The 114104-nt window shown below is 68.8% G+C and carries 105 protein-coding genes and 2 pseudogenes; 39 read left to right on the forward strand and 68 right to left on the reverse strand.

Annotated elements, in window-relative coordinates; translation table 11 throughout:
• Nucleotides 1-387 precede the first annotated feature (387 nt).
• Complete coding sequence (locus QAD21_RS17445) at nucleotides 388-2535, reverse strand: ATP-dependent DNA helicase UvrD2 (RefSeq protein ID WP_280359896.1); 2148 nt, start codon at nucleotides 2533-2535, stop codon at nucleotides 388-390.
• An 81-nt stretch (nucleotides 2536-2616) separates the two neighbouring features.
• Between QAD21_RS17445 and QAD21_RS17450 the strand changes: the two genes are divergently transcribed.
• Nucleotides 2617-2901, forward strand: a complete 285-nt coding sequence (locus QAD21_RS17450; protein ID WP_058251890.1) for a mycoredoxin — start codon at nucleotides 2617-2619, stop codon at nucleotides 2899-2901.
• A 42-nt stretch (nucleotides 2902-2943) separates the two neighbouring features.
• Here the strand turns inward: QAD21_RS17450 and nudC are convergent, their stop codons facing one another.
• The 4 genes from nudC to QAD21_RS17470 form a co-directional block, all read right to left on the reverse strand.
• Nucleotides 2944-3879 carry an NAD(+) diphosphatase gene (gene nudC, locus QAD21_RS17455; RefSeq protein WP_280361772.1) on the reverse strand — a complete coding sequence of 312 codons (936 nt, stop codon included), beginning with the start codon at nucleotides 3877-3879 and terminating at the stop codon, nucleotides 2944-2946.
• Between the two features lie 31 nt (nucleotides 3880-3910).
• Complete coding sequence (locus QAD21_RS17460) at nucleotides 3911-4981, reverse strand: potassium channel family protein (RefSeq protein ID WP_058252009.1); 1071 nt, start codon at nucleotides 4979-4981, stop codon at nucleotides 3911-3913.
• A gap of 102 nt (nucleotides 4982-5083) precedes the next feature.
• Nucleotides 5084-8488 (reverse strand): UvrD-helicase domain-containing protein, encoded by a 3405-nt coding sequence (locus tag QAD21_RS17465; protein ID WP_280359897.1) that lies wholly within the window; start codon nucleotides 8486-8488, stop codon nucleotides 5084-5086.
• Nucleotides 8481-11918, reverse strand: a complete 3438-nt coding sequence (locus QAD21_RS17470; RefSeq protein WP_068970014.1) for an ATP-dependent DNA helicase — start codon at nucleotides 11916-11918, stop codon at nucleotides 8481-8483. The genes QAD21_RS17465 and QAD21_RS17470 overlap by 8 nt, the downstream gene beginning before the upstream one ends.
• Nucleotides 11919-12026: 108 nt before the next feature.
• Between QAD21_RS17470 and QAD21_RS17475 the strand changes: the two genes are divergently transcribed.
• Together QAD21_RS17475 and QAD21_RS17480 are read left to right on the forward strand one after the other, a co-directional pair.
• Nucleotides 12027-12803 (forward strand): alpha/beta fold hydrolase, encoded by a 777-nt coding sequence (locus QAD21_RS17475; RefSeq protein WP_280359898.1) that lies wholly within the window; start codon nucleotides 12027-12029, stop codon nucleotides 12801-12803.
• Between the two features lie 23 nt (nucleotides 12804-12826).
• Nucleotides 12827-13129, forward strand: a complete 303-nt coding sequence (locus QAD21_RS17480; RefSeq protein ID WP_055475541.1) for an MGMT family protein — start codon at nucleotides 12827-12829, stop codon at nucleotides 13127-13129.
• An 87-nt stretch (nucleotides 13130-13216) separates the two neighbouring features.
• Here the strand turns inward: QAD21_RS17480 and QAD21_RS17485 are convergent, their stop codons facing one another.
• From QAD21_RS17485 to QAD21_RS17520, 8 genes are all read right to left on the reverse strand, one after another.
• Nucleotides 13217-13960 carry a sirohydrochlorin chelatase gene (locus QAD21_RS17485; RefSeq protein WP_280359899.1) on the reverse strand — a complete coding sequence of 248 codons (744 nt, stop codon included), beginning with the start codon at nucleotides 13958-13960 and terminating at the stop codon, nucleotides 13217-13219.
• Nucleotides 13961-13977: 17 nt separating this feature from the next.
• A complete protein-coding gene (locus tag QAD21_RS17490; RefSeq protein ID WP_207624962.1) occupies nucleotides 13978-15162 on the reverse strand; it encodes a uroporphyrinogen-III synthase in 1185 nt (394 codons plus the stop codon).
• A gap of 5 nt (nucleotides 15163-15167) precedes the next feature.
• Nucleotides 15168-15575, reverse strand: coding sequence for a nitrite reductase (NAD(P)H) small subunit family protein (locus QAD21_RS17495; protein WP_175401174.1), 408 nt, complete (start codon nucleotides 15573-15575; stop codon nucleotides 15168-15170).
• Between the two features lie 26 nt (nucleotides 15576-15601).
• Nucleotides 15602-18190: a nitrite reductase large subunit NirB gene (gene nirB / locus QAD21_RS17500; protein ID WP_165629755.1), complete on the reverse strand. Its 2589-nt coding sequence runs from the start codon at nucleotides 18188-18190 to the stop codon at nucleotides 15602-15604.
• A gap of 37 nt (nucleotides 18191-18227) precedes the next feature.
• Nucleotides 18228-19733 (reverse strand): nitrate/nitrite transporter, encoded by a 1506-nt coding sequence (locus QAD21_RS17505; RefSeq protein ID WP_165629754.1) that lies wholly within the window; start codon nucleotides 19731-19733, stop codon nucleotides 18228-18230.
• Between the two features lie 237 nt (nucleotides 19734-19970).
• A complete protein-coding gene (locus QAD21_RS17510; protein ID WP_055475607.1) occupies nucleotides 19971-20825 on the reverse strand; it encodes a TIGR02569 family protein in 855 nt (284 codons plus the stop codon).
• A gap of 85 nt (nucleotides 20826-20910) precedes the next feature.
• On the reverse strand, nucleotides 20911-22119 hold the full coding sequence (gene moeZ / locus QAD21_RS17515) for an adenylyltransferase/sulfurtransferase MoeZ (protein WP_055475546.1): 1209 nt from the start codon (nucleotides 22117-22119) through the stop codon (nucleotides 20911-20913).
• 58 nt (nucleotides 22120-22177) lie between these two features.
• Nucleotides 22178-23221, reverse strand: a complete 1044-nt coding sequence (locus tag QAD21_RS17520) for a DUF3152 domain-containing protein (RefSeq protein WP_055475547.1) — start codon at nucleotides 23219-23221, stop codon at nucleotides 22178-22180.
• Between the two features lie 66 nt (nucleotides 23222-23287).
• Between QAD21_RS17520 and QAD21_RS17525 the strand changes: the two genes are divergently transcribed.
• Nucleotides 23288-24022, forward strand: a complete 735-nt coding sequence (locus QAD21_RS17525) for a TetR/AcrR family transcriptional regulator (RefSeq protein WP_055475548.1) — start codon at nucleotides 23288-23290, stop codon at nucleotides 24020-24022.
• 78 nt (nucleotides 24023-24100) lie between these two features.
• On the opposite strand, the gene QAD21_RS17530 is transcribed toward QAD21_RS17525, so the two are convergent.
• Together QAD21_RS17530 and QAD21_RS17535 are read right to left on the reverse strand one after the other, a co-directional pair.
• Nucleotides 24101-24331: a DUF3107 domain-containing protein gene (locus tag QAD21_RS17530; protein ID WP_004023442.1), complete on the reverse strand. Its 231-nt coding sequence runs from the start codon at nucleotides 24329-24331 to the stop codon at nucleotides 24101-24103.
• 125 nt (nucleotides 24332-24456) lie between these two features.
• Nucleotides 24457-25170: a ferritin-like fold-containing protein gene (locus QAD21_RS17535; protein ID WP_083207443.1), complete on the reverse strand. Its 714-nt coding sequence runs from the start codon at nucleotides 25168-25170 to the stop codon at nucleotides 24457-24459.
• A 287-nt stretch (nucleotides 25171-25457) separates the two neighbouring features.
• On the opposite strand from QAD21_RS17535, the gene QAD21_RS17540 reads away from it, so the two are divergent.
• Together QAD21_RS17540 and QAD21_RS17545 are read left to right on the forward strand one after the other, a co-directional pair.
• Nucleotides 25458-27068, forward strand: a complete 1611-nt coding sequence (locus QAD21_RS17540) for a DEAD/DEAH box helicase (RefSeq protein ID WP_055475609.1) — start codon at nucleotides 25458-25460, stop codon at nucleotides 27066-27068.
• Nucleotides 27069-27084: 16 nt separating this feature from the next.
• Nucleotides 27085-28359, forward strand: a complete 1275-nt coding sequence (locus QAD21_RS17545; protein WP_055475549.1) for a hypothetical protein — start codon at nucleotides 27085-27087, stop codon at nucleotides 28357-28359.
• 31 nt (nucleotides 28360-28390) lie between these two features.
• Here the strand turns inward: QAD21_RS17545 and QAD21_RS17550 are convergent, their stop codons facing one another.
• Together QAD21_RS17550 and QAD21_RS17555 are read right to left on the reverse strand one after the other, a co-directional pair.
• Nucleotides 28391-29179, reverse strand: a complete 789-nt coding sequence (locus QAD21_RS17550; RefSeq protein ID WP_055475550.1) for an AAA family ATPase — start codon at nucleotides 29177-29179, stop codon at nucleotides 28391-28393.
• Between the two features lie 85 nt (nucleotides 29180-29264).
• Nucleotides 29265-29696, reverse strand: a complete 432-nt coding sequence (locus QAD21_RS17555; protein ID WP_055475551.1) for a hypothetical protein — start codon at nucleotides 29694-29696, stop codon at nucleotides 29265-29267.
• A gap of 129 nt (nucleotides 29697-29825) precedes the next feature.
• On the opposite strand from QAD21_RS17555, the gene QAD21_RS17560 reads away from it, so the two are divergent.
• Nucleotides 29826-30776, forward strand: a complete 951-nt coding sequence (locus tag QAD21_RS17560) for a diacylglycerol kinase family protein (protein WP_280361777.1) — start codon at nucleotides 29826-29828, stop codon at nucleotides 30774-30776.
• Here the strand turns inward: QAD21_RS17560 and QAD21_RS17565 are convergent.
• Nucleotides 30713-31903: an MFS transporter gene (locus tag QAD21_RS17565; RefSeq protein ID WP_280359901.1), complete on the reverse strand. Its 1191-nt coding sequence runs from the start codon at nucleotides 31901-31903 to the stop codon at nucleotides 30713-30715. The two genes, QAD21_RS17560 and QAD21_RS17565, sit on opposite strands and share 64 nt — an antisense overlap.
• Nucleotides 31904-32317: 414 nt before the next feature.
• Here QAD21_RS17565 and QAD21_RS17570 point away from each other — a divergent pair, with 414 nt between their 5' ends.
• Nucleotides 32318-32572 carry a WhiB family transcriptional regulator gene (locus QAD21_RS17570; RefSeq protein ID WP_004023450.1) on the forward strand — a complete coding sequence of 85 codons (255 nt, stop codon included), beginning with the start codon at nucleotides 32318-32320 and terminating at the stop codon, nucleotides 32570-32572.
• 121 nt (nucleotides 32573-32693) lie between these two features.
• On the opposite strand, the gene QAD21_RS17575 is transcribed toward QAD21_RS17570, so the two are convergent.
• The 4 genes from QAD21_RS17575 to QAD21_RS17590 all read right to left on the reverse strand — a co-directional run bounded on the left by QAD21_RS17575 (nucleotide 32694) and on the right by QAD21_RS17590 (nucleotide 35980).
• Complete coding sequence (locus QAD21_RS17575) at nucleotides 32694-34199, reverse strand: sensor histidine kinase (protein WP_065631872.1); 1506 nt, start codon at nucleotides 34197-34199, stop codon at nucleotides 32694-32696.
• A gap of 39 nt (nucleotides 34200-34238) precedes the next feature.
• Complete coding sequence (locus tag QAD21_RS17580; protein ID WP_055475555.1) at nucleotides 34239-34454, reverse strand: biotin/lipoyl-binding carrier protein; 216 nt, start codon at nucleotides 34452-34454, stop codon at nucleotides 34239-34241.
• Between the two features lie 432 nt (nucleotides 34455-34886).
• A complete protein-coding gene (gene rsrA, locus QAD21_RS17585) occupies nucleotides 34887-35174 on the reverse strand; it encodes a mycothiol system anti-sigma-R factor (RefSeq protein WP_055475556.1) in 288 nt (95 codons plus the stop codon).
• Nucleotides 35171-35980 (reverse strand): sigma-70 family RNA polymerase sigma factor, encoded by an 810-nt coding sequence (locus QAD21_RS17590; protein WP_078113362.1) that lies wholly within the window; start codon nucleotides 35978-35980, stop codon nucleotides 35171-35173. The genes rsrA and QAD21_RS17590 overlap by 4 nt, the downstream gene beginning before the upstream one ends.
• A 177-nt stretch (nucleotides 35981-36157) precedes the next feature.
• On the opposite strand from QAD21_RS17590, the gene ybaK reads away from it, so the two are divergent.
• Together ybaK and QAD21_RS17600 are read left to right on the forward strand one after the other, a co-directional pair.
• Nucleotides 36158-36655 carry a Cys-tRNA(Pro) deacylase gene (gene ybaK / locus QAD21_RS17595; RefSeq protein ID WP_068971504.1) on the forward strand — a complete coding sequence of 166 codons (498 nt, stop codon included), beginning with the start codon at nucleotides 36158-36160 and terminating at the stop codon, nucleotides 36653-36655.
• Nucleotides 36656-36720: 65 nt separating this feature from the next.
• Nucleotides 36721-37482 (forward strand): SOS response-associated peptidase, encoded by a 762-nt coding sequence (locus QAD21_RS17600; RefSeq protein ID WP_280359902.1) that lies wholly within the window; start codon nucleotides 36721-36723, stop codon nucleotides 37480-37482.
• A gap of 151 nt (nucleotides 37483-37633) precedes the next feature.
• Here QAD21_RS17600 and QAD21_RS17605 read toward each other — a convergent pair whose 3' ends face one another.
• The gene (locus QAD21_RS17605) at nucleotides 37634-39115 is read right to left on the reverse strand and encodes an NAD(P)/FAD-dependent oxidoreductase (protein ID WP_280359903.1); all 1482 of its coding nucleotides are present in this window, start codon (nucleotides 39113-39115) and stop codon (nucleotides 37634-37636) included.
• 118 nt (nucleotides 39116-39233) lie between these two features.
• Between QAD21_RS17605 and QAD21_RS17610 the strand changes: the two genes are divergently transcribed.
• Entirely contained in the window at nucleotides 39234-40451 is a 1218-nt protein-coding gene (locus QAD21_RS17610) for an MFS transporter (RefSeq protein WP_280359904.1), read from the forward strand.
• Here QAD21_RS17610 and malQ read toward each other — a convergent pair.
• The 6 genes from malQ to QAD21_RS17640 form a co-directional block, all read right to left on the reverse strand.
• Nucleotides 40423-42555 carry a 4-alpha-glucanotransferase gene (gene malQ / locus QAD21_RS17615; protein WP_280361779.1) on the reverse strand — a complete coding sequence of 711 codons (2133 nt, stop codon included), beginning with the start codon at nucleotides 42553-42555 and terminating at the stop codon, nucleotides 40423-40425. The two genes, QAD21_RS17610 and malQ, sit on opposite strands and share 29 nt — an antisense overlap.
• 79 nt (nucleotides 42556-42634) lie before the next feature.
• On the reverse strand, nucleotides 42635-44038 hold the full coding sequence (locus QAD21_RS17620) for an FAD-binding oxidoreductase (protein WP_137810412.1): 1404 nt from the start codon (nucleotides 44036-44038) through the stop codon (nucleotides 42635-42637).
• Nucleotides 44019-44672 (reverse strand): SDR family oxidoreductase, encoded by a 654-nt coding sequence (locus QAD21_RS17625; RefSeq protein ID WP_165629752.1) that lies wholly within the window; start codon nucleotides 44670-44672, stop codon nucleotides 44019-44021. The genes QAD21_RS17620 and QAD21_RS17625 overlap by 20 nt, the downstream gene beginning before the upstream one ends.
• Before the next feature lie 150 nt (nucleotides 44673-44822).
• Nucleotides 44823-45092: a GlsB/YeaQ/YmgE family stress response membrane protein gene (locus QAD21_RS17630; protein WP_058251910.1), complete on the reverse strand. Its 270-nt coding sequence runs from the start codon at nucleotides 45090-45092 to the stop codon at nucleotides 44823-44825.
• A 183-nt stretch (nucleotides 45093-45275) separates the two neighbouring features.
• Complete coding sequence (locus tag QAD21_RS17635) at nucleotides 45276-45719, reverse strand: lipoprotein LpqH (RefSeq protein WP_058251911.1); 444 nt, start codon at nucleotides 45717-45719, stop codon at nucleotides 45276-45278.
• Nucleotides 45720-45775: 56 nt separating this feature from the next.
• Nucleotides 45776-46726, reverse strand: coding sequence for a ParA family protein (locus QAD21_RS17640; RefSeq protein ID WP_058251912.1), 951 nt, complete (start codon nucleotides 46724-46726; stop codon nucleotides 45776-45778).
• Nucleotides 46727-47100: 374 nt separating this feature from the next.
• On the opposite strand from QAD21_RS17640, the gene QAD21_RS17645 reads away from it, so the two are divergent.
• The 4 genes from QAD21_RS17645 to QAD21_RS17660 all read left to right on the forward strand — a co-directional run bounded on the left by QAD21_RS17645 (nucleotide 47101) and on the right by QAD21_RS17660 (nucleotide 51270).
• Nucleotides 47101-47742 carry a hypothetical protein gene (locus tag QAD21_RS17645; RefSeq protein WP_058252017.1) on the forward strand — a complete coding sequence of 214 codons (642 nt, stop codon included), beginning with the start codon at nucleotides 47101-47103 and terminating at the stop codon, nucleotides 47740-47742.
• A gap of 84 nt (nucleotides 47743-47826) precedes the next feature.
• A complete protein-coding gene (locus tag QAD21_RS17650; protein ID WP_280359907.1) occupies nucleotides 47827-49662 on the forward strand; it encodes a hypothetical protein in 1836 nt (611 codons plus the stop codon).
• Nucleotides 49659-49949, forward strand: a complete 291-nt coding sequence (locus QAD21_RS17655) for a hypothetical protein (protein WP_068971501.1) — start codon at nucleotides 49659-49661, stop codon at nucleotides 49947-49949. Before QAD21_RS17650 ends, QAD21_RS17655 begins: the two co-directional genes overlap by 4 nt.
• Complete coding sequence (locus tag QAD21_RS17660; RefSeq protein ID WP_280359908.1) at nucleotides 49924-51270, forward strand: hypothetical protein; 1347 nt, start codon at nucleotides 49924-49926, stop codon at nucleotides 51268-51270. The genes QAD21_RS17655 and QAD21_RS17660 overlap by 26 nt, the downstream gene beginning before the upstream one ends.
• Nucleotides 51271-51277: 7 nt before the next feature.
• On the opposite strand, the gene QAD21_RS17665 is transcribed toward QAD21_RS17660, so the two are convergent.
• Together QAD21_RS17665 and QAD21_RS17670 are read right to left on the reverse strand one after the other, a co-directional pair.
• Complete coding sequence (locus QAD21_RS17665; RefSeq protein WP_058251916.1) at nucleotides 51278-51478, reverse strand: hypothetical protein; 201 nt, start codon at nucleotides 51476-51478, stop codon at nucleotides 51278-51280.
• A 101-nt stretch (nucleotides 51479-51579) separates the two neighbouring features.
• A complete protein-coding gene (locus QAD21_RS17670) occupies nucleotides 51580-52053 on the reverse strand; it encodes an NUDIX domain-containing protein (RefSeq protein WP_058251917.1) in 474 nt (157 codons plus the stop codon).
• Nucleotides 52054-52136: 83 nt separating this feature from the next.
• Here QAD21_RS17670 and QAD21_RS17675 point away from each other — a divergent pair, with 83 nt between their 5' ends.
• Nucleotides 52137-53333: a pyridoxal phosphate-dependent aminotransferase gene (locus QAD21_RS17675; protein ID WP_280359910.1), complete on the forward strand. Its 1197-nt coding sequence runs from the start codon at nucleotides 52137-52139 to the stop codon at nucleotides 53331-53333.
• 14 nt (nucleotides 53334-53347) lie between these two features.
• The gene (locus QAD21_RS17680) at nucleotides 53348-54553 is read left to right on the forward strand and encodes a serine hydrolase domain-containing protein (protein WP_137810409.1); all 1206 of its coding nucleotides are present in this window, start codon (nucleotides 53348-53350) and stop codon (nucleotides 54551-54553) included.
• 587 nt (nucleotides 54554-55140) lie between these two features.
• Here QAD21_RS17680 and QAD21_RS17685 read toward each other — a convergent pair.
• Nucleotides 55141-56400, reverse strand: coding sequence for an HNH endonuclease signature motif containing protein (locus QAD21_RS17685; protein ID WP_137810408.1), 1260 nt, complete (start codon nucleotides 56398-56400; stop codon nucleotides 55141-55143).
• A 571-nt stretch (nucleotides 56401-56971) separates the two neighbouring features.
• Here QAD21_RS17685 and QAD21_RS17690 point away from each other — a divergent pair.
• From QAD21_RS17690 to QAD21_RS17715, 6 genes are all read left to right on the forward strand, one after another.
• Nucleotides 56972-58354: an FAD-binding oxidoreductase gene (locus QAD21_RS17690; RefSeq protein ID WP_280359911.1), complete on the forward strand. Its 1383-nt coding sequence runs from the start codon at nucleotides 56972-56974 to the stop codon at nucleotides 58352-58354.
• A 32-nt stretch (nucleotides 58355-58386) separates the two neighbouring features.
• Entirely contained in the window at nucleotides 58387-59577 is a 1191-nt protein-coding gene (locus tag QAD21_RS17695; protein ID WP_068970089.1) for a helix-turn-helix transcriptional regulator, read from the forward strand.
• A 203-nt stretch (nucleotides 59578-59780) separates the two neighbouring features.
• Entirely contained in the window at nucleotides 59781-61640 is a 1860-nt protein-coding gene (locus QAD21_RS17700; protein WP_068970088.1) for an acyl-CoA dehydrogenase, read from the forward strand.
• Between the two features lie 65 nt (nucleotides 61641-61705).
• Nucleotides 61706-62467, forward strand: a complete 762-nt coding sequence (locus tag QAD21_RS17705; RefSeq protein WP_065631863.1) for a glucose 1-dehydrogenase — start codon at nucleotides 61706-61708, stop codon at nucleotides 62465-62467.
• A 30-nt stretch (nucleotides 62468-62497) separates the two neighbouring features.
• Nucleotides 62498-63016, forward strand: coding sequence for a PH domain-containing protein (locus tag QAD21_RS17710; protein WP_068970087.1), 519 nt, complete (start codon nucleotides 62498-62500; stop codon nucleotides 63014-63016).
• On the forward strand, nucleotides 63003-64511 hold the full coding sequence (locus QAD21_RS17715; protein ID WP_068970086.1) for a PH domain-containing protein: 1509 nt from the start codon (nucleotides 63003-63005) through the stop codon (nucleotides 64509-64511). Before QAD21_RS17710 ends, QAD21_RS17715 begins: the two co-directional genes overlap by 14 nt.
• Before the next feature lie 25 nt (nucleotides 64512-64536).
• Here QAD21_RS17715 and chrA read toward each other — a convergent pair whose 3' ends face one another.
• Complete coding sequence (gene chrA, locus QAD21_RS17720) at nucleotides 64537-65991, reverse strand: chromate efflux transporter (RefSeq protein ID WP_068970085.1); 1455 nt, start codon at nucleotides 65989-65991, stop codon at nucleotides 64537-64539.
• Nucleotides 65992-66163: 172 nt separating this feature from the next.
• Between chrA and QAD21_RS17725 the strand changes: the two genes are divergently transcribed.
• From QAD21_RS17725 to QAD21_RS17740, 4 genes are all read left to right on the forward strand, one after another.
• Entirely contained in the window at nucleotides 66164-66640 is a 477-nt protein-coding gene (locus tag QAD21_RS17725) for a Chromate resistance protein ChrB (RefSeq protein WP_068970084.1), read from the forward strand.
• 53 nt (nucleotides 66641-66693) lie between these two features.
• Complete coding sequence (locus tag QAD21_RS17730) at nucleotides 66694-67068, forward strand: chromate resistance protein ChrB domain-containing protein (protein ID WP_280361781.1); 375 nt, start codon at nucleotides 66694-66696, stop codon at nucleotides 67066-67068.
• Between the two features lie 149 nt (nucleotides 67069-67217).
• Nucleotides 67218-69050: an FAD-dependent oxidoreductase gene (locus QAD21_RS17735; RefSeq protein ID WP_139115424.1), complete on the forward strand. Its 1833-nt coding sequence runs from the start codon at nucleotides 67218-67220 to the stop codon at nucleotides 69048-69050.
• 41 nt (nucleotides 69051-69091) lie between these two features.
• Nucleotides 69092-69757, forward strand: coding sequence for a TetR/AcrR family transcriptional regulator (locus tag QAD21_RS17740; protein ID WP_068970092.1), 666 nt, complete (start codon nucleotides 69092-69094; stop codon nucleotides 69755-69757).
• On the opposite strand, the gene QAD21_RS17745 is transcribed toward QAD21_RS17740, so the two are convergent.
• The gene (locus QAD21_RS17745) at nucleotides 69688-70059 is read right to left on the reverse strand and encodes an NUDIX domain-containing protein (protein WP_280359913.1); all 372 of its coding nucleotides are present in this window, start codon (nucleotides 70057-70059) and stop codon (nucleotides 69688-69690) included. The two genes, QAD21_RS17740 and QAD21_RS17745, sit on opposite strands and share 70 nt — an antisense overlap.
• A 222-nt stretch (nucleotides 70060-70281) precedes the next feature.
• Here QAD21_RS17745 and QAD21_RS17750 point away from each other — a divergent pair, with 222 nt between their 5' ends.
• Entirely contained in the window at nucleotides 70282-71991 is a 1710-nt protein-coding gene (locus QAD21_RS17750; protein WP_068970091.1) for a nucleobase:cation symporter-2 family protein, read from the forward strand.
• Between the two features lie 28 nt (nucleotides 71992-72019).
• On the opposite strand, the gene QAD21_RS17755 is transcribed toward QAD21_RS17750, so the two are convergent.
• Nucleotides 72020-72397 carry a cupin domain-containing protein gene (locus tag QAD21_RS17755; RefSeq protein WP_068970082.1) on the reverse strand — a complete coding sequence of 126 codons (378 nt, stop codon included), beginning with the start codon at nucleotides 72395-72397 and terminating at the stop codon, nucleotides 72020-72022.
• Between the two features lie 156 nt (nucleotides 72398-72553).
• Here QAD21_RS17755 and QAD21_RS17760 point away from each other — a divergent pair, with 156 nt between their 5' ends.
• From QAD21_RS17760 to rsgA, 4 genes and pseudogenes are all read left to right on the forward strand, one after another.
• A complete protein-coding gene (locus QAD21_RS17760) occupies nucleotides 72554-72787 on the forward strand; it encodes a hypothetical protein (RefSeq protein ID WP_068970081.1) in 234 nt (77 codons plus the stop codon).
• The gene (locus QAD21_RS17765) at nucleotides 72788-73171 is read left to right on the forward strand and encodes a VOC family protein (protein WP_068970080.1); all 384 of its coding nucleotides are present in this window, start codon (nucleotides 72788-72790) and stop codon (nucleotides 73169-73171) included. It begins immediately after the preceding gene.
• Between the two features lie 72 nt (nucleotides 73172-73243).
• A pseudogene (gene aroA / locus QAD21_RS17770) lies at nucleotides 73244-74520 on the forward strand (3-phosphoshikimate 1-carboxyvinyltransferase).
• A 22-nt stretch (nucleotides 74521-74542) separates the two neighbouring features.
• Complete coding sequence (rsgA, locus tag QAD21_RS17775; protein ID WP_068970078.1) at nucleotides 74543-75577, forward strand: ribosome small subunit-dependent GTPase A; 1035 nt, start codon at nucleotides 74543-74545, stop codon at nucleotides 75575-75577.
• A 12-nt stretch (nucleotides 75578-75589) separates the two neighbouring features.
• On the opposite strand, the gene QAD21_RS17780 is transcribed toward rsgA, so the two are convergent.
• The 9 genes from QAD21_RS17780 to raiA form a co-directional block, all read right to left on the reverse strand.
• Entirely contained in the window at nucleotides 75590-76789 is a 1200-nt protein-coding gene (locus tag QAD21_RS17780; protein WP_065631851.1) for a fatty acid desaturase, read from the reverse strand.
• Nucleotides 76790-76861: 72 nt separating this feature from the next.
• Nucleotides 76862-78205: a fatty acid desaturase gene (locus QAD21_RS17785; RefSeq protein WP_065631850.1), complete on the reverse strand. Its 1344-nt coding sequence runs from the start codon at nucleotides 78203-78205 to the stop codon at nucleotides 76862-76864.
• 232 nt (nucleotides 78206-78437) lie between these two features.
• Nucleotides 78438-79556 (reverse strand): GNAT family N-acetyltransferase, encoded by a 1119-nt coding sequence (locus QAD21_RS17790; RefSeq protein ID WP_068970077.1) that lies wholly within the window; start codon nucleotides 79554-79556, stop codon nucleotides 78438-78440.
• Between the two features lie 106 nt (nucleotides 79557-79662).
• Complete coding sequence (locus QAD21_RS17795) at nucleotides 79663-80778, reverse strand: ferredoxin reductase (protein WP_068970076.1); 1116 nt, start codon at nucleotides 80776-80778, stop codon at nucleotides 79663-79665.
• Nucleotides 80779-80854: 76 nt separating this feature from the next.
• On the reverse strand, nucleotides 80855-81421 hold the full coding sequence (locus tag QAD21_RS17800; protein ID WP_068970075.1) for a hypothetical protein: 567 nt from the start codon (nucleotides 81419-81421) through the stop codon (nucleotides 80855-80857).
• A 52-nt stretch (nucleotides 81422-81473) separates the two neighbouring features.
• Nucleotides 81474-82964, reverse strand: a complete 1491-nt coding sequence (locus QAD21_RS17805; RefSeq protein WP_068970074.1) for a wax ester/triacylglycerol synthase domain-containing protein — start codon at nucleotides 82962-82964, stop codon at nucleotides 81474-81476.
• A 55-nt stretch (nucleotides 82965-83019) separates the two neighbouring features.
• Nucleotides 83020-83541 carry an Rv3235 family protein gene (locus tag QAD21_RS17810; RefSeq protein WP_321179882.1) on the reverse strand — a complete coding sequence of 174 codons (522 nt, stop codon included), beginning with the start codon at nucleotides 83539-83541 and terminating at the stop codon, nucleotides 83020-83022.
• A 263-nt stretch (nucleotides 83542-83804) separates the two neighbouring features.
• Complete coding sequence (gene secA, locus QAD21_RS17815; protein WP_068970072.1) at nucleotides 83805-86633, reverse strand: preprotein translocase subunit SecA; 2829 nt, start codon at nucleotides 86631-86633, stop codon at nucleotides 83805-83807.
• 152 nt (nucleotides 86634-86785) lie between these two features.
• On the reverse strand, nucleotides 86786-87607 hold the full coding sequence (raiA, locus tag QAD21_RS17820; RefSeq protein ID WP_078113326.1) for a ribosome-associated translation inhibitor RaiA: 822 nt from the start codon (nucleotides 87605-87607) through the stop codon (nucleotides 86786-86788).
• A gap of 395 nt (nucleotides 87608-88002) precedes the next feature.
• Here raiA and QAD21_RS17825 point away from each other — a divergent pair, with 395 nt between their 5' ends.
• The gene (locus QAD21_RS17825; RefSeq protein ID WP_139363039.1) at nucleotides 88003-88632 is read left to right on the forward strand and encodes a ComF family protein; all 630 of its coding nucleotides are present in this window, start codon (nucleotides 88003-88005) and stop codon (nucleotides 88630-88632) included.
• A 17-nt stretch (nucleotides 88633-88649) separates the two neighbouring features.
• Here the strand turns inward: QAD21_RS17825 and lpqB are convergent, their stop codons facing one another.
• The 3 genes from lpqB to mtrA are packed head-to-tail and all read right to left on the reverse strand — an operon-like array spanning nucleotide 88650 to nucleotide 92751.
• Nucleotides 88650-90398 (reverse strand): MtrAB system accessory lipoprotein LpqB, encoded by a 1749-nt coding sequence (lpqB, locus tag QAD21_RS17830; protein WP_078113325.1) that lies wholly within the window; start codon nucleotides 90396-90398, stop codon nucleotides 88650-88652.
• A complete protein-coding gene (gene mtrB / locus QAD21_RS17835) occupies nucleotides 90395-92068 on the reverse strand; it encodes an MtrAB system histidine kinase MtrB (protein WP_058251944.1) in 1674 nt (557 codons plus the stop codon). The genes lpqB and mtrB overlap by 4 nt, the downstream gene beginning before the upstream one ends.
• On the reverse strand, nucleotides 92065-92751 hold the full coding sequence (gene mtrA, locus QAD21_RS17840) for an MtrAB system response regulator MtrA (protein ID WP_091344371.1): 687 nt from the start codon (nucleotides 92749-92751) through the stop codon (nucleotides 92065-92067). The genes mtrB and mtrA overlap by 4 nt, the downstream gene beginning before the upstream one ends.
• Nucleotides 92752-92839: 88 nt before the next feature.
• Here mtrA and QAD21_RS17845 point away from each other — a divergent pair, with 88 nt between their 5' ends.
• Nucleotides 92840-93493, forward strand: a complete 654-nt coding sequence (locus QAD21_RS17845; protein WP_165629750.1) for a dTMP kinase — start codon at nucleotides 92840-92842, stop codon at nucleotides 93491-93493.
• 283 nt (nucleotides 93494-93776) lie between these two features.
• Nucleotides 93777-94412 carry a hypothetical protein gene (locus QAD21_RS17850; protein ID WP_242697066.1) on the forward strand — a complete coding sequence of 212 codons (636 nt, stop codon included), beginning with the start codon at nucleotides 93777-93779 and terminating at the stop codon, nucleotides 94410-94412.
• An 82-nt stretch (nucleotides 94413-94494) separates the two neighbouring features.
• On the opposite strand, the gene ahcY is transcribed toward QAD21_RS17850, so the two are convergent.
• The 12 genes and pseudogenes from ahcY to QAD21_RS17910 form a co-directional block, all read right to left on the reverse strand.
• The gene (gene ahcY / locus QAD21_RS17855; RefSeq protein WP_058251947.1) at nucleotides 94495-95964 is read right to left on the reverse strand and encodes an adenosylhomocysteinase; all 1470 of its coding nucleotides are present in this window, start codon (nucleotides 95962-95964) and stop codon (nucleotides 94495-94497) included.
• A gap of 108 nt (nucleotides 95965-96072) precedes the next feature.
• Nucleotides 96073-96252 (reverse strand): methionine/alanine import family NSS transporter small subunit, encoded by a 180-nt coding sequence (locus QAD21_RS17860; RefSeq protein ID WP_165629749.1) that lies wholly within the window; start codon nucleotides 96250-96252, stop codon nucleotides 96073-96075.
• The gene (locus QAD21_RS17865; protein ID WP_165629748.1) at nucleotides 96249-97826 is read right to left on the reverse strand and encodes a sodium-dependent transporter; all 1578 of its coding nucleotides are present in this window, start codon (nucleotides 97824-97826) and stop codon (nucleotides 96249-96251) included. Before QAD21_RS17865 ends, QAD21_RS17860 begins: the two co-directional genes overlap by 4 nt.
• A 188-nt stretch (nucleotides 97827-98014) precedes the next feature.
• Entirely contained in the window at nucleotides 98015-98317 is a 303-nt protein-coding gene (locus tag QAD21_RS17870) for a WXG100 family type VII secretion target (protein ID WP_058251950.1), read from the reverse strand.
• Between the two features lie 46 nt (nucleotides 98318-98363).
• Entirely contained in the window at nucleotides 98364-98687 is a 324-nt protein-coding gene (locus QAD21_RS17875) for a WXG100 family type VII secretion target (protein WP_014927790.1), read from the reverse strand.
• 118 nt (nucleotides 98688-98805) lie between these two features.
• Nucleotides 98806-99636, reverse strand: coding sequence for an ESX secretion-associated protein EspG (locus QAD21_RS17880; protein WP_280359918.1), 831 nt, complete (start codon nucleotides 99634-99636; stop codon nucleotides 98806-98808).
• Nucleotides 99633-100692, reverse strand: a pseudogene (locus QAD21_RS17885) (PPE domain-containing protein). Before QAD21_RS17885 ends, QAD21_RS17880 begins: the two are co-directional and overlap by 4 nt.
• A gap of 77 nt (nucleotides 100693-100769) precedes the next feature.
• A complete protein-coding gene (locus tag QAD21_RS17890; RefSeq protein WP_165629746.1) occupies nucleotides 100770-101081 on the reverse strand; it encodes a PE family protein in 312 nt (103 codons plus the stop codon).
• Nucleotides 101078-102370 (reverse strand): hypothetical protein, encoded by a 1293-nt coding sequence (locus QAD21_RS17895; protein WP_240201559.1) that lies wholly within the window; start codon nucleotides 102368-102370, stop codon nucleotides 101078-101080. The genes QAD21_RS17890 and QAD21_RS17895 overlap by 4 nt, the downstream gene beginning before the upstream one ends.
• A gap of 47 nt (nucleotides 102371-102417) precedes the next feature.
• Nucleotides 102418-102726 (reverse strand): type VII secretion target, encoded by a 309-nt coding sequence (locus tag QAD21_RS17900; protein WP_058251955.1) that lies wholly within the window; start codon nucleotides 102724-102726, stop codon nucleotides 102418-102420.
• Between the two features lie 58 nt (nucleotides 102727-102784).
• Nucleotides 102785-103096 carry a YbaB/EbfC family nucleoid-associated protein gene (locus QAD21_RS17905; protein ID WP_078113319.1) on the reverse strand — a complete coding sequence of 104 codons (312 nt, stop codon included), beginning with the start codon at nucleotides 103094-103096 and terminating at the stop codon, nucleotides 102785-102787.
• 8 nt (nucleotides 103097-103104) lie between these two features.
• Entirely contained in the window at nucleotides 103105-103485 is a 381-nt protein-coding gene (locus QAD21_RS17910) for a hypothetical protein (protein ID WP_058251956.1), read from the reverse strand.
• Between the two features lie 373 nt (nucleotides 103486-103858).
• On the opposite strand from QAD21_RS17910, the gene QAD21_RS17915 reads away from it, so the two are divergent.
• Nucleotides 103859-105475, forward strand: coding sequence for a MinD/ParA family protein (locus QAD21_RS17915; protein ID WP_068971012.1), 1617 nt, complete (start codon nucleotides 103859-103861; stop codon nucleotides 105473-105475).
• A gap of 321 nt (nucleotides 105476-105796) precedes the next feature.
• On the opposite strand, the gene QAD21_RS17920 is transcribed toward QAD21_RS17915, so the two are convergent.
• On the reverse strand, nucleotides 105797-106423 hold the full coding sequence (locus QAD21_RS17920; RefSeq protein WP_068969975.1) for a DedA family protein: 627 nt from the start codon (nucleotides 106421-106423) through the stop codon (nucleotides 105797-105799).
• A 242-nt stretch (nucleotides 106424-106665) separates the two neighbouring features.
• Here QAD21_RS17920 and QAD21_RS17925 point away from each other — a divergent pair, with 242 nt between their 5' ends.
• The 3 genes from QAD21_RS17925 to QAD21_RS17935 are packed head-to-tail and all read left to right on the forward strand — an operon-like array spanning nucleotide 106666 to nucleotide 109086.
• Nucleotides 106666-107742 carry an alpha/beta hydrolase gene (locus QAD21_RS17925; RefSeq protein ID WP_165629744.1) on the forward strand — a complete coding sequence of 359 codons (1077 nt, stop codon included), beginning with the start codon at nucleotides 106666-106668 and terminating at the stop codon, nucleotides 107740-107742.
• A 34-nt stretch (nucleotides 107743-107776) separates the two neighbouring features.
• The gene (locus QAD21_RS17930) at nucleotides 107777-108301 is read left to right on the forward strand and encodes a hypothetical protein (RefSeq protein ID WP_068969962.1); all 525 of its coding nucleotides are present in this window, start codon (nucleotides 107777-107779) and stop codon (nucleotides 108299-108301) included.
• A gap of 59 nt (nucleotides 108302-108360) precedes the next feature.
• Complete coding sequence (locus QAD21_RS17935; protein WP_280359920.1) at nucleotides 108361-109086, forward strand: NINE protein; 726 nt, start codon at nucleotides 108361-108363, stop codon at nucleotides 109084-109086.
• An 89-nt stretch (nucleotides 109087-109175) separates the two neighbouring features.
• On the opposite strand, the gene truA is transcribed toward QAD21_RS17935, so the two are convergent.
• The 8 genes from truA to infA form a co-directional block, all read right to left on the reverse strand.
• Nucleotides 109176-110114, reverse strand: a complete 939-nt coding sequence (truA, locus tag QAD21_RS17940; RefSeq protein WP_083207441.1) for a tRNA pseudouridine(38-40) synthase TruA — start codon at nucleotides 110112-110114, stop codon at nucleotides 109176-109178.
• A complete protein-coding gene (rplQ, locus tag QAD21_RS17945) occupies nucleotides 110071-110691 on the reverse strand; it encodes a 50S ribosomal protein L17 (protein ID WP_165629742.1) in 621 nt (206 codons plus the stop codon). Before rplQ ends, truA begins: the two co-directional genes overlap by 44 nt.
• A gap of 81 nt (nucleotides 110692-110772) precedes the next feature.
• Nucleotides 110773-111825 (reverse strand): DNA-directed RNA polymerase subunit alpha, encoded by a 1053-nt coding sequence (locus QAD21_RS17950; protein ID WP_058251963.1) that lies wholly within the window; start codon nucleotides 111823-111825, stop codon nucleotides 110773-110775.
• Between the two features lie 79 nt (nucleotides 111826-111904).
• Nucleotides 111905-112510 carry a 30S ribosomal protein S4 gene (gene rpsD / locus QAD21_RS17955; protein ID WP_058251964.1) on the reverse strand — a complete coding sequence of 202 codons (606 nt, stop codon included), beginning with the start codon at nucleotides 112508-112510 and terminating at the stop codon, nucleotides 111905-111907.
• Between the two features lie 24 nt (nucleotides 112511-112534).
• On the reverse strand, nucleotides 112535-112942 hold the full coding sequence (rpsK, locus tag QAD21_RS17960) for a 30S ribosomal protein S11 (RefSeq protein WP_004023536.1): 408 nt from the start codon (nucleotides 112940-112942) through the stop codon (nucleotides 112535-112537).
• Nucleotides 112942-113310 carry a 30S ribosomal protein S13 gene (rpsM, locus tag QAD21_RS17965; RefSeq protein ID WP_004023537.1) on the reverse strand — a complete coding sequence of 123 codons (369 nt, stop codon included), beginning with the start codon at nucleotides 113308-113310 and terminating at the stop codon, nucleotides 112942-112944. The genes rpsK and rpsM overlap by 1 nt, the downstream gene beginning before the upstream one ends.
• Before the next feature lie 210 nt (nucleotides 113311-113520).
• A complete protein-coding gene (rpmJ, locus tag QAD21_RS17970) occupies nucleotides 113521-113634 on the reverse strand; it encodes a 50S ribosomal protein L36 (RefSeq protein ID WP_005207978.1) in 114 nt (37 codons plus the stop codon).
• A gap of 117 nt (nucleotides 113635-113751) precedes the next feature.
• On the reverse strand, nucleotides 113752-113973 hold the full coding sequence (gene infA, locus QAD21_RS17975) for a translation initiation factor IF-1 (RefSeq protein ID WP_004023539.1): 222 nt from the start codon (nucleotides 113971-113973) through the stop codon (nucleotides 113752-113754).
• Nucleotides 113974-114104: the final 131 nt, after the last annotated feature.

Here is a 114104-nt window from a genome sequence, read left to right on the forward strand (position 1 = left end):
GGCGGTGCGATTCGCGCGACGCGCGCTTCGGCTGCCAGGTGCAGAGCCGCCGGCGGGACGGCGACCGGGCGTGCAAAGCTCGTGCACGCTCGGGCGACCGGCATCCAGGAGCGGGTGCGACCGGTACGCGCGATGGCGGGCTGATTCGGCTTCAGCGCATGCAATTTCGGCGCATGCGTGTCGGCTGCTCTCAGGTTCGCCGCAGACTGGCAGATGCCGGCCTGGCTCACGGTGATTCCGCTCACTGATCCACTCCCTTCTGGTCTCGTGGCTTTCCGCGTTCGTGTCGGTCGTCGGTGACTGTGGCGGGCTGGTGTGACGGACGCACACGACCCATCCCCGTACTGACGGGACTCAGAGTAGACGCTGGGCCGAAACCCGCACAACCTATTTTTGACCTGCGGTTTTGACGAGTTCGATGATGTCGGCGCCGTACTCGTCGACCTTCTTCGCCCCGATTCCCGAGATCGCCACCAGCGCAGCGGTATCGGTCGGTCGTTGCTCGGCGATCGCGGTGAGGGTCTTGTCGGAGAAGACGACGAAGGCCGGCACCTTTTTCTCCTGGGCCCGCTCGCGACGCCACTCCTTGAGCGAGACCAGCAGTCCTTCGTCCAGATCCGACGGGCACCCGGCGCAGCGACCGAGCAGCGTCGCGGTCGAATCCATCAACCGGGAACCGCACACCCGGCATGTCGGTCCGCGGCGGGGCGCGCGCTCCTTCGCGATCGGCGACGCGGGCGAGTCGTCGGGCACGAGGTCGGCGAGGAACCGCGAGCGACGCCGGGCACGGCCGCCCTCGTTGCGGGCCAGGGCCCACGACAGGTGCAGGTGCTCGCGGGCACGCGTGACTCCGACATAGAACAGTCGCCGCTCTTCCTCGACCTCTTCCCAGGAGCCCTTGATCGCCTGGCTGATGGGCAGCGACCCGTCGGTGAGTCCGACGAGGAACACCGCATCCCACTCGAGTCCCTTGGCCGCGTGCAGCGACGACAGCGTCACGCCCTGCACCGTCGGGGGATGGCGCGCCTCGGCGCGGGCGGCGAGTTCGGCCGACAGTTGCGGCAGCGTCAGTTCCGGGTTCTCGGCGACCATGTCCTCGGTCAACTGGACCAGCGCTTTCAGTGATTCCCACCGGCTGCGCGCCTGCGCACCGGACGGCTGCTCCTCGCTGAGACCCAGCTCGCCCAGCACCGCGCGCACGACGTCGAGGATCTCCACGTCGGGTCTGACCTCGCGGCCAGCGACCGTCGCGAGCTGCCGCATGGCCTGCCGGACCTCGGTGCGCGCGAAGAACGCCTCGCCGCCGCGCACCTGGTACGGGATGCCCACCTCGGTCAGGGCCTGCTCGTAGTTCTCGGACTGTGCGTTGACGCGGTACAGGATCGCGATCTCGGCGGGCGCGACCCCCGATCTGATGAGGTGTTTGATCTCGATGGCGATCGCCGTCGCGGCGGCGGGCTCGTCGTCGTACTCGGCGAACTGCGGCGCCGGCCCGGGCGGGCGCTGTCCGATGAGCTGCAGGCGGGTTCCCGCGATGCGCCCCCGGGCCGCACCGATGACGCGGTTCGCCAGATCGACGACCTGCGGGGTGGACCGATAGTCGCGCTCGAGACGGACGACCGTGGCCTCCGGGAACCGGCGACTGAAATCCAAGAGATGGTTCGGCGAGGCACCGGTGAACGTGTAGATCGTCTGGTTGGCGTCACCGACGACCGTCAGGTCGTCGCGTTCCCCGAGCCAGGCGTCCAGCAGACCCTGCTGCACCGGCGTCACGTCCTGATACTCGTCGACGACGAAACACCGGTACCGCGAACGGAATTCGTCCGCGGCGCCCGGTTCGACGGTGAGGATCTGGGTCATGTAGATGAGCATGTCGTCGAAATCGAGCAACCGGTCCCCGTCGGGCGAGACCTTGGCGTCCTCGTAGTGCCCGTACACGGCCGCGACCTTCGGCGGCGGTGCCGGAGACTCGCGGCCGAGTCGGCCGACCGCCTCGACGTAGTTCTCCGGTGAGATCAGCGAGGCCTTGGCCCACTCGATCTCCGACGACAGGTCTCGCAGCGTGTCGGTCGAGGTGTCGAGGCCGGAGCGGCGAGCCGCCCGCGAGATGAGCGGGAACTTGTTGTCCAGGAGTTCCCACCGGGCGTCACCGAAGGCACGCGGCCAGAAGTACCGCAGCTGACGCATGGCGGCCGCGTGGAAGGTCTGGGCCGCGACGCTGCCCCCCGAACCGCCGACACCGAGACTGCGCAGGCGGGTGCGCATCTCGCCGGCGGCGCGGGCGGTGAAGGTGACCGCCAGGACCTGGCCGGGATTGACCTGGCCGGTGTCGACGAGGTGGGCGATGCGCCTGGTGATGGTCCGGGTCTTGCCCGTGCCCGCCCCGGCCAGCACGCACACCGGTCCGCGCGGCGCCAGGACTGCGGCGCTCTGCTCGGGATCGAGTCCCTCGACCGCGCCGCCACTCGCCGACACCGCGGCACGACGCGGGGACTCGGGTTTCGCGGCAGAAGTCGGGTGAGGCACGGCGTCCACTATGTCACCAACCACCGACGCCGCCGGCAGGCGAACAACGCGGACGGGAACAGCAGGCCCGGACATGGTGTTATGGGACCCATGAGCAACGTGATCGACGACGAGGCCGGCGCCCGCACCTCCGACTCCGGTGAGCTGACCATGTACACCACGTCGTGGTGCGGCTTCTGCGCGCGCCTGAAGCGCGGCCTCAAGAGCAGCGGTATCAGCTGGCAGGAGATCGACATCGAGCTGAACCCGGACGCCGCCGAGTTCGTGGGCAGCGTGAACGGCGGCAACCATGTCGTCCCGACCGTCCTCTATGCCGACGGCACCACCGCCACCAACCCGTCGATCGCCGACGTGAAGGCGAAGCTGGGCGTCTGAGTCCGGTCGGCCGGCGATGAGTCCAGCGCGACGGCGGCCGGTCTATCCGGCCGCCCAGGCCTCGATCATCGAACGAGCGATGGAGATCGATCCGGGGAGGCGCAGACGGTCGGCGTCGTCGGAACCCGGCGCCTCGGCGCGGGACCAGCCGTCGCCCCGGGCCAGCGCCGCCCGGACCTCGTCGCGATGGAACCACTGCGCATCGCCGATCTCGCCGTCGAGGAACGCCAACTCGTCGGCCGGGTCGCCGAGTGCGGCGAATCCCAGCATCAGCGACCGCGGGAACGGCCACGGCTGACTGCCGAGGTAGCGCGGTTCCCGCACCACGATCCCGACCTCTTCGTACACCTCGCGCAGGACGCACTGTTCGAGCGACTCCCCCGGCTCGACGAAGCCGGCCAGCGTCGAATACCAACCCTGCGGCCACACCGACTGGCGGCCGAGCAGGATGCGATCGGCGCCGTCGTGGACGACGGTGATGATCGCCGGGTCGGTCCGCGGGAACTCGTCGCGGCCGGAATCCACACTGCGCCGGACCCAACCACCGCGGGCCGGCCGGGTGACGGAACCGTCGACCGGTGAATGACTCGCGGTCGCATGCCAGTTCAGGATTCCCAGGGCGGTCGCGAGGAGCCCCGCCTCGTCGGCGGACAGTCGCGTCGCACCGCGTCGGGCGTCATCGGTCGGTCCGTCGATGTGGTCCACCCGGCGCGTCCACAGGTCGGCTCCACCGGCGCCGCCCGACCCGTCGAAGCCGAGGATCACCGCATCCCCGGGCGGCGCCTCGGCCACGGCCGGAGCCGCAACCCAGTGCAGCGCACCGGAATCGGTGACCGGGTAGCGGCCGGCCGCGTCGATCAACAGCACCTTGGCCGTCGGCCAGCCGGCGGCCATCCGCTCGGCGTCGTCGCGGATCGCGTCCGCCCGGTCGAACACCGCCCGCGACAGCAGCGGCGGCTGGGGCATGTCGAAATGCACGGTGACACGGCCTTTCTCGATCACGGAACGATCAATCGTCGTTGGGGTTCGTGCGGACGTACAGCAGCCGGTCACCGACCTCGATCTGTTCGACCTCGCTGTCGTCGACGCGGTGCAGCACACCGTTCCGCACGACACCCAGGACGATGTCGCGGGTGTGCGCGGGCGATCCGCCGGTCTCGGTCGGGTCGACCTCGCGTTCGGCGATGGCATAGCCGGCGTCCGGGGTGAGGAGGTCCTCGATCACCTCGACCACCGACGGGGTCATCGTCGCGATCCCGAGGAGGCGGCCGGCGGTCTCCGACGACACCACCACCGAGTTGGCGCCGGACTGGCGCATCAGGTGGGTGTTCTCCGACTCCCGGATCGACGCGACGATCTTCGCCCGTGGATTGAGTTCGCGGGCGGTGAGCGTGGCGAGGACCGCGGTGTCGTCGCGGCTGGTGGCGACGACGATGCTGGCGGCGTGCGCGACACCGGCGAGGCGGAGCACATCCGACTTGGTGGCATCGCCGCGCACGGTGACCAGCCCGTCGGAGGCGGCTGCCTCGAGCACGGTGGCGTCCGCGTCGACGACGACGATCTCGGAGGGCTTGATGCCGTCGCCCCGCATGGCGTCCACCGCGGTGCGGCCCTTGGTGCCGTAGCCGATGACCACGGTGTGATTGCGCACGGTATTCCTCCAACGCTGGATCTTGAGCGCCTGGCGCGACCGTTCGGTGAGCACCTCGAGGGTGGTACCGATCAGCACGATCAGGAACAGCACGCGCAACGGCGTGATGATGACGAGGTTGATGAAACGGGCGAACGGGGTGATCGGTGTGATGTCGCCGTAGCCGGTCGTGGAGAGGGTCACCGCGGAGTAGTAGAGCGCGTCCAGGTAGGACAGCTCGTTGTCCTGGGCATCGCGATAGCCGGCGCGATCCAGCCAGACCACGACCGAGGTGAACAACAGCGCCAGGGTCGCCCAGAAGACGCGCCGACCGATCGCCCGGCTCGGGCTCTGCTGGAGTTCGGGGATGCGGACGACGCCGACCAGTGCGTGGTCGGGCCGGTTGGCCAGCTCGGTACCGCCGAAGCGTCGGCGCAGACGGTTAGCCACCGGCACGCACGCGCACGTCGAGTTCGCTCACACGCTGCAATGTAGCCCACCTCGGGGCATCACAAGGCATGTGGCGGGAGCTGTCCCGGGGCACCGGCGCGCTCAGCGGGCCAGCTTCGCGGCGAGGGTCGCCTCGTCGGGCAGGTCGTCGGCCTCCAGGGTGTGCCCGTCGCGCACATAGTGGAACGCGGCGCGGACCTTGGTCGGCTCCACCCCGGCCAGCTGCGCCCACGCCAGGCGGTACGCGGCGAGCTGGATGAAGAGTGATTCCCGGCGGGCGGGTTCGGGGATCACACCGGTCTTCCAGTCCACGACCGTCCACGAACCGTCCTTCTCGGCGAAGACCGCGTCGATCCGTCCGCGCACGACGATCCCGCCGATGACGGTCTCGAAGGGCACCTCCACCTCGGTCGGGCTGCGATTCGCCCAGGGCGAGGAGAGGAACGCGGCCCGTAGTTCCTCGAGATCGGCGTCGGGACTCGCGGTCGCGTCGGCGGCGCCGGGCAGTTCGTCGATGTCGAGGAGCCGTGTCGCCCCGAACCAGCGTTCCACCCAGGCGTGGAACGCGGTGCCGCGCCGGGCCATCGGATTGGGCCGGAACGGGGTGGGCCGGCGGAGCCGACGAGCGAACTCGGCCTCGTCGGCGTCCAGTTCGACCAGCTGGCTGACGGACAGATGGGTCGGCAACGACACCTCGACGAGCGCCTGGTTGGCCTGATGATGCTCGGCGAGCAGGGCCGACACCTCGGCCTCCCACGCCCCGATCTCGTCCGCGGGATCGACCGGTGACGCGGCGCCGGATTCGGCGCCGACGGAATCGGAATGCACGGCCGGTGCGTCGAACAGCGCGGGCGCCGCGCGGCCGGCGATGGCGTCGGCGACCAGATCGGCCGCCCGCTGTACCGAGTCGCGGCGGCCGGCGAGCGGATCGCGCGGCCACGGCGCCGCGATCGCGCGTTCGGCCAACGGATTCGGGCTGTCCGGCTCGGGCGGTGGCGTCCGCACCGCGATCGACAGACCGGTCGAGTCGACGCTCGGGTCGGCGATCGCCTCATCGATGCCGGTCATCAACTCGTCGAAGAAATCCGAACCGCCGCGCGGCTTGTCGCCGGTCTCCGACCAGTGGTGGGCCGAGATCAGCAGGTCGTGCCGGGCGCGGGTGAGCGCCACATAGAGCAGCCGCCGATCTTCCTCGAGTCGCCGTTCGCCGATCGCGGCCTTGTGGTCGGTCAGGGCGTCCTCGAGCTGCTTGCGGTCGGCGACGGTGTCGATCTTCAGGATCGGGAACCCCTCCGGCGCACCGTCGGCCGCCTCGGCCGGGATCGCCAGATCGCCGCGCAGGTCCGCCGGGAGTTCGCGCGCACTGCCCAGCCATGTGGTGTCGGCCTTGGCGCTGGGGAAGATCCCCTTCGCCAGGTGCGGGATCGCGACGACATCCCACTCGAGGCCCTTGGCCGCGTGCACGGTGAGGATCTGCACCCGCTGTTCGGCCACCTCGATGCGGCCCGGTTCGAGACCCTTCTCGATGGTCTCGGCAGCATCCAGGAAGGCGAGCAGCCCAGGCAGATTCGCTCCCGGACGATCGGCGTAATGACTGACGTAGTCGGCGAAGGCGTCGAGATGTTCGCGGCCGGTGATCGCACCCCGCATGCGGCGCGCCCGGATCTGCGCCTCGACGCCGACCCCGATCGTGTTCTCCACGTCGGCGACGAGTTCGGGCAGTGGTTGTCCGATGCGACGGCGCAGTGACTCCAACTGCGCCCCGAACGCCCGGATGCGGGCGTAACCCTCGGGGCTGTAGTCGGTGGGTTCGCCCGGGTCGACGACGGCGTCGGCGATGCCCGCCCGGTCGACGATCTCGGTGGGCAGCACCGCATCGAGTGCGGCGTCGAGCGCTTCCCTGCTGGTGACCACCCCGCCCGCCTCGGCGAAGCTCTCCGCCGCCAGGTTGGTGGCCCGACGCCAGAGCGCGGCGAGGTCCTTGGCGCCGAGCCGCCAGCGGGCCCCGGTGAGCAGACGCATGACCGCGGTCCCGGCCATCGGGTCGGCCATCACGCGCAGGGTCGCGACGATGTCCTCGATCTCCGGGACGTGCAGCAGCCCGCCGATGCCGACCACCTCGGTGGGGATGCCCCGACTCTCGAGCTCGGCGGCCAGCGGCGCCGAATCCTCGTTGCGGCGCACCAGGATCGCGGTGGTCGGCGGCGCGACGTCTGCGGCCTCGGCCGCCTGGTAGCGTTCCTCGATGGCGTCGGCGATCCAGTTCCGTTCGTCCAGAACCGTTTCGGTCAGGGCGATCGACGCCGTTCCGTCCGGGGCATCGGGACGCGGCCGGAGCACACTGACCGGGATACCGCGGCGTCGGAGCTCCGCGGAGATCTGATTCGCCAACCGCAAGCCCTGGGCCGAGTTGCGCCAGCTGGTGAGCAGTTCGAGGCGCCGGGCCGGGGTCCCGTCGGGTCGTGGGAAGTCGCGCGCGAACCGCGGCAGGTTGGCCGCCGAGGCGCCACGCCACCCGTAGATGGACTGGATGGGGTCGCCGACCGAGGTGACCGCGACCGGCGCGCGGCCGTGCCCGCCGAACAGGGTCGACAGCAACACCCGTTGCGAGTGGCCGGTGTCCTGGTACTCGTCGAGGAGAACCGCGCGGAAGGCGGTGCGCTCGGCGGTCACGACCTCGGAATTGGACACCACCAGCCGTGCCGCCAGCGACATCTGGCTGCCGAAGTCGAGCGCGGACTGGGCGCGCATCGTCTCGCCCAGCGCTATGACCATCGGGATCAGCTCGCGACGTTCGTCGATGACCTCCTGGACCTTCAGCAGCGCCTGGGTCGGTTTGTCACGCTGCTTGGGGCCCTTCGGGAGGGTGTCGACGAGTTCGTACAGCGTCGAACCCGCCTGCGCGAGGTCGGCGATGTCGACGAGGTGCTCGGACATCTCGCCGTACAGCTTGAGCACCGCCTCGGTGACACTCGCCGGCACCTTCTTGGTGTTCAGCTCGCCCGGCCACGCGGAGACGAGGGAGAACGCGAGCTGCCAGAGCTCGGTCTCGGTGAGCAGCGTCGACGACGGTTCCACCGGCAGCAGCAGCCCGTAGTCGGCGATCAACCGGCCGGCGTAGGCGTGATAGGTGCTCACCTCGGGGTCGGCGCCGCGCAGGCGGGCGGCCAACGCGCCGTCGGGATCCCAGTTCCGCAGCGCCGGCGACCCGGCAAGCATCGAGAGCCGACGCCGGATGCGGGCGCCGAGTTCGCTCGCGGCCTTGCGCGTGAAGGTGAGTCCGAGGATCTCGTCGGGGGCCACGAGCTGGTTGGCCACCAGCCACACCACGCGTGAGGCCATCGTCTCGGTCTTGCCGGCCCCGGCTCCGGCGACGACGAGCATCGGCTCCATGGGTGCCTCGATCACGGCCACCTGCTCGGGCGTGGGATCGGGCAGACCCAGCGCCGCGGCCAGCGACTTCGCCCCGACCATCGGCCGTTCGGTCCGATCCTGCAGGTCAGTCATCGGTGACCGCCTTCCCCGGGATCTGGGCCGGACAGCTGGTGGTGAGGTTGCAGTGCACACAGCCCGGGTTGGGCGTCGCGCTGTACGTCGGACCGATACTCGCCCGGGCCGCGCGACGCACCACCCCGATCCACTCGTCCAGCAACTCCGGCGTGAGCGGCGACTGAACACGCTCGGCCGCACCGGAATTGCGGTTCGCGGTCGACACGTAGACGAGTCGGGCGCCGCCCGGCGCGGCGTCGCCGAACTGGGGCACGCCGCCGTGCGCCAACGCCACCTGATAGGCCGCCATCTGCGCGTGCTCGTCGGCGTCGGCCTTGGTGATGGGGTTCTTCGAGGTCTTCACGTCGACGACGACCGGGCGGCCGGCGCCATCGGTCTCGAGGCGGTCGACACGCCCGCGCAGACGGACCGCGGGCTCGTCGGAATCCGGCCCCGACGCCGCGGGAATGGTTGCGTCGATCGGCAATTCGACGCCCACCTCCTCGAGATCGGCACGCGAGATGCGCAGCCACTCCCGGAAGTGCCCCAGCATGCCCTCGGCCCGTTCGAGTTCGCGAGCCGAGTACCAGCCCGCCCCGGTGTCGACCCGTTCCCAGATGCCGCGCAGCGCCGCCGTCACCTCAGCCGGGTCGAGCTGGCCTGCCACCGCCTGGACGAGCGTGTGCACGAGACTGCCGGTCAGCGCGGGGGTGCCGTCGCCGTCGCGGCCGCCGTTGCGTTCGAGCACCCACCGCAGCGAACAGCGGGTCAGTGCATCGACATTCGACGGTGAGAGCGTCAGCGCCCCCGACTCCGGCGTCCACAGCGGATCGTCGGTGCTGGGTGCGGCGAGCCCGAACCAGTCGCGCGGGTGCGCACCCGGGATGTCGGAGTCGGCGAGCTCGGCCAGCAGACGCGCCGCGGCCTTCGTCCGGGGTGCATCGGGTTCGTCGACGCCGGCGATCACCGCCGACCGCAGTGTCGCGACGAGGGACGGCAACGAGAGCACCCGGTCGACGCCTGGATCGAGCCGTACCTCGGCGCGGGCCGACTCGGCCGGATCGTCGTTGTCCCCCACCAGATCTGCGAGCTCGGTGATGAACCGCGACGGCGAGGCGTCCCCGCTGCCGTCCTCGACCGCGGTCACGAGCAGCCGGCTTCGCGCCCTGGTGCAGGCGACGAGGAAGAGCCGGCGCTCGTCGGCGAGTGCCGTCGCCCCACGGGCGACGGTGTCCACGGCGTCGGCGGCCATACCGTCGAGGAGGTCGACGAGTTGCCCGGTGGCGAGAACGCCACCCCGGCTGCGCAGCGACGGCCACAGTCCGTCCTGGACCCCGGCGACGGCGACGACCTCCCATTCCCGCCCCACCGCGGCGTGCGCGGACAGCACGGTCACCGACTCGGTTGCGGCGGTGGCTGTTCGGCTGTCGCGCGGGATCTGCAACTGGGACAGGTAGTGCACGAATCCGGCGGGCCCGGCCGCGGGCAGCGTGTCGGTGAAATCCGCGGCGGATTCGAACATCGCCATGACCGCGTCGAGGTCGCGGTCGGCCTGTTCACCGGCCGGGCCGCCGCGGACCGCCGATGCCGCCCACCGCCGCTCGAGTCCCGTGGCCTGCCACGCCGCCCACAGGGTCTCCTCGATCCCGCGGCGCGCGTCATGGACCCGCTGGGCCGCACCGACGACGTCCAGCACGCGGGCCAGCGGCGCCGCCTCGGTCTCGGTGAGCCGTCGGCGATAGCGCGCGCCGACCTCGGGGTCGAGGATGGCGCGGGTCAGCGACGTGAGCGAATCCGGTTGTCCTGCTGGGTCATCGGCATCGTCGAGACGCCGCACACCGCGTCGGAGACGGCGCATCGAGCCCGGGTCGGCCGCCCCGATCGGACCGGACAGCAACGTGAGCGTGTCCTCGGTGCTGAAGAGCTCGCTGGTGAACAGGTCGGTGGTCTCCGGGTCGGTGGTGTCGGGCAGGTCGGCATCTGCTCCCGCGGCCGCCCGCGCGGCGACGGCGCGCAGCACCAGCATCAGTCCGATGACGGCTCGTTGCCGATGCAGGGGCAGGTCGCTCGCGGGCGTCGTCAGGGGTACGCCCGCGGACCGGAAGGCGCGTCGGAGCGGCGGCAGGGCCAGTGACACCGACCGGACGACGACCGCCATCTGCGACCACGGGACCCCGTCGAACAGATGCGCACGCCGCAGGAGGTCGGCGATGGCGGTGGCCTCTTTCGCGGCAGACCCGTACACGCGCACCGCGGCCGCGCCTCCCCCATCGGCCGCGCCCGGGTCGGCGTCGGCCGAATCCGTCACCGGGTCGGGATACGGGTGCGGGCGAGCGCCGGGCAGCCGGGCGGCGATCGCGCGCCCGAGGCGGGACAGCTCGGGCCGGGCGCGGTGATCGTGTTCCAGCAGGATGTCGAGCGGGCTGCCCGGTTCGGCCAGCCCGTCCGCGAATCGCGGACTCGCACCCCGGAATCCGAACACGGACTGGTCGGTGTCGGCGGCGATGATCGTCGAGAGGGTTCCGGTGCCGACCAGCGTGATGAGCTGCGCCGCCTGCGGGTCGAGATGCTGCGCGTCATCGACCAGCAGATGCCGGATACGACGACGCTCGCCGCTCAGCAGGTCGGGATCGGTGGCGAAGGCCGACAGGGCCGACCCGATCAATTCGGCCGCGTCGACCGCGGGCGCCGAGGCCCCCGGGGTCTCGAGCCCGACCGCCCCGCGCAGCAGCATGTTCTGCTCGTACTGCGCGTAGGCCCGGGCGGCCGCGGCCCACTCCGGTCGTTTGTGCGTACGCCCCAGCGCGGCAAGCTCTTCCGGACCCACCCCGCGTTCGGCGGCGCGCATCATCAGGTCGCGCAACGCCTGGGCGAACCCGTCGGTGCCCAGCGCGGGCCGTAGGTGGGCAGGCCAGTACCCGGCGCCGTCCTCGATGTCACCGGCGAGCAGTTCACGCAGGACGACATCCTGTTCGGACCCCGTGATGAGGCGCGGCGGCGGATTGTTGTGGGCCTGCGCCTGTAAGCGGAGGATCGCGAAGGCGTAGGAGTGCACGGTCCGCACCAGTGGCTCGCGCAGCGCACCGCCGAGCACCCGGCGACCGCTCGAGCCCGCGGACAGGACGCGCCGGGTGATCTCCTCCCGGAGCGCGACGGCGGCGCGTCGGCTCGACGCCAGGACGAGGACCGACTCCGGATCGGTGGCGGGGTCGAGCAGGCGGGCGACCGCGGCGTCGACGATCAGCGCGGTCTTTCCGCTCCCGGGGCCGCCGTGCACCCGCACCGGGCGCCACGCCTGCTCCTCGTCCGCCGGCCGACTCGTGGGCGGGTCGATCACCTGCGCCACCGACGGTGGCCAGTACCGGGTCCGGTCCGTCGGGTCGGGGGCCGCGACGAGTCGCGCACGCAGCGCGCTCCGCGGGGTCTGGGCACCCGGTTTCCGACTCATGCACCCATCGAATCACGGCCCACCGACGGCCTCGTCGGCCGTGCCCGCGACCTGTGTCCCCGCGACCTGTGTCAGAGTCCGCCGCGCGGCGTACGGCAGGATGGACGGGTGACAGCTCTCAACACGCATGTCTTCGGCAGCGGTCCTGCGGTTCTCGCGATCCACGGACTCACCGGGCACGGCCGCCGCTGGGCAGCGCTGACCGATCACCTCCCCGGCGTGCGCCTCGTCGCGCCGGATCTGATCGGTCACGGCCGGTCCCCGTGGCGACCGCCATGGAGCATCGAGCACCAGGTGCGGGCGTTGTCCGCGGTGATCGACGAACACATCCCCGCCGATGAGCATCCGGTGGTCGTCGTGGGTCACTCGTTCGGTGGCGCGCTGGCGTTGCACCTGGCCAACCGCCGCCCGGATGCGGTGAAGGGGCTGGTGCTGCTCGACCCCGCGCAGGGCCTCGACCCCGAATTCGCGCTCGACGTGGCCACCGACAGTCTCGACAACTGGGACTACGCGGATGCCGACACCGCCCGCGCCGCGAAACGTGCGGAGGGCTGGGCCTCCGTTCCCGACCAGCTCATGGAGGCCGAACTCGCCGAACACCTCCGTCCCCCGGCCGCGCGCCGGGTCGGCTGGCGGGTGAGCGCACCCGCCGCAGCGGCGTCGTGGAGCGAGATGGCAAGGCCCGCAGTGCTTCCGCCGCCAGGTGTGCCCACCCACGTGGTGGTCGCCGACCAGGTCCAGCCCCCGTTCGTGCGGCCGGCCTTCCTCGATGCGTGCGCGAGCGAGCGCAGCGACGAGGTCACCGTCCACCATGCCGACTGCGGCCACATGGTGCCGTTCCTCGAGCCCGGGCTCGCGGCCGCGCTGGTCCGATCGCTGCTGTAGCGACGACATCTGTCGAGGCGACGATGGCAGCCATCACCGAGGAGCAGGTCGAACAGGTCCGCGCACTCGTGTCGGCCATTCCGGCCGGCCAGGTGAGCACTTACGGCGACCTGGCCGCCGCGGCCGGGTTGTCGAGCCCGCGGATCGTCGGCTGGATCATGCGGACCGATTCGGCCGACCTGCCCTGGCACCGTGTGGTGCCCGCCGGCGGCCGGCCGGCGCCGCATCTCGCGACTCGTCAGCTGGAACGGCTGCGGGCGGAGGGTGTTCCGGTCACCGACGGGCGAATCCGACTGCGCGAGTGCCGGTGGGACCCCGCCACGTGACCGACCCGCAAACCCACCTGTTCTCGGCATACCCACCCCCTTGGAGGGTGCTGGATATGCCGAAAAAGGGTGGGTTTGCGGGGCAGCTCAGACGTGGCGCGGGACCGGCATACGTCGGTACGGACTGATGGCCGCACGCATCCGCGTCACGATCAGGTCGACGATCCTGGGGTCCGGCCCCAGGGGTGCGGCGACCGCGTCCGCGCCGTAGGTGCTCAGGCGCTGATGGAACAGGCCCGGGGCGAGGAGGTGGCTGGCGATCACGACCCGCCGTCCCGTGCGCCGGGCCCGCTCGACGGCCTCGGGCACAGTGGGGGTCGCGGTCGTGATGAACCCGACCTCGACCCGTCCGCCGATCAGCGATTCCAGCTGCCGGGCGGCCAGATGAACCTGCCCGCAGGCACTCTCGTCCGATGACCCGGCGGCGGCGAGCACGACCGCATCGCCCGGTTCCCAGCCCGCTTCGGCCAGACGGAGTCGGGCGACCGAGGCGATGGCCGGATCGGGACCCAGCGCCCGGGTGACGACGGTGTCCGCCCGGCCGGCGGCCGCGACGTGTTCGGGCAGGTCCTTGCGGACGTGGTAGCCCGAGGCGAGGAACGCGGGCACCAGCACCGCCGGACGCTCCAGGTCGGCGATGACCTCGCTCGGCGTCGGTCCGAGGACGTCGACGAATGCGGTGCGGGTGAGCCCGATGCGGTTGCTGACGGCTTCGGCGATCTGGGCGATGACGTTGACCCCGTGCGGGTTACGAGTCCCGTGCGCGACCAGGACGGGGCTGTACCCCTGCAACCGGTCACCGTGCGGAAGCCGTACATGGTTGTCGTGCATGTGTTCTCGCTTCCTTCTCATTCGTCTTCGACGTCGTACTCGAGGTCGACCGCAAGCCGGTAACCACGCTTGACGACGGTCTGCACCATCTTCGAATCCCCGAGTGCGGCACGGAGTCGAGCAACGGCGACCTCGACCGCATGGGTGTCGGAGCTGTCACCGGGCAGACCGGCGAGCAACTCCTGCCGCGAGACCACGCGACCGGGGTTGCGGGCCAACAGTTTGAGCAGGAGCAGACTCGTCGCCGACATCTCACGGAGCTCACCGTCGACCACGACGGCCTGGCCGCGGATGGCGGTGTCGTGCCCGGCGACCCGCAGCAGGTGGCTCCGCCGCGGCAGTTCGTCGGTGATCAGGCGCGCGAGCGCACCGAGACGGAACCGGCGCGGGTAGATCGTCGGGATCTGCAGCGCCTCCAGCGGACTGGCGGTCACCGAACCCACGCACATGACCGGTACCGCGGTCCGCAGTGCGTGGATGAACTGCTGCAGCTTGCCGAGTTCTTTGGCACGGGTCAGGATCGACGCCGCCGCCGGAGCGCTGGTGAAGGTGATCGCGTCGAGATCGCCGCGGAGCACCGCGCCGATCATCTTGTCGATGCGCGCCACGTCGGGGTGCATATGCCAGCGGTACACCGGGATCGGCACCACCTCGGCACCGGCGGCGCGCAGCACCGTGCAGAAGTCCGGCAGCGGTTCCCACTCGCTGGTGGCACCGTGCAACTGCACCGCGATCCGGACGCCGTCGACGCCCTCTTCCAGCAGCCGGTCGAGGACCTCCGAGGAGGACTCGCTCTCCGGCGACCACTCCTCGCGCAGCCCCGCCGCCCGGATCGCGCCCTTGGCCTTCGGGCCGCGTGCGATCAGCCGGCTATCGGACAGCGCCCGTAGGACGGCCTCGGCGTTACCCCACCCGTCGGCGGCCTCGACCCACCCGCGGAAGCCGATACCGGTCGTGGCGACCATCACCTCGGGCGGGTGGGCGATGAGTTCCTCGGTCACCCGCTCGAGTTCGGTGTCGTCGACCAGCGGCAGGATGCGGATGGTCGGGGCCTGCATCACCTCGGCACCGCGTCGTTCCAGCAGTACCGCGAACTCCTCGGCGCGACGCGCGGCGGTGATCCCGATCGTGAAACCGGCGAGCGGCAACGGGTCGGGGTCCGGTGAGGTTGCGCCGGCAGGGTCTGCACCGGCGGGGGTCATGGTGTTCACGCCGGGAAGAACACCTCGACGATGCGGTTGACCACCCGCACACCGTAGCTGGGGACCGACACCGTCTCGTCGTCCAGGCAGATCCCGGTGCGCAGCGCGAAGACCTGTTTACCCAGCGGCGAGGCGACGGTGGGTTCGCCCCCGCGGTCGCCGGTGAGTCCCCGGGAGAGGACCGCGGCGCGACCGAACGGATCGATGTTGCCGATCGCGTACAGGCGGGAGCGCCCGGGCGCCGCCTCGCGATCGGACTCGGCGGCGGGCAGACGGAACAGCGCGGCCTGCACACCCTCGGGACCCAGCACGGCGACGCCGCGACCGACGATCAGGTCGTCGATCAAACAAGCGCGCACCCAGCTCCCCTCACACTCCGTGGCGGCGCCGGTGGGTGTCGTCTCTGCGGACATGGTGTCGGCCTCCCCTGGCGCGATGGTCATGTGGGCACTCCTTCTCTCACCGGTCGCTCGCTCACTCCATCGGGGCCCGACGGAGCGGTCGCACCCGGACGGACCGCCGGCATGTCGAGCAGCACCGGCGCCTTGCGCTCGTACTCGGAGAACCGGATCGTCGGGTCGACGACATCGGGCGCATTCACGAACGAGACGAACCGCTTCAGCTTGTCCTCGTCCGCGAGCACCGCGGCCCACTCGTCCTGGTAACCGCCGACGTGGCGGGCCATCGCCTCCTCGAGTTCGGCGGCGAGCCCCAGGCTGTCCTCACACACCACGTCCTTCAGATGGTCGAGACCACCTTCGAGCGACTCCAGCCACGGCGCCGTGCGCTGCAGTCGATCGGCGGTTCGGATGTAGAACATGAGGTACCGATCAATGTAGGCGACGAGGGTCTCGTCATCCACTCCGCTGGCGAGCAGCACCGCATGCTTCGGGCTCTGGCCGCCGTTGCCGCCGACGTAGAGGTTCCAGCCGTGCTCGGTGGCGATGACGCCGACGTCCTTGCCCCTCGCCTCGGCGCACTCGCGGGCACATCCCGAGACCCCGAACTTGATCTTGTGGGGTGAGCGCAGTCCGCGGTACCGCTTCTCCAGGAGCACGGCCATGCCGACCGAGTCCTGCACGCCGTACCGGCACCACGTCGAACCGACGCAACTCTTCACCGTCCGCAGGCTCTTGCCGTACGCCTGCCCCGACTCCATCCCGGCGTCGACGAGGCGCCGCCAGATCTCGGGCAACTGATCGACGCGCGCACCGAACAGGTCGATCCGCTGCCCACCGGTCACCTTGGTGTACAGCCCGAAGTCGCGCGCGATCTCACCGATCACGATCAGCTGCTCGGGCGTGACCTCGCCACCGGGCATCCGCGGCACGACCGAGTACGAGCCGTTCTTCTGCATGTTCGCCAGGAAGTGGTCGTTGGTGTCCTGCAGCGCGGCCTGCTCGCCCTCGAGGATGTGGTCGCTGGAGGTCGACGCGAGGATCGACGCGACCGTCGGCTTGCAGATCTCGCAACCCTGCCCGCTGCCGTACCGGTCGACGAGTTCGGAGAACGTGCGGATACCGGTCACCGCGACGATCTCGAACAGCTCGGCGCGCGACTGGGTGAAGTGGTCGCACAGCGACTTGCTCAGTTCGACCCCGGACGCGGCGAGCAGTTGCTTGATGCTGGGCAGGCAGCCACCGCAGGTGGTGCCGGCCGAGGTGCAGCCCTTGACCGCGGCGATGTCGCACGCGCCGTCGGCGATCGCCGAGCAGATGGCACCCTTCGAGACGCCGTTGCACGAGCAGATCTCCGCGTCGTCGGGCAGTGCGTCCATACCCACCGCAGCGCCGCCCTCGGGTGCGATGAGGGCCGCCGGGTCGCCCGGGATCTCCCGGCCGACCATCGGCTTGAGCATCGCGTAGGCCGATGCGTCGCCGACCAGGATTCCGCCGAGCAGCGTCTTCGCGTCGTCGCTGACGACGATCTTCGCGTACCGGCCGGCGACCGCGTCGTGGTAGGTGATCTCCAGCGCGTTCTCAGTGGTGCCGAACGCATCCCCGAAGCTGGCCACGTCGACGCCGAGGAGCTTCAGCTTCGTGGACAGGTCGGCACCGGGAAATTCCGACGTCCCGCCGAGCAGACGGTCGGCGACCACCTCGGCGGTCGAGTAACCGGGGGCGACGAGGCCGTAGCAGCGGCCTTCGACGGCGGCGACCTCGCCGATGGCGTAGACGTTCTCGTCGTCGGTTCCACAACCGGCGTCGACGAGCACGCCGCCGCGCTCGCCGACGGCCAGTCCCGCGTCCCGAGCGAGCTGATCGCGCGGTCGGACGCCGGCGGAGAACACCACGAGCGAGGCGTCGATCGTCGACTCGTCGGACAGCGTGACCCGCAGGCCGCCGTCCTCGGCGTCGGCGATCTCCGACGTCCCGACCCCGGTGTGGACCTCGAGTCCGAGCTCGGTCACCAGGTTCTTCAGGATCGCGCCGCCACCCTCGTCGACCTGCATCGGCATCAGACGCGGGGCAAACTCCACCACGTGCGGGGTCATCCCCATGAGCTTGAGTGCGTTGGCGGCCTCGAGTCCGAGCAGGCCGCCGCCGACGACCACACCCGTCGCACCCGGACCGGCGGCCTCGGCCGCGGCCCGGATGTCGTCGAGGTCGTCGAGGGTGCGGTAGACGAAGCACCGGTCGTTGTCGTGGCCGGGAACCGGCGGGACGAAAGCGTAGGAACCGGTGGCCAGAACGACTGCGTCGTAGTCGATCTCGCGACCGCTCGAGGTGACGACCCGGCGGGCGTCTCGATCGATGCCGGTGACGGTCTCGCCCAGATGCGTGACGACCCGATCGTCCCCGGCGTACGTGTTCCCCTCGAGTGCGAGAGAATCCCGAAGCCAGGCACCGACATACGAGGACAGCCCCACCCGGTCGTAGGCCGGGTCGATCTCCTCGCTGACGATCTCGATACGCCACAGGTCGGTCGCGTCACGCTCGCGGAGCGCCTGGACGAAGCGGTGACCGACCATGCCATGGCCCACCACCACCACTGTCTTGGTTGTGCGCGTTGCGGTTTCGCTGTTCACTGCTCTTTGCTCCCTTGCCTCGCCGGTCCCGTGAGGATCAGGCCAGCGCTTCCTTGGTTGCCTGCTTGTCGGTGCCCTCGGCGGCAGCACCGGTCGATGCGGTCCCGTCGACAGTCGGTGCCGTTTCGTCATGGGCACCGGTGACCGCGAGATCGGTGGTCTCCGCGATGACGATCGGGCGCCGGGCGTAGAACCACCAGGTCACGACCGCTGCCAGGACGTAGAAGACCATGAACACCCAGAAGGCCATCGTCGCCGACTTGTTGGACTGGTAGCTGGCGCGCAGCACCAGGTTGATACCCACACCGCCGAGACCGCCTGCGGCACCGGCGATCCCGATGAGCGCGCCGGACATGCTCCGCGACCACTTCGTCTTCCCGAGCGAATTCAGTCCGCTCTGCGCCTGCGCCTTGTGCTCCCAGATGGTCGGGATGATCTTGTAGACCGACCCGTTGGCCAGGCCCGAGAGCAGGAACAGCAGGATGAAGCCGATGATGAAGGCCGTCAACGTGGCGCCGGTGATCGTCTTGCCGTTGTTGTCGGCGATCGTGCCGGCGACCACGAGGATCGCCGCGGAGAAGACCATCGCGATGAAGGTGTACAGCGTCACCTTGCCACCGCCGACGCGATCGGCCAGTTTTCCGCCGTAGGGACGGATGACCGACCCCAGCAGCGGGCCGATCCAGACGATCTGCGCTGCTGCCAGCGCCGGCTTCGCGACTCCGGCCTCGGTGAAACTGATGTTGAGGACCTGGCCGAACGCGAACCCGAAGCCGATGAACGAACCGAACGTACCGATGTAGAGCAGGCAGATCAGCCACGTGTCGCGGTATTTGAGGCAGTCGAGCATCGCCCGACCGCTGGCCGTCTGGTGGTCCAGGTTGTCCATGTAGAGGGCGGCACCGATACCGGCGACGGCCAGGGCGACGAGGTAGATGGCGCACACGATCTCGGGCTGGTCGGCGGCGAGCCAGATGACCAGCAGACCGATGACCTGCACGACCGGCACGCCGATGTTGCCGCCGCCGGCGTTGAGTCCGAGCGCCCAGCCCTTCAGCCGTTGCGGGTAGAACGCGTTGATGTTGGTCATCGACGACGCGAAGTTGCCGCCACCGAAACCGGTGATGGCCGCGACGGCGAGGAACCAGCCGAACCCGAACTCGCCCGGGTTCATCATCAGCATCATCGTCAGCCCGGTCGGGATGAGCAGCACGACGGCGGAGAAGATCGCCCAGTTGCGGCCGCCGAACTTGGCGGTGGCCTGCGTGTACGGGATGCGCAGGCAGGAGCCGACCAGGGTCGCGGTGGCGGCGATGACGAACTTCTGGTCCATGCTGATGCCGTACTCGGGGCCCATGAACAGGGCCATCACCGAGAACAGGGACCAGATCGAGAATCCGACGTGCTCACAGATGACCGACCAGATCAGGTTGCGCTTGGCGATCGCGGCATTGCCGTTGTCCCAGGCGACCCGGTCCTCCGGGTCCCAGTCGGTGATCGTGTGGTCCCGTGTCAGTTGTGCTCTGAGATCTGCGAATGCCAAGGCTCCGCCTCCGATGGTTGCTGGTCTACGTGGTGTCACTGCCGTGCACAGGGCGGCGTGCAGTGGTGGCTGTCGTGGAAGACGCCGACACCGGTGTCGTGCGACTCGAGACCAAGTGTGAAGGGGGCGTGTTGCGCGGATTTTCCGCGAGGTGACCGCATCGTCACGTTGTCCTCACTCCGTCACGCGGGCGTTGTGAGAACCCTGTCAGCGGTCAGTCAGGGCTGTGAGCTGCGGTTATACGAGTAAACGTACATGTTCGACGACTCGCTGCAACCCGGGCAGTGCGCCCGAGGTCGACCGCGGGTGCAGCGCGTGGACTGCCAACCGGAACATCGTCGCCCGCAGCATCATCTGCGGCCACTCGGGCTGATCCGACCATCGCTGGATGAGTTCGGTGTCGGCACCACCCCACGCCAGGGCGTCGACCACCGCGACCGCCGCCGCCCACGGGGCGGGCCGCCAGTACGGGACGATGTCGGTGATCCCCGGGGCCGCGGCACCGGCGAACAGCACCGTGCCGAAGAGGTCACCGTGCACGACCTGAGACGGCAGGTCCACCGGCTTACGAAGCTTCGCAAGGGTTTTCAGCATGTCGACGCTCTGCACACCGTCGGGTGCGGTCGGCTCGGCCATACCGGCGGCCCGGGCCGAGCGCAGCGGGACGTCCTCCCAGGCGGCACGATCGGCCGCGGTGAACACGTCGACGTCGGTGTGCGGCGGAGCAGGCGGCTGCAGCAGGAACCGGGGCCGTTCGAGCGAGGCGGTCGCCTCGTGCAGCCGGTCGGCGACCAGGACGACCTCGTCGTGCCGCGGTTCGGGCGTCCCGGCGATGTAGGTGTCGGCCCGCCAGCCCGACACCACATACCGGCCGTCGGTGGCGCGGAACGGACGCGCGATGCGCATCCCCTCCACGAACAGGGATTCGCGCACCGACGCCGACCACGCGGCGCGCGCGTGGTCGGGAACCAGTGAGAGCACGACTTCGCCGACACGCCACCCGCCGACCCACGATTCCCCCATCGCGATGGGCGGGTGGGCGGTGAGCCCGAACGTGTTCAACACGTGTCCGGGCGGCTCGACGGTGTTCACGTCGGCCAGATTACCGAGCGCGGTAGTCCGTTTCCGGAAGGCACGCGGCAAGTACCCGCACCGACGTGCGGATCGATGACCGGGCTCAGTAGACCGGCAACGTCTTGTCGACCTGGTTCGCCCACGCGGTCACGCCGCCCTGCAGGTGCGTGGCGTCGGCGAAACCGGCTCGCTTCAGCGCAGCGAGCGCCTCGGCGGACCGGATGCCGGTCTTGCAGTAGAGCACGGTGGGCCGGTCCTGCGGCACCTTGGCGAGACCCTCGCCGGAGAGGATGTCGCCCTTCGGGATGAGGGTCGCGCCGTCGATGCGGACGATGTCCCATTCGACGGGCTCCCGGACGTCGATGATCGCCAGCTTCTCGCCCGCGTCGATCTTCTGCTTGAGTTCGACGGCGGTCAGCGTCGACCCCGCGGCGGCGTCGGACGCCTCCGAGGAGACGACACCGCAGAAGTCGTCGTAGTCGATGAGACCGGCGATCCGCTCACCCTCCGGATCCTTGCGGATCTTGATGGTCCGGTAGGTCATGTCGAGGGCGTCGTAAACCATGAGACGACCGAGGAGGGGCTCGCCGATCCCACAGATCAGCTTGATGGCCTCGGTGCCCATGATCGATCCGATCGAGGCGCAGAGGATGCCGAGTACACCGCCTTCGGCGCAGGACGGCACCATCCCGGGCGGCGGTGCCTGCGGGTAAAGGTCGCGGTAGTTGAGACCGCGGCCGTCGGGGGCGTCCTCCCAGAAGACCGAGGCCTGACCCTCGAAGCGGTAGATCGACCCCCACACGTAGGGCTTGTGCGCGAGGACCGCGGCGTCGTTGACCAGGTACCGGGTCGCGAAGTTGTCGGTGCCGTCGAGGATGAGGTCGTACTGCGAGAACAGTTCGATCGCACCCTCGGGCTCGAGCCGCTGGTCATGCAGGTTGACGGTGACGAAGGGGTTGATCTCCAGGATGGAGTCCCGCGCGCTCTCGGCCTTGGGCCGGCCGATGTCGGACTGGCCGTGGATGACCTGGCGCTGCAGGTTGGATTCGTCGACGATGTCGAACTCGACGATGCCGATCGTCCCGACGCCCGCCGCAGCGAGGTACAGCAGTGTCGGCGAACCCAGTCCGCCGGCGCCGATCACCAGCACCTTGGCGTTCTTCAGACGCTTCTGACCGTCCATCCCCACGTCCGGGATGATCAGGTGACGGCTGTAGCGGGCCACCTCTTCGTTGCTCAGTTCCGCGGCCGGTTCCACCAGCGGCGGCAGCGACCCTGTGGGCGACCCTTGCGATGACACGAACGCCTCCATTGTTCGGGCTGACTACGTACCCCCGGCACAACGGATGAGTCCGCGGCGGCATTCCCGGTCAGCGGGTGGGGAACGGCCAGGGATTGGGACGGCACACGAAGGTCCGGTTGGCCTTCATCTGTGGGTCGAGAGCCATGATCTCGGAGTTCGCGACGCCGAAGGACTGCTGCATCATGATCGGCGCGAGCGCGCCGTCCTCGCGGCACGCCTCGTGCGCCTCGTAGCCGATGCCGTGACCGACCTCGTGGTTGATGAGGTACTGCCGGTAGGCGACGTCGTCACCCTGATAGGACAGCGCACCGCGCACCCATCGGGCTTCGTTCAGCGTGACCCGCGCCTGCGGCGGGTAATAGCACGAGGTCTCCAGGCGGATCTGGTAGCCGCACAACTCGCGGGTGGTGCCGGTCGAGGTGAGCGAGATGCGGAGGTCGGGTTCGCCGCGGTCGACACGGCGGAAGGACACGCGGCCGTCGCCGATCCAGCTGCGCGGGTTGGCGAGCGTCGTGTCCACCATCTTCGCGAAGGTCGGGTCACCGCCGTAGTCCTGCGGGTTGAGGCCGTTCTCCACCTCCACCGTGTAGGTGTACACCTGCCCGCCGGTGCCGACGGGCGGACCGCCGCCGCGCAGGACCCGGAACGTCTTGCGGGCCCGGTCGGTGAACGGGCCGCCCTGGGGCAGCGTCCCGGCGGGCAGCGCGGCCGCCTGGATGTCGCCGGTGGGGGCACCGATCGGGCGGGTCTCCTTGCTGATGTCGGTGTTGCGCGCCGCGGAGTCGGGGCTGGCGGCCGCCGCCGGCTCGAGCGCATCGGTCCGGCCGTCCCGGATGGTGACGACGATCAGCGCGATCGTCAGGATCGTGAGCACCGGGATCGCATAGGCACGCCACCCATAGGTCGAGACGAACCGCCCGAGCGCCGACTGCTTCTTGTATTCCGGCTGGGCATCGCGGTCGACGCGGGGACGTCCGCTGTCGTCGGTCGGGTCCCAGCGCGCTCGTAGCGGCTGGTCCGGTCTGGGGCGTCCCGACGATCTCGGGCCGACATCCTTGGCACGCACCCGGCCACGCTCGGACCCGGGGCCACCGTCCTCTGTGCGGCTCACCGGTCAACTTTCTCACAGCAGACCACCGATACTGCGCAGGAAGCTCCGCCGAGTACTCTCTTGGGCATGTCGACCGCAACCAACGCGTCCGCCGTGCCCGGCCGCAGCACTCGCCTGCCGCGCAGCGCACGACGTATGCAGTTGCTCGACGCGGCCAGTGAGATCTTCGTCGAACGCGGCTACCACGCGGCCGGCATGGATGAGATCGCGGTGCACGCGGGAGTGAGCAAACCCGTTCTGTATCAACACTTCCCGTCGAAGCTCGACCTCTACATCGCGGTCGTGGACAGCCACGCCGAGAAGCTGGTCAGCGACGTCAACACCGCCCTGCGGACGACCACCGACAACCTCAAGCGCGTCCGTGCCGCGGTCCAGGCCTTCTTCGACTTCATCGATCAGGACAACTCGGGCTACCGGTTGATCTTCTCCTCCGACGCCTCCGATCCCGCCGTCATCCGCCGGGTGGAGGGCGCGACCGAGGCGTGCGTCGACGCCGTGTACGGCCTGGTCATGCACGATTCCGGTCTAGATCCGTACCGTTCGCGGATGCTCGCGTCGGGGCTCGTCGGTGCCAGCCAGGTCAACGCCCGCTACTGGCTCGAGGCCAAGCGCCCGGTCGACAAGCAGACCGCCGTGGACACCACGGTCGCTCTCCTCTGGGGCGGGTTGTCGCACTTCCCGCGACAGACGGCGTCGGCTGACGCGCAGCCGGTTGTCGAGCCGAGTGTGGCCGACGCGCAGCCGGATGCGACCGGCGCCGGGAGCGAGCCGAGCGGGCCGACTGTCAACGGCACCGCCTGAACCACTTGCGGCACGAGAAGGGGCCTGCACGCCATCCGGCGTACAGGCCCCTTCTCGTCGATCTGGTTGTGCGGCCGGTCAGGAACCGAATCCGACGCGGCGGTTCTCCGACGCGCCCACCTCGACATAGGCGATCTTGGTGACCGGGATGAGGTAGCGGGCGCCCTTGTCGTCCACGAGGGACAACAGCTGCTGCTTGCCACCCAGTGCCGCCTCGACCTCGGCGAAGGCCTTGTCGCTGGTCAGGGTCGACGCGATGGTGAGCTCCCGCGGGCTGTCGGTGATGCCGATCTTCACTTCCACGGCCATGTGCCGCCCTCCTCGGTGTCTGTCAACGCTTGCCGCACAAGGCTAGTGCAGCCGGGGTACGGCGGGACAGCCACTCCGCTCAGAGCGAAACACCGTCGGCCGAGACCGCCGTGGTCAGGTCCGGGTCAGGCGAGGCCGAGGTCGGCCATCCGCTCGGCGTGTTTGCCGGCGACGACGTCGAAGAACCCGGCGACGCCGGTCAGCGAACTGGCCCCGGCGAAGAGCAGATCGGTGACCTCTTCCTCGGCGGCGAGAACCCACTGCGCATGGGTGATGGCCTCGCCGAGTAGCCGGCGGCCCCACAGCACCAGGGCCGATTTGATCGACGGGTCGGCCTCGACGGCCGCCCGGACCTGGTCACGGGCGAACTGGGAGTTGGCGGTTTCCGACATCACCTCGGCCATCACGGCCTGCGAGTCCGGCGGCAGCATGTCGGAGAGCTCGGCGTAGAAGTCGGCCGCGAGTCCGTCGCCGACATACGCCTTGACCAGCGCCTCGTACCAGGTCTTCGGCGTCGTCGCGCGGTGATACTGATCGAACACCGAACGGTAGCGCTCGACGGCTTCCGCGGCGCCGAGGCCGGTCATCGCCTCCACCCGCTCGGCGAGCCGGTCGAAGTGGCCGACCTCGGAGGCCGCCATCCGGGCGATCGCGATGCGGCTGGGCACATCCGGCGCCATCGCCGACTCCTCGATGAGCCGGTGGAACGCGGCGAACTCGCCGGCGAGCAGCACGGCGAACAGCTTCCCGATCGCCGAATCCCGCATCTCGGCCGACGCCACCGAGGTGGACGTCGCAGGTGACGGGGTCGACTCGGACGGGTCGGATGCAGGCGCCATGAGGTGATGGTAGCGGGCCGCCGCGGGGCACCAAGTACACTCGACGGCGGTGCACTCCGACGGGACCCCCCGTCGCTTGCCCGCTGAGCTGCGCGTCGAGCGCGTGCTCGCCGGCGCGAGCGTGTGGATGTGACGACGGCGTTGCTCGCCGAACTGCGAGTTCCTCGCGATACCCGGTCACATCCCCGGTGCCACTACGACATATGCGCGTGCACTTTCGAGCCTTCTCCGTGCGCGCACCGAAACACATCGCGCGCAGACCGGCCCAGAAAGGCACACAACCGCACATGAGCGATTCCGCCGTGCAGACGACCATCGTCGACGACACCCACACCGCCCCCACCTTCGCCGAGCTCGGCGTCGACGACCGTATCGTCTCGGCCCTCGCCGCAGACGGCAAGACCCACACCTTCGCGATCCAGGAACTGACCCTGCCGCTGGCGCTCGAAGGCCACGACCTCATCGGCCAGGCCCGCACCGGCATGGGCAAGACCTTCGGTTTCGGCATCCCGCTGCTGCACCGGCTCGCCCATGCCGAGGAGTCCGGGGTCCGTCCGCTGGACACCACGCCCCGCGCGCTGATCATCGTGCCCACGCGCGAGCTGTGCGTGCAGGTGACCGGCGATCTCCAGGTGGCGGCGCCGTCGCTCGAGGTCACCCTGGCCGATGGCACGAAGCGCCCCCTGAAGGTCACCTCGATCTATGGTGGCCGTCCCTACGAGTCGCAGATCGCCGAACTGCAGTCCGGCGTCGACGTCGTGGTCGGCACCCCGGGCCGGCTCCTCGACCTCGCCCAGCAGGGCCACCTCGTCCTCGGCAAGGTGTCGATCCTGGTCCTCGACGAGGCCGACGAGATGCTCGACCTCGGCTTCCTGCCCGACATCGAGCGCATCATGTCCGCATTGCCGGCGCCTCGTCAGACGATGCTGTTCTCGGCGACCATGCCCGGTCCGATCGTCACCCTGGCCCGCACGTTCCTGAACCGGCCGACCCACATCCGGGCCGAGAACGCCAACGACTCCGCGGTCCACGACCGCACCAAGCAGTACGCCTACCGGGCGCACGCGCTGGACAAGGCCGAGCTCGTCGCCCGCATCCTGCAGGCCGAGGGTCGCGGCGCCACGATGATCTTCACCCGCACCAAGCGCACCGCGCAGAAGGTCGCCGACGACCTCGCCGAGCGCGGCTTCAAGGTCGGCGCGGTCCACGGCGATCTCGGCCAGGTCGCCCGCGAGAAGGCGCTCAAGCGGTTCCGCGACGGCACCATCGACGTGCTGGTCGCCACCGACGTGGCCGCCCGCGGCATCGACATCGACGACGTCACCCATGTCATCAACTACCAGTGCCCCGAAGACGACAAGACCTACGTGCACCGCATCGGCCGTACCGGTCGCGCCGGGCGCACGGGTATCGCGGTGACCCTCGTCGACTGGGACGAGCTGCACCGCTGGGAGCTCATCGACAAGGCGCTGAACCTCGGTATCCCCGATCCGCCGGAGACCTACTCGACGTCGGAACACCTCCGGTCGGACCTGTCGATCGACGAGTCGAAGACGGGCCGGATCGCCGCCGCCAAGCCGCCGCGCGACCCCGACGAGACCCGGGAGACGCGCGCGGACCGCGAGCCGCGCAAGCGCTCGACCCGCACCCGCCGTCGCACCCGGGGCGGACAGACGGACGCCAATGGGACGTCCACCGAATCGGCTGCCGAGTCCGCGACAACCGAGACCACGACGACCGAGTCCGGCGCCGACGCCGGAACGCCTGCCGCCGACGGCACCGCGAAGCCGCGCCGCCGTCGTCGTCGCCGCGGTGGCGCCAACCGCAAGCCCGCCGGCGAGCAGACCGCCGCGTCCGACGCCGGCGCGCCGGAGTCCACAGCAGCTGTCGCCGACTGACCACCGGCTGACCCGCGTGGCACGAGTCAGGCCCGAACGGCGCCGCCCGATCGATCTCGCGGTCACCGCGGCCATCGTGGTCGTCGTCGCGGCCCTGTGCGTCACCGCCTGGGCCCTCAGCCCGGTTCGCCACACCGTGAGCGTGCCGGCCGCGGCCGAACCCGCCGCGGTGCAGCCGGCACAGTCTGTGCCCGCGAGTTTCGTCGCACGCTGGCGGGCCGACTCCGACGCCACCCGCGCCCCGGCGATCGGCACCTCCGCCGTCGTCACCGGGAACGGCGGACGGGTCGTCGGGCACGACCCGGCCACCGGTCGCGAACTCTGGTCGTACAGCCGCGATCTCGACCTGTGTGCGGTCGGTACCGCCTGGACCGGGAGCGCCGATATGGCGCTGGCCGTGTACCGCAACAGCCGCGGTTGCTCGGAGGTGACCGCTCTCGATGCGGGCACCGGCAGCCGGAAGGGCGCCCGCACCAGCGACGCCGACCCGGAGGTCCGGCTCGCGACCGACTCGGGGTACGTCGTCGCGCAGGGCCCCCGCCGGATGGAGACCTGGGGTTCCAATCTCGTTCGCGGAATCGAATACGGCCGGGTCGAGGCGCCGGTCCGACCGGAGGACGCGCCCGATCGCGTCGACTGCGAGCTGTTCTCGTCGGTGGTGTCGGGAGACCGCGTGGCCGTCGTCGAACGCTGCGCCGACGACCCCGGGTATCGGCTCACGGTCCTCGGCGCGGTACTCGGCGACGACGAGAAGGTCGAACAGTACGGGTCGACCCTCATCACCGGCGACGTGAGCGGACCGCCGCCCGTGGTCATCGCGATGTCGTCGTCGGGGATCGCCGTGTACGACGGTGGCGCCGCACCGGCCGAACCGCCCACGTTCGACGCCGAGAGCGGGCCGGCGATCCGCCGGTTCGACACCGACGCGAACGCGGCGGGGACCAACACCGTTGCCGGCGACTCGACGCCACCCGCCGGCAGCGCCCCGATCTCCTCCGACGGGATCGTCACCTACTGGACCGGGAAGGCGACCGTCGTCCTGAATGCCCAGACACTGAATCCGATCTACCAGGTCCCCGGCACATTGGGACCCGGCCAGATGATGGCGGGACAACTCCTGCTGCCGAGTACCACCGGGATCAGCGTCCGCGACGTCGCGACCGGCCGGGAGATCCGGTCCATCCCGCTCGCCCGGAGCGAACCGGCCGCGCCCGTGGTGAGTCTGCGTGTCCTCGGCGACATCGTCGTCGAACAGCACGGACCCCGGATCGAGGCCTTCGGTCCGGGCTGACCCCCACGGCCCCCCGGACCTCAGACCCGACTCAGACCTCGAAGGTGCCGACCTCGGCGCCCGCCTCCCAGTGCTTCCACAGATTCTCGGCGAGCGCGCGATATGCCGTCGCGCCCTTGTTCTTTCGCCCCCGCATGACCGACGTCCCGGATGCGGAGGCCTCGGCGAAACGCACTGTGCGCGGGATGGGCGGGTCGAGCACCGGCAGGTCGTACCGATCGGCGACGTCGGCGAGAACGTCGCGGCTGTGCGTGGTCCGGGCGTCGAAGAGGGTGGCCACCGCACCCAACATCGTGAGGTTCGGGTTGGTGATCTGCTGGACCTCCCGGACCGTGCGCAACAACTGTCCGACGCCGCGATGGGCGAGCGTCTCACATTGCAGCGGCACGATCACCTCGTCGGCCGCGGTGAGACCGTTCAGCGTGAGGACACCGAGCGACGGCGGGCAGTCCACGATCACGACGTCGAAGTCCTCGCTCACCTCCGCGAGTGCACGCTTGAGGGCATACTCCCGCCCGGGGCGCATCAACAGCAGCGCCTCGGCGCCGGCCAGGTCGATGGTCGCCGGCAGCAAGGTGACCTTGTCCTCGGTGTCGAGCAGGACATCGGCGATCTCCTCGTCACCGAGCAACACGTCGTGGACCGAGGAGGTGAGCTGATCGGGATCGTGCCCGAGCGAGAAGGTGAGACACCCTTGCGGGTCGAGATCGACGACGAGGACGGAGACGTCGAGATCGGCGAGGGCGGCACCGAGGGACTCCACCGTGGTGGTCTTGGCGACCCCACCCTTCTGATTGGCAATCGCGAGGATGCGCGTCATGCGCCCTACTGTACGACCGCCCGGGCGTGGATCGTCGGATGAGAGTCCACCTCGGCTGCGCGGCGTACCCGGACGGAGGAGGATGTCAGCGCTCGGGTTCGAGTTCGTCGGCGAGCCACCTCATGGACGCCGGACTGAACAGCATCACCAGGACCGCGAGCGCCGCGAGCGCCAGCGGCACGCCGAAAACCGGCCATCCGCTCGTGAACAGGTAATACGCCACCGGCAGCAGCAGGATCTGCGCCACCATGGCGATCGAGCGTCCCCACCGCCGCCCCGAGAGCAGCGCCAGACCGCCGACCAGTACTCCCCCGCCGATGATGCCGAACCAGGCCGCGGTGCCGTAGCCGCTGATGGTGGTCTCCTCGTGCCCGGCCAGGCCGCGCACGACCAGGATCACCGCGACCGCAACACCGGCCAGACCCTGCAGCGTGGTCACCGCACCCGCGATCTTGATCTGGCGCGGGGTCACCGACGGATCGGTGTCGGACTCCGGACGGCCGTTCTCGGTGCTCACCGTCCCAGGATATTTGGTCCTCTCGCGCGGACCTCCGCGGGTGTGCGCACCGGAGCGATGGCGCCGTACACATCCGCGCGATTACGCGCGGGCGGCGACGACCCCATATCCTCGGGTGTCGTGCGTGTCATGCTCATCGTCAACCCGTTCGCCACCGCGACCAGTCCGGCCGGCCGCGACGCGCTGGCGCACACCCTGAGCGCGCATTTCGACCTCGACGTCGAACTCACCACGCACCGCGGGCATGCGTTCGAGCTCGCCGCGCGCGCCGCGGCCGAGGACTTCGACACCGTCATCGTGCACGGCGGCGACGGATCGGTGAACGAGGCCGCCAACGGACTGCTCGACCCGCCGTCGAGCAGCGATCCCGACCGGCGGCGGCCCGCCCTGGCCGTGATCCCCGGCGGTAGCGCCAACGTCTTCGCCCGCACGCTGGGGATCGATCCCGACCCGCTGCTCGCGACACAGCAGATCATCACCCTCCTCGACGCGGGACGCAGTCGCCGGATCGGACTCGGCCACACCGACGACCGCTGGTTCCTGTTCAACACGGGCATGGGCATGGACGCGGTTGTCATCCACGCGATGGAGGACAAGCGGCACGCGGGCAAGACCGCGACGCCGGCCCGATACCTGTGGACCACGATCACCAGCTTCCTGAAGCAGTCCGGTTCGTCGGCCACGTTCGACGTCGAGATCCCGGGCCGGGACCGGATCGTCGGCGCGCGTTACGGTTTCGTGTCCAACACCAGCCCGTGGACCTATCTCGGACCGCGCGAGATCCGCACCAACCCCGGCACCGGTTTCCACACCGGCCTCGGGGTGTTCGTGGCGACCTCCACCGGTGTGTTCCGTAACCTCCCGCTGGCGACGCGACTCCTGTCACAGGCAGATCCCAAGGCACGCCACCTCTTTCGGGATGACGACGTCGACGAGGTGTGCTTCCGCGCGGAGGCCCCGATCGACGTACAGATGGACGGCGATTACATCGGGGCGTTCCGCGACATACGTTTTCGTCATCGCCGCGACGCCCTCACGGTCATCGCACCGCCGATCAGCACCGCCGACATCACGACGTAGGGCAGCGCCGCCGCCGCGAAGAGCCCGGCCGGACCCAGCCATGTCGACCCCAGCGCCCAGCCGGCGAAGGCCAGGATCGCGACCACCTCCTCGCCCATCCCGGCCAGCGAGGTGACGGTGGCCCGCGATGCCGCACTCAGATGGTCCTGCAGTTCGGCGTCGGCCACGACCCGCGCCCACCCCAGGATCCCGAACGCCGTCGCGACGCCCGCGGCGCCCACCGGGTGCCCCCACAGCGCCGACCCGATGAGCACGACCGCGCCCACCCCCACCGCCGGCCCGATCGCGTCGACCGACCGGAACCGCCCCGCCGCGAGCGCGCCGCCGATGTCACCGGCCGACACCACGATCATGAGCAGCGCGACCGCCGCCGGATCGGGCTCGGCGGCGGCGTCGACCACGAACGACGCGATCAGCAACGGGAGATACTCGTCGAGCGCCGCGACCCAGGTCAGCGCCACACCCAGCAGCAACATGCGCCGTGCGACCGGCTGCGTCCGCACCGAGCCCCAGCCGTGGCGGACGATCTCCCGCCAACCGAGGTCGAGGTCCGCGTCCTCGGGTTCCGGTGGATCGGCGGCGGCCTCTCGACCCTCGGGCAGCATCGCCGACATCACCGAACACAACACGCAGGCGACGACGCTGGCGGCCCCCGCGGCGTCGTAGCCGCCCCACGCGAACAACGGTGCGGCCGCCGCGGTGCCGCCGATCACTCCGATGGCCCCGGCCGCCCGCATGAGCCCGGTCAGTCGGGCGTAGTCCTGCGAGCGCCTCAGCCGGTTCAGCTCGTCGTAGACCAGCGCCTGTGTCGTGCCGGACCGCAACGCTCCACCGAGGGCCCACAGGACGAATCCGGCGGCGAAGGCAACGAACGACGGCGCCACCGTCCACAGCGCGAAACCCGACGCGGTGATCAGCGGACCGGCGACCAGCAGCTTCCGTCGGGACACGCGGTCGGCCAGCACACCGGTGGGGACCTCGACGATCACCGACGACACCGACCAGATCACGAACAGCGCCGAGACCTCGGCGGGCCCGAGCCCGGCGCCCGGAATCCCGGGGTCGGCGAAGAGGACGGCGTACAGCGGGTAGAGCGGGATGAGGTCTTCGAGGAGGGCGGAGCCCACCGCCGCGGCTGTCAGCCTGCGGTGGGGCCGTCGGGGCGGTGTAGATCAACATCGTCGACGCATGTGGTGAACAATACCCTCGGCGTCCGGCCACGTCACGAGCGTTTTTCACCGGCGACGGGGTCGCGACCTGCAGAAAGTCGTCGACAGTACCGCCGCGAGACGCGTAGGCTACAACAAGGCCGTGAGACAAAGTGCCCGGACCCCCCTTCGGGAGTCCGCGACCGGAGTGCTAGGCGGGTGACGTGATGTTGCCCACGTGTGAAGCAAACCCATTGACTTCGGCCCGATTCGTGAAAGTATTCACAAGCAACAACGCGGAAACATTTGGTGCGCCGCGTGAACTGAGAGTTACAGCCGACAATCACCAGCAAGACGATCGAGTGGTGCGAACGCGCCCGAAGGAGTAGTGGAATGGACTGGCGTCACAAGGCCATCTGTCGCGACGAGGATCCGGAACTGTTCTTCCCCGTGGGGACCAGCGGCCCGGCCATCGCACAGGTCGCCGACGCGAAGCTCGTCTGCGCGCGGTGCCCCGTCACCGCCGACTGCCTGTCGTGGGCCCTCGAGTCCGGCCAGGATGCCGGAGTGTGGGGCGGCATGAGCGAGGACGAGCGACGCGCACTCAAGCGCCGTACCGCACGTACGCGTACCCGGAGCAGCGTCTAGGCCTCGACGGCCGGCGTCGTCCGGACTCGAAGAAACCCCGGCCACGGCCGGGTTTTTTCGTGCGCTCGTCCCCACTGTCCGGCGGAAACCGCCGTCAGACAATGCGGTCCGCGACCACGGCTCACGAGCGTAGCGGAATGTAGACACCCACTTCGGTTCCCGGGCCACCCGGATTGGACCGGACATCGAGTTCACCGCCCAGTTCGATGGACACCAAGGTCTTGACGATCTGCAGGCCGAGATGGTCGGACGTGGCCAGATCGAAATGCTCCGGAAGACCGGAACCGTTGTCGCGGACCGCTATGCGAAGGCCGCGCACATCCCGTTCGGCGACGACCGCGATCTCGGCGTCATCGTGCGGCGCGCCGTCGAAGCCGTGTTCGATCGCGTTCTGGATGAGTTCGGTGAGGACCATCACCAGCGGCATCGCGAGTTCGGCGGTCAGCACGCCGAGCCGATCGCGATGGCGCACAGCCACCCTCGCCTCCCCCGACGCGACATCGACCAGGATCGGGACAAGACGATCGACGACCTCGTCGAGGTCGACCTCCTCGTCCACGCTGCCCGACAACAACTCGTGGACGAGCGCGATGGAGGCCACTCGGCGCACCGCCTCGTTGAGCGCCTCGCGGGCATCGGAGTTCGACGTGCGCCGCGCCTGTAGTCGCAACAGCGCCGAGACCGACTGCAGGTTGTTCTTCACCCGGTGGTGGATCTCGCGGATGGTGGCGTCTTTGCTGATGAGTGCGCGGTCGCGTCGCTTGACCTCGGTGACGTCCCGGATCAGGACGACGGTTCCGGTCGTCTCGCCCCGCGGACGGAGCGGCACGGCGCGGATCAGGGCCGTCGCGCGGCGGGCGTCTGCCTCCACGCGCATCCCGATGTCGCGGTAGGGGCCGGTCGGGATCTCGGCGACGCCGGCCGCGATGTCGAGCATCAGTGCGACGTCGTCGGCCTCGAACGGTTCGGTGATGAGTTGCTTGACGACGTCGGACAAGCGCGTGTGATTGAGTTCGGCGGTCCACCCCATCCGGTGGAAGGCCGACAGCGCGTTCGGGCTGGTGTAGGTGACGAGGCCCTGTCCGTCGAGACGGACGAAGCCGTCGCCGGCGCGGGGCGTCGACAGCCCGCGCGGATTCCCCTCCTCGTGCGGAAACGTGCCGTCGGCGACCATCTGGCACAGATCGTCGGCCGAGTCCTGATAGGCGAGTTCGAGCGGCGACGGCAGGCGCGGGTGGGTGAGGTCGACAGCTCGGGTCGCCACGGCGATCACCTCGCCGTCGAAGCCGACCGGAACCGCTTCCTGCCGCATGGCCGTCGCGCCGAACCAGGTGGGGTCCTCGTCGCGCAGGATGCGGGCGGAGGTGAAGGCGCGCAACACCTGTGGATGTGCTTCGGTGTCGATGACGCGGCCGACCTCGTCCGTCGGGAAGACCGTCGAGGCCGTGTTGGGACGGCATTGCGCGACCGTGACGACCGCGCCCGCCTCCGTGCGCACCGACAACAGGAGGTCGGCGAACGAGAGGTCGGCGAGCAGTTGCCATTCGGCGACGAGTCGCTGCAGATGCGCGGCTGCCGAGTCGGACAGCGTGGTGTGTTCGGCGAGCAGGTCGGAGAGGGTGGACATCTCAGGACACGGGGGCGACGACGGGCCGGGGCCGGTTCACTACTCGTAGACGGCGATCACATCGCCGGCCTGGATGACGTCGCCGACCTCGACCTTGACCTCGGCGAGCGTGCCCGGCTCCTCGGCCAGCACGGGGATCTCCATCTTCATCGACTCCAGCAGGACCAGGGTGTCGCCGACCTCGATCTGCTCCCCTGCGGCGACGCGCACCTCGAGGACACTCGCGACGATCTCTGCCACAACGTCTTCTGCCATGCACCCAAATTAGCCCACGGCGTCGTACCCGGAGGTCCCGGTGCCGGGGGCGTCAGCAGAGGTGTTTTTGGTACGTGGGAGAATCCCTGAGACACTGTGATGTCCCGATCACCAGGGATGTCTTCCCCGGATGACACCAGGGATGTCCTCCCCGGCCGATGCCAGGGTTGTCTCAGCACAGCTGAACCAGTACACGGCGGGCCCGGTCCCACGGCGCCCGCCCCGCAATGAAGGAGATGCGTCATGGGAAAGCGCGGACGCAAGAAGCGTGCTCGTAAGAAGAACGCTGCCAACCACGGCAAGCGCCCCAACGCCTGATCACCGCACCACGCGGTCTCGGCGAGCGAGCAAGCCAAAAAGCCCGGGTACGGCCTTCACAGGCCGCCCGGGCTTTTTCGTGGGTTGTGGTTGTTGTGCTCGAGCTCGACGCGATCAGCGATCGGATTCGGAGACCTCATGCACGATCACGGTCTTGCGGATCTCGATGCGCAGACGGTCGCGCAGGCTCTGCGGCGCCTGGTCGCCGCCGCACTTCCGGTTGACGAGCGCCTTGAGCTGCTGTTCGATGCCGTAGTGCGCCAGGCACGACGGGCAGGAGTCGAGATGGCCCTGGAGTCGTTCCCGGGCGTTCTGGTCACACTCGTTGTCCAGCAGGAGCCAGACATCGGCGATGACGGCCGAGCAGTCGAGCTGGGTCAGCTCCGGATCGACGTCGCTCATCGCGCCACCTCCGCATCCGCCGCCGCACGTGCGGAACGATTGAACCCGCGCTCACGCGCGACGTCGGCCAGCAGCTCGCGCAGCTGACGGCGACCGCGGTGCAGTCGGGACATGACGGTACCGATCGGGGTGTCCATGATCTCGGCGATCTCCTTGTACGGCAGGCCTTCCACATCGGCGTAGTAGACGGCCATCCGGAAGTCTTCCGGCAATTCCTGCAGCGCGGCCTTGATCTCGTCGTCGGGGAGGGCGTCGAGCGCCTCGATCTCCGCCGACCGCAGCCCCTGCGAGGTGTGCTCGGCGGTCGCCGCGATCTGCCAGTCGGTGATCTCGTCGGTCGGGTACTGCGCGGGCTGACGCTGCTTCTTGCGGTAGCCGTTGATGTAGGTGTTGGTGAGAATCCGGTAGAGCCAGGCCTTGAGGTTGGTGCCCTCCCGGAACGACGCGAACGCGGTGAACGCCTTGATGTAGGTCTCCTGGACCAGGTCCTCGGCGTCGGCGGGGTTGCGGGTCATCCGCAGCGCGGCACCGTACATCTGGTCGAGCAGCGGCAGCGCGTCGCGCTCGAACCGCTCGGTCAGCTGTTCCGGCGACTCGTTCGGATCGGCCCGGCGAGGCGCCTTGGCGGTCCCGGTACGGCCGGCATCGGGTGACTCTGTGTCGGATGCTTCTGTGTCGGACACTACGATCCCTTCGATGGGAGGCATCACGGAGATGTTGTCGATCAAGCTTACCGACCCGTCCCCCACCGAGAGAGGCCTCGGTTCGACGCGCTGCGGGAGCTCCATCACGGCCGCTGTGCTCATATGCCTCTGACCTCCTTCGTGTCCGTCTTCATACGTCCGTTGTCCGATCAGTCCCAACAGAGCGCACCGCGCGGTTTGTTCCCGGCCCGCCCCCGCGGTCGTCTCGGCGCGGATCATCGTGGCCCCGTGCGCACGCGCTCAGCCGCGACCCCGCTCACGACCAGGAGGTAACCGACCATGGCGTCCACCCCCGCGATCGCCGCGCTCGAACGCGCCCGGATCGACCACTCGGTGCACCGGTACGCGCACGACCCCCGATCGGAGGCCTACGGCGCGGAGGCGGTCGCCGCCCTCGCCGAAACCCTCGGTGTCCGTGCCGAGCAGATCTTCAAGACGCTGGTCATCGAACTCTCCGGCGGGGACCGGCCCGGCCTGGCGGTGGCGGTGGTCCCGGTGCCGGCCAAGCTGTCGCTGAAATCGGCCGCCGCCGCACTCGGCGCGTCGAAGGCGAAGATGGCCGACGCCAAGGCGGTCACCCGGACCACCGGCTACGTTCTCGGCGGCGTGTCCCCGGTCGGCCAGCGGACCCTGTTGCCGACCGTCGTCGACTCCTCGGCCACGCATTTCGACCGGGTGCTGTGCAGCGCCGGCAAGCGCGGGCTCGAGATCGAGCTGGCCCCGGCCGATCTGGTGTCCGTCACCGAGGCCGTCGTCGCCGACATCGCCGTCGGCTGATCGTCGGCTGTCGGAACGGCCACTCATCCCGGTGGCGGGGCACCCACTAGGGCAGCATGGACACCATGTGCGGACGCTATGCGGTGACCACCGACCCGGCGAAGCTGGCAGCGGAGATCGATGCGGTCAACGAGGTACCCGAGCCGGCGGGTGCGGACTCCACCGATCTCGATGCGGCGCCCCGGTCACCGGGCGTGAACTACAACGTCGCGCCCACGACGACCGTGATGACCGTCGTGAAGCGACACTCGCCCGACGATCCCGACGACGATCCGCTGCTCCGCGTCCGCGCGATGCGCTGGGGGCTGGTGCCGCCGTGGGCCAAGGAGGTCGGGAAGGGGCCGCTGCTGTTCAACGCGCGCGCCGAGAGCGCCGCGGAGAAGAGTTCGTTCCGTTCGTCGGTCAAGTCGTGGCGTTGCCTCGTGCCGATGGACGGCTGGTACGAGTGGAAGAAGGGCCCGGCCGACAGCAAGGGCAAACCCACCAAGATCCCGTTCTTCATGTCGCCGCAGGACGGGACCCGGCTCTTCATGGCCGGGCTGTGGTCGGTCTGGCACCCCAAGACCGATGACGCCGCTAAGCCGCTGCTCAGTTGCTCCATCCTCACCACCGACGCGGTCGGGGAGCTGCGCGACGTCCACGACCGGATGCCGCTGATCATGCCGTACGAGCACTGGGATGCCTGGCTCGACCCGGACGGCCGGGCACCCGATGAGCTGTTCGCCCCACCCGCCGAGTCGCTGGTCGATGCGATCGCGATCCGCGAGGTCGCCCCGCTGGTCAACCGCGTCGCCAACAACGGGCCGGAGTTGCTGAACCCTTCGTGACGCGCCCTCCGCAAGCTCCGGGCGCTCCTCAGGGAGCAAGGGGTGAGGGCGCGCCCTCCGCAAGCTCCGGGCGCTCCTCAGGGAGCAAGGGGTGAGGGCGGGCCCTCCGCAAACTCCGGGCGCTCCTCAGGGAGCTGTCGGAGCGGAGCGCTCAGCTGAACTCGTAGTCGCGCAACGGGAACGAGTCCATCTCGCGGAGAGTTCGCAGCGTCGAGGCCGGGCGGAGCAGCGTCGCCTCGCCGTGCTGGTTGAAGTAGTAACTGCGTGACGTCGCGCAGTCCCCGTTGTAGAACACCGAGGACTGCAGACGATCGGTCACCTCGTCGAGGAAGGCGTCGTTGGCCTCCTCGGTCACCTCGAACGTCCGTTGCCCGCGGCGGCGCAGTTCTCCGAAGAGACGGGCGATGTGCTTCATCTGCCCCTCGATGGTCGTGAAGTACGACAGGCCGCTGTAGGAGTAGGGACTGTTCAGGGACAACAGGTTCGGGAACTTCGGAACGGTAACGCCCTCGTAGGCCTGGAAGCGGTTCTCGCGCCAGAACTCGCCGAGGTTGCGCCCGTCCCGGCCGACGATGTCGAAGGCCGGGAAGTTGGTGTCCCAGAGGTTGAACCCGGTGGCGAGGACGAGGGTGTCGATCTCGGTCCGGGTGCCGTCCGCGGCGAGGATCGCATCGGCTTCGAGGCGGGCGATGCCACTGGTCTGCAGGGTCACGTTCGGCCGGGCGAAGCTGGCGAAGTAGGTGTTGGAGAAGGTGGGGCGTTTGCAGCCGAAGTCGTAGTCCGGGGTGAGCTTCCGCCGTAGTTCCGGGTCGGCGATCTGGCGCCGCAGGTGCGCCTGGGCCAGTCGGGCGGCGAGTTTGTTGCCGGGCTTCACCTGCTTGTAGTGCAGGACGCCGAACACCATCAGCAGTTCGAGAGGCGACGAGTTCACCAGTCGCGCAGCACGCTGGGTGAGCGGGAACCGGCCGAACAGTTGCTGGACGAGCGGCGGGATCGCGAAGTCGATCTTGGGCACCACCCAGATCGCGGTGCGCTGGAAGACGGTCAGGGCCTCGGCGCGGGCGGCGATCTCGGGGATGAGCTGCACCGCGGTCGCGCCGGTACCGATCACGGCGACCTTCCTACCGGTGAAGTCGAACCCGTCCTGCCAGTCCGCGGTGTGCAGGATCGTGCCCGCGAAGTTCTTGATGCCCGGGAACTCCGGGACGTGCGGCTGGGACAGGAACCCGGTCGCGGTCACCAGATAACGCGCCGTGCGTTCGGTGCCGGATGCGGTGCGGACGCGCCACAGCTGCTCGTCGGGGTCCCAGGTCGCGGACTCGACGACCGTTCCGAATTCCATGTGCCGCTTGAGGTCGTACCTGTCGGCGACGTGGTGGGCGTAACGCTTCAGCTCTGCTCCGGGGGCGAACAGCCGGGACCAGTACGGGTTGGGCTCGAAGGAATAGGAGTAGGTGACCGACGCGATGTCGACGGCGAGTCCCGGGTAGTGGTTCACGTGCCACGTCCCGCCCAGGTCGTCCTCCCTCTCGAGGATCGCGATGTTGTCCAAGCCCTGTCGCTTCAGTTCGATCGCGGCACCCATCCCGCCGAAGCCGGCACCCACGATCACGACGTCGAGTTCTGGTTGCATCCGACACCCCCTCTTCGCTCACCCTGAATTACCGTTACCGACAGTTACCGTAACCCAGCACACAGCCGGGAGACCAGGGCCGAACCCTCCCGGACGCGGCGGTAGCGTGTCAGCTGCCATGTCTGACCGTTCGCATACCCCCGCCTCCCCTGCGCCGACCGGCGCATCCTTCGCCGCGGCGGTCTACGCCTTCGCCGTGATCATGCTGGGCACCACGCTGCCCACACCGCTCTACGCGATCTACGGCGAGGAACTCGGTTTCGGCGTGACCACCACGACCGTGATCTTCGCCGTGTACGCGGCCGGCGTCATCGCCGCGCTGATCGGCTTCGGACGCTGGTCCGACGTCATCGGCCGGCGCAAGATGTTCATCGCCGGCGCGATCCTGTCGGCGGTCAGCGCCGTCGTCTTCCTCACGGCGGGCCCGGTATGGCAGTTGCTGCTGGGCCGGGTGCTGTCGGGTCTGTCCGCGGGTATCTACGCCGGCGCCGCCACCACCGCGGTCATCGAACTGGCCCCCGCGTCGTGGCGGGGACGCGCTCCGGCCGTGGCGACCGCGGCCAACATCGGCGGCCTGGGGCTCGGACCGCTGATCGCCGGGCTTCTCGCGGAGTACGCCCCGTCCCCGCTGCACACCCCGTTCGTACTCGATCTGGCGCTACTGGTGCTGGTCTTCCTCGGCATCTGGCGGCTGCCCGAGACGGTCGAGGTCGTCCACGGCGCCCGGTTGAGCATCCAGCGACTGTCGGTCCCCGCCGACATCCGCGGCGTGTTCGTCCGGGCGTCGATCGCGGCCTTCGCGGGGTTCGCGGTGATGGGCACCTTCACCGGCGTGATGCCGTCCTTCGTCACGAACATCCTCGGCATCGACGACCACGCATTCACCGGTTTCCTGGTGTTCGTACTGTTCGCGTCCTCGGCGGTCACCCAGATCGTCGTGCGCCGGATGCCGACCGAACCGGCCCTGATCGCCGGCTGCGCCATCCTCATCCTCGGGACCGGCCTGTCGATCCTGGGACTGGTCGCCGCATCGACCCCGGCGTTGCTGGGCGGAGCGGTGATCTGCGGTGTGGGGCAGGGCATGTCGTTCAGCAAGGGACTGGCGTCGGTGGTCGCGGCGACCCCGGCGGGACGCAAGGCCGAGGTCACCTCGACCTACTTCGTCGTCGCCTACGTCGCGATCTCGATCCCGATCGTCGGCCAGGGAATCACCGCGCAGCACTGGGGTCTCCGGCCCGCCGGGATCGCCTTCAACATCGGGGTCGCCGTGCTGGCCCTCATCGCACTCGTACTGACCATCGTCTCGGTCAGGAACCTGGCACGCCCGACTCGTTGAGCACCGAGACGAGGCGGCGGAAGCGCACGCTGCTGACGAGGTCCTCGACGAGCACGACGTCGCCCTCCGAATTGGCCAGCGGGACACACCAGTTCGGGTACTGACTGCCGTCGGTACCCGGCTGGTTCTGGATTCGCCGCTCCCCCACCGCATCCACGAGGGCCACGCTCAGCAGTACCGACGGGCTGCGGGCGATCACCGCATACAACGCATCGACGACCTTCGGGTCGGTCAGCGGGGTGTCCCGGGACAGCAGGCCGCGTTCGTAGGCGAGTTCGAGGACGGCGTCGCGTTCACGTGCATCGCGCGCCCGCTCCGCGTCCTCCCCGGAGGCGAGCAGGCCCAGCCGCGATCGCAGCGTGATGTGGTCGCCCGCCAGATATCCCACGGTCGGCGGCAGATCGTGCGTCGTCACCGAGGTCAGACACAGCTCGCGGTAGTCCTCGGGCGGGGTCGCGGCGTCGGGCCCCTGTTCGAACCACAGGATCGACGTGCCGAGGATTCCGCGTTCGCGGAGTGAGTCCTGCACCGACGGTTCGAACACCCCGAGATCCTCGCCGACGACCACCGCGTCGGCGCGCTGCGCCTCGAGCGCCAGGATGCCGATCAGCGCCTCGCTGTCGTAGTGCACGTAGGTGCCCTGGGCCGGGCTGCTGCCGTCGGGTATCCACCAGAGCCGGAACAATCCCAGGATGTGGTCGACGCGCAGACCGCCCGCGTGTCGGAGGACGGTGCGGATCATGTCGCGGTAGGGCTCGTAACCGGCCTCCGCGAGGCGTCGTGGATGCCACGGCGGTTGGTCCCAGTCCTGGCCCTGCTGGTTGAAACCGTCGGGCGGCGCCCCCACCGTCGCACCGGAGGCGAGTACGTCACCGAGGGCCCATGCATCGGCGCTGTGCCGTGCGACCCCGACCGCGAGGTCGGCCATCACACCGATCTCCATGCCGGCCGATCGCGCCGCGTGCGCGGCGGTGGCCAGTTGGTCGTCGCAGATCCACTGCAGCCACATGTGGAAGTCGATGCGCCGGGCCATCTTCCGACGCTTCTTCTTCATGTACGCGGGGTCTGCGAACTTGCCCTGCCAGCGCGGGTCGTCGGCGTCGTACCGCTCGGCCAGCGCGCACCACGTCGCGAAACGCTTGAGGCCCTTCCCCTCCCGGCGCCGGAATGCGCGGTAGGCGTGCGCACGAGCCGGGGCGAGCGGGACGCCGTAGATGAGTTCGAGCGCTTCCAGCTTGGCGCGGAATGCCTTGTTGCGCCGGATCTTGTCGGTCGCGGTGTTCTCGTCGAGGAAGCTGCGCTTCAACGCCTTGACCCACTTGCGCTGCGACTTCGACAGCCCGTCCAGCTCGGGGATGTCGGTGATCCGGATGTAGAGCGGATTGACGAATCGTCTCGTCACCGGCAGGTACGGCGACGCCTCGATCGGCGCCTTCGGCTGGGCGGCGTGAAGTGGATTGACCTGGACGAAGTCGGCGCCGTACGCGCTGGCGGCCACCTCGCAGATCCCGGCGAGATCGGCGAAGTCGCCCACGCCCCACGAGTCAGCCGATCGGATCGAGTACAGCTGCGCGGCGAGTCCCCATCGCTTCCGGCCGATCAGCCGGTCGGCGGTGTGCAGTCGGCGCGGCGTCACGATCAGGGGTGCGCTCGAGGCCGATGAATCGTCGATATCGATCGCCTTGATCTGGTGATATCCGGTGGGGAGGTCGTCGGGCACCGCGAACGTCGCACGGCCGATCAGCACGCCGTCGACCTCGCGCGGCTCGACCCAGACATCGAGTTGGGGGGCCGCGACGTCGTCACCGGTTTCGCTGACCACCCACACCTTCACCAGGTGCCCGTGCGGAACATGCACGGCGAACGTGGCTCCCGAGCCCTCGGTCACGACGGTCACGGCCGGGACGAACTCACGCCACGGTTGTTCGTCGATCTCGCGAATCGAGTTCTCGATCTCCTCGGGCGAACCCGCGGGGACGTCGAGCGCCCGGAGCACCGCGACCAATGTGTCCTGGTCCACCTCGTGCCGCTCGTCACCCCAGCCGACATAGCTGGAAGCGACGCCGTAGCGATCCGCCAGTGCGGTCAACCCATCGAGGTTCACATCAGCCACCCGTGCATGATCGCAGGATTTCCGTGCGCCCGCCGCCCGCGCCGCCGGGTTCGGTCCACCGGTTCGGTCCTCACGGAAAGATCACCCCCGGGTTTAGGGTTCCCCGCGGGTCCAGCGCGTCCTTGATCGCGCGCATGGTCGCAAGGTCGGTGGCGTCGCGGCCGAGGTGCGTCCAGGCCGACTTCGCGCGGCCGATACCGTGCTCGGCACTGATGCTCCCGCCGTTGGCGGCCACGATCCCGAACACGTGGTCGGTGACCGCGCCGGCCTGCGCCGGCGGGACGTCGAGCAGGTTGACGTGGATGTTGCCGTCACCGACGTGTCCGAAAAGAATCGGCCGACAGGAAAATTCGTTTTCGTCACCCACACGGGACAGTTCGGCGAATGCCTCGGGCAGTGCCCGGATCGGAACCGAGATGTCGAGCTTGACGACCGGTGTCGCGCTCGACCGGGCGATGGCCTCGGTGTGGCCCTCGCGACCGGACCACAGGGCGCGAGCCGGCGCCGGCGCGAGCACGGCGTCGATGATCCCGGTGGCATCACCGAGGAGCTCGGCGGTCGCGGTCTCGATGTCCCCGGTCCCCGACGCCTCGAGAAGGACATAGAACGGTCCCGGCGTCGTCGGGCGCCGGTGCCCGTACTCGGCGACGAGCGCAACCCCGGCCTCGGTCATCAGTTCGGCGGCCTCGACGGTCAGTCCCGCCGCCGACGCGGCGCCGATCAGCCCGATGGCGTTCTCGACGCGCTCGATCGAGGCGACCGCGACGGTCGCGGCCGAGGGCGGCGCGACGAGTCGGAACAGGACCCGGGTGATCACCGCGAGGGTTCCCTCGCTACCGGCCAGGAGGGCTGGAAGGTCGTATCCCACATTGTCTTTGACGAGGGATGTCCACCGGCGGAGCACGCGGCCGTCGGCCAGGACGGCCTCGATCCCCGCGATCTGCGACCTCGCGTTGCCCCGCCGGATCATCCGCGTCCCACCGGCATTGGTCGACACGACCCCGCCCGCGGTCGCGCTCTGGCGGGAGGCGAGGTCGATACCGAACGACAGGCCGTGCGCCGCGGCGCGGAGGTCGATGGATTCGACGGTCGCGCCGGCCTGGGCGCCGACACAACGACCGACGGTGTCCACCTCGTCGATGTCGGTCATCCGCACCGTCGACAGCACGATCCAGCGCTCGCCGACGGCGGCGGCCGGTGGCACCGAGCCGCCGACGAGTCCGGTGTTGCCGCCCTGCGCGCAGACCCGGATGCCCGACCGGTCGCATTCGGTGAGCACGCGCGAGACCTCGTCGGTGGTGCGGGGCCGGACCACCGCCTCCGCCGCTCCGCGATACCGCCCGGTCCAGTCTGTCAGGAACCCTGCCGTGGCGTCCGGGTCGGTGAGGACATGCGCGTCGCCGACGATCGCGCGACAAGCCGCGATAACGGCGGCAAGAGGGGAATCCGGCTCCTCAGGACCGTGGGAAGGCATCGAGGATCGGGGTGTCGCCGTCGTTGAACTCGATCACCTCGTGCACCGCCGCCGGATGGTCGAGAACGGCCGCCGCGACCTGGGCGACGTTGTCCCGGCTGACCTGGTCACCCTCGACCCGGTCGCCGCCGAGCGTGATGCTGCCGGTGCCGTTCTCGTCGGTCAGCTTGCTGGGTCCGAGGATCGTCCAGTCGAGTTCCGTGGACTTCAGGTACGTGTCCGCAGCCGCCTTGGCCTCGGCGTAGGCGTGGAAAGAGTTGTCCTCGGGCACACCGTGATCGGGTCCGGCGCCGAAGTAGGACACCATCACGTACCTGCGGACTCCGGCCCGCACGGCGGCGTCCATGGACCGGATCGCGGCATCGCGGTCCACGGCGTACGTCCGCTTCGGATCGCCGCCGCCGGCCCCCGCGGTCCACACCACCGCGTCGTGGCCGGAGATCGCGGTGGCGATGCCGGTGGTGTCGAGGGTCTCGACGTCGGCGACCACGGGAACGGCCCCGGTGTCCGCGACGTCTTCGGCGTGTTCGGGATTGCGGATGATCGAGGTCACCTCGTCGCCGCGTTCCGACAGAATCCGCGCCAGCCGCAGCGCTATCTTGCCGTGTCCGCCGATGATCGCCACTCGAGTCACTGGATGCTCACTTTCGGTTGCTCACTTGTGCGGTCGCCACTCTCGTACCCAATCCAACGTACGCATATGCCCCGGACACGGCCCCGACGCGACTCCGCCCCGGCTCGACGTTCGATGCGAACGTCGAGCCGGGGCGGAGATTCTCTGCTGTCAGACGCGAGTTCGACGACCGCGCCCGGTCACCAGCTTCACGATGAACAGCAAGATGCATGCACCAACGAGGCAGGTCACGAACGTGAGGAAGATGCCACCACCCTCCACGTCAAACAACGCCTGCAACAACCAGCCGCCCAACAAGCCGCCAACGACGCCCACAACGATGTTGAGGATGATTCCCTGTTGTGCATCGGTTCCCATGATTTTGCTGGCGATCCAGCCGGCGAGCCCGCCGATCACAATCCATACGAGGATGGCCCACATGTCTGCTCCTAAAGGGTCGTCGTTGATCCGTTGTGCAAATCGTTAGAGATCGCGAAGACCTCTCGAATCGCTACAAATCGGAACGTACCCAGCCCGACAGAGCGCCAAACAGCGTCCGGGGAAAATGTGTACACATCGAGACCGGACCGGTCACCGGACCGAGACCAAGCGGCGGAACCGGGATCAGGGGCAGGTCACCTTGATCTCGTAGGACTTGGTCACGGGCTCGGTCGGATTGGCGGGATCGATCCCGGATGCGTCGCCGGTGACCGTGTAGGTGTCCCCGTCCTTGGTGACCTCGCCGCTGCCGCCGCCGGCACCCTTCTGATAGGCCAGCACCACACCGTCGAGCGAGCCCAGACCCACGGATTCCACCTCGGGCGAGTCACCCGACGTCAGGACGACGCCGATACCCGAGCCCCCACCCGATCCGATCCCGATGGTCACCTTGCCCGCGGCGTCGGTGCACCCGACCGTCTTGTCCGCCAGTTCCAGTTCCTGACCGTCGACGGTCACGGTGGCCTCCGCGTCGGTGCCACCCGACGCCGAGTCATCGGAACCGCACGCCGTGAGGGCGACGGCCAGTGCTGCGGCGCCGAGAACCGAGGTGATGTGCACTTTGCGCATGATGGGAGCTCCTGAGGAGTCGAACGAGGCGCCACCGGTCGGCGGCTGAGATGAACTTAGACGCCTGAGCTGCGGTTCGGCGTCGGTCGATCGAATGGGCCGCGGGAACTCGGAACCGCCCCCGAGAGTTCGGCCCGAGCGAGTTCGGCCCGAGCGAGTTTGGCGTCGGCCTCGACCATCACGGCGCGGGTCAGATCGCGGAACTGTTCGTAGTGGCCGTGGTAGCCGTACTTCGCATGCAGGCTCGGCCAGGTTGCGAAGTCGGCGGCGGCACCGATCGCATTGCCCTCGTGCAGGTAGGTCGGCAGGACGTTCTGGATCGAGGTGTCCCGTCTCAGTCGCCGCACCGTGTCCTGATGAAGCGTCGACGCCGCCCGGTACTTGGTGATCACCACCCCCAATTCGACGATTTCCCGCCCCAATTCGGTGCCGAAATCGGCGACCTGACGCTGGATGTGCGGAATCGCATATGTGGACAGGACATCCGGGATGGTCGGGATCAGATATGCGGCGGCCATCGCCAGCCCGTTGAGGCTGAACGGTCCGACGTTGGGCGGGCAGTCGACGAGGATGTAGTCGTATTGCCCGGCGATCGGGGCCAACGCGTTCGTCAGTACCTCCACGGCCGCCAGATGGTCGTCCGCAGCAACCCGGTGAGCACTGAGCTCCTCGGCCAGTTCGATGAGGTCCAGAGACGACGGCAGCAGGTCGATCCCGGTGAGCCCGGCCACGGTCGAGACATCGCGCTGCACGCTGCCCTCGAGGTCGAACGATTCCGTGCCGTCGAGCAGGTCGGTGAAGAGTGTCGCGACGGTGTGCCGCCGGGCGTTGCACGTCAGCCAGTGTTCCTGCCCGATCATCATCGTCGTCAGGTTGGTCTGGGCGTCCAGGTCGACGAGCAGCACCTTCTTGCCGAAGACGCCGGCGAGGAAGTCGGCGAGGCCTCCCGTGAGCGTGGTTTTCCCGACCCCGCCCTTGAGACTGATGGTCGCGATCACCGTCGGCATGGCGTCCCCGGTCTGTTCGGTCGCCCTGCTGTTCGGGCGTCCTGCGTCGCGAGTAGATTACCGAGCCGACGCGTAGGCCACCGGGTGTTCGGTGGCGCCGCGACGGCCGCCCGGCCTCTCGAACCTGCGAATCCGACGCCGAATGTCTTTTCCACCCTCATTCTGCGGGCATTACCCATATCTGTAAGAATGACCGGGTCGAGCATTGACCGGATATTTCTGTCGATTCGGTCGTGTGATTCAGAGTCAGGTGAGAACGACTTGACAATCGTTGACGAGAATCGAACGGGATGCGAAATCCCGCATATTTTCGACGACCGTGCGACTTGCTTTTTCCTGGTCGGTACTGAAAACCCATGTGGAAGGACACCCGTATGAGCAACCGAGTCCGGACAGCCACCGTCGGCCTGGCGGTGTGCGCCGCAGCGGCATTCGGAGCCGCCCTCGCGCCCGTCGCCACCGCAGCGCCGAGCGATGTGACCGCGACACCCTCGGTGTCCGGCAACAACGTCACCCTGACGGTGACGAACAACGCCGCGAAACGCATCGGCTGCGAGATCGTCGGCGTCCCGGCCGGCGGAGCCCCGACCAATGTCGTCTTCGGATACCAGACACCGGAGGAGCTCGGTGCGCTCATCTCCCCCGGCTCGTCGAAGTCGTTGCCGCTGCGAATCTCTCAGGGCACGCCGCCGACACCCAGTGGGACGACGACGATCCCGGACGGCACGTACGACATCTACTGGGGATGCACCACGATCACGCTGCCACCGGGCACCGGAGCAGCCGAAGAGTTCTGGGGCACCAACCCGCCGGTGACAGGGACGACCCCGACGGTCGCCGCGCCGCTGCGGGTGACCGTGCCGGGCGGGGCGGCAACGCCACCGGCCCCGGAATCGGAGGCCCCGGCGGCGCCCGGATTGCCGAGCATTCCGGGCCTGCCCGACATCCCCGGCCTCTCGGGGATCGAGCTGCCGGAGGAGATCTGCACGACGTCGTCGTGCGTCCCCGTCGGATGAGCTGAGCGGGCCGTTCACTGCGCGTGATCGCCGTTTTGCCCAATGCACTTCCAGGACCCGGGTGCGGTTGTGCATACTTCGACCATGTCAACAAGCGATGTCACGCGCGTCCATCTCGCCGCCGAAGGTGGTGGAGCGGCACTCGACCAGGTCTTCCTGATGTCGGCGGTGGCCGCCGTCGTGTCGGTCGGCCTGCTCTGGATCGGTTACCTGCACCGCACGCGCAAGATCACGTGGCTGACCACGCTGTCCGAATGGGCCGCCCGCCGGGTGAACCGCCCACCGTGGGCGGCGCTGCCGATCTTCCTGTTCACCAGCACGATCATCTGCGCGCTGTTCGGCTTCCTCTGGGACGTGAGCCTGCACATCGGCGACGGTCGCGACGAGGGGCCGCTGGCCAACCCGGCGCACTACTTCATCCTGGTCGGCCTGTTCCTGCTGTTCATCTCCGGGATGCTGTCGGTGTTCCTCCCCTTCGACAAGCCCGGCCGCTCGGCGATCCGGATCACGCGTCACTGGTACGCACCGGTGGGCGGAATCCTGCTGGCGGGCTGCGGTTTCTACGCACTGCTGGGGTTCCCGCTCGACGACGTCTGGCATCGGATCTTCGGCCAGGACGTCACCCTCTGGGGCCCGACCCACCTGCGGCTCATCGGCGGCGCGGGCCTGTCGCTCATCGCCGTCGTGATCCTCGATCGTGAGGGCCGGGCCGCCATGGGTCCCGACGCCCCGGACGACGGCCGGAGCCAGTGGCTCGTGCGCTGCCTGGCCTTCGGCGGGCTCGTGATCGGCATGTCGGTGTTCCAGATCGAGTACGACTTCGGCGTCGAGCAGTTCCGGCTCGTGCTGCAGCCGATGATGATCGCCGGGGCCGGGGCGTTCGCCCTCGTCGCCGCGCGGATCTGTCTCGGGCCGGGCGCCGCGCTCGTCGCGGCCGTCTTCGCGATCCTGCTGCGTGGTGTCGTCGCGGTCGTCGTGGGTCCGGCGCTGGGTGCGCCGATCAACGTCTTCCCGCTCTACCTGGGCGCGGCCGTGGTCATCGAACTGCTCGCGCTGACCCCGCTGCTCAAGCGCCGCGTGCTCTTCGGCGCGGTGGCCGGGCTCGGAGTCGCGACCCTCGGTCTCTGGATCGAGTCCTGGTGGATCGCCGCGGCCTACCCGTTCCCGTGGGTCACCGGCATGTGGGGCGAGGCGTTGGCGATGGCGATCCCCGTGGGCATCGCGGCCGGTGTGTGCGGCGGGCTGCTGGGTCTCGTCAGCGTCGGCGAGCGGCTCCCGACCCGTTGGGTCAGCATCACCGCGGTCGTGCTCTCCGTCCTGGTGATCGGCGGGGCCGTTGCCAACGGTCTACGGGTCTCGGTCCCCGCGGATGTCACCGCGCGCGTCGTCCTCACCCCGGCCGGGCCGAACGAGGCTGCCGACGAGAACGTGACGGCCGAGGTCTTCCTCGACCCGGCCGACGCGCTCAGCGACGACCCCGAGTGGGTCACGCTGATGTCGTGGCAGGGCGGGATCGACAATGACCGCGGCATCGTCATCGACCGGCTCGAGCGCGTCGGCCTCAACCACTTCCGGTCCACCGAACCGATGCCGGTGTCGGGATCATGGAAGACCATCCTGCGCGTACAGGACGGCACCACGATGGCGGGCGTGCCGGTGTATCTGCCGGCCGACCCGGCGATCGGCGCGGAGGGCGAGCCGGCTCAGCTGACGTCGACGAAACCGTTCGTCGCGGAGATATCGATCCTGCAGCGCGAGCGGACCTTCGACTACCCGTCGTGGCTGTTCGGCGCCGCCTCCCTGGTGGTGCTCGTGTGTTCGCTGCTGCTCATCGCGGCGCTGTCGTGGGGAGCCGGCCGGGTGAACGCCCGGGAGGCGACATCGGGCGCGCGGGAGCCTGAACTCCAGCCGCAGCCGTGATCGCTCTCGCTGCCGACCCCGGCGTCCACCATCTGGCGACGCATCCGCTGGTGCTGGCGCTGCCGGCCGTGATCCCCGCGTTCCTGGTGGTGGGCGTCATCGTCGCGATCGCGATCATCGACCGTCGACGCGGGGACGACGAGGACGACGAGGACGACGAGGACGACGCGGCAGGCCGCCCAGGCGAGGCCGGCCGCACTGCCGCCGAGCCGGCAGGCGGCGATCCCGATCCCACCGATCCCCCGACCAGAGACGAGGCCGATGACCCCGCCCGCGAGGCCGACTGACGTTCTGCTCGCCCACGGACTGGGTGGTTCGGAGTACCTGCCCGTCCCGCTGACCGCGGTGTTGATCGGCGGCGCCTGGGCGCTGACCATCTCGTTCGCGGTCATCGCGTTCGCTTGGCGCACACCACGATTCGGTCGGCCGGACGCCGGCCGAGAGCTACCGAGATGGGTGACGGCGACCGTCGACAACCGCTGGGTGCGCGGCGTGATCAGCGGCGCCGCAGTGGTTCTCACCGCATGGCTGATCGTGGCCGCCGTCGGCCCCGACGACGAGAACCCCCTACCGGGCGCGTTCTATGTGCTGCTCTGGGTCGGCATGACCGTGCTGTCGGTACTCCTCGGACCGGTGTGGCGACTGCTGTCCCCGGTCCGCACCCTGCTGCGGGCCGCCCGAGGTGTCGGCGGCCCGCGGGTCGTCGGCCTGCGGGAGTATCCGCGTCGGCTGGGCTGGTGGCCCGCGGCGTTGGGCCTGTTCGCTTTCGTCTGGCTCGAATTGGCGTCGCCCGACCCGAGTTCGGTGGCGTCGGTGCGGATCTGGCTTCTCTGCTACCTGGTCATCACCCTCGTCGGTGGCGTGGTCTTCGGGTTGCGGTGGACCGTGGACGCCGACCCGTTCGCGGTGTACAGCACCGTGGCCTCGCGCCTGTCCCCGTTCGCGCGCAACAGCGCCGGCCGGGTGATCCTCCGCAGTCCGATGAACTCGCTGCCCACGCTCCCGGTGCTCCCGGGTACCGTCACCGTTCTCGCGATCCTGCTCGGCTCCACCGCTTTCGACAGCTTTTCGGCGATCGCGTTCTGGCAGGACCTCGTCGCCGACGGTGCCGGTGACAGCCGGGCGGCCGCCACCGTGTACTCGACCGCCGGCCTGTTGGTGTTCATCGGCGTCGTCGTGGTGACCTTCTGGACGGCCGCCCGCGCGGTCGGCGGTGTGCAACCCGACCTTCGGCGCCGCCTCCCCGGCCTGATGGCGCACTCGCTGGTCCCGATCGTGATCGGTTACATCCTCGCCCACTACCTGCAGTCACTCGTCGAACAGGGACAAGAAGCCGTCCTCGCGCTCGGCGATCCGCTGGGGAGGGGATGGAATGTGCTGTGGCTCAGCGATGCTCATCCGGTGTACGTGATGAGTGACCACCCGACGGTCACGGTGACCCTGAAGGTGGCGTTCGTACTCGGCGGCCATCTGTTGGGGGTGGCCGCGGCGCACGACGCATCGTTGCGTCTCCTGCCCCGCCGGCACCAGCTGACCGGGCAGCTCACCATGATGGTGCTGATGGTCTTCTACACGTTCCTCGGGCTCTGGATGCTGTTCGGCGGGTGATGCCCGGTCAGTAGGTGGTCGGGGGCGTGTTCTTCTTGTTCGAACGGAACAGCATGTAGCCGCCGTAGAGGGCGAGTGCGACGAGGGCGATCCAGAAGAGTCCCTCGAGTAGCGGGCCGAGGACGGCCAGTGCGATCAGCGCGACCGCGATGATGCCCAGAACCTTCCAGAAGGTCATGCCGGTGGTGTTGTTCGTCGATGTGGTCATGAGCCCAGTCTGCGCCCGCCGAAGCCGGAAAGCGATGCTCGGCGGCACTTCTGGGGCGAACTTCAGGGACTTCCCTGAGGGACCCCCTACCGCTGGAACCCCTACCGTCGGAACCACGCCTCGGCGTTGCCGGCCAGCGCCTTCTCGATCCGCAGTGCCGACGTGTCGGTCAGGTCGGACGGCAATGCGTCGGGCGCGAACCACGCGACGTCGGAGTTCTCGTCGTCGGCGGCCCGGGGATCGCCGTCGACGTGGCGCGCGAGGAAGCAGACGTCGAGATAGCGGGTCCGGTCGCCGTTCGGGTAGGTGATCAGCGGCGTGACGTCGATGCTGGTCAGTCGGATGATTTCGGCGCTGACATCGGTTTCTTCGCGGACCTCGCGCAGGGCCGCCCGCGCCGGCTCCTCTCCCGGTTCGAGGACGCCGGACACGACGGCCCACTGTCCGTTGTCGACGCGGCGCGTGAGGAGCACCCGCCCGGCGTCGTCGCAGACGACGACGCTGACGCCGGACAACCAGAGTTCGCGGGTACCGACCTGGGCACGCAGATCGCGGATGAATTCGGGAATGGGCACCCCCACATCCTGCCTGCCGGTGCGCGTCGCCGCCGGAGAGGTGGGGTCGGGTGCCAGATATCCCGACGCGCACAATGTCACCCATGAGGATCTCCCGACGTGCCGAAGGGATCGCCCCGTTCCAGGCGATGGAGTTCGCGAAGCGCGCCGCCGAACTCGAGGCGGCTGGTCATTCCGTCGTCAAGCTGAACATCGGCGAACCCGATTTCGGGGCACCGCCGGCGGTCCTCGCCGCCGCCCGCGAGGCGACCAGCCGTCCCCTCGCCTACACCGGTGCCCTCGGCCTCCCGGAGTTGCGCGAGGCGATCGCAGACTTCTACGGCCACCATTTCGGGGCGTCGGTGGATCCCGCGCGGGTGGCGGTCACCGCCGGCGCGTCGGCGGCACTCCTGATGGCCTGCGCGGCGTTGATCGACCCGGGCGACGAGGTCCTCATCGGCGACCCGTCCTATCCGTGCAACCGCCAGTTCGCGCACGCCTTCGGCGCACAGGTCCGGCTCCTGCCGACCAGCCCCGCCAACCGGTTCCAGCTCACCGCCGCCGAAGTCGACGACGCGTGGACGGACGCGACCCGCGGCGTCATCGTGGCGACCCCGTCGAACCCGACCGGCACCTCGATGCCGTATGAGGAACTCGTGACCATGTGCGAGCTCGCGGCGGCCCGGGACGGCTGGTCGATCGTCGACGAGATCTACCTCGGGCTGTCCGACCCCGGACCGGACGGTCGGCCGCCGCGCAGCATCCTGGCCGCCGACTCGCCGGGCGTCGCGGAGACGGTCGTGATCAACAGCTTCTCCAAGTACTTCGGGATGACGGGTTGGCGGCTGGGATGGTGCATCGTGCCCGCGGAACTCGTGGGGGTGCTGGAGCGGCTGGCGCAGAACTTCTACGTGTGCCCGCCCACGCCGTCGCAATACGCGGCGCTGGCCTGCTTCACGCCGGATTCCCTGGCGGTGGCCGAACAGAACCGTCGTGAGTTCGCGCGACGCCGGCAACTCGTCGTGGACGGGCTCGCGGACATCGGACTCGACGTGCCGGTCATCCCCGACGGCGCGTTCTACGTCTACCTCGACGTCGGCTCCACGGGCCTGACGTCGGCCGAGTTCTGCGACCGGGCGCTCGCCGAAGCCCATGTCGCCCTGACCCCGGGCCACGACTTCGGGGTCGCGGGCGCGGACCGGTACGTCCGTCTGTCCTACGCCGCATCCACCGACGACCTCACCCTCGCCATCGACCGACTCCGGACGTTCGTCGGGGCCGGTCACGTTCCACTTCGATGAGGAGAGACCATTCCATGACCTCTGCGGGACCAGTCCGATCCGAACGCCTCGCCAAGGAGGTGACCCCGATCCTGACCGCCCGGACCGAGGGCGCGCCGCGGGTGCCGGGGGTGGTCGCGGGCGTCACGACCGACGAGGAGACGGTCTTCCTCGGTGCCGCGGGGGTGCGTGCGCTCGACGACGAGCAGCCGATGACCGTCGACTCCGTCTTCGCTCTGTTCTCGGCGACGAAGGCGGTGACCGCGACGGTCGCGTTGCAGCTCGTCGAGGAGGGCGCCTTGGACCTGCACGCACCGGCCCGCACTTACGTCCCGGCGCTCGGCGAGCTGCAGGTGATCGAGGGCTTCGACGACGACGGGCGGCCGCGCCTGCGGCCACCCGCCTCCGATGTCACGACCCACCAATTGCTCACGCACACCGCCGGTTTCGGTTACGACTTCTTCAACGAGACCTACCGTCGACTGACCGCGGACCACGGTGTGCCCGCCGTCGCCACGGCCACGAGGGCCTCGTTGCGAACCCCGCTGCTGTTCGATCCCGGCACGGAGTGGGAGTACGGCTCCGGGGTGGACTGGGCCGGCCAGGTCATCGAGGCCGTCACCGGACGCCGTCTCCGCGAGGTGATGGACGAGCGGGTCCTCGACCCACTCGGCATGTCCGACACCGGATTTGCGCTGTCCGACGGCGCCCGGCGTCGGCGAGCGGTCCTGCACATGCGCAAGCGGGGCGAGCTCGTCCCCAACCACCGCTGGGAACAGCCTGCCGATCCCGAGATCGACATGGGCGGGCAGGGCCTCTGGTCCACCGTCCCCGACTATCTGACCTTCCTGCGAATGTGGTTGCGCGAAGGCCGCTCCGACCGCGGTCAACAGATCCTGCGCCCGGAGACCGTCACCACGGCGTTGCGCAACCAGATCGGCGATCTCGCGGTGCGACGGCTGCCCGGAGTGATCCCGCCGCTGAGCCACGATGTCGAATTCGATCCGGGGACACCGAAATCCTGGTCGTATCCGTTCATGGTGAACGACACCGACACCCCCACCGGCCGCAAGGCGGGTTCGCAGTCGTGGGCCGGGCTGGCCAACCTCTACTACTGGATCGATCCCCACACCCGGATCGGCGGCTTCTGGGCCACCCAGATCTTCCCCTTCGTCGACCCCGCATCGATCGACGGGTACCGCGACTTCGAGGCGGCGACGTACCGAGCGTTGGCGGACTGACCTACGGCGCGTTCGTCATCAGGCAACGCCGAGCAGTACCCAGTTGCTCTGCCCGGTGAGATCGCGAAAGCACCGACCCGGTAACGGCATTACGCAGAGATCGCTACCTCACAACGCCGCCGACGACCATGCCGTCGTCGACCACTCCTGTCCGGTGCACTCCAGTCCGTTGCACTCCGAGATCCCCACCGATGAACGCGAGGGTGTAGATGTAGGCGATCGGCGGGGGCACTGGCTGATCTGTCGTACCGGTCTCACCCCATCCATGGTGGCGGGCGCCCGCTGCTCGACCGTCGCGGTCGAGCGGTTCAACCGCGCCCCGGCCCGTCGCAGTGCTCCCTCATCGGTGGTCGACGACGGACTCAGCCAGGGCACGCCCCGAAAGTTCCGCGGAGTGTGGCTCGAGGGCGCGATTGCTGCCGAACGGGGGCGTTGCGTGTTCGTCCGACACCCCGTTCCCGCGACGGTGATCCGCTGCGGTAACGGAGTACGGAGGGGCAGCACTGTGGAGTTGTCAAGGGACGGACGCGGTCCCGGGTACGGTCCGGGTGCAGAAGGTGCTACGCGAAAGTGTGACGGAGGGCCGGTCAGGCGGCGTCGTCGAGTCGCATGGTGCGTCGGTTGTAAGCGGGTAGTGGTCGACGTTGCGGGTCGATGATCGCGGGTGGGACGAGCCAGGGATGACGGTCGAATCCCATCACGATGTCCCAGCCATGGTGGTGGACCTGGGTGTGGCAGCGTTGGCAGAGCAGGCAGCCGTTGTCGAGGTCGGTGGCGCCGCCGTCTGCCCACGACTTGATGTGATGCACCTGCGTATGAGACGGCGGCGCACCACATTTGATGCAGCAGGTGTCGCGGACGATGATTGCTCTGCGGAGGTGTGCCGGATACAAGCGGTGGGTGTGGCCCATCTGCAGCGGCACGCCCTCACGGTCGAGGATGATCTCGGTCAGGGATCCGTCGCAGGAGACCTGTTTCGCCGTCACTTGGCTGACCGATCCGGTCCACGGCAGCGTCGCCAGGTCTCCGGTCGCGGGGATCGTCAGCATCAACTGGGTGCGTGGGCTTCCGACGGTGTCGATGCTCGCGCCGATCGCGGCTTGGTCGAGGATCAGTTCGAAGGCGTCGGCGCGGCGTTGCTCGGCGGTGCGACGGTCCTCGGCGCCGTCGGGTTCGGGCCGTGGGCAGGACCGTTCGTCGATCATAGCCAGGAACTTCTCACCCACGACCTGGGTGAGGTCGGCGCGGACTTCGACGCGGCCGTCGTCGGTGGTGTGCGCGTTCACCGAGTTCAAGCGTGCATCGTCCGACGCTGGGGTTCCGGCGTCAGAGGCGTCGGCGAGGGCGTTGCTGATGGCGTGAGCATGCTTGAGCACTTCGGTCGGCGTAGCACCGGATAGTGCTTGGGCGATGAGTTCGATCTCATACCGGGAGCGTTCTCCCTCGGAAAGAGCGTCACCACACCGTTTTTCGATCTCGTTCATGCCGCGGACGATGGCATCGACGACCTCGCCGGACAGCCGCCCGTCAGCGGCATGACGAGACAGCGCAGGCAACCCCGGCAACGCATCGACGCTTCGCATGGTGCGGTGCGCGGCGGCCGGTGCGTGGCCTGACTCGATCAGCAGTTTCTTGGTGGTGCTACCGGCCTCCTGTGCGACACCGAGTTCGTCGAGTTGCGCTGCGTGCGCGACGATCTGATGATCGGCAAGGTTGCGGATCAGGCGCCACGTGTCGAGGGCGTCGAATGTTGCTCTGCCCGTCGGGTCGTCGGTGGGTGGGGTGGTCTCGATGAGTTGATCGAGGAGCGTGGTGAGCTCTGGCATGACTCCAAGGTACCGGAACATTCGTTCGACTACGAGGAGTTTCCACAGGCTCAGAAATCTCGAAACTGTCGACTGTGCAGCGTTTTTCGTCGAGTGTGCGTCGATTCGCGTTGATTGTGCGTGAATCGTTGACAGAGGTGAACTTCAGTCACATCTGTTACGGATTCTGGGTGAAAAGTTGCGAGTCTGAAGTGGACTGAAGATCCCGCGAACTCGCTCCCCCGGGGCGCATCCGCAACCCGCCGGGCGTGTGGGGCTGGGTCCGCAGGGGTTGTGCAGCGGCGTCGGGTCACCAAGTGGCTTCGACTCGGCGCCTCGACCTCGACGCGCTCCTTCGTCGCTTGCTCGGCCCGGCGGCTCCGCTCGGTGCCGGCTCAACCAGCGGGGGTCGGGTCGACTGACGCCCCCCCAGACTTCTGGGACGCACACGAACCCAGAACTCTGGCACGAGCATTTCCCGCGTTCGAGGGATGGCGGGAACAAAAGGGCGTCGGCCACTCTGAGTCCCATGGAGCTGCCGAGTCCGGCGGCCCACCACAGCAGCACCGACGCTCGAACCCGTTCATCCCCAGATCATTACGAAGGAAGCATCGTGTCCATCACCTCCGAACCCATCGACTTCACCGACTTCGACGCCCTGCTCTCCGCGGTCAGCGGTCCCGTTCTGACCCCGGCCGACGAGGGCTACACCGCCGAACTGACCGGCTTCAACCTCGCGGCGATACCCGCCGCTGACGTGGTCGTCGGGGCGACGAACGCTGCCGACGTCGCCGCCGCCGTGCGATATGCCTGCTCGAACGGGATGCGGGTCGGTGCGCGGGCGACCGGGCACGGATCGCCGATCGAGGGGCGCGGCACGGTCGTCGTCACCACGTCCCGGATGGCGGGGGTGAGTGTCGATCCGGTGACCAGGACCGCGCGCGTCGAAGCCGGTGCGCGGTGGCGCGATGTGGTCGCCGCGACCGCTCCGCACGGCCTCACCGGGCTCGTCGGCTCGTCGTCGTCGGTGGGTGTCGTCGGGTACACACTCGGCGGCGGGCTGAGTCCGTTGGGTCGTCAGTTCGGTTATGCCGCCGATCATGTCCGGTCGATCGAACTCGTCACCGCCGATGGTCTCGTCCGCACGGTCGACGCATCCGCGGGTTCGGACCTGTTCTGGGCACTGCTCGGCGGACGGGACGGCTTCGGCATCGTCACCGCGCTCGAGTTCGAGCTCTTCGATCTGCCCACGGTCTATGGCGGCGGGATCTTCTTCGCCGGCTCGGCGGCCGCCGACGTCCTGCACGCCTGGCGCGAATGGGCGCCCTCCCTGCCCGAGGAGGCCGGGACCTCGGTGGCGATCCTCCGCCTCCCGCCGGACCCCAACCTGCCCCCGCCCCTGCAGGGTCAGCTCGCCGTGCACGTCCGCTACACCCACACCGGGGACCCGGCCACCGCCGCCGCGTTGCTCGCACCGATGCGGTCGGCGGGTCCGATCCTCCTGGAGAACATCGACGTCCTCCCGACGGCTGCGCTCGACGCGGTACATATGGACCCGCCCGGGCCGATGCCGAGCGCCGAACGCGGCTGCGTACTCGCCGATTTTCCGGCATCTGCCGTGGATGCCCTGCTCGCGGTAGCCGGGCCGCAGGTCGCGAGCCCGCTGGCCATCGTCGAGGTCCGTCTCCTGGGTGGCCGGTTGCGGTCGCCGCAGCGCGTACCCAACGCCGTCGTGGGACGCGATGGCGCGTTCTCCGTCCTCGCCATCGGCGTACCCGCCGGCCCGCTGGGCGAACAGGTCGGTGAGCATCTCGCGGCCGTCACCGACGCGGTGGCCGCCCACTCCTGTGGAGCGCTGCTCAACTTCTCCGGGCGGACGGCAACCGAACGCGACGCGCTGTGGTCGACCGACCAGCGGACGCGCCTCGAGACCATCCGACGACGCCACGATCCGGCCGGTGTCCTCCGTCCGGGGGACCCCACTATTGTGGGATAGACATCCGTGCAGCTCATGCCCACAATTGTCGAATGACATCGAGTCTGACCGCCGAGCGTGTGCGCCGCGACATCGAGGTCGTGGCCCACGCCGGCCTCGGTCTCGACGACTTCTTCGCCGAGACCGTCGCCTCCCTGAGCCGCGCGGTGCCCGTCGACGCGGTCTGCATCGGCACCTTCGATCCCAACACCGTCCTGCTCACCAGCGCCCGCAAGTACGGATCACTGCTCGGCGAGGATCACCGGGACCCGGACTGGGGTCTCCTCGAATACGGGCAGGTCGAGCCGACGGCCTACCGCGAGATGGTGGCCGCCAAACGCGATGCGGTCGGACTCAACCTCCTCAACCGGGGCGCCACCGAACGGTCCAATCGGATGTCGCAGTTGATGATTCCCGAATACTGCTTCCACGACGAGGCCCGCTTGGTGCTGCGTGACGGGGACCGGGCGTGGGCCGGGATCGCGATGTTCCGCAGCGGGGCCGGATGCCGGCCCTTCGACGCCGACGAGATCGACTTCCTGGGTTCGCTGTCGCGCACTCTCGCCTACGGCGTGCGCGTGGGGTTGCTGAGCAGTGTGGTCGCCGGCGGGGCGAGTGCCGCCGCCCCGGCCGCCGTCGACGCGCCGAGTCCGCCACCGCCGACCGGCCACGGCCCGGCGGTGCTGATCATCGACCGCAGCAACGAGATCGTGCAGATGAGCGCAGGCAGCCAGGAGCGCATCGCCGACCTCGCGTCCGGTCCGAACGGCGCGGCGGTGATGAACCCGATCTACGGCCTGATCGGAGCCGCACGCCGTTACGGCTCGGGTGAGTCCTCCGTCCCGCCGCGCCTCCGGGTGCGCGGGGCGTCGGGCATGTGGCTCGTCATCCACGCGTCGCCGCTGTCGTCGGCCGACGGCCGGGTCGGCGAGGTCGTGGTGACCATCGAGGAGGCCCGCCCGCCCGAGATCATCCCGCTGGTCGTCGAGGCGTTCGGGCTCACGGCCCGTGAACGCGACGTCACCCAGATGGTGCTGCAGAGCGTGGCCACCAAGGACATCGCCACCGCCCTGCACGTTTCCGCCTACACCGTGCAGGACCACCTCAAATCGATCTTCGACAAGGCCGGCGTCCGCAGCCGGCGCGAGCTGATCGCGCGAATCTACTTCGACCAGTACGCCCAGCGTCTCAACGATCCGCTGCTTCCGTCCGGGTCGTTCGCCACCCCCGACACCGAGCTCTAGCAGCTCCTCCCCCGTACCCGCCCAGTGCGCGCATCGCACCGGGCGGGTTCGTCGTCGTCTCATAGTGAGACGTACGCCCTGCCGCACCGTGTGACGAACGGGCCGGGGTCTCGCACGCGGGCGCGGCGTGCCGGGGCATGATGGACGGGCGACGGACACATCCGCGTACCAGCGTCCGCCCACCTGAACGACGAGGAAGTGCGATGACCACACCCATGTCCCGGCGGGACCTCGAGTTCCTGCTCTACGAATGGCTCGATGTCGAGGCGCTGACCTCGCGGGAGCGCTTCTCGGCACACTCGCGGGAGACCTTCGACGCCGTGCTCGAACTCAGCGCCGACATCGCGACGAAGTGCTTCGCACCCGCCAACAAGATCGGCGACGCCAACGAGCCCTACATCGGCGACGACGGCAAGGTCGTCCTGCCCGACGAGATCGTCGCCGGCCTCACCGAGTACCGCAAGGCCGGTCTCATCTCGGCCTCCTTCGACGACGAACTCGGCGGCATGCAACTGCCCACCGTCATCCGCCAGGCCTCCGCCGTGTGGTTCCAGGCCGCCAACGCCGCGATGTCGTCGTACAACTTCCTCACCGTCGGCAACGCGAACCTGCTGGCCGAGTACGCCACCCCCGAGCAGCGCGACACCTGGGTCCGTCCCCTCGTCGAAGGCCGCTTCTCCGGCACGATGTGTCTGTCCGAGCCACAGGCCGGCTCGTCGCTGGCCGACATCACCACCAAGGCCGAACCCGCCGGCGACGGCACCTACCGCATCACCGGCACCAAGATGTGGATCTCGGGCGGAGACCACGAACTCACCGAGAACATCGTCCATCTCGTCCTGGCGAAGATCCCCGGCGGCGGCCCCGGCGTCAAGGGCATCTCGCTGTTCATCGTGCCCAAATACCTCGCCGACGGAACACGCAACGACGTCGCGCTCGTCGGCCTCAACCACAAGATGGGCAACCGCGCCACCACCAACACCCTGCTCAACTTCGGCGACGGCACCTTCCCCGTCGACTCCACCCAGACGGCTCCCGGCGCTGTGGACGATCAGCCCGCCCGCTCCGCTCCCGGCGCTGTGGACGATCAGCCCGCTCGCTCCGCTCCCGGCGCTGTCGGCTACCTCGTCGGCGACGAACACCGCGGCCTGTCCTACATGTTCCACATGATGAACGAAGCGCGCATCGGCGTCGGATTCCTCGCCACCGCACTGGGTTACGCCGGGTACCGGGCCTCCCTCGACTACGCGAAGGTGCGTACGCAGGGCCGACCCGTCGACCACAAGGATCCGTCGACCAAACCGGTCCCGATCATCGAACACGCCGACGTGCGTCGGATGCTGCTCGCCCAGAAGTCCTACGTCGAAGGCGCTCTCGCGTTCGGGTTGTATTGCAGCACCCTCGTCGACGAGGCGGCCACCACGACCGACCCCGCCGAACGCGACCGGCTGAACCTGTTGCTCGAGGTACTCACCCCGATCGCGAAGAGCTGGCCCTCCCAGTGGTGTCTCGAGGCGAACAGCCTCGCGATCCAGGTCCACGGCGGATACGGTTACACCCGCGAATTCGACGTCGAGCAGTACTACCGGGACAACCGGCTCAACCCGATCCACGAAGGCGCCCACGGCATCCACGGCCTGGACCTGCTCGGGCGCAAGGTGATCATGCAGGGCGGGGCCGGTCTCGCCGCGCTGGCCGAGACGATCGAGGCCACCGTCGCCCGCGCACGGACTGTCGACGGACTCGACACCCTTGCCGACACGCTGCACGCGGTGGTGGACCGGCTGGTGAAGGTGACCGCGCACATCTGGTCGGCGGGCGACCCGAAGCTGTCGCTGGCCAACGCCACGATCTACCTGGAGACGGCCGGCCACATCGTGATCGCCTGGATCTGGCTCGAACAACTCCTCGCCGCCGACGGCCGGACCGGTGACTTCTACGACGGCAAACGCGCTGCGGCACAGTATTTCTTCCGGTATGAACTACCCAAGACCGGCCCACAGCTCGATCTGCTGACCGCACTCGACCGCACCACCCTCGACGTCGAACCGTCCTGGTTCTGACGCCGATTCCGACTCGACCGGCGCCCCGCGTCGGTCACCGTGCTGAGTACTCAAGGGAGACAACGATGTCCGTGATGGATCTGTTCGACACCACCGGCAAGGTGGTCATCGTGACCGGCGCCTCGTCCGGGCTGGGGGTCTCGTTCGCCCGCGGTTTCGCCGAAGCCGGCGCGGATGTCGTACTCGCCGCGCGACGGGCGGAGAAGCTCGCCGACACCGCTGCCGCCGTCGAGGAACTGGGCCGCAAGGCGCTGGTGGTCCCCGCCGATGTCGCCGACCCCGAGCAGTGTCAACGGGTCGTCGACGCCGCGATGGAGACCTTCGGCAAGGTCGACGTGCTCATCAACAACGCCGGCGTCGGGACCGCGTACCCGGCGACCCGCGAGACCCCCGAGCAGTTCCGCGGCGTCATCGACGTCAACCTGAACGGCTCCTACTGGATGGCCCAGGCCTGCGGGCGGGTGATGCAACCGGGTAGCTCGATCATCAACATCTCGTCGATCCTCGGCATCACCACCGCCGGGCTGCCGCAGGCGGCGTACGCCGCGAGCAAGGCCGGCGTCATCGGCCTCACTCGCGACCTGGCCCAGCAATGGGGCGCGCGCAAGGGCATTCGCGTCAACGCCATCGCCCCTGGGTTCTTCGAGAGCGAGATGACCGACACCTACCAACCGGGATATCTCGACTCCCAGATGCCCCGGGTACTCCTCGGCCGGACCGGACACGGCGAGGAGCTCGCCGCCACCGCGATCTGGTTGTCCTCGGCCGCAGCCGGATACGTCACCGGCCAGACGCTGCCCGTCGACGGCGGCATCACCGTCACCTAGGGCGGGGAACCCACCCCTAGACTGGCGGCAATGGACCCCTCATCTGATCCGACCGTGCCGGTGCACCCGACCCTGCGTGACCCGGTCAACAGTGTCGATCCACGCGCCAAGACCCTGTGGCGCATCGGCCCGCTCGTTCTCGGGGTCCTGGGCGTGGTCGTCGCCGTCGTGGTGGCCGTCGTCGTCGACCAGGCGCGATGGATCGCGGTGCTCGCCGCTGTCGCGGTGGTCGTCGTGACCGTCGCCTGGGTCGCGATTGTCCCGCAGTGGCGCTACCGCTTTCACCGCTGGGAGGTCAGCGATGACGCGGTGTACTCGCAATCGGGCTGGTTCGTCCGGCACCGCGTGATCATCCCGATCGCCCGGATCCAGGTGGTCGACACCGAGGCCGGGCCGATCGAACAGTTCCTCGGGCTGGCGACCCTCACCGTGACCACGGCGTCGTCGGCCGGGACGATCCACATCGCCGGTCTCGACGCGGAGGTCGCACGGACTACCGCCGCCGATCTGACCATTCGCACACAGGCTTTCACCGATGACGCGACCTGAGCCGTTCGCCGTCGACGGGCCGGAGGACTGGCACCGGTTGTCGCCGTGGATGATGGCCGTCAAACCCGTCGAGCTCCTGCCCTCACTGATCCCGGTCGTGATCGCGCTGGTCTTCGCCGGCTCGGGCGCGCCGTTGTTCACCCTGATCGCCACCGCGGTCATCGTGCCCTTCGTGACGGTGGTGCCCTGGCTGACCACGCGCTACCAGGTCACCGATGAGCACGTCCGGGTGCGCAGCGGGCTCGTCACACGTAAGGTCGCGACCGCGCGCCGGGACCGCATCCGCAGCGTCGACCTCACCGCGTCCCCTGTTCACCGCGTGCTGAAACTGCAGAAGGTCAAGATCGGCACCGGAGGGGACGACGAGTCGTCGGCGGTCGTCCTCACCGCACTCACCGTCGACGAGGCGCGGGCGCTGCACGACAATCTGATGGCCACGCGCACCCTGCGGGGACCGTCGGCGCCCGCCGGCACCGACCCCGACGACCCGACCGCCCCGGTGGCGGCCGAGGACCCCACGGTCCTGGCGCGGTTCCAGACCTCGTGGCTGCGCTACTCCCCCTTCTCCGTCGCCGGGCTCGCACTGGCCGCGGGCGCCGCCGGCCTCGCCGCGCAGATCGCCAACGACGCCGGGGTATTCGCGGAGGGGATCGGATTCGCGCGCGATGCCGTCGACTCCATCCGCGAGACCGCAATCGGACTCGTCGTGCTGGGTGCCTGTCTGCTCGTGATCGTCGTCGGCGGAATCCTGTCCGTCCTGGGGTACGTCCTGAACTACTGGAACTTCCGGCTCCTCCGCTCCCCCGACGGGACCCTGCGCACCGAACGCGGACTGCTGACCACCAACGCGATCAGCTTCGACGAACGGCGCATCCGCGGCAGTCACCTCACCGAGCCGGTCCTCATGCGCCCACTCAAAGGCGCTCGCCTGCAGGCGATCGCCACCGGCAGCACCAAGCACCCGCTACTGCTCCCACCGGCACCGATCGACGAGGCGATGCGCGTCGCCGGTCTGGTCACCGACGAACGCACCGAGCTCACCACGCCGCTCGTCGGACACGGCGTCACCGCCGGGCGGCGTCGGATCAACCGCGGATTCCTGTCCGGCGCAGTGGTGTTCATCGCCATCGGCGTCGCGGTACTCACGCGCGCCCTGCCGGCGCCATGGCTGGCGGTGGGGGTCGTCGCCGTTCTCGGCTCGACGGCGCTCGGTGTCGTCCGCGCCCGGCACCTCGGGCATCGGCTGACCTCTCGCTCGGTGGTCATCGCACCGCCGAGCGTCGCGCGGCAACGCGTCGTCGTCGACCGGGACGGTGTGATCGGCTGGGCCAGCCGTACGTCGCTCTTCCAGCGCCGGGCGGGCGTCACCACACTCATTCTCGCCACCGCGGCGGGCGCCGAGCACTACCCTCTCGTCGACGTCGACGAGGAGACCGCGGCCGGCGTCGCCCGTGATGTCTCGCCCGACTGGATCCGCCCGTTCCTCGTGCCCTGACGACACCCGTTCAGGTCAGGGTCGTTCAGGTCAGGGGCAGGCCGACGGCGGCGGCGAGCAGGCCGAGCACCGCGCAGATGCCGAGGGTCCGGAGCACCGACTGCTTGAGCGGATAGATCAGGACGAAGGCGATCACGGTGATCACCACGGCCAACGGACGCAGGGTGTCGAGATGCGGGACCGCGAGGTGCAACGGCCCGGCGGTGACGACCGTGGTGTCCCGGAACAGCGTGTGCAGTGCGAAATACAGTGCGAGATTGGCGATCACGCCGACCACCGCGGCGGTGACGCCGTTCAGCGCGGACGTCAGATGCCGGTTGTTGCGGAGCTTCTCGATGAACGGCGCGCCGAGGAAGATGAACACGAAACTCGGCACGAACGTGACCCAGGTGGTCAGGAGTGCGCCGATGGTCGCCGCGACCCAGGGGTCGAGACCGCCCGGATCGCGATAGGCGCCGAGGAACGCGACGAACTGGACGACCATGATGAGAGGGCCGGGGGTCGTCTCGGCGAGTCCGAGTCCGCGCACCATCTCACCCGGCGTGACCCAGCCGTAGACCTCGACCGCCTGCTGGGCGATGTAGGCCAGGACGGCGTAGGCGCCGCCGAAGGTGATGAGGGCGGTCCACGTGAAGAACGTGCCCTGCTGGGTGAACACACTGCCCGTCCCCGTGGTCGCCACGACGATGCCCATCGGGATGATCCAGGCCAGCGCACCGACACCGAGCACCAACCCGGCGCGACGCCAGCTCGGGGATGCCGTGTGGATCGCGTCGTCGGCGATGATCGGCGCGGGCCCGTCGTCGGCGACCTCCTTCTGGGCAGCGACGACACGGCGGCCGGTCAGCCAGCCCAGGACGCCGGCCACAGCGATGACTATCGGGAATGGGACAGCGAAGACCGCCAGGGCGATGAACGCAGCGACCGCGATCGCGATCTGCACCGGCCCGGTGAGCGCCCGTTTGCTCACCCGCGTGACCGCCTGGGCGACGATGGCGAGCACCGCGGGGCCGATGCCGGCGAACAGGGCCGCCACGATGGTCGTCGCGCCGAAGGCGACGTAGATCGCCGACAGCCCGAGTATCGCGATCACCCCGGGCAGGACGAACAGGATGCCCGCGATCAGCCCACCGGCGGTTCCGTTGAGCAGCCAACCCACGTAGATGGCCAATTGCTGGGCTTCGGGCCCGGGCAGCAGCATGCAGTAGTTGAGGGCGTGGAGAAACCGGCGCTGGCCGATCCAGCGCCGGTCGTCGACCAGTGCTCGCTGCATCACCGCTATCTGACCCGCGGGACCCCCGAAGGTCTGCAGCGAGATCAGGAACCACGCACGGGTCGCGGTCCGCAGCGAGACCCCCGCGGTCGGGTCGACGTGGTCACCCGACTCGACGGCCGCCGACCCTTCGGCCTCCGGCGGACCGTCCGCACGTCTCGACGCATCCGAACTCCCGGGTCGACCGGATCTCTCCGACATCGCCACTCGCACCCCTTCCACCACGCACCAACGTGCCCACGACGCCGCGATCGTGCGGCTCCCAGCAGATGCAACCACGGTTACAATCAGATTGTCCAGAGTTGAACGCGCAGTGAGCGGCGGGCCACGACATCGACCGCTGGTGCATGATCGGATGGCATGCCGAGGAGGTGCTGGAGTGTCCGAAGACTGGGTGATGCTCGTGTATCGGGTTCCCCGAGAGCCGTCGACGCCGCGGATCGCGATCTGGCGCAAACTCCGGAAGTACGGCGCCTATCAGTTGACCGATGGGGTGGTACTGCTTCCCGCGAGCGCCCGCACCCGCGAACAGCTCGAGTGGGTGGCCGAGGATGCGGTCAGCGCAGGCGGATCCGGCGAGGTCTGGTCGGCCGCGCCCACCAACCCGGCCGAATTCGAACGCATCCGCGCCGAACTCCAGCTGGCCCGCGGAGCCGAGTATGCGGAGATAGTCGTCGAGGCGCAGCAGGCGGAAGACCATGCCGACCCCGCGAAACAGCTCGGCGTCCTGCGTCGCAGGTTCCGTGAGGTCACCCGACGGGATCATTTTCCGACCGAGTCGCGCGAGACCGCCCGACAAGCACTTCGCACACTGGCCGACCGACTCCTCGAGACCGAACCGGCGAGGCCGTCGTGAGGTGGGCGACCCGGGCCGGCGTGCACATCGACCGGGCGGCGTGCGCGTGACTGATCCGCCGGTACGTCGATCCCGCCGCCGAGTTCGTCTTCGTCACCAGCGCAGACGAAATCCCCTCGGACGCAACGCCGTTCGACATGCGCGGGGTCGAACTGGGCCATCATGACGGCGACTGCACGTTCGAGACGATCCTGAAACGGTACGAACTCACCGACCCGGTCTTGTGGGCGATCGCAGAGATCATCCACGAAGCCGACATCGAAGACGACCGCTACGACGCTCCGGAAGCGCCGGGCCTCGATGTCGTGTTGCGCGGCCTCTCCCTCATCGGCGACGACGAACACACGCTGTCGGTCTCGGATGCCGTTTTCGACGGTTTGCACGAGTACTTTCGCCAACGCACCCTCACCGGCCGCGAACCGTCGTAGGCAACCGCGGGGCGCGTCGGAGCACCCCGTGAGACGATTCGCCAAAACCGTCCGACCCACTTTGACGCTGTGGTAGACATCACAGCAGATAAGTCAACGCTGACTGTTCTCCATCGCCGCGGACAGTCGTCGACAAAGGGGTCATGGGGATGTCGGACGCCACTTCCACTTCGAACAGCAACTCGCCGAACAGCTTTCCGCGGCGGTCCATGCTGCGCGGATCGGCTGCCGCCGCAGTCCTGGCCGGTACCGCAGTGGCCCTACCGGGCGTCACGGTTCCCTCTGCGCGTGCGGTGCCACGACACGGCACCGGCCGCGGACGCGACGTCGCGATCTTCGGCGGCGGGATGGCCGGCTTGTCCGCGGCGCATGAACTCGTCGAGCGCGGCTTCGGGGTCACGGTCTACGAGCCGTCGCGCCTCGGCGGCAAGGCCTACAGCCACGATGTCCCCGGCACCGCACGGGGTGGTCGCCTCGCTCTCCCCGGCGAGCACGGTTTCCGGTTCTTCCCGGGTTGCTACCAGCACGTGCCGGACACCATGGAGCGAATCCCCGTCGGCAACAGCAACGTTCGTGACCGTCACCTCATCGACGTCGAGTCGGCGGTCGTCGCCTTCGACGACGCCGGGTATGCCCCGACCACCGCCCCGGCATCGATCATGGGTTTCGTCCAACACGCGAACGAGATCGTGACGCTGGACAACCTGCGCAACGCGTTCATGACCGGACTCAAGTTCGTCGTCGATGTGCCGCCTCCCGAACTCGCGTTCTTCGTCACCCGCGAGCTGATCATCGCGACCAGTTGCACCGAACGTCGAATCGGCCAGTGGGAGAACCAGTCCTGGATGCAGTTCGTGAAGTCCAAGGGCAAGTCACGGGCGTATCAGCGATATCTCGTGGGCGCCCTCACGCGAGCGCTCGTCGCCGCGAAACCCGACACCGCCTCGGCACGGACGATCGGCCAGATCGGACTGGCGCTGGCCACCTCGGCGACCGGATTGATCAGCGGATACGACGCCGGGCTCGTCCACGGCGGCGTCGACCGGATCCTCAACCGCCCCACCAATCATGCGTGGATCGACCCGTGGGTGGCCCACCTCCGCGGTCGCGGCGTCCGCTTCGAGATGGGGACCGGCCTGGCGCGACTGAATCTGACGCGCGGCCGGATCAGTGGAGCGCAACTCACCTCCGGCGCCCCGGTCGATGCCGATTGGTATGTCGCCGCGATGCCCATCGATCGCCTCCGTCCGTTGTTGTCGCCCGAGTTGGTCACGGCCGACCCGTCGCTGGCCGGTATCCACGCCCTCAAGGACGACTGGATGGTCGGCATCCAGTACTTCCTGTCCCGGCGCGCCGACATGCCGCCGAGCCACATCGCCGCGCTGGGTACCCCCTGGGCTCTGACCGGCCTGTTCCAGGCCCGCCCCTGGAACGTCGACTTCGCGCGCACCTACGGTGACGGGCGAGTGAAAGATTGTCTGTCCATTGACATCTCGGAGTGGGAGAAGCCAGGCATCCGCTACGGCAAACCCGCCAAACAGTGCACCCGGCAAGAGATCGCGCGGGAAGTGTGGGCCCAGATGAGCCGAGCGATGAACTCGGGGGCCCGGAAGCTCCTGCGTTCGGAGGAGATCGTCACCTGGTCCCTCGACCCCGGGATCACCTGGTCGCCGTCCATCGCCAACGCCACACCGCTCATGGTCAACACCGCCGGCTCGTACAAGAACCGGCCGAACGCCTACACGTCGATTCCGAATCTGTTCATCGGCGGCGACCACGTCCGGAGCAACATCGATCTCGCGACGATGGAGGGCGCCAACGAATCCGGCCGCCGGGTGACCAACGCGATCATCGCCGCGGCCGACAGCCCCGCCCGCGCGGCGACCGTCTTCCCGCTCTGGGAACTGCCGATGCTCGAGCCGCTGAAACAGATCGACCGCGATCGCTACCGCGCGGGCCTCCCGCACATCCTCGACGTGTGAGGCCGCGGGTCATCCGCGCCGTGCCGAACTACGATCCTCGTGTGACCACCTCTCCCGGCGCCCCGCGCGCGCGGCAGCAACGCAGCGGGGTCACGCAGACCCGCATCCTCGATGCCGCGATCCGAGTCCTCGTCGATCGCGGATACGCCGCCGCGAGCACGGTCGCCATCCAGAACGAGGCGGGCGTGAGCCGGGGCCGGTTGTTGCACCACTACCCGTCGCGGGACGTCCTCCTGATGGCTGCGGTCGGACACCTCGCCCGCACCCGCATCGCCGAACTGCCCAGCCACGTCGAATGGCCGGCCGATCCGGTCCAGCGCATCGCGCTGGCCACCGACGTCGGGTGGTCGACGTTCCACCAGCCGTACTTCGTCGCGTCGATGGAGTTGTGGGTCGCGGCGCGGACGAATGCCAATCTGCGGACGGCATTGCTCCCCACCGAACGCGAGATCGGCCAGACCGTCCGGCGCGCGGTCGCCGGGTTCCTCGGTCCCGAGTTGACCGCGTCGCCGCGCTACGCCGCCCTCTACCCGCTGCTCCTGACGAGCATGCGCGGCGCGGCGACCACCTACCTCATCGACCGGCGCGACCCGCTGACCGACCCGCATCTCCCGCTGTGGCGAGACCTGACGCGCACCTACCTCCTCGGTGACGCCGGGTCCGCGGACCCCAGCGCCTCGAGCAGACGGTCGACGAACGGAACCTGAGCGGGGTTGAGCCGGGTCCGCGCGAGATCGACGGAACACCATTCGGCGCGGTCGATCTCGGGGAACGCCTGCATCCGTCCCGACCGCGGTGGCCACATCAGCTCGAACGTGTTGCTGACGACCGACACGACGTCGAGGTCGCCTTCCACGGCGAATCCGATCACCCTCTTGCCGCTCTTCAACCTGACCTCGCCGAGTTCGATCGGCGGGGCGTCGGGCACCGGGCTCCCGATCTCCTCGGCGTACTCACGTCGCGCGGCGGCCCACTCGTCCTCGCCCGGTTCGACGAGCCCCTTGGGCACCGACCACGACCCCGCGTCCGGTTTACGCGCCCAGATCGGACCCCGGGGAACACGAGGAGAACTTCGACGGCAGCGGCACCGTCGCCGACGTCGTCCGGCGATAGAGCAGGATTCCCGCGCTGCGGCGGGAGGCGGTGGCCATCACGGATATATCTTGGCGGAAACGTCGCGGATACACGCTCGCGCCTTCGCGGAAACGTGCGAACCGTAGAACTGAAGACCATGTCGGTTCTCGATGTCGTCAAGAACGGAAGGTCCGCCGCACATCCGGTGGACGAGATCCCGCCGTTCATCAAGCTGTTCCCGCTCGGCCTCCAGCACGTCCTGGCCATGTACGCCGGGGCCGTCGCGGTACCCCTCATCGTCGGCGGCGCGATGGTCGGCGCCGGCCAACTCGAGCAGGGTGACATCGTCCACCTGATCATGGCGGACCTGTTCGTGGCGGGCATCGCGACGATCTTGCAGGCCGTGGGGTTCTGGCGGTTCGGGGTCCGGCTCCCGCTGATGCAGGGCGTCACCTTCGCCGCGGTCGGCCCGATGATCACCATCGGGACCTCGTACGGCATCACCGCCATCTACGGGTCGGTCATCGCGTGCGGGTTGTTCATGATCGCCGTCGCACCGATCGTCGGGAGACTGATCCGCTTCTTCCCGCCGCTGGTCACCGGGACGATCATCCTCATCATCGGGGTGTCCCTGATGCGGGTGGCGGCCGGCTGGTTCGGCGGCGGCACCGCCGCGGGCCCCGACTTCGGCGACCCGAAGAACATCGCCTTCGGATTCCTCACCCTGGCCGTCATCATCGGCATCGAACGATTCGCCCCCGCGGCGATCCGCCGGGTGTCGATCCTGCTCGGCCTGGCGGTCGGCACCCTGATCGCGATCCCGTTCGGCATGACGCACTGGGATCAGGTCGGCGAGTACCCGTGGGTCGGCATCCCGCAGCCGTTCCAGTTCGGCGCACCCACCTTCGAGGTCAGCGCCATCATCTCGATGATCATCGTCGGCGTCGTGATCATGACCGAGACCACCGGCGACATCGTCGCCGTCGGCGAGATCGTCGACCAGAAGATCACCCCGCGCAAGCTGGCCGACGGGATGCGCGCCGACGGCCTGGGCACCGCACTCGGCGGCGTGTTCAACACGTTCCCTTACACGGCCTTCGCGCAGAACGTCGGCCTCGTCGCGATCACCGGGGTCAAGACCCGCCACGTCGCGACCTGCGCCGGCGTGATCCTGGTGGTCCTCGGCCTGCTGCCCAAGATGGCCGCCGTCGTCGAGGGCATACCGCTGCCGGTGCTCGGCGGCGCCGGAGTCGCCCTGTTCGGCATGGTCGCGGCCAGCGGCATCCGGACGCTCGCGAAGGCGAAGCTGAACAACACCAATATCCTGGTCGTCGCGATCTCCGTCGGTGTCGCCATGCTGACCGAGGCCAAGATCTACTACACCGACCGTGAACTCGGCGAGGCGCCGGTCAACGTGGTCCTGGATCTCTACGCCCAGTTCCCCGACTGGTTCCAGACCATCTTCCATTCGGGGATCTCCGCGGGTGCGCTCACCGCGATCGTGTTGAACCTCCTGCTCAACACGCGCAGTGTTTCCGCCGATCCGGTCGACTACCACAACACCGGCGACATCGCGGTGGTCGGTGCACCCGACGGTTCAACCGACCTCTCCGGCGCCGACGGCGTCCGCGCCGCCGCCTTCGACCCACGCGACGCGTTAACGGCCGCCGACCCCGACACCCCGGCCGACACGCTCCGCTACCTGGCCGACCACGACGCGTCGCTGCACCCGTTCATCGTCACCAATCCGGCCACGCCCAAGGATCTGGCCTATCACATCAAGAGCCTCGGCGACCCGAAGGTGTTGCGGCTCTTCGACACCTGGGACGGCTACACCTCGGGCGGGTTCTCGCGGCGCGGTTCGTGACGGGTTCGGTTCGGGCCGTGGTCGGTCGTCACCCGGTCTGCTGCTTGGCGTAGTTGCTGGCGCCGTAGAAGTCCACGAGGACCACGGGTTCGTCGCCGACCACCCAGGCGTCGTGGCCGGACGGCAGGGACGTGATCGATCCCGGCCCGGCGTCGAACTCGGTGCCGTCGGCCATCACGACGTGGATGACCCCGGACACGTGGTACTGGAAGTGCGGTGCCTCGCACAATTCGGTACCGGCGATCGGTTTGACGTCGACCGACCATCGCCAGCCCGGTTCCAGGGTCAGCCGGCCGATGTCCGACGTCCCAACGGTGAGTAGCTCCACCTGCCCGTGCCCGAAGGTGCGTACCTCGTCGGGTTCGGCGAAGTCTCGGTGCTCGGTCCGGTGCTCGATGCTGGTCATGATCCCTCCCGGTGATCGCGTACGAAACGCCCGACCCCGACGACAACGGTAGGCCGCCGACCTTGCGGTTGTACTGCGACGACCGCACGATCGCGCAACGGTCGGGCCGCTCCCGAATCCCGCGCACCGCGCCCGGTTCGGCCTATCGTGGAACCCATGTCCCCCAGTTCTGATCTCGAGCCGATCGACGACGACGGGCGCATCGTCGACCCCGACCTCCCGCACGAGTGGCCGCACGATTCCGCGTTCGCGTTCGGCGATTCGACGCCCATCGGCGAGACGGAACGGCTGGCCCGCGAACGGGCCGCGTACGAGGCCGCGAGCCACGGGAGCGACCTCAACCGCGGACACGCCCTGGGCGGCTCCGCCGGCACCACCGAGGGGCAGTAGATGGAGGTCCTGGCCAGCCGGGTGCTCCTGCTCTCGGCCGATCCCGAACGCCTGCAGGCGTTCTACCGCGAGCGGCTCGGTCTGCCGGTCCACCGCGAGTATCCGGGTGGTGTCGTGTTCTTCGCCGGCAACGGGCTCATCGAGATCTCGTCGCACATGAAGACCGACGAGCCGGCCCCGTCCAGCGATTCGGTTCTCTGGCTTCAGGTCCGGGACGCCGAGGCCGTCGCCGCCGAGTTCCGCGACCGCGGCGTTCCCGTGACCCGCGAGCCGCGCACCGAGCCGTGGGGTCTCATCGAGATGCACGCGACCGATCCCGACGGCCGGACCTTGATCGTCGTCCAGATCCCCGCCGATCACCCGCTGCGCAAAGACACGCGATAGATCGGGAACCCATCGCCGTGGACGCCCCATCGGCGCCGGGGAACGTGAGCACCCCATGACAGACTGGACGCCATGAGTTCCTGGAACGCGCCGACGATCACCAAGGGCGGCCTGGATGCAACCGTGGAGTTGCCGGGTTCCAAGTCGATCACCAACCGCGCTCTCGTCCTCGCCGCCCTCGCCGAGGGCCGTCGACCGTCCGTGGAACCCTCCGGAGCCGCGACACGAACCTGATGCTCGCCGCGCTCGAGGCCCTGGGCGCCGAGATCCGCATCGACCCCGCGAGCGAGACCACGGTCTCGATCGTGCCCGGACCCCTGCGGGGTGCCGCGATCGACTGCGGCCTCGCCGGGACCGTGATGCGGTTCCTGCCGCCGGCCGCGGCCCTGGCCACCGGGCGCGTGGTCTTCGACGGCGATCCCCACGCGCGCGAACGGCCGCAGACCACCATCCTCGACGCGTTGCGCGGGCTGGGTGTCGCCGTCGACGGCGATCGATTGCCGTTCACCATCGACGCTGCCGGCACCGTGCCCGGCGGCGAGGTCACCATCGACGCATCCGGGTCATCGCAGTTCGTGTCGGGGCTCCTGTTGTCGGCGGCCCGGTTCGAGGCCGGCGTCGTCGTCCGGCACGTCGGCGCGGCCGTCCCGTCGACCCCGCACATCGACATGACCGTGGAGATGCTGGCGACGGCCGGCGTCGTCGTCGACACCTCCGAACCGAATGTCTGGCGCGTCGCACCCGGACCGATCGCGGCCGTCGACTGGACGGTCGAGCCCGACCTGTCGAACGCCGCCGCGTTCCTCGCCGCGGCAGCCGTCACCGGCGGTACCGTGCGGGTGCCGTACTGGCCCGCCGTGACCACGCAGCCCGGTGCACGGATCGCGGACGTCCTCGCCGCGATGGGTTGCGCCGTCGAGCACCTCGACGGCACGCTGTCGGTGCGCGGCCCCGAGGTGCTCAAGGCCGTCGACCTCGACCTCCGGGACATCGGCGAGCTCACCCCCACCATCGCCGCGCTGTGCGCGCTCGCCGACGGCGAGTCGGTACTGTCCGGGATCGCCCATCTCCGCGGCCACGAGACCGACCGGCTCGCCGCGCTCACCACCGAGATCACCCGCCTTGGTGGGACATGCGCCGAAACCGGCGACGGACTGCGCATCACCGGCACCGCCGGCTCCCCGTTACGCGGGGGTACCTGGGAGTCCTACGCCGACCACCGGATGGCCACCGCCGGAGCCATTGTCGGCCTGGTGACACCCGGTGTGGTGGTCGCCGACATCGAGACGACGAGCAAGACGCTGCCGGACTTCCCAGGGATGTGGCAGCAGATGTTGGGGCGCGCATGAGCTCTCGAGGACGGGCGCGCCGTTGAGTCGCCGCGCGGCGAGCTACGACGAATCCGACGTCCGGGTCCGTCCCGGGAAGGGCACCCGACCGCGCACCAAGACGCGACCGTCGCACGACGACGCCGAGCAGGGCATGGTGGTCTCGGTCGATCGCGGTCGCTGGGGCGTGGTGCTCGACGGCGACCCGGATCGGCGCGTCGTCGCGATGCGCGCCCGAGAGCTGGGTCGCACCCCGATCGTCGTCGGCGACGACGTGTCGCTGGTGGGCGACCTGTCCGGCCGGCCCGACACGCTGGCGCGTATCGTCCGGGTGGCCGATCGTCGAACGGTGTTGCGCCGCACCGCCGATGACTCCGACCCCTACGAGCGGATCGTCGTGGCGAACGCCGATGCGCTCCTCATCGTGACCGCCATGGCGGATCCGCCGCCGCGCACCGGATTCGTCGAACGCGCACTGGCCGCGGCCTACGTGGGCGGCCTGTCCCCCATCCTGTGCCTGACGAAATCGGATCTCGCCGATCCCGCCGAATTCACCGCGGCCTTCGCCGATCTCGACCTGCCGGTGGTGTGCGCGGGCCGCGACGACCCGCTCGACGCGATCCTGTCGACGTTGCGCGGTCGGATCACCGCGTTCATCGGCCACTCCGGGGTCGGCAAGTCCACTCTGGTCAATCGTCTTGTCCCGGACGCATATCGGGCGACCGGCGTGGTGTCGGGAGTCGGCAAGGGCCGGCACACCTCCACCCAGTCGGTGGCGTTGGCCCTGCCCGACGACGCCGGCCCGCGTGGCTGGGTCATCGACACACCCGGCATCCGGTCGTTCGGACTCGCGCACGTCGGACCCGACGACATCGTCGCCGCCTTCGACGATCTGGACGCCGCCATCGAGGAATGTCCCCGCGGCTGTACACATCTGGGCCCACCGGCGGATCCCGAGTGCAAGCTCGACGAGCTGACCGGCCACTCGTATCGTCGCGCGATGGCCGTGCGCCACCTCCTGGTGGCGGTCAGCGGCGGCGAGGGCGACGCGGCCGAGGAGCCCCGTTCGCCGGAGTGACCGAGTGGCGCGCTACCGCCGGCGACGCCGGGCGCGCAGCTCGCGGATCGCGGTCTTGAGGCCGGCGGCGCGGGGGGTCATCCCGGCGAAACGCCGCTCCGACGCGGTTTCCGGGGCATCATCGGCGGTGTCGCGCAAGAACGAGTCGGGCAGGGCCAGCTTGTTGATCGTGCGCAGCGTCTGAAGGTACTGCACGACAATCGATCCCGTCGTGTACGGAAGGTCGTACTTGTCGCAGAGAGCGCGTACCCGCACCGCGATCTCGGCATACCGGTTGCTCGGCAGATCAGGGTACAGGTGGTGCTCGATCTGGTAGCACAGGTTGCCGCTGAAGAAGGCCATCGCGGGCCCGGCGTCGAAGTTCGCCGTACCGAGCATCTGCCGCAGGTACCACTGGCCCTGCGTCTCGTTCTCGAGTGACTCCGCGGTGAACTTCTCCGCGCCGTCCGGGAAATGACCACAGAAGATGACGACGTAGGCCCACACGTTGCGGATCAGATTGGCACTGAGGTTCGCGGTCAGCGTGTGCTTGAAATTCGGTCCCGACAGCGCGGGGAACAGGACATAGTCCTTGGCCAACTGCTTGCCGACCTTGCGCGCGAACACCTTCAGCTGCGGGATCGCGACCTCTTTGGGCTTCTTCCCCGAGATCGCGTCCTTGATGTCGAGGTCGTGCAAACCGATGCCCCACTCGAACAGCGCCGCGAGGAGGATGTTGGTGACCGGCTGGAGGAGCTGCTTGGGCTTCCACGGTTCGTCCCGCGTGACCCGCAACGTCTTGTAACCGACGTCGTGGTCCATGTCGAGGACGTTGGTGTACTTGTGATGGATGTAGTTGTGGGAGTGCTTCCAGTGCGGCGCCGCGCACACCATGTCCCACTCCCAGGTGGTCGAGTGGACCTCCGGGTCGTTCATCCAGTCCCACTGCCCGTGCATCACATTGTGCCCGAGCTCCATGTTCTCGATGATCTTCGACAGCGCGAGCGCTCCGGTGCCCAGCAGCCAGAGCGGCCGGGAACGGCTGCCCATGAGAGCCGCTCGGCCCGCGACCTCGAGAGCACGGTGCGCCAAGATGGTGCGCCGCAGATACCGGACGTCGCGCATGCCGCGGTCCGCCTCGATCTCACGGCGGAGCGCGTCGAGCTCGGCACCGAGTGCTTCCACGTCGGCGTCGGTCAGGTGCGCGTACTCGTTGATATCAGTGATTGCCATTGCGCCTCATTATGCCCCTGTCGGGGCCACTGCCTTGGTCTCGATGTGTGCCGGCCGTCTGACCTGCGCCGATCAGGCGGCCTGCTCGTCGGAGCGGGCGGCCGACGTATCGACACCGATTCGGGAACGAAGCGAGCGGAGCGAACCCTGGTCTCGCCGCCGGGAGCGGAGCGACGCAATGGCCGAGCGGAGTCCCCGGCGCGCGCCGGTCGTCTCGTCGATCGTCGCCTGCAGACGCGCACCTTCCGGCAGGCCCTGCTTGAAGCGGCGTTCGGAAGCGGTCTCGGGTGCGTCGTCCGCGGTCGCCGACAGGTACTTGTCCGGCAACGAGAGCTTGGCGATGGTCCGCCACGCCTTCGCGTACTGCACCGGGAACGGACCCGAGGTGTACGGGAGGTCGTACTTGTCGCAGAGCGCGCGCACACGTACCGCGATCTCGGCGTACCGGTTGCTGGGGAGATCGGGGAAGATGTGGTGCTCGATCTGGTACGACAGATTCCCGCTCATGAAGGCCAGCGGGAATCCGGCGTCGAAGTTGGCGCTGCCGAGCATCTGGCGCAGGTACCACTCCGCCTGCGTCTCGTTGTCGATGTCCTGCTTGGTGAACTTCTCCGCGCCGTCCGGGAAGTGACCGCAGAAGATGACTGCGTTGCTCCACACGTTGCGGATGACGTTGCCGAGCGCGGTCGCGGTCGCAGCCTTGGCGTACGCGCGGCCGTACCCGACCTTGTGCCCGGTGGCGGCACTGACCAGCGCCGGGTACGCGAGGTAGTCCTTGGCGACCTGCTTGCCGATCTTCGACAGGACCTCGTTGCGATTGCGCCGGAACTCTTCCTGGGCCTCCGGGGTCTTGCGCTTCTTGCCCAGCTCGAGATGCTGCACGGCGACCCCGTATTGGAAGGCGAGCGCGAGAATCGTGTTGTAGACGAGATTTCCGTAGTTGAACGGACGCCACCGCTGATCGCGCGTGACGCGCAGCAGTCCGTAGCCCACATCGTCGTCCATGCCCAGCACGTTCGTGTACTTGTGATGGATGTAGTTGTGGGTGTGCTTCCAGTGCGCCGACGGGTCGGTGTTGTCCCACTCCCAGGTGGTGCTGTGCACCTCCGGGTCGTTCATCCAGTCCCACTGCCCGTGCATCACGTTGTGCCCGAGCTCCATGTTCTCGACGATCTTCGCGACGCCGAGGGCGCACGCACCCGCCCACCAGGCCGACTTCCGAGTCGAACCGAACAGCAGGGCGCGGCCGGTGACCTCCAGCCCGCGCTGGAACCGGATCGTGTTGCGCAGGTACCGCGCATCCCGCTCACCACGGTCGGCTTCGATGTCGGCGCGGATCGCGTCGAGTTCGGCTCCCAATGCGGCCACGTCGGACTCGGTCAGGTGCGCGTATTCGGGGATGTCGGAGATCGCCATACGTGTGGTTCCCTTCGCCGGTGGTCGGTCGATGGCGCGACTTCGAGGTGCGCGTGTCGACCGCTGCCTACGCCTACGTTTCCGTAACTTACGCAAGCGTAGGTTGGCGACGGCGTCGTGTCCAGTGAGTGTGACGAACCGGGACTCAACCGATCAACGGAACGGGTTCCGTGCCGGCGAGGAAGCTGCACAGTCGACGCGAGACAGTGCACGGTCGACGGGGCGGGACTCGTCAGTCCTTGCGGTCGGCCTCGTAGTCGTCGCGGAACAGCTCGAATCCCACGAGGTCCTCGAAGACGCCGTCGGACCGGGCGGCGAGTTTCTGTGTGCCGAACTCGCGGAAGCCGGCGATGCGGGCGAGCTTCTTGCTGCCCTCGTTGCTGTCGGCGGCGAAGAGGGTGAGGCGGCGGAACCCCAGCTTGTCGAAGGCGTACCGGACCGCAGCCGGAAATGCTTCGCCGAGAACGCCTTTGCCGCGGGCCTCGGGGTGCGTGTAGAAACCCGCCTCGGCGCCGGTGACCTCGTCGATGTGCAGCAGGGTGATGTCGCCCAGGTAGTCGTCGGTCTCGCGATCCGCCACCGCCCAGGTGCATGTCGTGCCCTGCGCGGCCGTCCACCACTTGCGGAGGCGTTCGGCCGCGGCGTGTTCGAGTTCCAGCGGATCGGGGCGCGCGAACAGGTACTTGCGCGACACCGGGTCGTCGAGCGTCTCCCGGATGCGCGGATCGTCGGTCTCCGCGAGCGGCCGCAGGCGGAACCGTTCGGTCTCGAAAACGTCTGTCCGCCAATCGGTCTTGGGATGCTGAGGATCGCCTGCGTGCAGCGATCCGACCCAGGCGTCGCGGATGTGACCGCGGACCTCGATGCCGTTGGGGACCGCGGCGTCGAGACGGAAACCGCAGGAGTGGGCCACCCGCAGCGCGTCGATGTTGCCGGCGACGGTCGTCCATCGGACGACCTCTTTGTCCGCCTCGGTGAATGCGTAGTTGACGGCCAGCAGGACGGCGCGCTTCATCACGCCCCACCCGCGGGCGTCGGGGTGCAGGTCGTAGCTGAGTCGGGTGAGCGGTCCTTCGCCCTCGATGTCGACGGTGCCGACGAACCGGCCGTCGAATTCGACGGCCCACAACATCCGGGTGCCCTGCGCCCAGCTGCGCGGCGCGTAGTCGAGGGCGAAGCGCTCGGCTGCCGCACGGCTGTACGGTGCCGGGATCGGGGTCCACCGCATCATGGCCGGATCCGCCGCGAGTTCGACCATCCGGTCGAGGTCGTGGGGCTCATGCGGCCGTAGGGTGACGCCTCCGTCACTCAGGACGGGGATCTCGCTGGGGACCGGGGCCTCAGCGGTCACTGGTGCCTTCGCCGGCGTTTCCACAGAACAGATTCCTCTCGCCACGCACGTCGTTCACCCTACCGGCTCACCGATGGGCGCGAGCCACACGAGACGAAGACGCTGCTCAGACGGCGAGGGTGCAGTCTCCCGCCGCAGCGGAAACACAGGTCTGGATGCGTTCGCCCTCGACGTGTTCGACGCCCGAGCGCAGGTCGCGCACGCATCCCTTGTCGAGCATGACCACGCAGCTCTGGCAGATCCCCATCCGGCATCCGAACGGCATCATCGCGCCCGCGGCCTCCCCCGCCTCGAGCAGCGTGGTCGCGCCGTCGACGACCGCCGACTTCCCGGACCGGGAGAACGTGACCGTACCGCCCTGGGCCCCGACGACGCCGCGTTCGAGGGCGAACCGCTCGATGTGCAACTGCTCGGTCAGGTGCGCCTCCGCATACAGGCGCTGCAGGCCGTCGAGGAACCCGGCGGGTCCGCACGCCCAGGTCTGACGTTCGCGCCAGTCGGCGCAGAGGGACGGCAGCACTTCGGGAGTGATCTGCCCGTCGGATCGCGTGTACTGCACATGCAGGTCGACGACGCCGCTGTCCGCCAGATCCCGGAGTTCGTCGGCGAAGAGCAGATCGGCCGGCGTGGGCGTCGAGTGCACGAGTGTGATGTCGGTGCGCTGGTCGCGGTGTCGTGCGGTGCGCAGCATCGAGATGATGGGCGTGAGTCCGCTTCCGGCGGTCACGAAGAGAACCTTCGCCGGCAACGGGTCCGGCAGCACGAACTCCCCGCGCGGTGCGGCGAGACGGACGACCGTGCCGGGCTGGAGACCGTTCACCAGGTGACTGGACAGGAAGCCCTCGGGCATCGCCTTGACCGTGATCGAGATCGTCTTGTCGTTCGCCGACGAGTCGGGGGTCGAGGTCAGCGAATAGGAACGCCACGCCCAGCGGCCCTCCATCAGGACGCCGATGCCGATGTACTGACCCGGGGCGTAGTCGAACGAGAAGCCCCAACCGGGCCGGATGCGGATCGTCGCGGTGTCCTCGGTCTCCTTGGTCACCGAGACGACCTTGCCCCGCAGCTCGCGGGCCGACCACAACGGATTCGCCAGGTGGAGATAGTCGTCGGGCAGGAGCGGCGTCGTGATCCGGGTGAGCGCGGCGCGGGCCCACTGCGAGCCGCGGCTGCGGGCCGCGACGCCGGAAACCGGTTCCTCGAACCTCTCGAGCAAACCCATCTCACTTACCGCCTTCGACGTCGGGGAACGTGTCGGAGCCACCATAACCTACGCAACCGTAGGTTAGTGTTTCGGTTCAGAGCAGCTCGAGGAGGAACGGCAGTTCCTGAGTCGCGTACCACGCGAGATCGAAGTCCTCGACGTCGCCGACCGCGAGTTCGGCATCGAGATCACCCATGTCGGCGGCGTCGATGACCACCACGGCCGCACGGACCTTCGGCTCCGCCTCGGCGACGTCGACATGCACCGACGCGATCGCCGACACCGGGACGGGCCCGGAGATCTTCACCACCGCGTCGTCCAGGTCGGGACGCAGTGTCACGTCCTCCACGTCGGCCGCGACGACCACGCGCCGGGGCGGCAGACGCGGGGTGTCCGCGGGGTCGGTGACCGCCTCGTCGGCGACCAGTTCGGACTCCGACTCGCGGTCGCCGACCTCCGGGGCCTCCCCGGCTAGCAGGCGCAGCGACGCACGCGCGGCCTCACGCAGCGCGACCTCGGACAGCTCCTCGTCGTCCCCGGAGACGAAGGCCTCACGCAGCGCGGGCGTCAGGGCGAAACCCGTGCCGCCCAGCGGACGGAACTCGCCGTCGGTATCGAGCCGCAACAGCATCGCCAACGTCGCCGGCAGGTACACCCTCATTCGTCAACTACTCCCGTTCGGCCAGCGGTGGGGCTGGGTCAGCTCTTCTGGGTCAACTCTTCTGGGTCAGCTCTTCGTGGGACTCGAAGACGTAGTCGGCCATCGCGGGCAGATCGGCGATGACCCCGCGGTCGGCGACGAAGGCGAAGTGCAGATGGTCACGGTACTCGACGACGCTGATCGCCAGCGCACGCTGCGACACGAGGGTGGGAATCGAGAAGACCTGGCGCACCGGTGCGCCGAGGACGAAACGGTCCGGCACCGGCGACGTGCTCATCGCCACCGGCACGTTGTACGCACGGCTGTTCAGCGACCGGAACGCCCGAGAGCTGATCTCCGGGAACGGCACCACACCCAGTTCGGGGAAAAGCGGGCTGGGACCGAGAGTCATCCGGCGCGACGACTGCGCATATCGGTCGGCCAGACCGGCCACCTGCGCCAGCCGAACGGCCGGATTGCTCTCCCCCACCGGCAGATCGGTGACGAAACTCGGTTTGCCGACCCCGATCCACCCGGGTTCCGGCTCGGCCGTGCGCTCGACACCCGGGTCGCGTGCCGACAGCGGCACGACGACCCGCACGGTGTCGGCGGGCACCTCGGCCGGATCGAACGACAGCATCCACTTGCGCATGACCCCGGAGATGATGGCCAGCTCGACGTCGTTGATGGTGCAACCGTGATGCTCGGCGACCTTTGCGCAGCCCCGTCGCGGCAGCGCGACGGTGGTGAAGGACCGGGTGGTGGTACCCGCGTTGTTCAACGGACTGCGTGGCGCCGAATCGGTCAGCTGCGACACCACGTCCCCCACGCGCCGCACGGTCGTGCCCACGGCGGACCGCATCTCGGACACGAGTCCGTTGCCGTGGAGCACCGTGTCCACGAGGTCGCCCGGACGCGCGAGCGCCTCGGCGAGGGCACCGGCGACGAGATGGGTGCCGCCCGGCGGCCTGCCCGGCATCCACAGCTCCTCCGGCAGCGGTTCGGCTGACTCGGTGTCGTCGCAGATGACCTCACTGATCTCCCGGCTGCCGGCATCGTCGATGAGGCATCGGTGCGACTTGGTCAGGATCGCGAGTCGGCCGTCGGCGAGACCCTCGATGAGATACATCTCCCAGAGCGGTCGCGTGCGATCGAGCGGCCGCGACATCACCCGGGCGACGAGTTCGTCGACGTCGACGGCTCCACCGGGCCGCGGCAGACCCGCGCGACGGATGTGGAAGTTGATGTCGAAGTCGGGGTCGTCGACCCAGACCGGGCGCGCGAGGCCGAGCGTCACCTCGCGGACGACCTGGCGATACCGCGGGATGAGTTGCAGGCGGTTCTCGACCAGCGAGACCAGACCCGCGTAGTCGAGCGTCGACTGCCGTGACGCTCGCCTGGCCGCGTCGGACGCTTCGGATCCGGCGTCGCCCGGTTCGGCGTTCTCCGAGGTGGCCAGCGCGGCCGCGGGATCGACGATCAGCAACGCCCCGAGGTGGGTCGTGGACCGCGAATCGTCGAGGAAGTAGTACATCGCGTCGCGGGGCGACAGACGGGTGACCACGACGCCGATCGTAACCGCCGACGCGGATTTCCGTGGTCTGCGCAGGAGCTACCCGTCAGCCGAACTCGAGGGCCACCAGCTGCCACCGGTATTCCACTCGACCCAACGATCGCCGGCCCGGGTCCGCGGCGCCACGGACCCGGATCGGCTTGCGCTCGATGCGGCCCGCGAACGCCCGGAGCCGCCCACCTCCCTCGTACGAGCCGAACACCTCTGCGGCGCTGGGATCGCACACCTGGACGTGCACGCGCCGCAGCACGTTCCCGGTCGACACCTGCGCCACCGGCGTCGATGCGGTCCCCGGCGTCCCGGTTCCGGTCGACTCCGGAATCCGAAAGGCGTCGTGCCGGACGAGGGCTGCGACCTGGTCGGCGATCGCCGGCGACACGACGTCGCCGAGGTGCGCGACCGAGCGACGCCGATCGACCACCTCGAACAGCAGCCGGGACACCGCAACGGTGAAGCGGCGGGCCTCGGCCGCGGCGACCGCGGTCTTGCGCGCCGAACCGGCACCCGGAGCCGACCCCGGGAACGGCCGGATGGCCGTCGGAGTCGCAAGGCCGTGCGGTGCTGCCACCACCGGACCGGCGGGCTCGTACGGCGGCGCCGGACGAACCCGGACCCGCGGTGTCTGCTGCGACGGCCGCGATCCGTGCGGCCGCGACGTGCTCGTGGGTGCGAGTTCAGGACCCGCCAGGAGTGGACGCATGGGATTTGGACGCACGGGGCGGCGTCCCGGTTCCATCGAATCCGAGAAAAACGCCGACGGTCGGTCCCGGACATCTCCGGGACCGACCGTCGGCGGTCACTGCTGGTGGCGGCACCCGCTTGGGGCGCCGGTCAGCGGCGCTGCTTCTTGGACTTCGGCGGCTTCGGCCGGGACCCCTTGGTGGTGGCGCGGGCCGCGGCGCGGCGCTCGCGCCGGCTGGCGGATTCCGCGGCGCCCGAGAGCTCCTCCTCCTCGGAGTGCACGACCGTACCGCCGCCCTCGCCAGGGCCCGAGTACGTGACCGCCGCGTCCGCCGACTGAGTCGGGGCCCGCAGGGCGGCCGGGGCCTGAGCACCGGAGTCGGCGGCCGGAGCGGGAGCGGGCACCGGTGCCGGGGCACCCGCGCCCACGGCCGCGCGCAGGTCGGCAGCACTCGGGAGCGGTTGCTCGGCCGCCGGCTGCTGTGTCTGCACCTGCGCGTTGAACAGGATGCTCAGCGTCTCTTCCTTCAAGCCCTCGAGCATGCCGTGGAACATGTCGAAGCCCTCGCGCTGGTACTCGACGACCGGGTCACGCTGGGCCATCGAACGCAGGTGGATGCCCTCGCGCAGGTAGTCCATCTCGTACAGGTGGTCGCGCCACTTGCGGTCGAGCACGCTCAGCAACACGCTCCGTTCGAGCTGTCGCATCGCGCCCTCGCCGGCGATCGCGTCGATCTGCTTCTCACGGGTGTCGTACGCGGCGCGCGCGTCGGCGACGAGCTTCTCGCGCAGCTCGTCGGCCGAGATGTCATCGCGCTCACCGTATTCGGACTCACCGACGACATCCTTCGGATCGAGCTCGATCGGGTACAGCGCACGCAGTGCGGTCCACAGCTCGTCGAGATCCCAGTCCTCGGCGTAACCCTCGGCGGTCGCACCGTCGACGTAGGCCCCGACGACGTCGTCGACCATCTGCTTGACCTGCTCGTGGTGATCCTCGCCCTCGAGGATGGTGCGGCGCTCGGCGTAGATGACCTTGCGCTGCTCGTTCATCACCTCGTCGTACTTGAGCACGTTCTTGCGCATCTCGAAGTTCTGCTGCTCGACCTGCGTCTGCGCACTGCGGATCGCCTTGGTCACCATCTTCGCCTCGATGGGGACGTCGTCGGGCAGCCGGTTCATGATCGCCTCGAGCGCACCGCCGTTGAATCGACGCATGAGCTCGTCGGCGACCGACAGGTAGAACCGCGACTCACCCGGGTCGCCCTGGCGGCCGGAACGGCCGCGCAGCTGGTTGTCGATACGGCGTGACTCGTGGCGTTCGGTGCCCAGCACGTACAGACCGCCGGCCGCGCGGACCTCCTCGGCCTCCTTCGCGGCGTCGGTGCGGGCGACCTCGATGGCCTCGTCCCACGCGGCCTCGTACTCGTCGGGGGTCTGCACCGGGTCGAGACCGGCCTTGCGAAGCCGGGTGTCGGCGATGATGTCGGGGTTGCCGCCGAGCACGACGTCGGTACCGCGACCGGCCATGTTGGTGGCCACGGTGACCGCGCCGAGCCGACCCGCCTCGGCGATGATCTGCGCTTCCTGCTCGTGGAACTTCGCGTTCAGGACGCTGTGCGGGATCTCGCGCTTCTTGAGCTGGCGGGAGAGGTATTCCGAACGCTCGACGCTGGTCGTACCGATCAGGACGGGCTGTCCCGTCGCATGACGCTCGGTGACGTCGTCGACGACCGCGGCGAACTTCGCCTCCTCGGTCTTGTAGATCAGGTCACCCTGGTCCTTGCGGATCATCGGCTTGTTGGTCGGGATCGGCAGCACCCCGAGCTTGTAGATCTGGTCGAACTCGGCGGCCTCGGTCTCGGCGGTACCGGTCATCCCGGACAGCTTCTCGTAGAGGCGGAAGTAGTTCTGCAGCGTGATCGTGGCGAGCGTTTGGTTCTCGGCCTTGATCTCGACGCCCTCTTTCGCCTCGATGGCCTGGTGCAGGCCCTCGTTGAAGCGACGCCCGTCGAGCACGCGGCCGGTGAACTCGTCGACGATCATGACGTTGCCGTTGCGGACGATGTAGTCCTTGTCGCGCTGGAACAGCTCCTTGACCTTGATCGCGTTGTTCAGGTAGCTGACCAGGGGCGAGTTGGCGGCCTCGTAGAGGTTGTCGATGCCGAGGCGGTCCTCGACGAACTCGACGCCGGCCTCGTGGACACCGACGGTCTTCTTCTTGATGTCGACCTCGTAGTGCACGTCGCGCTCGAGCAGCGGGGCGATCCGCGCGAACTCGGTGTACCACTTGCTCGACCCCTCGGCGGGGCCGGAGATGATCAACGGGGTACGGGCCTCGTCGACGAGGATCGAGTCGACCTCGTCGACGATCGCGTACGAGTGGCCGCGCTGGACGAGGTCCTCGAGCGAGTGCGCCATGTTGTCGCGCAGGTAGTCGAAGCCGAATTCGTTGTTCGTGCCGTAGGTGATGTCGGCGGCGTAGGCCTCGCGCCGCGCGGCCGAGCTCATGCCGGTGAGGATGACGGCGGTGTCGAGACCGAGGAACCGGTGCACGCGGCCCATCCACTCGGAGTCGCGCTTGGCCAGGTAGTCGTTGACGGTGACCACGTGCACGCCGTCGCCGGAGAGCGCGTTGAGGTAGGCCGGGAGCACACAGGTGAGCGTCTTGCCCTCACCGGTCTTCATCTCGGCGATGTTCCCGTAGTGCAGCGCCGCCCCGCCCATGATCTGCACGTGGAAGTGCTTCTGGTCGAGCACTCGCCACGCCGCCTCGCGGGCGACCGCGAAGGCCTCGGGCAGCAGCTCGTCGAGCGACGCCCCGTCGGCGATGCGCTCTCTGAACTCGTCTGTCTTGGCACGCAACTCGGCGTCGGTCAACGCCTCGACGTCATCGGACAGCGTCTCGACGTGCGATGCGATCGCATCGAGTCGCTTGACCATGCGGCCTTCGCCGACACGCAACAGCTTGTTCAGCACCGTGGATCGAGTCCCTCACCTGTAGAAAACACACGGAATCCGGCCCGCGCGAACGCACAGACCGGATCCCATGGTACCGAGGTGAGCTGAGCAGACCCTGATCGGATCGTCGGACATCGACCGGATGACCGCCTGCGGGGCCCGCTCGGGCGTCAGGTCAACCTGATGAGCCCGTAGTCGAAGGCGTGCCGGCGATAGACGACGGACGCCTTGTCGGTCTCCTTGTCGTGGAACAGGAAGAAGTCGTGGCCGACCAGTTCCATCTCGTAGAGCGCGTCGTCGACGGTCATCGGCACGGCCGTGTGCTCCTTCACGCGGACGATCTGACCGGGTGTGTATTCCTCCACGCCGTCGTCCCACTGTTCGGCGGAGTCGGCCGCCGTCGAGTTCGAATCACCGACGAAACCGTCCACGGAGAGCTGGTTGTCGCGGAGGGGCGGCGCACCGATCTCGGTGGCTTCGGCGACCGAGAGCGGCCGACGGTTGCCGTGATGGACACGGCGGCGGTCCTTGACGCGGCGCAGCCGGGACTCGACCTTGTCGAGCGCGTGTTCGAGGGCGGCGTAGAAGTTCTCGCCGCAGGCCTGCGCCCGGACGATCGGCCCCTTGCCCGTCGCGGTGATCTCCACCTGTTGACAGACCTTGGACTGTCTCCGGTTGCGCTCGTGGTTCAGCTCGACGTCGAATCGGTAGATGGTCGGATCGAATCGCTCGAGACGAGCGAGTTTGTCGCCGACGTAGATGCGGTAGTGGTCGGGGATCTCGACGTTGCGGCCGCTGAACACGACCTTCGCGGTGGGTTCGGCCGGCTCGTCGGCGTCCACCGTTCCCGGTGGGCGGACGAAGGCGAACTCCGGATCGTAGGAATCGTTCTCGGTTGATCGGCGGTCGGGCACGGGACCCTCCTCCACGGTCGGCCGTGGGTCGGCGGTCTTCGGTTCGCGCTGGCCTTTGCGGTGGATGACTGTGGACATTCAACTACCTCCTGAATTGTCCCGAAGCCGGTTGAATCGCCGTGATCTGTTGTCGCACTGGCGATTCGAACGGCACCGAGGATGTGTCCATGTCAGCTGACAGCTGACACTCAAAGACAGGGGCATCACCTCCCGGCAAAAGCGGTCGTGGCCGGCACACCTCGACGGCCTCCGGCAACCTGCTGTACCCCCGACCGTAGCCGCAAGTTCCGGTATCGGCCACGTTTTGCGGCGCGGCGTCGGCATGTCGGGACGAACGGGCACGAGATCCTCCCGCGAGCACCCGTGCCCCGGTTGTGCACAGCCTCGCCCACCGCCCCGCACACCTGTGCGAGGTGCACTACCGTCGGCGCGTGACGTGGCGCCGGCAGGTCTTCGAGGCGGGAACCGATCTGATGTTCCCGATGGTCTGCGGCGGGTGCGGTCGCCCAGGTACCCGGTGGTGCCGACGATGCGAGCGCGCGTTGTCCGACGCCCCGATCGCGGCCCACCCGCGGGTCGCGCCCGGCGTCCCGGTCTGGGCGCTGGGCCGGTACCGCGGTCCGCATCGGCAGGCGATCATCGCGCTCAAGGAACACGACCGTCGCGATCTCGCCCGGCCCCTCGGCACCGCTCTCGCGCTCGGTGTCCGCGTGCTGGCCCGGTGGGGTGAGCTCCCCGACGCCGAACGGATGCTGCTGATCCCGGCACCGACCCGCCGGATGACGGCGCGGCGGCGCGGCGGGGACCCCGTCACGGCGGTGGCGGCGAACGCGGCGCCCGCACTGGGCCGACGGGTACGGGTCGCACCGCTGCTGGTGACGTCGGCGACGGCACGGGACTCCGCCGGACTCGACGCCCGGGCCCGCGCCCGGAATCTACGCGGCGCCGTCCGGCTGCGCTCCGGCGCCGTCCCGGCCCCCGGGGCGAGCGCGATCCTGGTCGACGACGTGCTGACGACCGGCGCGACCGTGACCGAATCGGTGCGCGTGCTCGCCGAGACCGGCGTCGACGTCGCGGCGGTCGTCGTGCTCGCAGCTGCCTGACGGTAGCGGCTCGGATTTCAGGGCAGGACCGGGATCGCGCCCTCGATCATCGCCGGCTCGACCTCGGTCCAGTACTGGTCGGGTTGGCCGTTGCTGCTGCCGAGTCGCAGCACACCGCGCTGATCGCCCACGTAGATCGTCGAGGCGTTGGCGACCACCGCCCGCACCGGCGGTGACACGTTGCCGCTCAGCAGGCCAACCGCCGGGGTGCCGTCGATCGACAGTTGCACGACCGGCGACTCGGGTGCCTCGCGCGCGATCATCAGCGTCGTCGGCGACGCCCAGTCCACCGAGACCGCGCGGTTGCCGATGTTGTAGGCCGCGATCCGCGGGCTGGTCAGCGACACCTGGCCCTCGGTGTTGGTCGACAGCACCGCGAAGACGATCTGTCCGCCGACCACCAGTGCGGTGCGCACACCGTCCGGGGCCACCTGCATCTCGGTGATCGCGCCTCGCGCGACCGTAGGAATCGCCGAAGCCTCGACGGGCACGGTGGCGGTGCCGTCGTCGTCGCGTTGCCATTGGATCGGTTTGCCGTCGACGACGACCCACACGGTGTTCTCGTCGGAGCCGAACGACGGCCGGGTGATCGACGACCCGCCGACGATCGGTCCGACGTCGCCGCCGTAGTCGCCGATCACCAGTTCGAGCCTGCGCTCGGGTCCGGACAGACTCCGGACCGCGGCCACCCGCGCCCCGTTGTCGGAGATGGTCGCCGACCGCAGATCGCGCGCCGACCCGAGCGGCCCCTGCACCGGCACGGTCGCGGTGTCGGTCACCGCTCGCAACGCGCCGCCCGTGACGATGTTGAGCCCGACATCGGTGGTCGTCACAGAGTTCGGATCGAAGGCCCGCACGTCGGTGGTCTGCCATCCGGAGGCGCGTTCGGCGGCCAGCGGCGCGCCGTCGGCGTCGATGACGTAGGGCCCGGATATGTCGGCGCCGTCGAGCGTCCAGATGATCTGCGCCGCCAGCAGGTTGCGATCCCGCGCGGGGGCGCTCCCGATGCCGTCGAGATCCACACGCACGCCGCCCCCGGCGAGGCCGACGACCGGACCCCGCAGCGCGGCTCCGTTGGGGAAGCCGCTGTCCACTGCCGCCGCGAGGTCCGACGCGGGTCCCGCGATCAACCGGTTCACCAGCACGGTCGGGTCGGTCGCCTGTCCCGCGTAGAGCCAGCGCGGGTCGGGGACGAGCCGGCGCCCGGTGCGGTCGCTGTAGTACAGCGAGACCGGCCGGTAGGTGCTGTCGAACTGGTCCCGGTCGATCATCGTGCCGTTCGGCAGGGGCCCGTCGATGCGCCACTGGTCTCCCGAGCGGGTGAGGCTGATGCTGGTCTCGACCCGTCCCGAGGCCGGCAGCAGCTGACCGTCGGACTTGAGGGTCCCGACGTTGTCGCCGATGAGCCGCATCCGCACCGAGTCCTCGTTGCGCTGGTCGACGAAGGTGTTGATCTCGTCGACGATCAGCGCATCGCCGCGGTCGTCCCACTGCTGCGAGGCGACCGAGGTCAGGAAGGCGCGCGCCGAGCGGTGCGCCGAGTCGGGATCGACGGTGGACTTCAGGAAGGCCCGCACCAGGGCCTCGGGATCCATGTCGGCCTGGGGCACCGGGACGGCGTTGGTCGCGCCCTCCCGTTCGAACGATTTGATCGGCTGGGGAGACGAGTCGTTGGGGATCGCCCCGCACGCGGTGACCAGCAGCAGCGCCGCGATGCCGAGCGCCAGCGCCAGGACGGCGCGGCCGGACCGGGATGACCGCATCATTCGGCACCCGCTCCCGGGCCCGCGGCGCGCCCACCCGTCCTGGGCGCGGATGTGCGCTGCAGGGTGCCCACCGACTTCAGGGGCAGCGGCGAACCGAGGACCTTGTGCCCGCGCACGAGCGGCAACGTCAACCGGAAGCACGCGCCCTTGCCCGGTTCACCCCACGCCTCGAGGCGCCCCTGGTGCAGGCGGGCGTCCTCGATGCTGATGGCCAGGCCGAGGCCGGTACCGCCCGAACGCCGGAATCGCGACGGGTCGGATCGCCAGAACCGGTTGAACACCAGCTTCTCCTCCCCCGGCCGCAGTCCGATGCCCTGATCGCGCACGGTGATGGCCACCGCGTCACCATCCGAACGCATGGTGAGCGTCACCGGTTTCCGTTCGCCGTGATCGATGGCGTTGGCGAGCAGGTTCCGCAGGATGCGTTCGACGCGACGCGGATCGATCTCGGCCAGGACGGGTTCGGCCGGGAGATCGAGGACGAGCTCGGTGCCGGTCTCCTCGGCGAGGTGACCGACGGTGGCCAGGGCACCGTCGATCGGGATGGCCATGTCCATCCGCTCGGCGGCCAGTTCGGCCATGCCGGCGTCGTGACGCGAGATCTCCAGGAGCTCGTTGAGCAACGTCTCGAAGCGGTCGAGTTCCTTGTCCAGCAATTCCACCGACCGCTTGCGGACCGGGTCGAGATCCTCGCGGCCCTCGTAGAGCACGTCGGAGGCCATCCGCACGGTGGTCAGCGGTGTGCGCAGTTCGTGGCTGACGTCGGAGGTGAACTGCCGCTGCAGTCCGCCGAACTCCTCGAGATGGGTGATCTGCTTGGACAGGCTCTCGGCCATGTCGTTGAAGGACATCGCGAGCCGGGCCATGTCGTCCTCACCGCGGACCGGCATTCGCTCCTTCAGCCGGCCGTCGGCGAACCGCACCGCGATCCGCGACGCCGACCGCACCGGGATGACGACCTGACGCGACACGAGCCACGCGATCGCGGCCAGCAGACCGAGCAGCACGATGCTGCCCGTCAGCAGCGTGCCGCGGACGAGGTCGAGCGTGTTCTGTTCCGCCGTCAGCGGGAACACCAGGTACAACTCGAGGCCGGGCACCGAGGCGTTCGTGGGACTGCCGACGATCAGCGCCGGCGCCCGACCCCCCGTCCCGTCGGGGACCTGGGTGTACTGGTATGCCACCTGACCGCCGCGGACCATGTCCCGCAGGTTCGACGGCACCTCGGCCGTCGGCCCGACGCCGCTCGCGACCCCGTTGTCGGAGCCGCCCGGTACCAGCAGGACGGTGTCAAAGGCACCGACGGCACCCGACGCCTGCCCGGTGTCGGCGTCCCGGTCGGTGAGCAGGGACCGCGTCTGACGCAAACGGTTCTGGACGGACATGTTGCCCGCGCCGCTCGACAGATCGCGCTCCACCGAGATGCGGGCGCGATCGATCTCCTCGGTCGCCGCCGCCAGCTTGACGTCGAGCAACCGGTCGGTGATCTGGGTGACGAGGACGAAGCCGAGAATGAGGAGAACGACGACCGACAGCACCAACGTGGACACCACGACCCGCAACTGCAGCGAGCGCCGCCAGATGTGCCCGAAGGCACGTCCGACAGCGCCGGCGGTGCGGGTGAAGCGTCCGAGAGTGCTGTTGACCCGTCGTCGAGATCGACCGATCACGGCGGGCCGGCCTTGTAGCCGACCCCCCTCACCGTCAGGACGACCTCGGGATTCTCCGGGTCGGTTTCGACCTTGGCGCGTAACCGCTGGACATGCACGTTGACGAGTCTAGTGTCCGCCGGGTGCCGGTATCCCCACACCTGTTCGAGGAGGACATCGCGGGTGAACACCTGACGGGGCTTGCGCGCGAGCGCGACGAGCAGGTCGAACTCGAGCGGGGTCAGCGAGATCGGCACGCCATCGCGGGTGACCTTGTGGGCGGGCACGTCGATCTCCACCGGGCCGATCGACAGCAGCTCGGCCGGTTCCTCGTCGGTCCGGCGCAGGCGCGCACGCACCCGGGCGACCAGCTCCTTCGGCTTGAACGGTTTGACCATGTAGTCATCGGCGCCGGATTCCAGGCCCAGCACCACATCGACGGTGTCGGACTTCGCCGTCAGCATCACGATGGGCACACCTGAATCGGCACGCAGCACACGGCAGACGTCGATGCCGTTCATGCCGGGCAGCATGAGGTCGAGAAGCACCAGATCGGGACGGATCTCCCGGACCGCAGTCAGAGCCTGTGTGCCGTCGCCCACCACGAAGGGCTCGAAACCCTCGCCGCGCAACACGATCGTCAGCATCTCGGCGAGTGCGGCGTCGTCGTCGACGACGAGGATGCGGGGTTTCATGTTGTCAATGGTGACATCACCGTGATGAAACCGTGGTGATCGACGCGCCGGGACGGACGTTCTGACCCGTTTGGTTTAACCACCTAGACTCCCCGCCGTGGGTCAATTGATAGCCGTGGAAGGACTCGACGGCGCCGGCAAGAACACCTTGGTCACCGGTCTGATCGACCGATGGTCAGCGGCCGGACTCCGGGTCGCGACGTTCACCTTCCCCCGCTACGGCCGGTCGGCGACCGCCGACATCGCGGCCGAAGCGCTCCACGGTTCGCACGGTGACCTACGCGACAGCGTGTACGCGATGGCACTGCTGTTCGCGCTCGACCGGGCCGGAGCGGTCGAGGACATCCACGCCGCCACCGAAGCCCACGACATCGTGATCCTGGACCGCTATGTCGCGTCCAACGCCGCCTACAACGCCGCACGTCTGGAGCAGGGCGCCGGCGGTGAGATGGTGCGGTGGGTCGTCGACCTCGAGTTCGGCCGATTCGACATGCCGGTCCCCGATCGTCATGTCCTGCTCGGGGTGTCACCGGAGGTCGCGATGCAGCGTGCGGCATCGCGCGCCGAACAGGACGCGGCGCGAGCCCGGGACGCCTACGAACGCGACGACGCCCTGCAGCGCCGGGTCGACGCCGTCTACCGCGAACTCGCCGAGGACGCCTGGATGTCGCCCTGGCACCTGTTCGACGGCGAGGATGTCGCAGGCCTGGCCGACGAGCTCCGTACCGACCGGACAGCACCGACCGAATGACGCGTCCGATGACCTCGCGGCGCCCTTTCGATAGCCTGGGACCACCGATTGTGAAGGGCATTTCATGACCTATCAGCCACCGCCACCTGGTGGTGGGCCGCCGCCGTACGGTCCGCCAGGCCCTGGCCGGCCGGGCCCGGGTCCACAGGGTTCGGGCCCGCCGGGTCCCGGCAGGCAGGGCCCCGGTCAACAGGGTCTCGGTCAGCAGTACGGCCCGGGTCGGCAACCAGTGCCCGGTCCGCATCGCCCGGGGGGATACGGCCCTCCGCCCGGCCGGGGGCCGGTGCCGCCGCCCGCCCCGTACGGCCGTCCCCCGTTCGCCCCGGGACAGTATGGTCCCCCCGGGGCCGGGGCTCCCGGATTCGGGGGCCCGCCCGGCCCGCCGCCGCGCGGCAACACCGGGGTGATCGTCGCCTGGGTGCTCGGCGGCGTCGCGGTCGTCGCGGTGATCGCCCTGGTGCTCACGGTGGTGGTGACCAGATCGTCGTCGGACGACACCGTGGTCGCCGGTTCGTCCAGCGCGACGTCGGGCCCGACCTCCGCCTCCGACGACCCGTCGCCGAGCGAGAGCGGGTCGGAGCCGGGATCGACCGACTACACCGCCCTCTCCGAGATCCGGGCGGCGTTGCTCGCCTACATCACCGCCCGCAATGAGCGCGACGTCGCGCGCATGCGCGCCGCGGTCTGCACCCAGTCCCGCGACCGGATCACCGGCGTACCCCCTGCCGACGGCGGAGAAATCGTTCTCGACGGCTTCCTCGACACGGTCTTCGACGGCGACGTCGCCCAGTCCGAGGTCGTGTCCCACCTCGAGAAAGGCACGGAGAGAACGGCATCGGAGAAGTCGAACGAGCGCTTCCTCAAGGAGGAGGGTTCGTGGATCTACTGCCCCGACGCCGAACCCGACATCGGGACCTGACTTCGCGGAACCCGGCTTTCGAACCCCCGGTCATAGAAAAAGGAGCCCCACCGCAGTGGGGCTCCTTTTCTATGCCGATCGTTCAGTAGCGGTAGTGCTCGGGCTTGTACGGCCCCTCGACATCGACGTTGATGTACTCGGCCTGCTCCTTGGTGAGCTTGGTGAGCTTGCCGCCGAGCGCCTCGACGTGGATGCGGGCCACCTTTTCGTCGAGATGCTTGGGCAGGCGGTAGACCTCGTTGTCGTACTCGTCGTTCTTCGTCCACAGCTCGATCTGTGCGATCACCTGGTTCGAGAAGCTGTTGCTCATGACGAACGAGGGGTGACCGGTCGCGTTCCCGAGGTTGAGCAGACGGCCCTCGGAGAGCACGATGATCGACTTGCCGTTCTCGAAGATCCACTGGTCGACCTGCGGCTTGACGGTGATGCGCTTGGCACCCGACCGCTCGAGGCCGGCCATGTCGATCTCGTTGTCGAAGTGGCCGATGTTGCCCAGGATCGCCTGGTGCTTCATCGCCCGCATGTGCTCGAGGGTGATGATGCCGAGGTTGCCGGTCGAGGTGATGACGATGTCGGCGTTGCCGATCGCGTCCTCGACGGTGACGACGTCGAAGCCGTCCATCAGCGCCTGCAGCGCGTTGATCGGGTCGATCTCGGTGACCTGGACGCGGGCGCCCTGGCCGGCGAGCGATTCGGCGCATCCCTTGCCGACGTCGCCGTAGCCGCAGATCAGCACCTTCTTGCCGCCGATGAGGACGTCGGTGCCGCGGTTGATGCCGTCGATCAGCGAGTGGCGGGTCCCGTACTTGTTGTCGAACTTCGACTTGGTGACCGAGTCGTTGACGTTGATCGCCGGGAACGCGAGGTCGCCGGCGGCGGCGAACTGGTACAGCCGCAGCACACCGGTGGTGGTCTCCTCGGTGACGCCCTGGACCGACTCGGCGATCGCGGTCCACTTGCCCTTGTCCGTCTCGAACCGCTTGCGCAGCAGTTCGAGGAACACCTTGTACTCGGCGGGGTGGTCGTCCTCCGCGGGCGGGACCACGCCGGCCTTCTCGAACTCGGCACCGCGGAGCACCAGCATGGTGGCGTCCCCGCCGTCGTCGAGGATCATGTTCGCCGGTTCACCGGGCCAGGTCAGCATCTCCTCGGCCGCCCACCAGTACTCCTCCAGGGTCTCGCCCTTCCAGGCGAAGACCGGCACACCCTTCGGCTCGTCCGGCGTGCCGTTGGGCCCGACGACGATCGCCGCGGCCGCGTGATCCTGGGTGGAGAAGATGTTGCACGACGCCCATCGCACCTCGGCGCCGAGCGCGGTGAGGGTCTCGATGAGGACCGCGGTCTGCACGGTCATGTGCAGCGAGCCGGAGATACGAGCTCCCTTGAGCGGCAGCACGTCCGCGTATTCGCGTCGAAGCGCCATGAGTCCGGGCATCTCGTGCTCGGCGAGCTCGATCTCCTTGCGGCCGAAGTCCGCGAGGGACAGGTCGGCCACCTTGTAGTCGATTCCGTTGCGGCTGTCGGCCTTCAGCTCGTCCTGAGCAGTCGTCACTTGATCCCCTTGTCGTTCGCGTCGGGCGCCCGTCGATGCAGGCGCGAATGCGTTCGATCCAGGCTAACCGAACGAGCGGGCGGTTCCGAGGGGCAGGTGCTCCGAGCCTCAGGTGTCGCGCGAAGGGTGGGGCCGGGCCGCGCGGTCGGCGTCCTCCCGGACCAGGTCCGGATCCTCTGCCAAGTCCTCCACCTCGGGCCGACGACGGAGGAACACGATGCTCGCGACGAGCCCACCCCACACGATGGTGATCGACACGATGAGCATGACGATGGCGATACCGTTCATCGGACGGTCTCCTTCGTGGACGGGCCGGAGGTGCGGCCGGTGTCGGCCAGCGGTGGCCACGGTAGGAAGTCCGGTTGATCCCGGCCCTTCCAGGACGGCAGGGTGAGCAGCACCGCAGCCACGACGACCAGCGCGATCGTGCCCCAGCCGAAGACGCCGAGGTACCACGTCGGGTACCCCTCGTATCCCTCGTCGATGACCGACCACACCTTCTGCACCAGCATGATCGTGAGGAAGATCGGCGCCACGACCCCGACGAGCGCCAGCCAGATTTTGCCGACCTTGAACGTCGAGACGGCGTTCAGGTGCTGGCGCAGCATGTCTCCGCGGCGGAGCACCCAGATGAGGATGACCGTCATCATGATCGCCGACGCGACGACGCCGACGTTGTTGGCGAACATGTCCACCGTGTCGAGGGCGATCAGGCCCGAGGTCGTGGAGAACAGGGCGATCGAGATCAGACCACAGATGCCGGAGACGCCGACCGCCGCCTTGGTGCGGCTGATGCCCCATTTGTCCTGGAGCGCACCGGACACACCGATCATCAGCGAGATGAGCGAGGTGAAGCCCGCGATCACGAGCGAGCCGAAGAACAGCGCCCCGAAGAACGCGGCGCCCGGCATCTCCGAGATGACGGCCGGGAACGTGACGAAGGACAGGATCGGACCGGTCAGACCCTCGAGATCCGAGACGGCCACCTGCTGCTGGTAGGCCAGGAAGCCGAGCGCCGAGAACACGCCGATGCCGGCGAGGATCTCGAACGAGGAGTTGGCGAACGCGACGACCAGACCCGAGCTGGTCATGTTGGCCCGGCGTCGCTGGAACGACGCATAGGCGATCATGATGCCGAACGCGATCGACAACGAGAAGAAGATCTGGCTGTAGGCCGCGATCCACACGTCGAGGTCCTTCAGCGCGGCCCACTGCGGGGTGAAGAGGGCGTTGAGCCCGTCGGCGGCGCCGGGCAGGGTGATTGCCCGGATCACCAGCCCGGTGAACCCGATGAACAGCAACGGGATGAACACGATGTTGACCTTCTCGATGCCGTTGGCGACACCGAGCGCCAGGACGGCCAGCACCGCGAGCCACACGATGACCAGGGGCAGTGCGACGCCGCCGACGACGGTCGTCGAGACACCCGGATCACCGACCTGGAGGTAGTCCTGGGTGAAGAAGGTCGCCGGGTCGTCGCCCCAGCTCTGGTTGAACGAGAAGAAGAAGTAGCTGGCGGCCCAGGCGATGACCGCCGCGTAGTAGACGCCGATGACGAACAGCAGACCGGTCTGGAACCAGCCCAGCGCCTCGACCGGCTTCTTGATGCGTCGGAACGACAGTGGTGCGGTGCCGCGGAAGCGGTGCCCGACCGCGTAGTCGAGGAACAGCACGGGAATGCCCGCGGTCAGCAGGGCGACCAGATACGGGATGAGGAACGCGCCGCCGCCGCTCTCGTACGCGACGCCCGGGAAGCGCCAGATGTTGCCGAGGCCCACTGCGGAACCGATTGCGGCGAAGATGAAGCCGGAGTTCCGGGTGAACTGCTCCCGACCACCTCCGACGGTCTTGGCAGATGCCACCGCTTACCTCCTCGTCGAGATCTGCGCCCTCGGGGTACGGGTGCCGCGAGGTCTGTAGACGTCGACGCTATCGCACGAAGCGGGACTCCCGCGGGCGTTGGCAGACGGCGCGCCCGAACGCGAACGGGGACCCCCGGCGCACGGCCGTGGGTCCCCGTCCTGACGTTGGGCTACGAGTCGGTCGGCGGTCAGACGAGACCGCGGAAACCCGTTCCGATCGCTGCGTCGGTGTCCTGCATGACACGGCTGGCGTTGCTCACACCCTGCTCCAGCGCGGTCAGCGAGTCACGGGACTGGGTGAAGATCCGATCGAAGGCGCCCTGCGCGTCGACGTAGGCAGCCTTGGCCTGCTGGGAGTTCCAGTTCCCGTCGAGGGCGGCGACCTGCGCCTTGAGCTGCGAGTTCAGGTCCTCGAGCCGGGTGAAGGCAGCCCGGAGGCCGCCGCTGAGATCGCCGAGAGCGGCGAAGTCGTAATTGATCGAGCCGTTCATGGTGGGTTCCTTTCGCAGAACGTGAGGTTCGGGATGCGGACCGGTGTCAGACGCTGGTGTTGAGTCCGCGCGCGGCAGCCGCGTCCTGGTCCTCGTAACCGGCGAAGCCGTTGGTGAGCTGGGTCTTGATCTGCTCCAGCAGCTGGTTCATGGTCAGCGCGGCCTTGTTCCAGTCGGTGTGCGTGCCGTCGAACGCGACACCGGCCGAGCCCTGCCACGTGGGTGTGGCGTTTCCGGCGTGCTGGGCGATCTGGTTGATGACGGCCTTCATGTCCTCGACGAGACTGCCGACCTTGGCTGCGGTGGCCTGTCCGTCCGCGACGTTCACGGTGACGCCGGCGCCGCCGCCTGCTCCGGGCAAGTTCAGCATGAGTGCTCCTCCTGTGTAACGGCACCGTTTGGCGATGCCCCCGTTGGTATCCGTGACACAGATACCCCTGACAGTTGATTCCCGCGGCGGTCTGTTCCGCGGAATCCCCCGATGCGGATCATGGCATCCATTTCCCGTCGGGCAGGGTCTCTATCAACAGGCTGACCGCCTGTGCGATTCGATGACCCGTTCCCGGCGAGAAGGTGGTCCACACCCGACCGTCCGGGGACTTGCTGGGACTGGACACGATTCGACCCCGTTCGGTGTCGAAAATCGCGACAGCTCCAGAAGATTGAGCGAATCGTCCGTCCTCGTTCATCGAGGCGACGACCTCGGTGCGGGTCCGGCACGACGCGAACCCTGCCGAGACGACGACGGCATCGGCCGGTGCGGCGCCGAGCGCGTGCAGGGCGTCGGTCGTCTCGGTGCCGGCCCGACAACGGCCGAGCCGGTCGACGACCTCGTCGGACGGAGCCGAGAAGGCCGTGAATTCAGCCGGCTCCGCGGCGGATTCGAGAGCGTCGAACTGAGCCCGCACCACCGCGGCGAGGGCCTCAACGTCGGCGACATCGACGACCGTGACGTCGACGCGACGGCCCGTCCGCGTCACGAGTGCGTGGTCGTGGCCGTTGCGCGCCACACAGATTCGGCGAACCGCGTCGTCAGTGTAGGAGCGGATCTCGATCTCGCGCTGCGGTTGCGCCAGCACCCGTAGCACCGTCGACGCCCACGGTGTGGGCTCACCGTGCTCGACGAGTTCGAGCGCCGCGATCACCGCGTCGGGGTCGGCTTGGGTGACGTTGGCGGAGTCATTCCCGGTGTCGGACTCCGCGGCAACGTTCCCGAGGTCGAGGACGACCGGCCAGGTCTGGACTCCGAAACGTTCGCCGAGCCGGCACAGGACTGCGGCATCGAACGTCATCCCGGCGTCGTGCACGATCGGCATCATCGGCGTTCACCCGGGTTGCCGAGCATCAGCGTCTCCGATAGGTAGCGCGGATCGACGTCGGGCATTCCGTGCCCGTCTGGCGCCGAGACATAATGCGCAGCAGGACGATCCGACGTGGCCAGCTCGGCCCAGGTCGTCTGTTCCGTGGATTCGGTCGCCACCGAGGGCGGAGGGTCGGACGAGTCCAGTTCGGCGGCGTCGGCGCCGACGGTGCGGACGACCGAACCGCGGTCCGCCGTGGCGACACCCGGGGCCACCGGCGGCGGTACGCCGGGGCCGGTGCCGGGGGCCGACGCCCCCGGAGCGCCGCCGGAACGTCGTGGCGGGGACCTGCGATGGTCCGCTCGCGACGATCGTCGGTGCGTACTTCAGCTTCTCGGGCGGCGGCAGGAACACTCCCCCTATGCCCGCGGGCATCGCCGCACCCAGAGGCGCGGCCGGCGCCGGGGTCGGAGGTGGCGCGGCGGCCGCGCGGGCCGCCGCCGCCCGCTCGGCGGCGAGCGCGTCACCGGACACGAGCCCCGGTGCGGGTTTCGCCGATTCCCACGGCGCGGCAACAGGTTCGGTGGCATTCTCGTACGTCTGCATCACACGGGCAGCCCGCATTCGCTGGTGCGCGACCGCACGCTCGGCATGGGCGGCCGCACCGGCGATGATCGGTGCGACCGCGGTGGCGGTGGTTGCGATCCCGTGCAGTTTCTCGACGACGTCGACCTCGGCGAGGTCGGGCATGTTCAACCGCGCGACCGTGATCGCCGCGGCCTGGGCTTCGGCGCGTGTGGCATTCTCGGCCGCCTCGGTCGCGACTTCGGCGAACCACGGGGCCAGCCGGGTCAGCTTCTCGAAAGCCGCACTGGTGTGGGCGGACTGCCAATGTGCCCCCAGGCGTGCCAGCACGGCGGCGTACTCGACACCGGCTTCCCCGACCTCCGCGGCGAGAGCGGCCCAGGCCAGGCCAGCTTCCGCCAGCGGCGCGGGCCCAGGACCGGCGCCGAGGTCGGCGGCGAGCTGTTCGGTCGGACGGGTGTCCCAGTTGACTCCGGTGAAGCCGATCACGAGCGCCTCCCTTCGATGCCGGCGGGTTGTGGATGTGCGAGCGGAATGATGTTGCTATGCAGGGGGTTCGCGCTCTCCTACAACGCCACGCGGAAGGCGTCCGACGCCTCGGCATCACCCTCGATGAAGCCGGCGGCCTGCGCGCGGAGTACGGCGGCGATCTTCCGCATCTCCAGAACTCCCGTCGCCGTGTCCGTTTCGAACTTCTCGGCTACCGTCGTGAAACTCTCGGCAGCTGCGGTCGAGACCTCATCGCGACCCTGCGCGGCCACGGGCAACGCCCGACCGGCGGCGGTGAGCGCGTGCTCCAGGCGATCGGCGATCCGGTCGAGGTCGCTTGCCGCCGAGACCAGTTCGGCGGGTTCGACGCGGAGTTGCGAGTTGCTCATACTTCCTCGTTTCGTTTCGGACCGGGCACGCCCAGTCGCAGTTCGATGTCCGGGCTGGGATCGGGTTCTGCGGCTTCCTCATGGCCGATGACCGCTGGCGCGACCTCAGGCGACTCACCGACCACGCGACGGCCGTTGTCCTCGGTGACCAGATAGTCGGGTACCGAGTGCTGGTCGTCCGCAGCGCCCGCGCCCCGCGCGCCGGCGGCACCCATCGGGGCACCGCCCATCGGTGCGCCACCCATCGGCATCGCGGCAGGCGCCGTCACAGGCCTGGCGGTCGTCGATGCGCCGAGCGCGGGTTCGCCGAGGGTGAAGTTCGTCGGGACGGTCGGCCGCGAAGCACCCAGCGGCGTCGCTATTCCGCCCACGCCGCCGATGCCACCGCCACCGCCGCCTCCCCCGCCACCACCACCGCCGCCCGCGCCCTTCGACTTCGGCGACAGCGCAGCCGGGGCGATGCCGGGAGAACCGTGTTCGACGTTCAGCATCTTGCTGATCGGTTGCATCAGCGAGGTGGGCAGTTCGGTGGCCGTCGACATCGCCGGCGACACGACGTCGAGGATCGAACTGGCCAGCGTGAACGGCGATTGTCCCGCGCCCGCGGTGGGCGCACCGGTGACGGCGACCGGGGCACCGTTCACGGCCATCGCCGTCGTCGGGCCGAGTAGTTCGGCCCGGGTCACCGCGACCGCGGCGGTCGCCTGCGACAGTCCGACAGAGGCGAACCCGGCCGCTGCTGCGAAGCCCGCACCGACCGCCGGTGTCATCATCATGGGGACCGCCATGCTGGTGATCTTCGCGACCGTCGCCGCGATGATCCCCTGCACCACTGCCAATCCCTTGGCGACGATCGCCGCGGCCGTTTTGGTGTCGAGCGAGATCCCCGACCCCTGCGTGGCCAGAGCCGAGCTGTTCGCCCCCGCCTCGGCGGTCTTGGCGCCGGCGCTCACCGCGCCCTGCCCGGTCCACAGCTGGTCGGCGAGCTTGAGTGCGCTCTGCCCCATCGTCATCGACGTCTCGAGCACCTTGGTGAGGCTCTCGAAGATGACGGTCGGGTCGAATCCGCCACCCGAGAGATCACCGGTGCCGAAACCACCTAGCAGATCGGTCATCGGTTTGATGAACATGTCCAGGTTCGGTGGCTGCAGCGGTGGCAGTCCCGGCATCGGCGGCAACGGGGGCAGCACCGGCAGCGGAGGCAGACCCAGTCCGCCCAGGACGTCGGCGACCGTGCGGTCGAGGATCGGGCCGAGCGGGGTCGCCTCGATCATCTCCTGCACCGTCATGTGGTTCAGGGCAGGCACATCCGGGATGCCCGGTAGCGGTGGAACCGTCACAGCACCGAACGGATGGCTGCGGCACTGGCGGCATCGGTGCCCTCGAACTCGGCGAGACCCGCCGCAGTCGACGCCGCGGTGGCGGCATGGACGGCCGCGAGCTGCCCCACCGACATGAGGTGACTGGCCTGCGCAGCGATGAACGCGGCGAGGAACTCCTGCCCGATGAGCCCGAAGACGGGGACCATCGCCGCGGTGTTGGCCGCGGCGTCGATCGACCCGGCGGTGCCGACGGCGGTCGCCATCGCGGCGTTCGTGGCGGCGAAGCCCTCGAGCACCTCCGGCGTCACCTTGACGTTCGTCATTCTCGAACCCCCTCGTGGGTGTCAGTCTGATGGATCGGTGTCATGTCGGCCGGGTCCGTCATTCGGCCGGACGAGCGGCCAGCATGTCGCCGAACGACTCGTTGAACTCCTCGGTCACCGCGGCGATCCGGGCGTAGACCTTCTGTGCGGCCAGCGCGGCGGTCGTCACGACCTGGTCGGCCAGCCGGCTCGCACCGAGTTCGTTGGCGCCGTAGGCGAATTCGAGGTCGATGAGCGCGCCCTTGCCGTCCACCTCGGCGGTGACCAGCCCGTCGGACGACGTCTCCCGGACCGAGATCGCGCGTAGCTTCTCCTGAAACCCGTGCAGGCCGTCGAGCTGCCGTTGCGCGCGCGCCTCGAGTTCGTCCATCCCCCAGGTCATCGCTGCAACCACGACGCGGGCGCGTCGGCTTCCTCGTCGTCGCGCCATTCGGCTCGTGCGAGATCGTCCGGGCGGGGCAACTGCATCTCCTGCACGAGGTCTCGGTCGATGCCGGCGGCGAGCAGGTTCTCGCGGAGCCGGATACCGGCGGACATCGCCGCCTGCTGACAGAGTCGGAGGATGTCGCCGGCGAGCAGAGCCGGATCCTTGTCGAGTTCGGACGCCTCGATACGAACCGCCACCGGAAGACCTTGCGCGGTGGTCCGGACGCCGAGCCCGCCCGACCGTGACCGCGCGGTCACGAACTCGTGCAACACCGCCCACGGGTCGTCGGGATCACCGTCGACGAGATCCCGAGGATCGTCGGAGTAGGTCATGGAAAGCTGCACCCCCTTCACGCCGAATATGACGCAGCCGGGGTCCCTTCCGGTTCCATCGAATTTTCGTTCGACGGAACCAGACCTCCCACATACGGATCCGTGAAGAACCGCGCACCCCGCTGCGCACATGTGTTGAGTGCCTGCATAGTGCCATACTCGGTTCGGCCCCACCACACCAGAGATGCACTATGCCGAACGCGTGTCTTCGAGGCGGCCCTGTGGACGTCGTCCGGACCAGGTCGAGGACCTTGGGTAGACTGCCGCAGGACGCAGCCGGGGTCGATCGACAAAACGGGGTGGATCGCTGCACGCCTCGCCGAACTCGCCGCAACGCGATCGGCGCCCGGCCGCTTGACCAGAGGATTCGCCGATGACGTACGAGAACCCGACGAGACCGGACGGAACCGGGCCCGGCGCTCCTGATGCCGACGCCCCGGCGCCGCCGCCCTGGCTGCAGTTCGCCCCGCCGACCGCCGCTCCACAACAGCCGCCGGCTGCAGCGCCCGCGCCGCCCGCACCCCGGGGACCGTCCGCACGTCCGGACAGCGCATCACCGGCCCGCGAGACGATGCCCCCGCGGCCGGACTTCGAAAGCCGGTCGGCGCCACCGCCCGACCACGCCGGCGCCGCCGACCACCCCGGGGCCGCGCCCGCCGATCCGCATCCTCACGGCGGGCCCGTTCCGCCGGAGTCGCGTCCCGAGATCTCACCGACCGAGAACCCGGTCGCTGCCCCGTGGTCGCCGCAGGCCCCTCCCGTCCCGGGGCCGGACCACTTCGGACCCGACAACCTCGGACCCGGGCACGTCACCGGCCCGGCACCGTCATCCGGAATGCCGCCGCACCCCGCCTCGCCGCAGATCGTGCCGCCCGCCCCGCCGGCTCCCCAGTCCGCTCCCGCGTGGTCCGCCCAGCCGGGGATGCCACCGACTCCGGTCGCCGGCCATCACCCTCCGCCGTACGCGGGTCCGGCTCCGATGGGCCCCGGTCCCGCCCCCGCCTTTCCCGGGCAGCCGATGCAGCACGGATACGGGCCGCCGTCGGGAGGCCCCTCGCTCGACGAGGTGGCACTCATCCGGAAGGCTCGTCGGGCGCCGAGTCGCGGCTGGCGTCGTGCGGTGCACACGCTGTCTGCCGGTGCGATCAATCCCGGTGAGTCGCAGGGCGACATCGAATACCAGCAGCTGCTCGAACGGGTGAACCGGCCGGTCCGGGGCGACTATCGGATCGCCGTGCTGTCGCTGAAGGGCGGAGTCGGCAAGACGACGACCACCGTCGGCCTCGGCTCGACGTTCGCCTCCCTGCGGGGCGACCGCGTCATCGCCGTCGACGCCAATCCCGACCTCGGTACGCTCGCACAGCGCATTCCGCAGCAGACTCGGTCGACCGTCCGCGACCTGCTCGCCGATGAGAACGTCTACCGCTACTCAGACGTCCGGGCCCACACGTCGCAGGCGCCGAGTCGCCTCGAAGTCCTTGCCTCCGAACGAGACCCGGCGATGGCCGAGGCGTTCAACGAGGAGGAATACCGCGGCGTCATCACCGTGCTGCAGCGCTTCTACAACATCATCATCACCGACTGCGGCACCGGTCTGAGCCACTCGGCGATGAACGGGGTCCTCGACCTCGCGAACACGATCATCCTCGTCAGTTCCCCGGCTCTCGACGGCGCCCGCAGCGCCGGCGCGACCCTGGACTGGCTGGAGGCGCACGGTTTCGGACACCTCGTCTCGCGCGCCGTGGTCGTCCTGAGTTCGTCGCGACCCGGGTCGTCGACCATCGACACCGACCAGCTGGGTCAGCACTTCCTCACGCGGTGCCGCGCCGTGCACAAGATCCCGTTCGACGACCATCTCGCCGAAGGCGCGGACGTCGACCTCGAACTGATGTCGAAGCCGACGAAGCGGTCGTTCGTCGAACTCGCCGCGACCATCGCCGACGATTTCTCGGGTGGTCCCGGACAACGAGAAGAGCCGTTCCTCCGCTGACCGACCCCTGATCCCGGGGGGCGGCCGACGGGACCTGGTGAGACGCGGGGCCGACCCTTCGTGACGCGCCCTCCGCAGGCTCCGGGCGCTCCTCAGGGACCGGTGGTTGGTCGCGCCTTTCCGCAGGCTCCGGGCGCTCCTCAGGGAGCGTGGGTTGGTCGCGCCTTTCCGCAGGCTCCGGGCGCTCCTCAGGGAGCGGCGGTTGGTCGCGCCTTTCCGCGAGCTCCGGGCGCTCCTCAGGGGAGCAGAGGGAGGGCGTCGCTTGCACCCCTCAGACCAGCGATTTTGTTGTTCTTTCGGATCAGGGACCGGCGGTTCGCCTCAAGGCGTCTCGGCGCGCCGATCCCGGCGCGCGATCCGCCAGCGCCGACCGAAGTGGATGAACGTCGGTATGACGATCGTGCACACGGAGGCGATGATGAAGATCTCGATGTTGTCGCGGATGACCGGGATGTTGCCGAGGAAGTAGCCGAGCAGGATGATCCCGGCCGCCCAGGTGAAACTGCCGAGCACACTGAACAGGGTGAACGTCCGATGTGGCATGCCGCTGAAGCCGGCGACCAGCGGGGTCAGGGTGCGGACGATCCCGATGAACCGGCCGAAGAACACGGTGAGCGGCCCGAAGCGGTCGAAGTAGTGGTTCGTCTTGGCGAGATACTCGGGTCCGATGGTGCGCATCAGTTTGCCCTCGACCACCCCGCGCCCCACACGGCGGCCGATGAAGTAGCCGCACTGGTCGCCGACGATCGCCGCCAGCGGCACAGCCAGGCACAACAGCCACAGCGGTGCGAAGGGATCGGGTTGCGCAGCGAACACGCCGGCGGTGAAGAGCACCGAGTCGCCGGGAAAGATGAACCCGACCAGGATGCCGGTCTCCACGAAGATCAGCACGCAGAGTCCGATGAGGCCACCGGTGGCCACGAAGGACTCGATGTCGAAGGGGTTCATCGAATCCAACACTAGTGGCGCAGCGACCCGCCGGGGCCCGGTGACCGTCGCGACGTGGCAAAGCGTCGGCAACCATTCAGATCCCGGCAACCCAGGTCGCAGCCGGCACCCGGCACCCGACGCGCACGACGACCGGTGATGCGGTTTACTCGACGCCAAGCGGGACAACGCACCATTGCCATCCACCGCTCCGTCGCGAGGACGCGACCGACACCGCCCGAGCGACACCGAGGGGAGAGACAGTGCCCACCAAGCACCGGGATCCGTCCCCGACCACGACGTCCGGTCCGACGCTGCGTCCGGTCTCCGACACCGACGTCCGCATCGAGTACCACACCATCCACGGCTACCGGCGCGCCTACCGGATCGCCGGCAGCGGTCCGGCGCTGCTGCTCATCCACGGCATCGGTGACAACTCGTCGACGTGGGACGAGGTCATCCCGATCCTCGCGCAGCACTACACCGTCATCGCACCCGACCTGCTCGGCCACGGGGAATCGGACAAGCCACGCGCCGACTACTCGGTGCCGGCCTTCGCCAACGGCATGCGCGACCTCCTCGTCGTCCTGGGGATCAGCAAGGTGACGGTCGTCGGCCACTCCCTGGGCGGCGGCGTCGCGATGCAGTTCTGCTATCAGTTCCCGCGCTTCGTCGAGCGCCTGGTGCTGGTCGCGGCCGGCGGGGTCACCCGCGACGTCAACCCCGCCCTGCGGTTGTTCTCGCTGCCCATCGTCCCGCAGGTGCTGTCGGTACTCCGCGTCCCCGGCGTGATCCCTGGTCTCACGACGCTCGCGAAAGCGATCGTCGCCGCGCCGGTGCCGCCCCTGTTCCCGTCCTCGGCCACGCCCGAACATCTACTGGCCGACCACGAGGACCTCATGCGGGTCCTCGGTGGGCTCGCCGACCCCACCGCGTCGGCCGCCTTCCTCCGTACTCTGCGCGCCGTCGTCGACTGGCGCGGCCAGTCCGTCACGATGCTCGACCGCTGCTACCTCACCGAGCGCCTGCCGGTCCTGCTCGTGTGGGGCGACCGGGACATCGTGATCCCCCATCACCACGGCGAACTGGCGCACTCGGCGATCCCACACTCGGAGTTCGAGACCTTCTCCGGCTCAGGACATTTCCCGTTCCACGACGACCCCGAACGGTTCTGCCGGATCGTCATCGACTTCATCGCGCGCCACGCGCCGGTGGAATTCGACCCGCTCAACTGGCGGCATCTGATGTCCGAGGGCGCCCATCCGGAGCAGTTCGTCGGCGACGACGAGACCGTCGACGAGGTGCTCGAGGCCTTCGGAGACGAGCGCAACGCCACCTGACCCGAAACACACTCGCGTATGCCACCATTGCGGGATGACGTACCCGGGGAATGGCAATGACGGCACCCGTCCGTTGCCGCATCAGCCGAACGCCTACGACTCCAGTCCCGGCTTCGTGCCCGCTCCCGCCCAATTCCCGGGCCCCGGCATGGGTTACGCGCCGCCCGGGCCGTTCTTCGACGCGGGTGCCGCAGCATTACCCGAGCCGCCGCTCGTGGTCATCGGTGACATCACGTGCACCCAGCACTACGTGATCACGCCGTCGGGCACGTTCCCGCTCGCGGGTTCGCAGTGGGAGGTCACCGACATGTCCGTGTCCTCCGAACAGATGTCGCAGACGGGCCTGGTGCTGGCGCTGGTCGGGTTCTTTCTGATCTGCTTTCTGAGTCTGCTGTTCTTGCTGATGAAAGAACGGCGCACAACGGGCTTCATCCAGGTACGGGTCCGGGGCGCGGGCGGCGCGATGCACGTCACCAACATCCCCGCCACGTCGCCCTGGACGATGAGCGATGTGTCCGGTCGCGTGTACCACGCACGCGAACTGGCCACCGTCGCCTGAGCCGCCCGCACGTTCGAGATGAGCACGCCGCTCCATCCAGTCACGAGGAGGACCACCCGATGACCACACCAGACAACCCGGGCGACAAGCCCCACGACCCGTTCGTCAAGCAGCCACCGGCCGACGCCTCGCCGTCGTACGGCACCGACCCCGGCCAGCAGCCGGTGGGTTCGGAGTTCGGCACCGCGGGGCCCTCGCAGCCCGGCGTCGGCAATCCCCAGTACGGCGACCAGCAGTACGGGAGCCAGCAATACGGCGACCAGCAATACGGCGACCAGCAATACGGCGACCAGCAATACGGGAACCAGCAATACGGGAACCAGCAGTACGGGGCACCCCAGCAGTACGGTGACCAGCAGTACGGTGACCAGCAGTACGGTGGCCAGCAGTTCGGGGCACCGCAGCAGTACGGCGCACCCCAGCAGTACGGGGCTCCGCAGGGCGGGTATCCCGCGGCGCCCGGTTACGGCTACGGCGGCGCTCCCGACCCCACTGCTCCCTATGGCCGCGACCCGGCCACCGGCGAACCGCTGTCCGACAAGTCGAAGCTGGTTGCCGGCCTGCTGCAGATCTTCCTGGGCAGCCTGGGCGTCGGCCGCTTCTACATCGGCGACAACACCACCGGCGCGATCCAACTCGGCCTGACGATCCTCGGCTACATCACCGCGATCTTCCTGATCGGGTTCGTCATCATCTTCGGTGTCGCCATCTGGGCGCTGGTCGACGGCATCATGATGCTGACCGGCAGTGTTCGGGACAAGAACGGCCTCAAGCTGGGCAACTGACCGCTGCGCTCGAGGAGGCCCCGGGGATCGGTCCCCGGGGCCTCCTTGTGTCACAACAACTCCGGGGTCGCCGTCGAGACGGCGGGTGGTCACCCACCGCAGCAACCGGTCGACCCGCGCACGTCGCGGGTCACCGTGTTGCGTGCGGCGAGTTCGTCGTCGGCGGGATAGTCGACGCCGACCAGGCACAGACCCCGGGCCTCGGCGACGGGTACCTGGCTACTGCGTTCCCGCTCCTCGAGAAGCCCACGGCACCAGTCGATGTCGCGCCTGCCGTCGCCCACACTCGCGACCGCGCCGACCAGCGACCGCACCATCGACCAGCAGAACGCGTCCGCGCTCACCTCGCCGACGAGGACTCCTTCGGCGTCCCGAGTCCAAGAGAACCGCTGCAATTCCCGGATCGTGGTCGCACCCTCCCGCCGACGGCAGAACGCCGCGAAGTCGTTCAGGCCGAGCAACTCCGACGATGCCGCGTTCAACGCGTCGACGTCGAGCGGCCGACGCCATGTCGCGGTCGTCCGCGCGACCACCGGTTCGGCACCCCACCGTGCATCGGTCAACCGGTAGCGGTAATGCCGGCGCAGCGCCGAGAACCGAGCGTCGAACTCCTCCGGGACGACGCGCACGGCCGTCACCCGGACGTCATCGGGACACATCTTCGCGAGACGCCCGACGAGCGTCGCGGGGTCGCCGGCGATCGATCGGGTCTCCAGCACCGACCGCGGAACCGCGGCGTGTGCGACCTGCCCGGTCGCATGCACACCGGCGTCGGTGCGCCCCGCCACGGTCAGCCGCACTGGCACCCGCAGGACCGTCGACAACCTGGTCTCGAGCTCCTCGCACACGCTGCGCTGGCCGACCTGCCGTGCCCATCCGGCGAAGTCGGTGCCGTCGTACGAGATGTCGAAGCGGAGACGACAGAACCCGCCGGCACCGGAATCGGCGCCGACGGGTTCGGTCTGCGGTTCTCGACTCAGTCGACTACTTCTTCTCACCGTCGACGTCGGCTCCGGCTGCCTCGGCATCGGGAGCGGTCGCGGCGGTGGACTCGTCGTCGACGGCCTCGGCGACAGCTTCGGCGTTGGCGACCTCGGCATCGGTGGCGTCGGCCTCGACGGCCTCCACCACGTTCGCTTCAGCCGAATCGGTATCAGCGACAACCTCTTCGGTGGCGTCGAGCTTGTCCTCGGCGGCCTTCTTGGAGGCGGCGACGCGGGTCGCGCGGCTGGCCTCGCTCGACGCGGTGGACTCGCGCACCAGCTCGATCACGGCCATGGGGGCGTTGTCGCCCTTGCGCGGCAGCGTCTTGATGATGCGGGTGTAGCCACCGGGACGATCGGCGAAGAACGGGCCGATCTCGTCGAACAGCGTGTGCACGACGTCCTTGTCACGGATGTCCTTCAGCACCTCACGGCGGTTGGCCAGCTTGCCGGCCTTGGCGTGGGTGATGATCTTCTCCGCGTACGGACGCAGGCGCTTGGCCTTGGCTTCCGTGGTGGTGATGCGGCCGTGCTCGAAGAGCGAGGTGGCGAGATTCGCCAGCATCGCCTTCTGGTGGCTGGCCGACCCGCCGAGGCGGGCACCCTTGGTGGGCTTGGGCATTGTCTTCTCCTAGGAGGACCCCGCATCACTCGATGCGGAAGTCAGGGTTGGGCAGTGACAGCTACCGCCGCGTCGTAGCGACTACAGCTGCTCGGTCTCCGCGAAATCCTCACCGGAATCGGCGTCGAAGGACGCGTCTTCCGACCACGTGCCGGTGGCCGGGTCGTAACCCGCGACCTGCGACGGATCGAAGCTGGCCGGGCTGTCCTTGAGGGACAGACCGAGCGCGTGCAGCTTGACCTTGACCTCGTCGATCGACTTCTGACCGAAGTTGCGGATGTCGAGCAGATCCGACTCGGTCCGTGCAACCAGCTCGCCGACGGTGTGCACACCCTCGCGCTTGAGGCAGTTGTAGGAACGAACGGTCAGCTCGAGATCCTCGATCGGCAGGCTGAACGACGCGATGTGGTCGGCCTCGGCCGGCGACGGCCCGATCTCGATGCCCTCGGCCTCGACGTTGAGCTCCCGGGCGAGGCCGAACAGCTCCACCAGGGTCTTGCCCGCCGATGCCAGCGCGTCACGCGCACTGATCGAGTTCTTGGTCTCCACATCGAGCACCAGTCGATCGAAGTCGGTGCGCTGTTCGACACGGGTGGCCTCGACCTTGTAGGTCACCTTGAGCACCGGCGAGTAGATCGAGTCGACCGGGATGCGGCCGATCTCGGCACCCGACGCCTTGTTCTGCACGGCCGGGACGTATCCGCGGCCCCGCTCGACGACGAGCTCGATCTCGAGCTTGCCCTTGTCGTTCAGGGTGGCGATGTGCAGATCGGGGTTGTGCACGGTGACACCGGCCGGGGGCACGATGTCGGCACCGGTGACGGTGCCCGGACCCTGCTTGCGCACGTACATGGTGACCGGCTCGTCCTCGTCCGAGCTGACCACGAGGCCCTTGAGGTTCAGGATGATGTCGGTGACATCTTCCTTGACCCCGGCCACGGTGGTGAACTCGTGGAGGACACCGTCGATGCGGATGCTGGTGATGGCTGCACCCGGGATCGAGCTGAGCAGGGTACGACGCAGCGAGTTGCCGAGGGTGTAGCCGAAGCCCGGCTCGAGCGGCTCGATGACGAACTTCGAGCGGTTCTCGGCGAGGACTTCCTCGGTGAGGGTGGGTCGCTGTGAGATGAGCATTCTGTGGATCTCTCCTTTGGCCGCCCGCTATATGACGGCCTCGAGGTGTACCGAACAGCTGTTGCTGTCGGGCGGTGTGTTACTTCGAGTAGAACTCGACGATGAGCTGCTCGGTCAGCGGGACATCGATCTGGGCACGCTCGGGCACGCTGTGCACGAGAACACGCAGGGTCGACGGCACGACCTGGAGCCAACCCGGAACCGGACGATCGCCGACGAGCTCCTTGGCGATCTGGAACGGGACGGTCTGCAGCGACTTCGGGCGGACATCGATGATGTCGTACTGGCTGACGCGGTAGCTGGGCACGTCGACCTTCACACCGTTGACGGTGAAGTGGCCGTGGCTGACCAGCTGGCGGGCCTGACGACGGGTACGCGCGATGCCGGAGCGGTAGATCACGTTGTCGAGACGGGTCTCGAGGATCTTCAGCAGTTCGTCACCGGTCTTGCCGGTGCGACGGTTCGCCTCTTCGTAGTAGCGACGGAACTGCTTCTCCAGGACGCCGTAGGTGAAGCGCGCCTTCTGCTTCTCCTGCAGCTGGAGCAGGTACTCGCTCTCCTTGATCCGCGAGCGGCCGTGCTGGCCGGGCGGGTAGGGGCGACGCTCGAATGCAGCGTCTCCACCAATCAGGTCGACGCGAAGACGACGAGACTTCTTGGTTGCGGGGCCGGTATAACGAGCCATGTTTCTCTGTTCCTCCCTTTCCCGCTAGACCCGACGCCGCTTGGGCGGACGGCAACCGTTGTGCGGCTGCGGGGTGACATCGGAAATGGTGCCGACCTCGAGGCCGGCTGCCTGCAGGGAGCGGATGGCGGTCTCGCGACCCGAACCCGGTCCCTTGACGAACACGTCGACCTTCTTGACGCCGTGCTCCTGGGCCTTGCGCGCAGCGTTCTCGGCCGCGAGCTGAGCCGCGAACGGGGTGCTCTTGCGCGAGCCCTTGAAACCGACGTGGCCCGACGACGCCCAGCTGATGATGTTGCCGCTGGGATCGCTGATCGACACGATGGTGTTGTTGAACGTCGACTTGATGTGTGCGTGGCCGTGCGGGACGTTCTTCTTATCGCGACGGCGGGTGCCCTTCTTGGGGCCTGCGCTACGTGACTTCGGAGGCATTACTTCTTCTTCCCGGCGATGGTCTTCTTCGGGCCCTTGCGAGTGCGGGCATTGGTCTTGGTGCGCTGTCCACGAACGGGCAGGCCACGACGGTGGCGCAGACCCTGGTAGCAGCCGATCTCGATCTTGCGACGGATGTCGGCCTGCACCTCGCGACGGAGGTCACCCTCGACCTTCACCGAGGCTTCGATGTACTCACGCAGCTTCGAGACGTCTGCGTCGGTGAGATCCTTCGCTCGGAGGTCGGGGCTCAGGCCCGTTCCCTCGAGGATCTCCTTGGAGGTGGTGCGCCCAACTCCGTAGATGTAGGTCAGTGCGATCTCCAGCCGCTTCTCGCGGGGGAGATCCACACCAGCAACACGTGCCATGTGGCGGATTTCCTTTTCGATTTTCAGAGGTCTGCTCCCAGTCCGTCCCGCGAGCTGGTGCCGAACCGTGTGTCCGGCCTCGTGGGCTCCGGCCTCTGATCCGGAGGTAGGCGGTGACGCGTCTGTCGCCGCTGGTGTTGGGAGGTCCTTGTGTATTGAGTTGTCGATCTTCAGTTGTTCTGACTCAAGCGACCCGGAGGGTGCGCGTGATCAGCCCTGACGCTGCTTGTGACGCAGGTTCTCGCAGATCACCATGACCCGACCGTTACGACGGATCACCTTGCACTTCTCGCAGATCGGCTTGACGCTCGGCTGAACCTTCACGTCAATCTCTCCTGCTCGGCTCGCCCGCGCGCACGCCGAAACGGCCGTACACGTGGGTGTCGGTCTCCTCCCGAACGGATGTCCGGGAAGTCTGTCCCCGGCGACGCCGGGAAAGTCCTACTTGTAGCGGTACACGATTCGCCCACGAGCCAGGTCGTAGGGCGAGAGTTCCACGACGACCCGGTCCTCGGGCAGGATGCGGATGTAGTGCTGCCGCATCTTGCCGCTGATGTGGGCGAGAACCTTGTGTCCGTTCTCCAGCTCAATACGAAACATCGCATTGGGCAGGGGTTCGATCACTCGACCCTCGACCTCGATGGCCCCGTCTTTCTTCGCCATGTCCTCCGCGATCCTGGCCTCCGACCACGACATCTGGGCGACGTCGCGGCCCATTGGCCGGGTTGAATCAGTGTTTGTCCGTTAGGGTGTGGGCACCGGTCCGCGAGGACCTGCACCCGGTGTGCGCCGAC

It is taken from the genome of Gordonia sp. SMJS1, from assembly GCF_029866425.1.
In the GTDB taxonomy this organism is placed as follows: Bacteria; Actinomycetota; Actinomycetes; order Mycobacteriales; family Mycobacteriaceae; genus Gordonia; species Gordonia hongkongensis.

What these genes read in the sequence shown, in the direction of transcription:
- QAD21_RS17920 (WP_068969975.1), bottom strand. Translation starts at nt 106,423, where the DNA reads ATGAACCCCTTCGACATCGAGTCCTTCGTGGCCACCGGTGGCCTCATC.
- QAD21_RS17635 (WP_058251911.1), bottom strand. Translation starts at nt 45,719, where the DNA reads ATGCGCAAAGTGCACATCACCTCGGTTCTCGGCGCCGCAGCACTGGCC.
- rpsM (WP_004023537.1), bottom strand. Translation starts at nt 113,310, where the DNA reads ATGGCACGTGTTGCTGGTGTGGATCTCCCCCGCGAGAAGCGGCTGGAG.
- QAD21_RS17570 (WP_004023450.1), top strand. Translation starts at nt 32,318, where the DNA reads ATGGACTGGCGTCACAAGGCCATCTGTCGCGACGAGGATCCGGAACTG.
- QAD21_RS17575 (WP_065631872.1), bottom strand. Translation starts at nt 34,199, where the DNA reads ATGTCCACCCTCTCCGACCTGCTCGCCGAACACACCACGCTGTCCGAC.
- QAD21_RS17535 (WP_083207443.1), bottom strand. Translation starts at nt 25,170, where the DNA reads ATGGCGCCTGCATCCGACCCGTCCGAGTCGACCCCGTCACCTGCGACG.
- QAD21_RS17620 (WP_137810412.1), bottom strand. Translation starts at nt 44,038, where the DNA reads ATGCCTTCCCACGGTCCTGAGGAGCCGGATTCCCCTCTTGCCGCCGTT.
- QAD21_RS17890 (WP_165629746.1), bottom strand. Translation starts at nt 101,081, where the DNA reads ATGAGCAACTCGCAACTCCGCGTCGAACCCGCCGAACTGGTCTCGGCG.
- QAD21_RS17710 (WP_068970087.1), top strand. Translation starts at nt 62,498, where the DNA reads ATGGACCCCTCATCTGATCCGACCGTGCCGGTGCACCCGACCCTGCGT.
- QAD21_RS17605 (WP_280359903.1), bottom strand. Translation starts at nt 39,115, where the DNA reads ATGCAACCAGAACTCGACGTCGTGATCGTGGGTGCCGGCTTCGGCGGG.
- truA (WP_083207441.1), bottom strand. Translation starts at nt 110,114, where the DNA reads ATGCCGAGGCAGCCGGAGCCGACGTCGACGGTGAGAAGAAGTAGTCGA.
- QAD21_RS17715 (WP_068970086.1), top strand. Translation starts at nt 63,003, where the DNA reads ATGACGCGACCTGAGCCGTTCGCCGTCGACGGGCCGGAGGACTGGCAC.
- moeZ (WP_055475546.1), bottom strand. Translation starts at nt 22,119, where the DNA reads ATGGAGGCGTTCGTGTCATCGCAAGGGTCGCCCACAGGGTCGCTGCCG.
- QAD21_RS17860 (WP_165629749.1), bottom strand. Translation starts at nt 96,252, where the DNA reads ATGAACGGTATCGCCATCGTCATGCTCATCGTGTCGATCACCATCGTG.
- raiA (WP_078113326.1), bottom strand. Translation starts at nt 87,607, where the DNA reads ATGTCCACAGTCATCCACCGCAAAGGCCAGCGCGAACCGAAGACCGCC.
- QAD21_RS17930 (WP_068969962.1), top strand. Translation starts at nt 107,777, where the DNA reads ATGACGTACCCGGGGAATGGCAATGACGGCACCCGTCCGTTGCCGCAT.
- QAD21_RS17700 (WP_068970088.1), top strand. Translation starts at nt 59,781, where the DNA reads ATGACCACACCCATGTCCCGGCGGGACCTCGAGTTCCTGCTCTACGAA.
- QAD21_RS17950 (WP_058251963.1), bottom strand. Translation starts at nt 111,825, where the DNA reads ATGCTCATCTCACAGCGACCCACCCTCACCGAGGAAGTCCTCGCCGAG.
- QAD21_RS17695 (WP_068970089.1), top strand. Translation starts at nt 58,387, where the DNA reads ATGACATCGAGTCTGACCGCCGAGCGTGTGCGCCGCGACATCGAGGTC.
- QAD21_RS17825 (WP_139363039.1), top strand. Translation starts at nt 88,003, where the DNA reads ATGTTCCCGATGGTCTGCGGCGGGTGCGGTCGCCCAGGTACCCGGTGG.
- QAD21_RS17900 (WP_058251955.1), bottom strand. Translation starts at nt 102,726, where the DNA reads ATGACGAACGTCAAGGTGACGCCGGAGGTGCTCGAGGGCTTCGCCGCC.
- QAD21_RS17450 (WP_058251890.1), top strand. Translation starts at nt 2,617, where the DNA reads ATGAGCAACGTGATCGACGACGAGGCCGGCGCCCGCACCTCCGACTCC.
- QAD21_RS17600 (WP_280359902.1), top strand. Translation starts at nt 36,721, where the DNA reads ATGTGCGGACGCTATGCGGTGACCACCGACCCGGCGAAGCTGGCAGCG.
- lpqB (WP_078113325.1), bottom strand. Translation starts at nt 90,398, where the DNA reads ATGATGCGGTCATCCCGGTCCGGCCGCGCCGTCCTGGCGCTGGCGCTC.
- QAD21_RS17795 (WP_068970076.1), bottom strand. Translation starts at nt 80,778, where the DNA reads ATGGGTTTGCTCGAGAGGTTCGAGGAACCGGTTTCCGGCGTCGCGGCC.
- QAD21_RS17785 (WP_065631850.1), bottom strand. Translation starts at nt 78,205, where the DNA reads ATGGCGATCTCCGACATCCCCGAATACGCGCACCTGACCGAGTCCGAC.
- QAD21_RS17705 (WP_065631863.1), top strand. Translation starts at nt 61,706, where the DNA reads ATGTCCGTGATGGATCTGTTCGACACCACCGGCAAGGTGGTCATCGTG.
- QAD21_RS17665 (WP_058251916.1), bottom strand. Translation starts at nt 51,478, where the DNA reads ATGACCACATCGACGAACAACACCACCGGCATGACCTTCTGGAAGGTT.
- rpsD (WP_058251964.1), bottom strand. Translation starts at nt 112,510, where the DNA reads ATGGCTCGTTATACCGGCCCCGCAACCAAGAAGTCTCGTCGTCTTCGC.
- QAD21_RS17800 (WP_068970075.1), bottom strand. Translation starts at nt 81,421, where the DNA reads ATGAGGGTGTACCTGCCGGCGACGTTGGCGATGCTGTTGCGGCTCGAT.
- QAD21_RS17495 (WP_175401174.1), bottom strand. Translation starts at nt 15,575, where the DNA reads ATGTCCGCAGAGACGACACCCACCGGCGCCGCCACGGAGTGTGAGGGG.
- QAD21_RS17660 (WP_280359908.1), top strand. Translation starts at nt 49,924, where the DNA reads ATGACCCCGCCCGCGAGGCCGACTGACGTTCTGCTCGCCCACGGACTG.
- QAD21_RS17640 (WP_058251912.1), bottom strand. Translation starts at nt 46,726, where the DNA reads ATGCCGACGGTGATCGCGACCATCAGTCTCAAGGGCGGGGTCGGGAAA.
- QAD21_RS17645 (WP_058252017.1), top strand. Translation starts at nt 47,101, where the DNA reads ATGAGCAACCGAGTCCGGACAGCCACCGTCGGCCTGGCGGTGTGCGCC.
- QAD21_RS17650 (WP_280359907.1), top strand. Translation starts at nt 47,827, where the DNA reads ATGTCAACAAGCGATGTCACGCGCGTCCATCTCGCCGCCGAAGGTGGT.
- QAD21_RS17540 (WP_055475609.1), top strand. Translation starts at nt 25,458, where the DNA reads ATGAGCGATTCCGCCGTGCAGACGACCATCGTCGACGACACCCACACC.
- QAD21_RS17880 (WP_280359918.1), bottom strand. Translation starts at nt 99,636, where the DNA reads ATGATGCCGATCGTGCACGACGCCGGGATGACGTTCGATGCCGCAGTC.
- QAD21_RS17870 (WP_058251950.1), bottom strand. Translation starts at nt 98,317, where the DNA reads ATGAACGGCTCGATCAATTACGACTTCGCCGCTCTCGGCGATCTCAGC.
- QAD21_RS17905 (WP_078113319.1), bottom strand. Translation starts at nt 103,096, where the DNA reads ATGGACGAACTCGAGGCGCGCGCGCAACGGCAGCTCGACGGCCTGCAC.
- rsrA (WP_055475556.1), bottom strand. Translation starts at nt 35,174, where the DNA reads ATGAGCGACGTCGATCCGGAGCTGACCCAGCTCGACTGCTCGGCCGTC.
- QAD21_RS17590 (WP_078113362.1), bottom strand. Translation starts at nt 35,980, where the DNA reads ATGAGCACAGCGGCCGTGATGGAGCTCCCGCAGCGCGTCGAACCGAGG.
- QAD21_RS17735 (WP_139115424.1), top strand. Translation starts at nt 67,218, where the DNA reads ATGTCGGACGCCACTTCCACTTCGAACAGCAACTCGCCGAACAGCTTT.
- QAD21_RS17580 (WP_055475555.1), bottom strand. Translation starts at nt 34,454, where the DNA reads ATGGCAGAAGACGTTGTGGCAGAGATCGTCGCGAGTGTCCTCGAGGTG.
- QAD21_RS17780 (WP_065631851.1), bottom strand. Translation starts at nt 76,789, where the DNA reads ATGGCAATCACTGATATCAACGAGTACGCGCACCTGACCGACGCCGAC.
- QAD21_RS17915 (WP_068971012.1), top strand. Translation starts at nt 103,859, where the DNA reads ATGACGTACGAGAACCCGACGAGACCGGACGGAACCGGGCCCGGCGCT.
- QAD21_RS17490 (WP_207624962.1), bottom strand. Translation starts at nt 15,162, where the DNA reads ATGACCCCCGCCGGTGCAGACCCTGCCGGCGCAACCTCACCGGACCCC.
- QAD21_RS17630 (WP_058251910.1), bottom strand. Translation starts at nt 45,092, where the DNA reads ATGTGGGCCATCCTCGTATGGATTGTGATCGGCGGGCTCGCCGGCTGG.
- infA (WP_004023539.1), bottom strand. Translation starts at nt 113,973, where the DNA reads ATGGCGAAGAAAGACGGGGCCATCGAGGTCGAGGGTCGAGTGATCGAA.
- QAD21_RS17530 (WP_004023442.1), bottom strand. Translation starts at nt 24,331, where the DNA reads ATGGCCGTGGAAGTGAAGATCGGCATCACCGACAGCCCGCGGGAGCTC.
- rpsK (WP_004023536.1), bottom strand. Translation starts at nt 112,942, where the DNA reads ATGCCTCCGAAGTCACGTAGCGCAGGCCCCAAGAAGGGCACCCGCCGT.
- QAD21_RS17610 (WP_280359904.1), top strand. Translation starts at nt 39,234, where the DNA reads ATGTCTGACCGTTCGCATACCCCCGCCTCCCCTGCGCCGACCGGCGCA.
- QAD21_RS17760 (WP_068970081.1), top strand. Translation starts at nt 72,554, where the DNA reads ATGTCCCCCAGTTCTGATCTCGAGCCGATCGACGACGACGGGCGCATC.
- QAD21_RS17465 (WP_280359897.1), bottom strand. Translation starts at nt 8,488, where the DNA reads ATGACTGACCTGCAGGATCGGACCGAACGGCCGATGGTCGGGGCGAAG.
- QAD21_RS17470 (WP_068970014.1), bottom strand. Translation starts at nt 11,918, where the DNA reads ATGAGTCGGAAACCGGGTGCCCAGACCCCGCGGAGCGCGCTGCGTGCG.
- QAD21_RS17525 (WP_055475548.1), top strand. Translation starts at nt 23,288, where the DNA reads ATGTCGACCGCAACCAACGCGTCCGCCGTGCCCGGCCGCAGCACTCGC.
- rplQ (WP_165629742.1), bottom strand. Translation starts at nt 110,691, where the DNA reads ATGCCCAAGCCCACCAAGGGTGCCCGCCTCGGCGGGTCGGCCAGCCAC.
- QAD21_RS17910 (WP_058251956.1), bottom strand. Translation starts at nt 103,485, where the DNA reads ATGACCTACTCCGACGATCCTCGGGATCTCGTCGACGGTGATCCCGAC.
- ybaK (WP_068971504.1), top strand. Translation starts at nt 36,158, where the DNA reads ATGGCGTCCACCCCCGCGATCGCCGCGCTCGAACGCGCCCGGATCGAC.
- QAD21_RS17480 (WP_055475541.1), top strand. Translation starts at nt 12,827, where the DNA reads ATGGCAGCCATCACCGAGGAGCAGGTCGAACAGGTCCGCGCACTCGTG.
- QAD21_RS17755 (WP_068970082.1), bottom strand. Translation starts at nt 72,397, where the DNA reads ATGACCAGCATCGAGCACCGGACCGAGCACCGAGACTTCGCCGAACCC.
- QAD21_RS17485 (WP_280359899.1), bottom strand. Translation starts at nt 13,960, where the DNA reads ATGCACGACAACCATGTACGGCTTCCGCACGGTGACCGGTTGCAGGGG.
- QAD21_RS17935 (WP_280359920.1), top strand. Translation starts at nt 108,361, where the DNA reads ATGACCACACCAGACAACCCGGGCGACAAGCCCCACGACCCGTTCGTC.
- QAD21_RS17680 (WP_137810409.1), top strand. Translation starts at nt 53,348, where the DNA reads ATGACCTCTGCGGGACCAGTCCGATCCGAACGCCTCGCCAAGGAGGTG.
- QAD21_RS17765 (WP_068970080.1), top strand. Translation starts at nt 72,788, where the DNA reads ATGGAGGTCCTGGCCAGCCGGGTGCTCCTGCTCTCGGCCGATCCCGAA.
- QAD21_RS17675 (WP_280359910.1), top strand. Translation starts at nt 52,137, where the DNA reads ATGAGGATCTCCCGACGTGCCGAAGGGATCGCCCCGTTCCAGGCGATG.
- QAD21_RS17875 (WP_014927790.1), bottom strand. Translation starts at nt 98,687, where the DNA reads ATGCTGAACTTGCCCGGAGCAGGCGGCGGCGCCGGCGTCACCGTGAAC.
- QAD21_RS17685 (WP_137810408.1), bottom strand. Translation starts at nt 56,400, where the DNA reads ATGTTCCGGTACCTTGGAGTCATGCCAGAGCTCACCACGCTCCTCGAT.
- QAD21_RS17560 (WP_280361777.1), top strand. Translation starts at nt 29,826, where the DNA reads ATGCTCATCGTCAACCCGTTCGCCACCGCGACCAGTCCGGCCGGCCGC.
- QAD21_RS17895 (WP_240201559.1), bottom strand. Translation starts at nt 102,370, where the DNA reads ATGACGGTGCAGGAGATGATCGAGGCGACCCCGCTCGGCCCGATCCTC.
- QAD21_RS17550 (WP_055475550.1), bottom strand. Translation starts at nt 29,179, where the DNA reads ATGACGCGCATCCTCGCGATTGCCAATCAGAAGGGTGGGGTCGCCAAG.
- QAD21_RS17750 (WP_068970091.1), top strand. Translation starts at nt 70,282, where the DNA reads ATGTCGGTTCTCGATGTCGTCAAGAACGGAAGGTCCGCCGCACATCCG.